This window comes from Marinilabilia rubra (assembly GCF_003121985.1).
GTDB classification, from domain to species: domain Bacteria; phylum Bacteroidota; class Bacteroidia; order Bacteroidales; family Marinilabiliaceae; genus Marinilabilia; species Marinilabilia rubra.
In genome coordinates this window covers 230,686-341,335 of sequence record NZ_QEWP01000004.1, presented here as the reverse complement: position 1 = coordinate 341,335, position 110,650 = coordinate 230,686, and the positions used below count along the sequence as shown (strand labels likewise).

The window sequence follows — 110,650 nt, the reverse complement described above, 5'->3', positions numbered from 1 at the left end:
TTTACAGTGTAAAATAAGGCCGATCGCTTTAAGATTCACCAATCAAGATCGGCCTTTTTATTGTTAAATAAATCACAGCAAATATATGAAGAAAATTCGACTATCATCCCGAAAGGGGTGAGTTGCGCCTGTTTACCAACCTTAAAATCAAGCACTTAGGCTTTGTAAGCCTGACGGCTATGCCCTTTCAGGGACCCAGTGCCGGGAGCATGTTTAACCCCGGGACAGTTGCCCCGGGGTTATTTAAGTTCGCCCCTTATCAGGGACTTGATGGATTAGCCCTATTTGTGTCATTCACAAGGTAAGTAATTTATAGAAAGAACCTAATTGTTAATATCATCGCAAAACTAGACTACAGCCTTGAACTTTTATAATAGATTCGTAATCAATTGATTATAAGAATATCTTTTTTGTGTTAATGTGCAGAATTTCAGCACGATACGAATTATCTTGCATCTAAGTAAAATCATAAACCATTTAAAATGTGTTTTTTATAATTTTCTTAGTTTTTTAAATATGCCGCAAAAAGAATCAAAATTTCTTATATTCGAAAGTTTCCAGCTTCTAACTTCCAGCCTCCAGCTTCCGGCTTCCGCGCGGCTGGGCTACTAATATCTAAAAATCTAACGATCTATTGCAGGTTTGGTCTTTTTCAATTTTATTCAGCTGTCTGAAAAGTTGATTGGCATTCAGGATGCAGCAACTTCTAATGTTCAGGCCTGATTTTTTTAACGCAAGGGCCACCCAGGTATTGCAGGTTCTGAAAAGATGATATTTCTTTTTTGAAAGAAAATAATAGCGATTGTTTTCATTGACTGTACTGAAGCAAATTTTTCCGTTATCGTTTCGAATAAAGCTTTCAGAGACAAATCTGCAAAGACTAAAAAACTCTTTTTTTCTGAGGGAGATAGATTTTATTCTGGCATTCCGGCCATAAGCTGATTGTGCTTCAACATTGAAAGGAAAAACTCTCAATACGCTTTGTGTTGGCCATAATATTGCCCTTATGGCTAATGAGATCGGGCGACCGCTTGCCTGGTAGAACTTCTCGTCACCCCAGCTTACATCTATGTATTTATCTTTTTTATATAGGTCTTTTTTCGGCCAGACAGATTCCGGAATATCATCTACATTGATAATAAGTCCTGTATGCCAGGCCTGCTGAACTATCAAAACCTCATATTCTGTTTTTTCTTTTCCGGGCTTGATTGCTCCCATATTAGCAGTGCAAGAAAGTAAGAAAGCAATTGCAAGAGGACCTAAAATAGTTTTTTGGCGCATTGTGATCACTTTATTAGTCTGTTATATAAAATTACAAACTTAGCCTGATTTTAACTAAATGCTTTTTTGTTTCTTTGCAGGCAAGTTTTAATTCTACAAAAGAATAATGAAGCAGTCATTGCCATTAGAATTTCGGGAAAGAATGAAAAACAGGTTTCCGGACAATGAGTATCAGATTTTTATTAATAGCCTGGACGAACCACCTGTGAAATCGGTAAGAGTTAATCCCCGAAAGTCTGGACACAATTCCGTTACTAATCAACCGGTTCCCTGGTGCGAGTATGGATTTTATCTGGATCACAAGCCTGTTTTTACTCTTGATCCGCTTTTTCATGCCGGAACCTATTATCCCCAGGAAGCCAGTAGTATGGTTCTATGGTATCTTTTAAAACATATTGAATCAGAGGATGGCAATAACTTAACTGTTTTAGACTTGTGTGGTGCGCCAGGCGGAAAATCTACATTAATAGCTTCATTTTTAAATGAAAATGGCTTGTTGGTGGCTAATGAGGTCATACGGTCCAGAGCCAAAATTTTGCAGGAAAATATTATTAAATGGGGAGCCCCCAATGTGGTGGTTACTCAATCCGATCCTTGCGACTTCGGGAAATTACCAGGCATTTTTGATGTCATGGTGGTGGATGCTCCCTGTTCCGGGGAAGGCATGTTTCGGAAAGGCGATATTGCCCGAAATGAATGGTCGGTGGAAAATACCAGGATTTGTTCCGAGCGTCAGAAACGAATTCTCAAAGCCTCCTGGCATGCATTAAAAGAGAAAGGGTGGTTGGTTTATTCTACCTGTACTTTTAATTCTTCCGAAAATGAGGAAATCCTAAATTGGTTGATCAATGAAAAAGGAGCCAGGGTTTTGAAGCTGGAAGTTCCCGAAGCCTGGGGAATAACTACTGTTTCGGTAGGCGAGGGCAATGGATTGGCATTTTTTCCCCACAAAGTAAAAGGGGAAGGCTTTTTTGTTGCATTGTTACAGAAAACAGAAGAATCAAAACCTGTAAAACCTCCAAAATCATCAGGTAAGAAGATATCTGTTCCTTCCGGGGTTAAGCGTTTGGTGAAAGCTTCGGAGAATTTCTTTTTTGAGGAAAATGCTCAGGTCTGGAATGCATTTCCCGGAAGATCGCAGAAAACACTGTCAGTTTTGAAGAAGCACTTAAATGTTCTTCACTCGGGGTTAAAGCTTGGGGTAACCGGACGCAAAGGATTTGTTCCGGACCAATGTTTGGCAATGAGTTGGGTGCGAAGTGACCAATTTCCGGAGATAGAACTTTCCAAAGAAACGGCTCTGAGGTACCTCAAGGGAGAGAGCATAACGGGTGTAAGTGGAAAATCTCTAGGTTTTTATTTAGTTACATGTAACAGAATACCGCTTGGTTTCGTTAAAAATGTGGGAAATCGTTTCAATAATCTCTACCCCAAAGAATGGCGTATCAGAATGAATATTTAATAAATCTTTTGTATGATGTTTTAATTGATTTTCAGATTTATATAAATTATCTTAAATCTTTATTCCAAAAATCTCATTGTTTACTGTCAGAGATTCATCTTTATTAAATAAGTTTGGGGCGATTTTACTATTTGACTTTTATTGTTTTATCGGCAAGTCTTGCCAAAAAAAATATCAACATGCTACTAAAATACCGGGTTTTATTATTCGCAATTCTTTTTGCCGGTGCGGGTTGTGACGATTCTAACGGAGATGATGTTTCTGGTGATGATTTTGGCTGTGTAACCTCTTTTGAACAGAACAGGGCGTTTGAAGTTGTCACGTTCAATATGGAGAATTTTCCAAAAGAACAGAATACCATCATGCACGTAGCTGAGCTTATTGAACATGTTAATGCGGATGTGATTGCAGTTCAGGAAATCTCCAGTGAAAGCGTGTTGAATGGACTTGCCAATCAAATGAGCGGGTGGGAGTATGTTTTTACTCCGGATCCTTCCTCTGATATTTCTCTTGGCTATTTATATAAAGCTACCGAGGTTGAACTTATTGAAGAAGCTACAGATGTTTGGTTTGAAGATGATTGGTGGCGTTTTCCAAGAGCCCCCTTTGTCATAAAGATAAGACACCGTGAGAGCGGACTTGAAACCATACTCATTAACCTTCACCTTAAAGCAATGGGCGATGCCGATGATATTGGTCGCCGCTATCAGGCATCACAGGCTCTGAAAGAATATCTGGATACCAATCATCCGGATGACTTTGTTATTGTTTTGGGAGATTACAATGACGAATTGGCTGAAGAGAAACAAACAGAAGATGTGTTTGCCAATTTTACCGATGATTCGGAGAATTACAAGTTTGCCGATATGTCCATTGCTACCGGTAATAAGGATTTTTGGTCTTACCCCGGGTGGCCAAGTCACATCGACCACATATTGATGACTGATGAATGGTTTGATTATTTTGATGAAGCCATTACGCTTCGTCCCGACCAATGTTTTGATGACTACGAAAACTATATTTCTGATCATCGTCCGGTTGTGGCGGTTTTTAATCTGAATTAGTTTTATATTACTAAATATCGGCTCAATAATCGCTCATAAGAATTATATTTGCCGCGCTAAAAAAATAGTGGGTAATGAACATTCGATTTGTACTGAATATTCTGGGACGGGTTTTGATTATCCTGGGGTTGTTTATGTGTACCAACTTTATTTGGGTTGCAGTATACAATGAAGCAACCTTTTGGGGACATTTCTATTCATGCATCATCACGCTGTTAGGTGGGATGGGGCTCTATATTGGGTCGTCCGTCAATTTAAAACCGAGTTTAGGACTCAGAGAGAGTTATCTGACTGTTACTTTTGCCTGGGTTGTAATTTCTGCATTCAGTGCATTGCCTTATATGTTTACCCAATCGATTCAAGGTTACGAGAATGCTTTTTTTGAATCTGTTTCGGGGTTAACAACAACCGGGGCATCCATTCTCAATGATATTGAAGCGGTCCCAAAGAGTGTTCTCTACTGGCGTAGTCTTACGCACTGGATTGGCGGTATGGGGATTATCGTATTGGTGGTTGCTATTCTGCCTATGCTCAGGGTAGGGGGTTACAACCTCTTTAAGTCCGAAGCAACCGGCATATCTTATGAAAAACTAACTCCGCGAACAGCCAGTACAGCCAAACGCCTTTGGGGTATTTACGTTGGGCTAACCTTTATTCAGGTGGTTTTTTTGATGTTGGGGGACATGAATTTCTTTGATTCCTTGTGTCATAGCTTCGGAACCATTGCCACGGGAGGTTTTTCACCAAAGAACGACAGCATAGCCGGGTATTCACCATACATTCAGTATGTGATTATGGCTTTTATGATGCTTGCAGGTATTAATTTTACCTTACATTATTTCACCATCAAAGGGAAGTTTAAAAAAGTAACTGGAAATGATGAATTGAAAACTTATCTGTCTATCATTATTGTTACCGGCGTAATCATTGCTGTTGTTTTAATCAGAAACCTCGACATCGGTATTGAGGAAGCTTTCCGGAATGCATTCTTCCAGGTCGTGTCCATTGTAACCTCCACAGGGTACATAACTGATGATTATTTACTCTGGCCTACCCAGGGGTGGATTATGATTTTTCTTTTGTTCTTTGTTGGTGCCAGCGTGGGGAGTACAGGAGGTGGAATCAAGGTGATACGTTTGGTAGTTGCCTTTAAAAGTTTTTACGTGAATTTTCGTAGGCTGTTGCACCCAAACTCTGTGATTGTATTAAGAGTGAATGGAGAAGTGGTTGATGATGAAAAGGTCAGTAACATTCTTGGTTTCATAGTGCTTTATTTTATGACTGCCTTACTGGGAACTGTTGTAATGATATTTTTAAATGTAGATGCCGTAACAGCCATGGCGTCAGTTATTTCGTCAATGGGGGCAGTGGGGCCTGCTTTTGGAGAGGTAGGACCCACCAGTAACTTTTTTATGATTCCTGATGGAGGAAAATATATTCTTTCATTTCTCATGATCCTTGGTCGCCTGGAACTGACAACTGTTTTTGTCCTTTTTACTTTGGATTTCTGGAAAGACTAATTTTTAATTCCATATTATTTTTCTTTCCTTTGCACGCAAAATCAGGTGAATAGCCTGATTTTTTTATTTATAATAATAAGCAACAACTAGTTCAGAGTATATGACCGTTGATGTAGAGCCAAAAGAAACAAAGAAAATTATACCTACCAACATCCTTCAGCAAACAGCCTTTTGGGCTCGTTTGAAGAAAAAACAAGGATGGGGTATCCGGGCTTTCGACTTGTCAATCGGGAAGAGTGAACACTCCACGGGACGACAGTTGAAGCGTGATGAACGTGAGGGGGATGTATTGATTACCTTACGGGAAATAGGTGGCGGCAGGTATATGGCTTATGTTCCTTTTGGCCCGGAACAGCTCCCGGATGAGGAGCGTCGTGGGAACTGGCTGGAGGAGATCTCTGAGCAATTAAGAGATTTTTTGCCTGATGAATGTTTGTTTGTGCGTTACGATCTTAATTGGGAGTCTCCATGGGCAAGAGAAGATGATTTCTTTAGCGAAGACGGAACATGGCTCGGTGATCCTGATACCTATGTGCAGGAAATGAGGATGAACTTTGATACCCGCCATTTTCGGTTGCGAAAATCCCCCTCTGATATGTTGCCGGCACATACCGTTATGCTTGATCTTGACAGAGATGAGGAGAGTTTGCTTATGGATATGAAATCCAAAACCCGCTACAATATCAGATTGTCTCAGCGCAAAGGAGTAAAGGTTAGGAAGGCAGGAATGGACGAGCTGCCAAAATGGTTTCGGCTTTACGATGAAACTTACTCCCGCAATAAGCTGGCTTCAAATGATATGTCGTTTTTTGAACAGGTTTTTAAAACCCGTGCCGATGATACATGGTCTCCCGGTGAGGTAGATTTGCTTTTGGCAGAAAAAGACGGAGAGCCGCTGGCCGGTATGTTTCTGGCGCGATCCGGAAACAGAGCTACTTACCTGTATGGTGCTTCTTCGTCAAATCAGCGCAACTTGCAGGCTAGTCATGCACTTCAATGGGGTGCGATACAACGAAGTCGCGAGATGGGGTGCAGAGAATATGATTTTTTTGGAATTTCTCCAAATCCGGACCCCGATCACCCCATGTATGGCTTATATCGGTTCAAAACAGGATTTGGCGGCACCAAAGTCCACCGGCAGGGGTGTTGGGACTATCCTCTCAATGAAGAACTTTATGATCAATATCGTATGGCTGAATTAAACGCTGCGGGCTATCATTTGGGTTGATAGATGCCGGAGCTCCTTCAACGCTTATCCGCCGCAAAAATCCATAAAAAGTCAGTAATGCCGCTTTGAAGATTGGCAATTGAATTAAGCTCAAACGAGTCGAAAATAATGCTGTCGCCCTGTTTTAGAATAAATGGCTTCCCTCTTAAATCAATTTCAATTGATCCGCTAAGCACATGGCAAAATTCCTGTGCCCTTCGCGAACCTTCAACCAATCCTTTACAGTTTCCCTGCTTTTCAAGTCGCACCATATAAGGTTCAATGCTTTGTGACGGACTGTAGTGAGTCAACATATAGAGGGTTGCTCCGGCTTCGGTCTGTTTAATTAGTTTTCTTTCATTAAAATTCATGAGTGGATTGTGAGAGAGATTTTCCTGCTCCCCAATTAAAGTTCCAACCGATGAGTTAAGAGCAACTGAAATATTCTTTAATGTATGTAGTGAGGGAAAAGTTTTTCCGTGTTCGATTTGTGACAAAAGACTAAGGCTTACACCTGCCATCTTACTTAAACTGCTCAAAGACAGCCCTAAGTCATCTCTTCTCTGTTTTATTCTTTGACCTAATTTTTCCATAAGAAATCCATTCTTTCAATGGCACAAATTTAAATGAATTTTCTATATAAATGAAAGTCATTCTCATAATTGTTTACAAATACTGAAATATTGAACAGGAATTTAATGGATTTTGAAAGTGCGGTTTGAAGTAGTTAAAATATTGGTAAAAAGAGTTTTAAAGGTGTTTTTTGATGGGTTTGAGATCGAAAATGAAATGCTTGTAGTTAAAATATACTAAATAAATTTCTATAAAGACATTTTTTTTCTATAATTGCAACCGGATTGAGAAACAATTTGAAAGAATAAATTGTTTCAATTCCGTAAAAAGAACGTGATTATTTTCCTGAATTGAAATAAATGGAAGCAAAAAATGAGAGATTTGTATTTTATTTCATTTCAAGATGATATTTAAGTTCAACTGAAACCAATTAAACTATTTATATGAGCGACTTGATTAAAAAAGTGGAAGCCAAAGGTGTTAAGCTTCCTGAAAATGTGAAATCCTTATTGGAAAACTGTAAGGGTGTTAAGTTCTTCAATACCACTGATGAACTTGTTGAAGCCGCTACCAATGGAGAAAAAGAATATGAAGTAAAATATAATGTCCCAGGGAAAGGGGAATATGTAGAGGCTGTTGTTCAGAAAGTGAAAAACGGTATCTCTGCCAATTATACTGAAGCCTACATGAGACGGCGGGATCCCGGAACGATGGTGATTGCCGATGATAAACCCACCGACAAAACCCGCTTTAAGGATAAATTTGGTTATGAGTTTTCCGGTATTCAGGAAGAAACTTTCGAATGGTTGAAAGATCAGGAACTGGCTGTTTTCTTCTATTTTGCAGGACGGGCCGGAATCGGTTCTCTTGGAATTGCCATTGCTCCGGCCAATGCGGGGTTCTTTGCTTTAGGACTGGCAATGTTGCAGGAGCATGTTGCATTGGAAGACCTGAAGCCCGGAGATGAAATTAAATCCTCCATCTTTGTAGCTCCTGTTTTCAGACACACCCACTTCGATGGAAAACAGGTTGTAGTGCACAACCGTACTGATGATGTTCATGAGTTGTATTCCTACAATCTTTATCCGGGGCCAAGCGCTAAAAAAGGATTATATGGGGTTATTCTGACTCAGGGAGAAAAAGAAGGTTGGGTCACAGCACACTGTTCGGCAGTGCAGTCCATTAGTCCTTACGATAACCTTACTACTTTTATGCACGAAGGAGCCAGTGGTGGTGGTAAGAGTGAGTTGCATCAGCATATTGTTCGTGAGCACGACGGGCGTGTTCTTATTGGCAGAAACACCGTTACAGATGAAAAGAGATATATATCTATTCCAAGATTCTGCTCTTTTACACCGGTAGCTGACGACATGGCATTTTGCCACCCCGATGTTCAGAAGGAAGACGGAAAACTTCGTATTGTAGATGCTGAAAACGCATGGTTTGTGCGTACAGACAGTGTGAATAAATACGGCGATGATCCGTTTTTGGAAGAGAAAACCATTAATCCTTCTATGCCTTTGTTGTTCCTGAATATTGATACTGAACCAGGTGCTACAGCTTTGATTTGGAATCATATAGAGGACGAACCAGGTGTTAGGTGTCCAAATCCAAGGGTTATTTTGCCACGAAAAAGTGTTGAAGGTGCTATAGAAAATGAAGTAGCCGTAGATATTAGAAGCTTTGGATTGAGAACTACCCGTTGTACAAAGGAAGATCCTAGTATTGGAATTGTGGGTATGTTCCATATCCTGCCTCCGGCGATTGCATGGTTGTGGCGATTGGTTGCTCCTCGCGGACTTAACAATCCAAGTATTGTGGGAACAGGAAAGATGAAGAGTGAAGGAGTTGGATCCTACTGGCCATTTGCTACAGGACGCAAGGTTACGCATGCCAACTTGTTGTTGAAGCAAATTACTGATACCCCAAGAACTACCTTTACTTTGGTGCCCAACCAGAACATTGGAGCCTGGGAAGTTGGATTCAAACCTCAGTTGTTGATGCGTGAGTATCTGACTCGTCGTGGAGCTGCTCGTTTCAGAGATGATCAGTATCAGGAGGCCCGTTGTCCGCTGTTGGGATATGAATTAAACCATCTGACCATAGAAAGTTCCAAAATTCCTTCAAGGTTCCTGAAAGTTTACAATCAGGCTGAAGTGGGAGTTGAGGGATATGATGCCGGTGCTGAAATGTTGAAGAGTTTCTTCAAAGAAGAACTTCAGCAATATTTGACTCCGGACTTGCATCCAACCGGCCGTAGAATTATTGAAGCTTGTTTGAACGATGCAACTGTGGAAGAGTACAACGAAATTGTACCAATGAGTTTTGAGTATGGATATTCCTTTAATACAATAGAAGATCATGAGTAAGGTTATAATTATAATGGGTTCCAAAGCCGATTTGGATTGGGCCCAAAAGATTTCGGATGGTCTGAAGAATTTTGATGTCGAATCGGAATTGAAAGTTGCTTCAGCTCATAAGGTTCCTTTGGAATGCTACAACATTATTAAGGAGGAAGAAAAAAACAATCCGGTATTTATTACCATTGCTGGTATGAGTAACGCATTGAGTGGCTTCAGCGATGCTCAGACACATTGTCCGGTAATTGCTTGTCCTCCTTCGAGCAGCTCTTTTGGTGGAGCGGATATTTACTCTAGTTTGCGGATGCCTTCGGGCGTGGCACCACTGGTGATCTTAAGTCCGACCAATGCTGCTCTGGCCGCTGCAAAGATTCTGGGTATTTCCAATGAGAAAGTTCAGAAGAAAGTTGTGGAGTTTCAGGAAAAACAACGACAAAAGCTTAAAGAGGACAACGCCTCTTTAACTTAATGATTCAGGGTTTTTTTAGGGTAAGTGAGAAGACCTTAAAAGCAAATTCTAATTAATTATCCATGAGGTGATTGTTTCGGTTAGTCTGATTTCCGGATCACCTCATGGATTTTCTTGGTTTTGACCCTTTTGGTGGAAAGGCCCCCAATGGGTTTTCATTCGAAGAGAAAAAATGAGATATTTGCAGACTGATTTAACGGTAAACATAATTAAGGAAGTATGCAGATCGGGAATGATATAACCCATGCAGCGCAATTGATTCAGAGTGGGGAATTGGTGGCTTTTCCAACCGAAACGGTTTATGGCTTGGGAGCGGATGCATTAAATCCATCTGCAGTTGCCAAAATTTTTGAAGCCAAGGAACGGCCTGCTTTTGATCCGCTGATTGTTCATGTGGCTCATCTGAATCAAACGAAAAGTTTATGCAGGCAATGGGACGAAAGGATCAGACTTTTGGCTGAACACTTCTGGCCCGGACCGCTTACTATTGTTGTGGAAAAGAACGAACGGGTGCCGGATATTGTAACCTCCGGATTAAATACCGTTGGCATCCGGATGCCCGATCATCCTCTTGCTTTGCAGTTGATTGCAGAAGCTAAAACTCCAATAGCAGCACCAAGTGCCAATAAATTTGGTAGAATTAGTCCTACTAAGGCATGGCATGTTGCTAACCAGTTGACCGAAGTACCTTATATTATTGACGGTGGTCAGACAACTGTTGGTATTGAATCGAGTGTTATCCGGCTTCATGAGGATGGTTTTGTGATGCTTCGGCCCGGAGCAATAAGTAGCGATCAGATTAGAGAAGTTATCCCTGAATCAAAAATGTCGGATGAGGAACATAAATTGCATTCACCGGGTTTGATCAAATCACATTACAGTCCTCAAAAACCTCTTTTTATAGGAGAGATTGACCTTAAAGAAACAGATCTTTCCAATGCCGGACTGATTGCATGGGGGCAACCTGAATATGCTTCAAAATTTAGTAAGGTCGAATATTTATCGGTCGATCAACGTATGGAGGAAGCAGCCATAAATCTTTTTAGTGCCCTTCACAATATGGAATCCTCTGATGTGGAATTCATTGTGGCTGACCCGGTTCCCGAAGAAGGTATTGGCATTGCCATTATGGATCGAATGAGAAAAGCAGCCTACAGATATCGGAATACTTGAATTGATAAGGAGGAAAGATAAGAATTAACCATTAAAACAGAAACCTACACAAAAAACTATGGATAAACTATCAAATCGATTAAGCAGCTTACCGGCTTCAGAGACTATTGCTATGTCTCAACGCAGTCGTGAATTACGTGAAAAGGGTGTGGATGTGATTGACTTGAGTCTGGGAGAGCCGGATTTCTCCACACCTTCTCATATTAAGAAAGCTGCTCAGCAAGCAATTGAAGACAATTTCACAAAATACCCACCGGTACCCGGGATTCCCGAATTAAGGGAGGCCATTGCCCGTAAGCTAACGGACAAGAATAAGCTTGGTTATAGCGCTAACAATGTTGTGGTTTCGACAGGGGGAAAGCAATCTCTGGCCAACGTTATTTACAGCCTTATTGATGAGGGCGATGAAGTCATCATCCCTACCCCATATTGGGTGAGCTATCCTGCTATGGTTCAATTGGCAGGCGGAGAATCTGTTTATGTGGATGCCGGTATTGACCAGGATTTTAAAATTACCGGCAATCAGTTGGAGGCTGTGATTACCGATAAAACCAAAATGGTTATATTGAATAGCCCCAGCAATCCAACAGGAAGTGTTTATTCATTTGAGGAGCTAAAAGATTTAGCTGATGTCTTGAAGAAGTACCCTGATGTTTTTATCATCTCAGATGAAATATATGAATTCATTATCTATGAAGGTGATCATCACTCCATTGCCGAATTTTCGGAAATAAAAGACCGTGTAATATTGGTCAATGGAATGTCTAAAGGATTCTCAATGACCGGCTGGCGTGTTGGGTATATTGCAGGTCCTGAGTGGATTGCCAAAGCTTGTGCCAGACTTCAGGGACAGTATACTTCCGGAACCAATATTATTTCTCAAAAGGCTGCCTTTGCAGCTATTACCGGTTCCATGGATGAGACAAAGGAGATGGTTAAAGCTTTTAAAAAGCGCCGCGATCTGGTACTTGATATGGCAGGTGATATTCCTGGCCTTAAGATCAATAAACCTCAGGGAGCTTTTTATCTGTTTCCGGATGTATCAGATGTTTTCGGAAAAAGTTTTAACGGTAATATGATTCAAAACTCTGCAGATGTAAGTGCCTATCTTCTGGAGGAGGGGCATGTGGCAACTGTATCTGGTTCAGCTTTTGGTAATAAAAACTGCATTCGTTTGTCTTATGCCACAAGTGAAGACTTGCTGAAGAAAGCGATGGAACGAATAAAGGATGCTTTTGCTAAGCTCAAATAAAATGCATTACAATATAAATTAAAACCGGGTCTGTTGATAAATTTCAGCAGGCCCGGCTTTTTTTATGCCTTTATGCGGGGGGCTTTTCCTCCATCATTAACCTGCCTAAGCCGCAGAGCGGCGAAAGATCGGTAGAAAATTGATTCTATATGTAAACTAAGCTGCGGAGCTGCGACCGAAAAAAGTACACGGATGCTATCCTTCCTGTCGCCGCTCCGCTATTTCTAGTACAACCATGGCATTGGGATTTCCACAGTGTCTCTGCTCTGCGGTTTACTTCATCTTCACAACCACTCTTCTTTTTAGCTGCCCCTTAAGCATCAAATCTATTTTTTCCTGCAATTGGTCAGGCCTTATTTCCTCAAAGGTTTCTGATAAATGCGCTGGCTTCCATTCATCGGCCAGTTTATTCCATACCTCGCTTCGATATTTCATCGGGTAATTCTGAGAATCGATACCTATTAAAGTAATTCCGCGCAAAATAAAAGGAAATACCGTTAACTGAATTTTTGGCGATGCTACATTGCCGCAGCAGGTGACAGCCCCCGTAGATTTGGTGGTTTTGAGGATGTTTTCCAGAATGGTTCCGCCAACAGTGTCAATGGCACCGGCATAAGCAGGCTTTAACAATGGTTTCTGGTCCATGTTTTCAATTTCGTTGCGCAGAACAATGTCACTGGCGCCCAGACTTAACAGATAATCTTTTTCAGATTCCTTCCCGGTGATTGCGCTTACGTTATAGCCCAGTTTACTCAAAATTGCAACGCTCAGAGAGCCTACTCCCCCGGTTGCACCGGAAACAACTATTTTACCCTCTTCAGGTTTTACCAATTCTGTTAGGCGCAACACCGACATCCCTGCCGTCAATCCGGCAGTTCCATAAATCATGGCTTCTTTCATCGAAAGAGATTTCGGAAGTTTTACAGCCCATCCCGCCGGAACCTGGATGTACTCACCAAATCCGCCATCGGTATTCATTCCCAGATCGTAGCTGGTTACAATTACTTCATCTCCGTGCGAAAACGAATCACTGTGCGATGCCTCAACTATACCTACAGCATCTATTCCGGGTGTATGGGGGAACTTCCGTGTGACCCCTTTGTTGCCTGTGGCAGAAAGGGCATCCTTGTAATTAAGAGAGCTGTAGTGGACTCTCACTAAAATTTCATCTTCATTTATTGGTGCGAAAGGCATTTCTTCAATGGATGTTTCGAAATTGCCCTCATTCTCACGTACACGAAATGCATTAAATGTTTCTGGTTTGTCGGTCATTGTTATAGCTTTTGGTTATTTTTGTAACAAATATCTGTGAAAATATTCTAACAGACAACAACTTACAATTTGTTTGCAAACGAACATTTATTTCCGGTATGAACGTTTTCAATACATCACCAAGGAGAAAAAAATGAAAAAAAGTTATTGCCCCATCGATACATTTATCAACGTCATAAAAGGGAAAAGAAAAGGTACCATTATTTTGCACCTCTTTCAAGGGAAAAAGCGGTACAACGAATTAACAAAGCTGATGCCTGATATCAGTGAACGAATGCTTACCAAACAGCTGAAAGAACTGGAGGAGGATGGACTGATAAACAGAACTGTATTTCCGGAAGTTCCACCTCGGGTGCAGTACAGTCTTACTCCGCTGGGCCATGAAATTCATCCTGTGCTGAAAGGGATGTATAAAGGAGGGATGTTATTTGAGAATAGGATTGAGGCAGAGGGGTAGAGATAATAGGTGGATAAACCATATAAGGATTTACAGGGGAGTGCCCAAAATTGCGATTTTTTAAACAGCTGTCAGCAAAGGGGGCTCCTTAGGTATGGCGGATTCTTTCTGAAGAATGTGGCAGAGCTGAGGCCGATTCGCCGCACGAAATGACGGATCGGAATCCGCCATACCTATAAGGAGAGGCAGTTGTCTTGCGTTGTTTTAAATTTACCAACTCCCCTAAGCCGCAGAGGGGCACAAGAGTGGTAGATGAAAGAAATCGGTATGGTTGCCCAAGCTGCGGAGCTGCGCCTGAAAAGGTATAGGGATTTTGTCATTCGTCACCACTCCGCGGTTATTTATGGGTTACACTCTTTAGTTTTGTATTACCGCTCTATCGTCGCTCCCCGGCTTTAGGTTGGTGGGTGTATAGGGGGGCCTTTGGGTCACCGCTCCACGGTTTGAGGTAAAATGGTGGGATGGTGTAAGGGCCAATGGCATAGAGCATGGGGTAAAGAGGAAGGGGATAAAAAGCATGTTATTGCTTTTGAATAAGTAGGATTCTAATTTTTCTTGTAATTTCAGAAAAAATCCATCATATGAGTCTCAAAAAGAAATTATACATCATAGTTTTCTATACCAATACCCGGGCTGGCCGTTTCTTTGACCAGGCTTTATTGTGGGCAATACTCATTAGTATACTTACTGTTCTTCTGGAAAGTGTTGAATCGTTGAATGAGCGACATGGGGCCCTTTTTGAAGGTGTTGAGTGGTTTTTTACATTGTTATTTACTTTCGAGTACATATTGCGGATTTATATCAGTCCCAAACCATCAAATTACATTTTCAGTTTTTGGGGTGTAATTGATTTTTTGGCCGCCATTCCTCTTTATGTCAGTTTGTTTTATCCCGGGGCCCAGTTTCTGTTTGTTATTCGTTTTTTGAGGTTCCTGCGGGTTTTCAGGGTTATGAAACTGGCTCGTTTTACTTCTGAGGCCAAGGCCCTGTCGGTTGCTCTGCGTTCAAGTATGTATAAAATCACCATCTTTTTTACTTCCATTCTGATTCTTGTATTATTGCTGGGTACCCTTATGTATGTGGTAGAAGGAAGGGGAGACGGGTTTGACAGTATTCCCGAAAGTATTTACTGGGCCATTATTACCATTACTACAGTAGGGTATGGCGATTTAGTCCCTCAAACCTCTCTTGGGAAGTTTATCTCATCTGTTGTTATGATCATCGGTTATGCCATCATTGCTGTTCCCACAGGTATCGTCACTTCTGAAATGAGCAAAAACCGTAAGGAGAGTACCGGTTGCTTAAAATGTGGAAATCCCAATCCTGATGACGCCCGATACTGCAACAAATGTGGAGAAAAAATTTGATGTGGTTTTCTTATAAAAGTAAGGCGTACTGCTTAAACCATGGCTCATTCTAGCGGTCTATTGTACTGGAAGAAAATTTCTCACCAAAGATGAATATTCAGGGGCCCTATTCATTTCATTGATTCGGAGGCTTAAGTCATAAAGTCTTGAAGGTTAGGTTGCAACTCCGGAATGGGAACTGGTGTTGAGAGAGGTTTCTTATATACACAGGAAATAAAAAAATCCACTTATCTCATGAATACTTTAGAACGCATTTTTCTGGTTGCTATATTATTCAGTATTTTTTTAACTAATCCTTTAAAGGCCGGAGGAAATGAAAAACCCTGTTTGAAAAGAGATGATTTGATAACCGTTTTTCTTGATTTTCCTTATCATAACCGGTTTATTCGGGAATCCATCGGTATAGTTAATTATGTCCGCGACCGGCAGTTATCTCAGGTGCACGTCAAAATTACAAGGCATCATAGCGGTTCGGCCGGAAGCAATTATGTTATTTCATTTATTGGACGTCAGGATTTTGAGGGAATGAATAATGAAATAACCTTTTGGGCTCCAGGTACCAATTCGGAGGATCAAACCCGACGCGGATTGCTTGAGAGAATCAAACTGGGATTGGCCCCATACATTGCCAATACCAGCCTGAATGATCAGATAACTGTCAACATAAGCGAAGATTTTGCAACAGCTCCTGCAACAGAGATGGAGGATCCGTGGCGGAATTGGGTGTTTGAAATATATGGTGGCGCCAATTATTACGAGGAGTCCACCAAATCAAGATTTAATTCACGATGGGGCTTTTATGCTGATAAAATTTCTGATAAATGGAAAATTCGTATCCGCCCGTATTTTAACATCAATACCAGCTCTTTTGAAAACGATGATGAAACAGTGGAGAATGAAAATTATCGACATGGCTTTCATGGGTTTATGATACATAGTCTCGGAGAACATTGGTCTGCCGGTTTGTTTGTGAACATGCTCTCAAGTACCTTTCACAATATGGACTTTAATTTTGAAACCAGTCCCGGGATAGAGTATAGTTTTTTCCCTTACAGTGAGGCCACAGAACGTGCCATTACATTAGTTTACCGTATGGGAATGGCCCGAAATTACTATATGGAAACCACCATTTTCGGAGAAGACGACGAAACCTTACTACAACAGTCTTTGGATCTTTCTTTTAATTTTGAGCAGCCCTGGGGATCAGTAAGAGCAGGGTTAGAGGGATCTCACTATTTTCATGACTTTGATGCCAATAGACTGGAGTTCTTTTCGCGTTTCAATCTTCGTCTGGTAAAAGGATTGTCTCTCAGTTTTGGAGGCAACCTTGATTTGGTAAATGACTTATTAACCATTCCCGCAGAGGAAGCCTCCCTGGAAGAGATATTGCTTCAATCCAGAGCCCAGGCCACCAGTTATCAGGTTTATACAACTGTGGGTGTGGCCTATCGCTTTGGATCAAGTTTCTCTAATGTGGTTAATACCCGTTTCTGATTTTTTTTAATCTGTGGATCAACGGGTGGCAATTCTGTAAGTCTTTGTACCGGTGTGAATTTGTCCAAACTGATCGTGGGCTTTTACTTCAATTGTATGCATGCCGGGATCAAGATTGGTTTTGATGGGAGCCATCCATAAATGTGTACTTTCGCTTGGATTACTGGGACGACGCCCCGGCATTAACTCATCTGCATAATCCCATTCATGCAATAGATGCAGGTAGGAGGGATCATAGGTATTGATGTATCGCATTTTTCTCCATTCTCCCTTGTCAATGCGGACAAATAATGAATCATTTTCGCTTCCCATAAAGAAGTTGGTCACAATTCTGACAGAAGTGCGCTCATTATGAGCAACGACCTTTGGTGCAAATATTTCCATCTGATAATCCACCGGTTGATCGGCAACTTTATATTTTATTTTGTAATCGGCTCCATTGAAAGTGATATAAGCATAGCCTCTGGGCGTTCCGTCACGCATGGTTGAGACAGGAACGCCCTCTTCATTGAGTTTACCACTGTACCAGTCGCCCGAAGTGGTTCCTACATTGTATTCGTGGTGTGGTTGTTCCTGTTGCCATCCCTGTTTCTTGTCAAAGAAATCCTGATTTTGTGTGTGGGTATGAGCCGAGAGTGACAAGGTGTGTGGATATTCCTCCAGAAGGTTAAATAGCTTCTCACGGTCTTCATCGTTAAAAGAATCTCCAAACATTCCTTCGCTCAGAGGAATATGAAATGCTAAAACAACCAGATGATCTTTGGGAACATATTTCAGATCATTTTTAACAAATTCCAATTGATCCTTCCGAAATCCACCCCAGTAACCACGTCCATCACGAGGATCGGGGTAAAGTATATTGTCAAGAATAATGAAATGAACTTTCCCGTGATTGAAGGAGTAATTAGCAGGACCAAAGTGCTTTTCGTAGGTTTCATCTGAGAGTGAATCTGCCTTTACATCAAAATTCATGTCGTGGTTTCCCATAACATTGAACCAGGGGATGCCTACCTCTTTTATGGCATCAATATATGGGTTAAATAGTTCCAGATGATCGCCTACAAGATCTCCCAGACTTAGTCCAAAGGCTACGTTTTGTATGCCTTCAACCTCTTTTACAATGCCCCGGTAAAAATAATCCACTTGTTGTTTGGTGTATGGTTGGGGATCGCCAAAAGTAAGCATGGTAAAATTATTAACCGGTGCGGAGGGGATAAGTCCGAAATCTATTGATTTGGGGAGTTTTCCGGTGGGGGCCACCCCGTCGTATTTTAATTCGGGTGACCCCTGTGGTTTGTGATAATGAAAAAATTGAGGAAGATTATTCTCGTTTAGGGGTAAATTATAGCCCGAGGGTTTTATAACGAAAATGATGTTATCTTTATCAACGGGTAATTCATAACGGCCCTGTGTATTTGTCAGAACCACCTCTTTGCCATTGGATATGGAAACCCCGGCAATGCCCTTTTCTTCTCTTTCTTTTTTCTGATTACCATTAAGGTCTTCATAAACTGTTCCTTTTGCTGTGCTCTGGGCAGATGTGTTAATCATAAAAGCACCTGCAATAAGAAGGACCGGGAGTAAAATGTATTGCTTCATTTTGTATGAATTTATCAAAGATTGGAGAATGATTTTGTTCTTGTCAATGATAACAAATATTTATGCTTCGAGGTTTTAACGGGGTGCTAATGTTTTGTTTTTTTCGGCAGGAGGAGGGTATGGTTCAAAAATGATCTCTTATTTGTTTTGTAATAATTTCTGCATTATTTAAAGGTTAATAAATTATTTAATACATTTGAGGTAACAGTTTAAAAGTTTTTTTGACTTCTAACTTTAAACCTAACCAATCATGAGTAAGTCCGGAAAAAGAAAAACTAATAAAAAGAAAAATTTAAATTCATCTTCCAATGGCTCCTTCAAAGTTTTTGTTTCTGAATTGTTGGAAGCAATGGATTTGTTGAAGCTCCCTGAAGAGCATTTCAATCTGTCCCGTGAAAACCTGCGTTTAATGTACGAAACGGGCATATGTATGAAAAACCCTGTCAGAGGCAATGATTTTATTCAGCCCATTGAGGTGAGGACCCTGGGACGAATATTAAAGAGATATTACCGTCGTAGAAAATTTCCTGTGGGAGGTGCAAGACTTACTTTAATGCAAATTGGTAAATTATGTAGTTTGTTCAGATGGGAAGGAATTTCCCAATCTAAGAAATCAGAAAAGGATCCTGCCCTGGAAAAGGTGATCAAAGAAATTGAAGAGTTGATCTATAAAGATTATTGTAATTTTTGGTTGGAGTGTTGTTTTAATTTAATGGCATTTTCCAGCAATCCTTCGAAAAAATACTACTCATTTGAATTTAATTGCGATATTGTAGAAAACGGGGCCCCAAAACTGGTTTTCTATTTGTCGGTTTCAGCTTATCCTGCAAGAGAGTATGGTTTTACACTAGGGGGAATATATCGTCCTGCCTATCGTTTGGGCTATGGAAGTTTGGGAGGGCAATTAGAGTGGGTGAACATCAGCAGAGACCAGGTAAAGGATCATTACAAGGGAGAAAAGCAGGAAATTGAAGTTTTTATTCAGTCACATGCCCTTCATCGTATAAAGGAAAGACTTGATTATTTTAATGATATTCTTCTGAATTATTGGATTTTTTGGAATACAATTAAACTTAAAGGGATCCAGTCTTATAAAGATTACCTGTTAATTCCTTTTGAGGTTTTTGATATTAAGGTGGGTTATTTTGCTGCAACAATATTGGATGAAAAGCTTTTAATCCGGTCGTTTTTGTTTTTAACTCATAGTTCTACTCCTGAAGGAGATAAGTTAAAAGAGTTAACAGGACTGGGAAAATACGATGTTTCATACTGGAGAATTGACAGGTACAGTACTTTTATGGGACTGAAAGAGAAGGAATATCCTCATTTGAAAGAATTATTTTCTCAAGCCGGTTTACAGGATCTTTTTAAACTCAGAGAGTTTGGCCATTCCCGGGATAAACTGTTGGCCAACCCTTTTGATGAGTTAATGGCTTTTCTTGAACGCGGCCGGAAAGCGGAAGTTGTTCAGGAAAAAGAATGGATGGATTTCCTGGAATTTGCTTGATGAAAGTGTCTGACATGGCTTTTCTTAACCTGATAATTCATGATTCTTCCGGGTGTGGAGAATTTTATATTCCGCGCAAATGTTGGTGATGATTTTTCTTTACGTCACAGCCTAAAAATTAAGTCCATAGATTATTAGTCAAACTAACTCATACTTTTTTGGTTTCAAAAATAAGTGCCCGCTGCAACCAATCAGACGATTCTGATTAATTATCCAAAAATTAAAGCAATGATGAAACGTTTTTTTAATGTTGCAATAGGTGCACCACTTGTCGTTTTAATGGCTTGTTCTTCAGGCGAAGCTGTGCAGGAAGCTTCTCAACTCAAACCAGGGCAAAAGTTTAACTCGCTGACCATCTCGGAGGTTCGAAACAGTCAAGATGGATTTGCCCTTTTGTTCCGTGACACGATTGTTTTGGAAGGGGTAGTCCATAATTCATCCCTTGGAGATTATGGAGTGTCGGCAGATTTGCTGGATCAAAAAATTAAAGTTGCAGATAATATTATTGATCCGGGGGTAGAAAAGGTTCTCTATTTCAGAAATCCCAAAGAAATAGGCCGGTATTTTTCGGAAGCCATGTTCATAGATACTCCCGATGGGAAAGTCCTGTCCGGTAATCATCATATTAAAGTAAGGGCTACCGGTCTTGAAGTAAATACCAATTCCCGCGATCTTATTTCTGCAAAAGTTGTTGACGTATTGTCCATTGATGGAAAGCAACCTGTGGAGCCCACGGAAACAATGCCGGAGAGACTGACACTGGAAAAGCTCCGGGCGCAAAAGGGGAAGAAAGAGCGTCAGTTATGGGAAATAATCGGTAAACTGGTTAAAGCACAACCACCTGAGAACGGATTGTTTTATAAGAATGACATCCGGAATTTTATTTATTACAAAACCAATGATGATTTTCGGGCTTTCGTTGATGAATTATTTGCTATGGGGTATGGCATAGAACAAGCCGAAGGCGAGTATTATTTGTATGTTGAGAAACCTGCCGGTTATCAGGACGGTGAGGTCGATCAAAGCACAGGAACGGGGTTGTTAAGAATGGAGGAACTTAAAAAAGGTCAGGCGGTTGAAGGACTAACCATCTCGGAATATGAGCTTGTTCCCGGCGATCATTTTGTGATTGGTTTTGAGGGACAATTTCAGACCAGCGGTAATCTTTATCTCGATGAAATGTGGGACGAGATTACTTTTGAAGCCAATGAGGGGGAAAAATTGAATCGTGAACTTGAAGTAGCGGGATATCCCTTAAAAATGATGAATTATGTGAAATTTCAGAATGAGGATGCAATTAAAAAGGCGCTGGACCAGGAAAAATTGAAAAGAATTATGTCAGGGGATAAAGTGCCCGTTACAATTATTGTCAGAAATTATGGTTTGGGCGGTGCTTTTCAGTCGGAGTATGGTACAAATTTCGAATTTGTTTCTTTTACAGAATAGAATTAACCGGGCCTGAATAACGCAATAGGCAGAAATGGGGCAATCTCATTTTCTGCCTTTTTTTTTACGCATCCTTTTTAACCGGACATCAATGATAAAAAATATGTATTCCATGACTCCGGGGAATTGGCAACTTTTTTTGAACTGTATTATAGTCGAAATACTCCGTTGAGTTTGGCTCGAGTTTATATTTGCGATGATATTAACAATTAGGTTTTTCCTCTAAATACCTGCATGATGCATAAAATGCTAATCCATAAAGTTTCATTCGGGGACATTGGAAAAATTGCTCTTTTAAACTACAATCTTGAGTTTTTACAAGTATCCGGTAGTAAATTGTTTATTTGGTTGGCGGTGCAGTGCGAGAATTTCTCAAAATAAGATCTTTGCGTCCTTGCGTCTGGGCGTTTAAGCTTTGTTTAACGTACTATTGATGGTCCCGGATAAAATCTTTTTGGATAAAATGTGAAATAGTGCAAAAAAAAAGTGATTAAAAATATTTTAAAAGTTAAAATTACTTTTTACATTAGCAGACTGTAATAAGCGTTAGAGTTACTTTTAAATATTTAAAGAATGACCCTTACTGATATATATAAAGGAAGTCCCAGGAATTATGTTTCAGTCGATTGTGTGATATTTGGTTATGAAGATTATGAGCTGAAACTGCTGTTGTTTCAACGTGAAATTGAACCGGAGAAGGGAGGTTGGTCTTTGTTGGGAGGATTTTGCGGAGAGGATGAATCATTGGAAAATGCGGCAGCCAGGGTTTTGGATAAAACCACCGGCTTAACCGACATCTTTATGGATCAGGTGCAGGCTTTTTCATCCGTCGATCGTGATCCCGGAGGGCGCGTTATTTCAATAGTATTCTACGCGTTGATACCCATTTTTCAGCAGAACAAAGAAAAAGTGAATAGAAAAGGGGCAAAGTGGTTTCCTGTCAATGATTTGCCGGAGCTGATTTTTGACCATTCTGAAATGGTTGAAAACGCTATGAAAAAGCTTCAACTGAGAGCCAGTTATCATTTGGTTGGCAGGGAACTGCTCACTGAACAGTTCACTCTGATGCAGTTACGAAGTCTTTATGAGGCCATTTTTCAAAAGGAACTTGACCCCGGTAATTTCAGAAAAAAAGTTTTGTCGCTTAAATTATTAGAGCGCCTCAATAAAAAGAATACAACAGAATCGAAGAAGGGGGCCTATTTATACAAATTTGTGTCAGAGCCCGAGAAGAGTAATGAAAGGATTTTAAAAGTAAATATTAGTTTATAAATTATTTGATTGATGGAAAAGTTTGATTTTACGGAGCATTCTCATCGCAGGTATAATCCGCTAACCGGAGAATGGATTTTGGTGTCTCCACATCGCACCAAACGTCCATGGCAGGGAAAAGTTGAAAAGGATAATCAGGAGAAAAGACCTGAATACGATCCAAAGTGTTATTTGTGTCCCGGAAATGAAAGGGCGGGAGGTGTGAGTAATCCCAATTACGAAAGCACTTATGTGTTTAAAAATGACTTTAGTGCCCTTATTCCGGATGTACCCGGTGGCGAATTTTCTGATGGGGAACTGTTTTATGCCAAAAGCGAACAGGGACTTTGTAAGGTTATTTGTTTTTCCCCCCGCCACGATCTGACGATTCCGGAAATGAAAACTGAAAACATCAAAAATGTGATTGATGTTTGGCAAAATGAGTACAAGGAACTGGGGCGCCTGGATTTTGTGAATTATGTTCAGATCTTTGAAAATAAGGGTGACATCATGGGTTGCAGCAACCCTCACCCTCATGGTCAAATATGGTCTCAAAATGCGGTTCCTACCGAGCCCGCCAAAGAACAGGAAAAGCAAAAGGCCTATTTTGATAAGCATGGCCGGACTTTACTCAGCGATTACCTGACCCGTGAGTTGGAACTTAAAGAACGAATTCTGGTTGAAAATGATCATTTTGTAGCTTTGATTCCTTTTTGGGCTACATGGCCTTTTGAAGCTATGATTCTTAGCAAGAGAGCTGCTTCAGATATTTCACAACTTACCGAAGATGAAAAAATGGCTTTTGCTGATTGTTATAAAAAGCTGACAGTCATGTATGATAACCTTTTCGAAACATCTTTCCCTTATTCGGCCGGATTGCATCAGGCACCAACCGATGGGCAGGAACATCCGGAATGGCATTTACATATGCACTTTTATCCGCCTTTGCTTCGTTCTGCTACGGTTAAGAAGTTTATGGTTGGCTACGAAATGATGGCCAATCCGCAACGGGACATCACGGCCGAGCAAAGTGCCGACAGACTTAGAAATTTACCTGATACTCATTATAAGTTAAACGATTAAATTTAAACAGGAATAACCATGGCAAAAATTGAATCACTTATTGAGAGGTTGAATAATGGTGACAACCCAATGTTTAATAAACTTTATGGTAGTGAGAAAAGCGTGCTTAAAGAGCAGTTTGATCGCTATGTAAGTTTAATGAATGACTTTAAATCCACTTTTGGAAACGACGATGTGGATTTGTTCTCTTCTCCCGGGCGCACCGAGGTGGGAGGTAACCATACCGACCACAACCACGGACGTGTACTTGCCGGTGCGGTAAACCTTGACAATATAGCAGTTGCAGCTCCCAACGGGACCAATACCATTCGCATCAAATCAGTTGGTTATCCCGAGTTTCAGGTGGATCTGACTGACATGAAACCTGATGAAAAGGAGTTTTACACTTCATCGGCGTTGGTAAAAGGTATTGCTGCTAAAATGAAAGAAAACGGCTACGAAGTGGGTGGTTTTGATGCCTGCGTTGAAGGTCGTGTGCCCAAAGGATCAGGGTTGAGTTCTTCAGCTTCTTTTGAGGTTCTGGTGGGCGCCATCATCAGCAATATATTTAACGACGGCAAAATGGATGCTGTGGAGAATGCAATTATCGGACAGTGGTCTGAAAATAACTTTTTCGGAAAACCTTGTGGTTTGATGGATCAGACTGCATGTTCGGTAGGTGGTCTTATTACTATTGATTTCGAAGATCCTTCAAAGCCCATTGTTAAGGCGATTGATTTTGACTTCGTTTCTACCGGATACTCATTGGTTATTACCGATGTAGGCGGTGGTCACCACGATGCAGCTTCACAGGCTGAGTATGCTTCCCTGCCTACTGAAATGAAGGCGGTAGCATCCGAACTTGGTGCCGATGTATTGAGACAGGTTTCTTTAGACCAGATCATTGAAAAAATACCGGCCATCAGAGAAAAAACCGGTGATCGTGCTATTTTGCGTGCCATCCACTTCCAGGGTGATAATCAACGTGTCGTTGAACAGGTAAAGGCGCTTGAGGATAATGATTTCCAATCGTTCCTCGAAATGGTCGTAGCTTCTGGTTACAGCTCTTATATGTACAATCAGAATATTTTTGATGTTACTCATAAGGACGAGCAGGTTGTTTCATTGGCCCTGGCTTTGAGTGAGTTGGTGTTGAAAGGTAAGGGCGCCTGGCGTGTTCATGGTGGCGGATTTGGTGGTACCATTCAGGCATTTGTTCCTGAAGACCTGGTTGATAAATATGTGGAAACTCTTGAGCATGTATATGGAAAAGGCAAATGCCACAAATTGTTCATCAGGGCTGAAGGTGCAATAAAATTGGATGTTTAATCAATAGATAACTTTTAAGTATTATGGCTAAGAATAAATATTTATTTCCGCTGATTATCATGGCAGCGTTGTTTTTCCTCATAGGTTTTATGACGACCATGAATAATTCAATGATTGATTTTCTGAAAGAAGCATTTGGGCTTGACAATCGGCCAAATGGTCAGATTTTGAAACAGTTGCCCAATACTTTCTTTTTTGGTGCCTATGCACTATCTGTTCCTGTGGGGCTCATGATCCACCGCATTGGGTATAAAAATGGTGTTACAACTGGTGTTGGACTATTAGCACTTGGAATTGTCTTGTGTATTCCTCTGGTTGCACTGGGATACATTCCTTTCTTGTTTGGGGTAGCTGTATTTGCCATTGGTATTGTCTTTCTTCAGGTTGCTGCCAATCCATATGTTAATGCTTTGGGGCCTGCTAAAACTGCAGCAAGCCGTCTGACATTGACCAACTTCCTGAATTCTGTTGCTACCGTAATTGCACCTATGTTTGTGTCTATGCTTATTATCTCTGATGGTGCAGATGCTTCAGAGATGGCTCCAACTCAGGTTCAGGAACCATTTATGATTATTGGCGGAATTGCCGTGGTTATTTTTGTGGTCATGTTTTTCCTGAAGCTGCCACAGATCAAAGGTGATGAGCATGATGATGCCGAAGTTCCCAAAGAATACAAGTCAAGTGCTTTTAAATACACTCATGTTTGGTTGGGATCACTGGCTATTTTCTTTTACATGGGTATTGAAATTGGAATTCCAAGTTTTTTTGCTGATTACACTAAACAGTTAGGGCTTGATTTTTCATCTGCGCAACGCACCGATATGCTTAAATACTATTGGGGTGGTCTGATGGTAGGAAGATTGTTGGGTATCTTTATTCTTCAGAAATACACTGCTCGTCAGATTTTGACACTTTGTTCAGTTGGTGGAATCGTATTAGTAGCCTCTTCGTTTGCAGTAGGTTCCAGTAATGCGCCATTAGCAATGTGGTTGCTTTTGGGTACCGGATTGGCCCACTCTATTATGTGGCCAACTATTTACAACCTGGCACTGGAAGATCTAGGACCTCATGCAGGAGTTGCTTCGGGGGTTATTTCTTCAGCCGTTATCGGTGCTGCTATATTAACTCCGATGATGGGAGCTATCCAGGCTCTTACCGGATCTGTGGTGTTTGCCATCAGTTGTTTGTTCGTCTACTACCTGTACCTGGTATTCTTTGCTACCAAAGGTTCAAAAATCAGATAATTTTTTTCCCGGACTCTTTTGTCATTGTACATCAGGGTCCGGCTTATATTTAAAACTTTTTTGAAATGCCAAACAAAGCTTCAGATACATTTACACTGAAAAACAGTAATGGCGTAGAAGTTTCTTTTACAGCTCACGGAGGGCGCCTGGTTTCATTGAAAGTGCCTTCGGCCAAAGGAGATATTGATGATGTATTAGTTGGTTATGACACTGTCGGGGAATCTTTGAAGGGAGACTTGTACTATGGTGCTCTTTGCGGTCGCTATGCCAACCGCATTGTCAAAGGTCACCTGATCCTTGACGGGCAAGAGCTTCAACTTGATGTTAATAATGGTCCAAACCATCTCCACGGTGGAAACGACGGTTTTAATCAGCGGATTTGGGATGTTGAAGAAACCCAAAAGGAGGGCTGTACCAGTGCTTTTCGTTTAAGTCTGATAAGTCCCGACGGAGATCAGAAATATCCGGGTGAATGTAAAGTAACGGTAATTTACAGTTTGAACGACAGCAACGAATTTAAAATTGAATACGAAGCTGAAACGACAAAACCAACAGTTATTAATCTAACCAGTCACCCGTATTTCAATTTGTCGGGAGATCTTAACAATAAGGTTACCAACCATCTTTTAACGCTCAATGCCGAGCAGTTTACACCAATCGATCCTGAGGTAGAAACCTGTAACGGTGAGATTGCAGATGTAAAGGGAACGCCTATGGACTTTACCAACGAAAAGCCTATTAGCGAAGCGGTGACCAGTTCTTTTGAGCAAATTAAAATGGTTGATGGATTAGATCACAATTTTGTTGTTAAAAATGGTGGCAAAGATGTAATCAAAGCAGCTGTGGTTAAAGATCCTGTGTCGGGAAGATCTCTGGAAGTTTATACCGATCAACCGGGACTTCAGGTTTATACCGGAAATCATTTCGACGGGTCGGAGAAAGGAAAGGGTGGAGCTCCTATTGATAAATATTGCGGAGTGGCCCTGGAAACACAGATTTTCCCCAACTCGCCAAATCACGACAATTATCCCAACGCTGTTTTGCGTCCGGGAGAAAAATATAAGCATACCTGCATCTATAAATTTGGTTTTTAGTTTTTTGTGTGATCTTTAATTACCATTTTTGTTTTTCTGTGATATCCAGGATATGTTTATTTAAAAAGTGGAGCTATTATCCGTTTTTAAGGTAAAAAAGCTACATTTTTGTTGTACTTTTGCGCAGATTCCTATTTCAGGGATCTGCGTTTTTTTTTGTGCACCAATTGGTTTTATTAAAAAATGGGAAAGACAATTATTGGAATTGCTTCAGATCATGCCGGTTACGAAATGAAGGAAACAGCCAAAGCGTATTTGGAAGCTAAAGGTTACGGGGTAAAAGATTTTGGTACCGACTCGCCCGAAAGTACAGATTATACTGATTATGCCCATCCTTTGGGACATGCCATTTCAGATGGCGAATTAGAGCGGGCCATTGCTTTTTGTGGCAGTGGTAACGGTATTAGTATTACTCTTAATCGCCACAACGGTGTGAGAGCAGCCTATTGTTGGAATGCAGAGATCTCGCGCATGGGGCGTTTACACAATGATGCCAATATTTGCGCTATGCCGGCCCGTTTTTTGGAAACCGATCAGGTTTACGAAATAATTGACGCTTTTCTGGAAACCGGATTTGAAGGGGGAAGACACCAAAGACGTATTGATAAGATTGATCTTTAATTAAATAATTACAACATGCAAAAAGCTGTCCGAAATAGACCGGGCAGCTCTTTTTTTAGTGGCAGTCAGAACAAGAGGCAATGGCTGGCAAAAAGAGGGAAACCACATTCCATGCTCTATTATCCAGCCTCTATCATCTAACCTCTAACCTCCAGTCTCTATTCTCTATTCTCATCCTCTTCCGGAATGAATAGCCTTTCCTGTACTATGGCTGAAACCTGAAATATTCCCAAAGCTCCATTGCTGATGTTGCCTGTTATGGGGATGCCGCTTGGGGGACTGAAAGGATTGTGGCCTATCCGGTTTTTCTCAGCTGCCTGAATGAAATCATAGTAAACTTCACTAATAGACAGACCAAAAACATCCAGGGTATCTCCCGGCTGTGCTTCAATGTTCATGAAAATAATGGCATCGTCCAGCCAGGTATTGTTGGTTAATTGGTCGGTATAGTGCGACCATACACTTGTGGAGTCGTAAAGAAATTCATTGACAGCATATTTAAAGATAAAATGTTCTCCTTCCGATTCGTTGTCTTTAACCCGTCCTGTTACCTCATAAATATGGTCTTGGGGATCTTCCCAGCGATCATAGTCCACTAATAATGTATCAATATTAACAGGGGGATTCATAGTGGATGTAGCTTCATAAACCTGCCCTTCCAGTTCGATTGAAAGATTGTACGTGCCGCCTGTAACCGGTGCAAAATTTTCAGGTGCCTGATAGATGCCATCCTTCTGGTGATCAAAAATATAACTTTTGGAGGGGCCATTCACCTTTACCAGTGCATTTTCAATTTTTTCAACCTCGGTGCCATCCATATAGGGGGCAGTGCGTGTTAATGTGATGGTTTTGTAATCGGGATGATTACCCAGAACTGCATCTACAACAGGCAGTCTTTCGTTAAGTTCATCAATATCGGGATCGAACTGAACCCGCTCGCAGCTTGTGCCAGCGATGATAGCAATCAGGGTGGATAGAGATAATATTTTGCGTAAGGTCATGGTTTTTAGAATTTAAAATTGTAAGTAACAGACGGAACTATTCGAAACATCACCATTTTATAGGCATTGATTTTATTGGGTGTGTCAGGGTCTTCTTCAAACTGAACCGAATAGGCATTGGCGCGGTTGTAAGCATTGTAAAGACCAATGTGCCATTCTCCTTCCCATTTTCTTTCGGGTTTGTCTTTTCCCTTTATTATTACTGATAAATCCAGTCTGTGGTAGTCGGGCATTCTGGCGTTGTTTTTATCGGTATAAATTGGCAGACTGCTTTCACCGTGCCTGAACCGCATGGAGGGGTAGGTGATAGGAGCTCCTGTTTTATACACCCAGGCAGATGAGATCCCAACTCTTTTCGACAGCTGATAATTCAGAACGATATTCAGGTTGTGAGGGATGTCATAATTGGCTCTGTATTCTTTTCCGTTGTTGATATCCGGAAAGTTACGCCAGGCACGTGACCAGGTATAACCAATCCATCCATTGAGTTTGCCTTCATTTTTTCTAAGAAGAAATTCCAATCCATAAGAATGAGCTTTACCAAACCTTACCTCTTTTTCGAGCTGGTCATTGAGCATTAAATTAGAATTGGCCTCAAAATCAATTTGGTGGTCCATCCATTTGTAAAAGGTCTCAACTGAGGCTTCATAACTATTGTTGTCAAAATTTCGGAACCATCCAACGGAAAGCTGGTCGCAAACCTGCGGCTGAATATACTCTGAAGCCGGAAACCAGACATCCAGGGGGGTTCCGCTTGTAGAATTCGAAGCCAGTTGGATATATTGGTATGTGTGGCTGTAAGATGCTTTTAATGAATTTTTTTCGTCAACCAGATATCTTGCGCTTAATCTTGGCTCAAGCCCGGTATGGGTGTTGTAAATATTATTTTTCCCGTAATTTACGGTATCGGTCACCTCAAAGTTGTCATCAATCCTGTAAACAGTCGCTTTTCCAATGTTTTGGAACGCAGAGAATCGCAATCCTGCATCAATTTTTAATTTGTCTCCGATTTTTCGCTCGGCAAGCACATAGGTCGCATACTCCATGGCCTTGTTATCAGATACTTTGTAATCGCTTGCCTGATTGGAGACTTCAAATCGACCCGGCTGAATAAAGTGCCTTATAGCCTGCCCCCCAAATCGAATTGTTGTAGAAGGCGAAAAGTACCATGTAAAGTCATATTTGGCACTCAGGTTTTCAAGATACGAGGTCCAGTCATAATCCGGGGTGCCCTGATTGATTTCTACCTGATAATTGTATTTGGAATACAGCAAGGTGAGGTTTGAGAAAAGTTTCTCGCTAAACAAGTGATTCCACCGGGCGGTGAGTGTTGCATTTCCCCAGTTCATGCCAAAATCATCTGCATACCCGTAGGCATCTTTGCCAAAATATCCCGAAAGAAACACGCGGTTATTGCTGTTGATTTCATAATTGGCTTTAGCGTTCAGATCATAAAAATAGAGTTTGTTCTGATTGATTGAAGAGTCGGAGGAGAGCCTCAGAAACATATCGGCATAGGTTCTTCTTCCTGAAATAATAAACGACCCTTTGTCTTTTTTGATAGGCGCCTCAAGTGTCAGCCGACTGGAAATTAACCCCAGTCCCCCTTCTGCCTGAAATTCCTTTTTGTTGCCGTCCCTCATTCTTACATCCAAAAGGGAGCTCAGTCGCCCACCTGCTGAGGCCGGAATATCGCCTTTGTAAAGAGTGACATCTTTAATGGCATCAGCGTTAAAAACCGAGAAAAAGCCCATCAGGTGACTGGGGTTGTAAACGGTAGCTTCATCCAGCAATATAAGATTCTGGTCCATGGCACCTCCACGTACGCTGAATCCGCTGCTGCCTTCCACCGGACTTTGAACTCCGGGCATCATCTGTATGGATTTCATAAGGTCTGATTCACCAAAGAGAACAGGCAGATTTTTGAGGGTTTTAGAATCCATCTGAACCATGCCCATTTGCGTGCTTTTTATATTATGATCACGGGCCCGGCCTTTTATTTCCACAGCGTTCAGTTCAATGCTTTTGGGAGCTAAGTCTATGTTTATGGTTTGTTTTCCGGTCAGATCTACTTCAATTACCTGATTCTGATACCCGATGTAGGAATATTGAATGGTGTATTTTCCTTCGGGGACGGTCATGGAATAAAAACCGTAAGCATTGGTAACGCTACCGGCTTGCAACTCTTGTATATAAAGTGTTGCGCCAATGAGTGTTTCACCGGTATCCTTGTCTTTTACATAACCACTGATGGTTACATCGTTTTGAGAGTGGGCTGTAAATAGCAGACCAACTAAAAAAAATAAAATAATCCTTGTCCTCATAAGCCGGGAGCGAAAATGATTTTTGTTAAACAGGTCTGCAAAATAACGACTCCTTTTTTTATTCCCAAAGTTAATCATGACGAGTGGCGGAATATCTCCGACCAATAACGAAAATCAGAGGATAGAGATATTTTTTACCTTTGCAGGCAGAAAATAATGAGAGAATGATTGAATGAGAGAATGACTGAATGAAAGCATGCGAAGGCATTATGGAATTTACCACTGACCACTGATCATTAAATACTGAAGACTAAACTATGTGGCTGATATTAACACTGGGCTCTGCTTTTTTTCTTGGATTTTACGACATTCTTAAAAAAGTCTCCTTGCGAGAGAACGCCGTATGGCCCGTGCTCTTTTTCGGGGCACTTACAAGTACGCTGATATTTATTCCCCTTTTGATTTTATCTGAACAGGGAGTTCTTCAGGCAGGAGACATGGTATATGTTCCGCGTCTTACCCCCCGGGAGCATTGGATGGTTCTTTTGAAGACCTCTATAGTTTTGACTTCCTGGGTTTTTAATTATTTTGCACTGAAGCATCTTCCGCTAACTATTGTAGCGCCCATACGTGCTACAGGTCCTCTCTGGACTTTAATAGGGGCCATCATTATTTTTGGTGAGCAATTGAGCGGTCTGCGATGGCTGGGGCTGCTACTAACTTTGTTCTTCTTTTTCCGCTTTTCAACGGTAGGAAAGCTTGAAGGACTCTCATTTCGCAACAACAAATGGATGTGGTTTGTCATTATCGGCACTCTGGCCGGAGCGGTGAGCGGACTCTACGATAAACACATACTAAGGCAGATTGACAGAGTAGCTGTTCAGGCTTGGTTTTCATTTTACCAGGTAATATTGCTTTTGCCCATTTTATGGTTTGTGAGACGAAAACGCGCAGCCCGTGACAGGTTTTACTGGCGCTGGAGTATTCCGCTGATTGGTTTGTTTTTAGTGGTTGCCGATTTTCTCTATTTCTATGCTCTCAGCGAGCCTGAATCTCTAATTTCAGTGGTATCTGCTCTGCGACGCGCAAGTGTCATTGTTCCTTTTGTGTTTGGGGCACTAATGTTTGGCGAACAAAATGTTAAGCGAAAAGCCATTTATCTGGCCGGAATTATGGTGGGGATTGTTTTGTTGTTGCTGGGTTAAAACACAAAAAACACCACAACACCCATTACAGCTATAAATGCTCCAATAATTTCTTTGGTGGTAATCTTTTCCTTAAAAATGAAGTGGGCTGGCGCAATAATCATTACCGGGGTCAACGCCATCAAGGTGGAGGCAATTCCTGTGGTTGTATACTTAACTGCCAGTAGGCTGAAAGAAACACCGAGAAACGGACCAAAAAAGGCACCAATGGAGATTCGTCCCATGGCAGATCCGTTTTTTAGAGCTTTCCAAATATTTCCCCAGCGACGCATTGCAAAAAACACCAGTGAAAAGCCCACAATACCTGCAATGACGCGAATTTGAGTAGACATAAAGGCATCCAGGTCACCCATTCCCAGTTTGCTTAAAACCAGTCCGAGTGCCTGACCGGCTGCTCCTCCAAAAGCCAGAAGAAGTCCGGAAAGAGGAAAATTGAACGAGAATTTTTTTCCTTTAACCGGTCTGCCTAAAATTACCAGTGCAATACCCACAATGGTTAAAAGCATCCCGAATATGTTAATGAGCGACATGGTTTCTCCCAGAATCATTAGTCCGAAAAGAGCAGTGAGAGGAGGGGTCAGCGACATAATTAGCATGGAAACTCTGGCACCTATTACAACAAAAGCCTGAAATAAAAGCAGGTCTCCAATAACAAATCCCACCAATCCGGACAGGCTCAGCCAAAACCAGGCATGGGTGCTCGCCCCTGTTGGCAGAAAATGACCACGGGTAATAGTGGTAAACAAACCAAGCAATACTAAAGCCATCACCAGGCGAATGAGATTGACAGAAAGCGATCCAACTTTTTTGCCGGCCGATTCAAAAGCCATACTGGTGGCTGTCCAGCAAATTGCAGTTACTACTCCTGCCAGTTCGCCGAGGTGAGATGTTATATAATCCATGTGTTTGAAGTATTTATTGTCGTATAATCCATATTCTTATTTGTTTGGTAGTTCTTCCTCAAAATATTGGAAGATAACCTTGGCAGTCGATTGTTTTTTCTGTCTTATGTTCCACAACTAACAACTACAATACTCCGTTAAACTTTTATAAAAGTCTGAAATTCAAACTCTTGTGGATGGATAATTTTTCATCTTAAAGCCCGGATTATCAGTGTTATATGATCTATCTTAAATCTTACCTGACTGCCGTCAGGCAGGTATGTAAAAGTCTAACGATCTATTGAACTAATGACTTTCACTAAAAACTAAACCACTACTTTTACAACTGAACAATGTCCATATTTTCGGGGTTAAAGAAAGTAATTTTAAGACTAACAAATAATGATTTTCGCTTTTACACATGTTTGCTTTAATGTTGTTAATTGGAAGTGAGGTGGTTATTTATGAAATAATCAACTTGAATAGATTGCCGGTTGAAATTTCATGATCAGAAGTGATTAAACCATTTTTTAACTGAATGGTCAATGAAAACCGTATGGTTAGACAATGACTTTCTTCCTTTCCTTCATTTTCTAACGTATGCAGCTTTCTTATAGCATTTTAATTGTTGTTCAAAAAAATATATTTCAGAATCCTCATTACTTCCAATATTTTTGGGAGCTTTAATAAGAAAATTTTATCAGAATGAATAGAAAACTATTGATCGTGCTTGCTGCCGTTGGGATATTGGTTCTTGGAGCAGCAATTATGTTTTTTTTGTTCTCCCTTAAAGAAGAACCCCAAAAGAACGTCAAACCACAGCCTGATATTTATGTGAAGGCCGAAACCGTGGCTTATAAAGACCTTCAGGCTGTCATTACTTCGTCCGGGCGTTTGCATGCTTTTAACGAAGTGGTAGTGAGTGCTGAAGTATCGGGCAGGCTTAAAGAAGGAGCAGTTCCCTTTCGCAACGGGCAAACTTTTAGCAGAGGGCAAGTTATTGCCAAAGTTGACAATCCCGAATTTCCTTTAAGTGTTAAAGCACGAAAAAGTAGTTTTCTGCAAACACTCGCTGCCATTCTTCCGGATATAAAAATGGACTATCCCGATTCTTTTGAGAGTTGGCAAACTTTCTTTGATAAAATAAATATCAATGAACCGATGCCTGAATTGCCGGAACCTGCTTCTTCCAAAGAAAGGATATTTCTGGCTTCCCGGAATATCCTGAGTAGTTATTATACCATCCTTGGAGATGAAGCCCGTTTGGAAAAATACCAAATCAGGGCGCCATTCCCGGGGGCATTTAATTCTGTTGCCAGAGACCCCGGAGTGGTTGTGAATATGGGAACCCAACTAGCGACTATTGTGCGCACCGATCTATACGAACTGGAGGTGCCGGTTGTTATGGAAGAAGTGAAAATGCTCGAGGTTGGAGATTCTGTTTCGGTTTCTGCAGAAAACATTGATCAAACCTGGAAGGGCAAAATCAGCCGGATCGGTTCGGTTGTAAATCCATCCTCTCAGGCAGTAAGTGTGTTTATTTCTGTTCCGGGAGTTAAAGGTCTTTATGATGGAATGTACCTGACCGCCCGTTTGTACGGAGATGTTCTGGAAGGTGTGATGGAGATGCCCCGAAATGCCGTTTTCACCCGGAATCATGTTTACACTCTTGAAGAGAAGAGACTGGTTGATAAAACCATAAATATTGTCAAGAGAAATCCGGAAACCGTTTATTTCAGAGGACTTGATACCGGTGACGAACTGGTTGTTGAACCTTTGCTGAATGTTACCGGAAACCCCAATTATAAAAAATTGCGATAAAGAGTTATGCGTAGACTAGTTGAAAAATTTGTCCATTATCCATTTTATGCCAATCTCTTTATCGTTGTGATTGTCATATCAGGATTATATGGGTTTCTTGAACTGAAAAAATCGTTTTTCCCGGAAAGGGAAACCCGCAATATTTATGTAACGGTTACTTATCCCGGTGCCAGCCCCAAGGAGATGGAAGAGGGAATCACCGTCCGCATAGAACAGGCCATTCGCGGACTGGTCGGGATAAAGGAGATTAATTCCACTTCCAGGGAAAATTTTGCCCGTGTAAGTATTGAAACTACCGGAGAATACGACATTGATGAAGTTCTCCAGGAGGTGAAGAATGCCGTGGATGGTATTTCGAGTATGCCGGTAGATGCCGAGCGCCCCATTGTTTTTAAACAACGCTCTACTACGCCGGCTATAAGGTTGGGCCTGGCCGGATCTGCCGATCTTGTCAGGCTGAAAACGCTGGCGCAGAGAGTGGAAGATGACTTTTTGCAAAGCGGCCTGATGAGTCAGATCAATATAGGTGGATATCCGGCGTTAGAAATTGCAGTTGAAATTCAGGAAGAAATGCTTTTGCGTTACGGGTTGACACACTCGGATATCAGTAATGCAATCTCTCGCAATAACCGTGATGTATCAGGCGGACAATTGCGAAGTGAAGAACAATACCTGATTATCAGGGCCCGGTCACGAACTGTGGATCCTGATGAAATAGCCAATTATGTGGTGACTGCTGATCCTAATGGTAAACTAATACGCATTAGTGATTTGGGGCGTGTGTTTTTGCAATTCTCCGAAACCCCCAGCGGTGCCTGGCTTAATGGTGAGCGCTCGTTGTTTATCTCTGTCAACAAACTGATAACAGAAGACCTGGAGGCCATATCGGACTATGTAAATGATTATGTAGATGAATTTAACAGTAAGCATACGGATGCCCAGATGACCGTCACCTTTGATTTTCTGGATCTTTTGAATTCCAGACTTCATCTTCTTTATAAAAACGGGGGGCTTGGCCTGGCTTTGGTAATTATTATACTTGCTTTCTTTTTAAGTTTCCGGCTCTCACTCTGGGTGGCCTGGGGTATCCCTTCTTCATTTTTGGGGATGTTTGTACTTGCCAGTCTTTACGGGGTCACCATCAATATGATTTCCTTATTTGGAATGATACTGGTGATTGGAATACTCGTTGACGACGGTATTGTGGTAGCCGAGAATATCTTTTCTCACTTTGAGAAGGGGAAATCCCCGCGTCGGGCGGCCATCGACGGAACGCTTGAAGTTTTGCCGGCGGTAATGACTTCGGTTACTACTACTATCATTGCTTTTGTTCCGCTGATGTTGATACAAGGGAATATGGAGATGATGGGCGAAATGGCCTTTGTGGTAGTATTCAGTCTGGCATTTTCGCTGATAGAAGCAGCACTGGTCTTGCCGGCTCACGTAGGGTCACCTCATATACTGCAACGACGCTCCGAAGCTGTGAATTTCGGAAACCGTTTTCGCGATAAGCTGGAGAATTTTATCTCTTTTATGCGAGACCGGATATATGGCCGTTTTCTCAGATTTGTACTTCGTCACAGAATAGTAGCTTTGTCGGTACCTCTGGCTTTAATACTTATTACCGCCGGGCTTATGGGGGGTGGTTTTATCTCCACCACTTTCTTTCCCAACATTCCACCCGATAGTTTCAATGTAAATGTTGCCTTTACTCCGGGAGAAGGTGAAAAGCAGACACGTGAATTTCTTCAGGAGTTTGAAAAAGCTGTATGGGAAGTCAATGATGAGATAGTGGAGGAGTATAATGATACCGCTAATTATGTGAATTACACTTACCTTGTGATGGGCAGTTCCTTTGACGGTGATGAAAATGGTTCGCATGCCGGACATATTGCCGTTAACTTAAGAAACCTTGAAGGCAGTGAGATATCTTCATTTCAGATTGCCAACCGGGTGCGCCAAAAGATAGGAGAGGTACCTGCAGCTGATAAATTTTCGGTAGCCGGAAGGAACCGTTGGGGACAGCCCGTTTCTATCAGTTTGATGGGCGAACACCTTGAAGAACTAAAACATGCCCGTGAATTTTTGTTGGAAGAGCTTGAGAATATACCTGAGTTGACTGATGTTGTTGACAATGAAGCTCCCGGTGCTCAGGAAGTGCGTTTAAAGCTGAAACCCAAAGCTTATTATCTTGGGTTGGACATGTTCACCATTATGAACCAGGTACGTAATGCCTTTTTCGGTGCCCAGGCGCAGCGCCTGCAACAGGGTAAAGACGAGATCCGGGTTTGGGTACGCTACCCGCCGGGAGATCGTGAGCAAATTGGGCAACTGGAAAAAATGAAGATCAAAACACCTCAGGGGGAATATCCTCTGGAAGAACTGGCCGATTATCACCTGGAGCGCGGACCGGTGGCCATTCAGCGTTACAATGGAAAACGCGAGATGCGCATCGATGCCGATTTGGTAGATCCGTACGAACCTGTACCGCCTATTTTGGAGGAAATCAGCAACGACATTATGCCTCAGATACAGGCCAAATATCCGGGCGTTAGTTATGTTTACCAGGGGCAGCAGAAATTTGCCTCAGAGTCTCAGAATGAAATCTCAAAATATTTTATTCCGGCATTCGGACTGATCATTGTTTTAATCATGCTGCACTTTCGGTCATTCGGACAGGGCGCCATTATTTTGATGATGATTCCTCTGGGATGGATTGGCTCCGCATGGGGACATGGAATACACAATATTCCCTTGTCTATTCTTAGTCTGTGGGGAATGGTCGCCTTATCTGGGGTTATTGTCAATGATGCTGTGGTCTTCCTGCAAAAATACAATTCCTTTATAAAGGAGGGGTATACAGTAAAAGAGGCCGCCTTCCAGTCCGGTTTAGCCAGATTCCGGCCTATTGTGCTCACCACATTGACCACCACTCTCGGGCTGTATCCCATCATTCTGGAAAAGAGTATGCAGGCGCAATTCCTGATTCCCATGGCCATGGCATTGGCTTATGGTATATTATTCGGAACAGCCTTTATTCTGATATTCTTCCCGGTTATTATATTGGCTCTTAACGATGCCAGGGTATTGCTGAGATGGCTGTGGACCGGAAAGCGCCCATCCAGGGAAGAAGTAGAAACGGTAAATGTTTCGAAAAGGCGCAATATTGATTAATGAGATTATTAAGGTGGATTCTTTGCCTGATAAATGGCAAAGAATTCGCCTCTCCTTTTACGTTGGAAAATATCTAAGAAGTTGTTTTAAAATGAAACAAATCATTACATATCTGATATTTACTGTTGTTTCAATATGGCCCGTAATGGGACAAAACGATGATGGTAACTACTCTCTGGATCAACTCATTGTTGAAGCCCTTGAAAACAATTACGATATCCGCATCAGTGAAGCCGACCTTGAAATAGCAGAGCTGAACAACACCCTTGGAAATGCCGGAATGTTTCCGACTTTAAGCTGGGAGAGCAGTCTGAGCAATAATTTCAATGACCGTTATGACAACGACAATCAAACCGGAAGCCTTCAGAATGGTGTACGGTTAAACTGGATGCTTTTCAACGGTTTTTCTGCTCATATCCGCAAGGATCGTCTCGAAACTATGGAGGAACTATCCGGTGGAAATCTGGCGTTACTTGTTGAAAACACCATTCAGGCGGTGGTGATGGCTTATTATCGGGCCCTTTTTGCCGAAGAGCAATTGACCCTTCTTCAGGAGGTTATGCAACTTTCAGAAGACCGGTTACAATACATGGAGGATCGCGTGGATCTTGGTGCAGCCACCAGTTACGAAGCTCTTCAGGCACGTACAGCTTATTTGACGGATAAAACAGCTTATCTCGAGCAGGAGGTGAACGTTTTGAGTACTCTTCGTGAATTGAAATACCTTATAGGTAAGGATGAAGGGGAAGCATTGGAGTTATCGGGCAAGCTTTCGTTTGAAGCCAGAGATTACAACCTGGATGAGTTGCTGAGCAAGATAGAAAGCAGCAACCAAAGCATACAAAATCAGTATATGAATCTGGCTTTGCTCGAGCAACAGCGCGTTCTTCAACAACGCTCGCGTTTTCCATCTCTTAATGCAAATGCAGGTGCAGGCCATAACATGATGCCCGAATCACTTAATTCCGCTTCAGACGCACCCGGTTTTTCGGATGGTTACTTCTCGTATTTTGTGAATTTCTCGCTCAGTTTTACCCTTTTTGACGGAGACCGCATCAATCGGAATGTTCAGATTGCAAGAATGGAAGAGGCCATTGGCCAAACCAATCTTGAGGAAATGAAGCACCGTTTGAAAAACCAATTGTTCAATTTATTTGATCAGTACCGTGTTCGCCGCGAATTGGTTGAAGTGGGCCGTGAAAACCGGGAAACGGCCCGCGTAAATATGCAACTCTCTGAAGAAAAGTTCAGGGCCGGAGCCATCAACTCATTCAATTATCGAGATGTGCAATTGAGCTACTTGCAGACTTCCATCAATTACTATCGCTCTGTTCTGAACCTTATTGACACGCATACCAGTCTGGTAAGAATTACCGGAGGGATTGTGGAAGAGTATGAATAGAGGGTGAAATGGAAGAATGGTGAGATGGTAGGAAGGTGGAATGGTTGGATAGGCATAGTGCTAAATGATAGCACAATTGTAAAAAGTTAATTACCAATTTATTGAAAAAGCCTACGGAGTATTGAAATACGACTGAAAAGTCTGATTTAGGATGGTATGGCAGAATAAGTCCCCCTTGGGGGATTTAGGAGGCCAAAAAGCAAACCCCGGCAGAACATTTCCTGCCGGGGTTTCTCTTCAGGCAACTTCACTTCCTTCAAAAACCCAAAGAAAAAAGCGGTTGAGCCAGTTACGCATCTTTAATGTAAATGGCCTTACTTGCAGTCACACTCACCGCCGCAACTGCATTCAGGAGTATCACCACTTTTGCAGCCACAGTTTCCACCACAGCCGCACTGGTGATCCGATACATTTCCGACGTAAGTATAACCCTGAGCAATGTTCTGATCGTTTTGTCCCATATTTTTATTCCTTTTAATCTATGAATACAAAGTAAAGAACAATAAATGATAAAAACAAGACAAAGTTGTCCGAAATAGATTTTTTTTGAATCATTTAAGGTTTGTAGGGGAGGTGAGTTTTTCATCATAGCTTTCATCTTTAAGGAAGAGGCAGAAAGGGGGTGATGGTGACACGGTGGAATGAATGAGGGCAAAAACCAGATGCTGAAACTAGGAATTCTGAAAAAATATTTCACCAACCGGTAGATTAAGTTTTATCTTGCATATTACATGGGGATGGGTAGAGAAGTTTGAAACAAGATTAACGCGAATCATTGAGGCGAAAATATGGGTGTCTTCAAAAAGTTTTGAAAGCACGGTCTGGATTCATTTTTTAAATGTTTATTCACCAGGTTTAATTGGTTTTCGGGAATTAATTAGAGTCTGTCTATAAGGGAGGTAAAGTATGTTTTTAGTCATGTGTCTGATCAGAATGTGCCAATTGCAATGCCCGCCCCGATTTTTCTTCGGGGGCTTGCGAAGCCCCCAAAAGCGGAGTTTACTTGGGTAAATGAGTATTTTGGGAGCAAGCGTAACGACGCAAATGGTACTTTATGGACCGACACTAATTATCGGTTAAACAATTGCAGGTTAAGATTGAGGTATTCTTATCAAACTTTAACAGGGGCAACTTTATATTAAATGAAACAGGCATGACAAGGATTGGCACAACTTGTCCCGGCATTTACGGAAATAAACATGTATACACTTAATCATGAGGTTTTAATGCCTGCCGGCCATGCGGGCATCAGTCCAATTTCTTAAATGAATTGATGTTGTTCTCATTGAAATTAAAGCATGAAACGCCGGATTTGTAATATAATCTCAATTCTACTGATTGCCTGCTCTGCAAGTGTTTTTTCGCAGCATTCAGATGTCCGGTTCAGACGTTTAACCATTAACGACGGGCTTTCACTTTCTTCCGTTTATACCATATATCAGGACCGTTTAGGATATATGTGGTTTGGTACGGAAGATGGATTAAACCGGTATGACGGAAATAATTTCAGAATTTTCAGACCCGAGGTGGATGAGCAGAACAGCATTGCTCATAAGTGGATAGAATTTATTGAAGAAGACAATAAGGGGCGCCTGTGGTTTGGAAGCCGCGGAGGTTTATCTCTATTTGATCCGCACAAGGAGAGTTTTCTCACTTACCACTCATCCAATCAGGAAGGACAACATCTTACCAATGATACAATAACTTCAATGTTGGTCGATTCGCAGGAGGCAGTTTGGGCAGGCACCATGCGTGGATTAGTAAAGATTAATCCGGTTTCTTTGGTATCTCAAAGTGTATATGTGAAAAGAGGTGACCAGCTTGCTTCCCGAGTATATGCTCTTTTTGAAGATTACCGGTCAAACATATGGATTGGAACTGACAGAGGATTATATGTTTATACGCCTAAGGCTTCCTCAAAACTAAATGAACATGGCCCTGTGATTTCTCTTGTGAAGGAATTAGCAGTGTATTCAATTGTTGGGAATAAGAAAAAAATATGGGTTGGTTCAGATATTGGCCTTTTTGAATTGAGTGGTTATGCCAATAGTAATCAGCCAAATCGTTGGAGAAAAATTGAATTCAATTTTTCTTTTAACCAGGTTGAAGATCTGTATCATTCTTCTATTAATTCCAGTATATGGGTGAGCACAGACACGGGTTTATTTCGCTTTAATACGCACTTAAATGAACTTTCTTCCGTGGTCCGGACCGTGGATGTAACACATAGTTTATCCATACACCAGTCCAAACCCTTTATTCAGGGGAAGAATGGCAATATCTGGTATGGAACACATGGTGATGGTGTTTATCAATTAGATGCCGGGGGGAGATTAATCAGGCATCTTAAAAACGATCCCGTCAATCGGTTCAGTCTGAGTGAAAATTCGGTCAACTGCATTTACGAGGATAATTCCGGCCTTATATGGGTGGGGACCTTTGGTGCAGGCATTAGTATTTACGATCCCAGGGCCAATAAATTCAGCCTTTACAGGCACAGACCGGGAGATGATAAAAGCATTTCCAGTAATTTCATCTGGACTATCTTCGAAACCCAGGGTGGAGAAATCTGGCTTGGATCCGATAACAAGGGAATTACCCGTTATATCCCTTCCGGTGAGGAATATATTTTCTATGACCACCAGGCAGGAAAACCCAATTCATTGGCTGTCTCTTCTGTCAGGGATATTTTTGAGGATTCACAAGGCAGAATATGGATTGGTACCGATGGAGGCGGGTTGAATCTTTTTCTGCCCGAAAAACAAGGCTTTGTCCATTATCAGAATAAGAATGGTGATGCCCAATCGATCAGTGATAATTCAGTACGCGAAATTTTTGAGGATCGATATGGTGTATTATGGGTAGGAACCCGGAATGGGTTAAACAGGTTTGATCCTGAAAAAGAGATTTTTCAACGTTATTTGCATAGTCCGGATGATCCGGCTACACTGTCGCATAATTTTATCTATGCTTCCATAATTCAGGATTCAGACGATAACCTGTGGATTGGGACATATGGCGGCGGATTAAATGTAATGAATTACCAAACCGGACTATTTAAATCCTATAGATCCGATCCTGAGAACTCCAGGAGCCTTTCCGATGATATCGTTTTTGATATCTATGAGGACCCAAAAACCGGATTGTTTTGGATAGGAACAAACAACGGGCTCAATCGTTTTGATCCCCATAAGCAGTTATTTACCCGATTTGGACTTGCAGAAGGATTGCCCAATGAAGTTATTTATAGTGTTGTACCCGATCAGACGGGCAATTTATGGTTAAGCACCAATGCAGGAATTTGTTGTTTCAATCCTTATTCCCATAGTGCCGTATCTTATGATGTAACCGATGGCTTGCAAAGCAACGAGTTTAACGGAGGAGCATTTCACAGAGGGAAGAGTGGCAAGCTCTATTTCGGCGGGGTTTACGGACTAAATGTTATTGATCCGGAGCAATTGCCAAAAATTGTTATACCGAAAAAGGTGTTACTCACAGGTATGGAAATTCTGGGAAAAGAAGTAAGGGTGGCAGATAACTATCAGGAGCAGCGGGCCGGGAATGATTCAAAAGAAAACGATTATTTTCTTGTAAATAAGAGTGTTTCATATTTAGATACACTTATCTTAAGCTACCAATACCGGTTCTTTTCATTCGAATTTGTTGTTCCCGGTAACATCAATGCGCAAAGGATGTATTATTCTTACAGGATGGAAAATCTTGATGATAAGTGGCATGATTCAGGAAACCGAAATTATGTGACATACGCCAATATGAAGCCCGGGAATTATTCATTCCAGGCCCGGGCGAGCTTGGACAAAAACACCTGGAGCATGCCTTCAAAACCACTTACTCTGATTATTGAGCCTCCATTCTGGCAGCGCTGGTGGTTTTATTTATTGGAGTTTATTTTAATCATATCTATTGCTTTTTTTATTTACCGGTATTTGCTTAAAGCAAAGACCAATAAGCTACTGCGCACCCGGAATGTCCAAATAACCGAAGCCAATGCTAAGTTGGCGCAATCTGAGAAAGAGCTTCGTGAACTTAATGCCACTAAGGATAAATTCTTTTCCATCATTGCACATGACCTGAAAAATCCTTTCGCAAGCCTGATGTCCATTACGGAAGTTATGCATAATCATTATTCCATGCTGGATGAAGATGAAAAAGAACAAGGGATAGAGAAAATTGATGATTCCGTAAAAGGGATCTTTCATTTGCTGGAAAATTTGCTTACATGGAGCCGGGCGCAAAGCAATCGAATTAAGTTTGAACCAGTGATTTTTGACCTTACCCTCATGATTCACGAAGTTGTTCTTATTTATAAGCCTTTGGCAAAAGTAAAAGGAATAGATTTGACTGAAACATCCGAAAATGAGTTGATTAAAGTGTTTGCCGACAGGGAAATGGTGCATACGATCCTTCGTAATCTTGTAAATAATGCGATAAAATATTGTTCACAAGGGGATGCTATTTGTATCCATTCTGCGGCTCAAAAAGATTGGGTGTGTGTAAAAGTAAAAGATACGGGAGTTGGAATTTCAGAAGAGAATTTGAGTAAACTATTTAAAATTGATGCCAAAATTAAATCCACGGGCACTGCCGGGGAGAAAGGAACCGGGCTGGGATTGATTTTATGTCGTGAGTTTGTTGAAATAAACGGTGGTAAGTTTTTTGTAGAAAGCGAGCTGGGACAAGGAACCGCTTGTACCTTCAAGCTGAAACGTTCCGAAAAAAGAACAAGTCCTTAAGTGACTCTTGCTCTGAAAAGTATTTTTACCCCGCCTGGTGAAGTATCTTTGTAGACAGAACAGCAGAGCCTTCGTCGTTTCAACGACCATTGAAGATTAATACGCTTGAAGTTGCCCTAATTCCTCACTTCTATCCAAATTCCGGAACACCTATTCCCTTTTGTAATATCTTTCTACATCAACCTCAGGGTGGATCTGAAAGTTGGTGTTTTCCATTTTTTGTATCAACTGGTTGGCTGACCAGGGGGCCAAGAGCAAGCCTTTAGAGCCAAGCCCGTTCAAAATCCCAATGGTGGGCTGGTTGTTGAGAAATCCAATTACCGGTCGCCTGTCATGTGTGGTAGGCCGGATGCCGGCTTCCTGATTAATAATGGAATAGGGAAAGTGACTAATCTTTTCAAGTTTCTTTATGATTTCATTTTTCGCCTGGCAAGTGGTATTTGTATCGGCGTAATCCCAGGCATAAGTTGACCCTGTTTTATAGGTTTGATTATTGGTGGGCAGGATAAAGAGATTCTTTGTAATGATTTCTTTGTGGCTGTAAACCGGACATTTGATGGTTAGTATTTCACCTTTGGTATGTTTATATTTTACCTGGTTAAATAACTGTTGATCATCGGTAAAACTTCCCTGGCACAGAATGGCTTTTTGATAGGACTTATTATTGAAGCGGACTTCGTTGCCTTCTGTCTTTAGATCTTTGTTGATATCAATCTTTTTCTGAAGGAGCAATCCATTGGTTTTCAGATATTGCCTGAAACCTGAAATTAAAGATTGTATATCATACCAGCCCCCTTTATGCACCGTTCCATATCCATTGGGGGTTTTTATGTAGGGCGAAATGGGATGGTAAGATACCTGAGGATCGATATACTTCTCAAGTTGGTTCTCTATAAATTTCTTGCGCCAAAATAGATCTTCCCCGGCACCTAAAATCCTTTGTATCGGGGTTGGGTAGAAGAATTGTTGACCTAAAAACTTTTCTAATTCATGAGTGGTTTGCAGAAATTCGGGATACAATTCATCGATCATCCATGATTTGGTCAATCTTCTGAAAACAACCGGATTAATCATTCCACCTGCTTTCAGTGAAGCCTTTTGCTGATTGTTATCATCAACAACTTTGATGGAGTAACCCTTTCGAAGGAGTTTAAAGGCCAGTATCGTACCGGCGAGACCTTGCCCTACAATTAATATTTTCAATTTTTTTTAAGGGAAAACATCAAAACGGGCAAATGGTTTTATTCATAACCATCCATTGCGTTCAATAATTGTTCAGCATCCTGAAGACCGTTTGTGTTCATCAGATCTAATCAATGCAGATCTGAGAAAGTGTCTTAAATTTGATGTAATGAATTGTAATTAAGTAAGAGGGGTGATATAAAAAAAGGACAAAAAAAAGGGGAGTAATCTTAGAAATTATTAAGTTTATGCAATATTTGTAAAACAATAAATAAAACATAATTATCTGCAGGGCTATATAAATGACATAGGTGCAAAAAGAATTAAAGATATCGGGAAATGAATAATGTGCCTGGTTTGTGAGGTTTTTGTGGATCACCAAAATGACATACTAAGTAATACTTTAAATGAGTAAACATTATACAGAAATTATTTAATCAAAAACTCAATTTATGAAAACCACCGTTTTTTCCATCATTTCACTTACCATTCTGATTTTGCTATTTAGTTGCAAGGATCAACCAAAAGTCTCAGATGAAGCACTTATCATAAACGAAAATAACAATTTCAAGGACACAGCGCTTGTACTGGAGAATCTTATTTCTGACATAAAAATTGTTCCATTGGAGACCAATGAGCAATGTCTAATTAGTTATTTTCACGGCCATGTAGGCGAAAAATATATAATTGCCTTTGAAAGAGAAAAAATTTTACTTTTCTCAGGTACGGGTAAGTTTATCAGTATAATTTCTCAGAAAGGCAAAGGGCCCAATGAATTTAACTATATTGATGCCTGGGATGTAGATGAGGATGAGAAGTTTTTACATTTTCACGACGTGGGGGGGAATTATATAAGTCGGTACAACCTGGCTGAGGCACAATTTGAAAAGAATATTCCAATTGAAGATAAAGGTGGCATGTCCGGTATTGTCACAGTTAATGACACACTTCTGGCCGTTTTACGTGGTGGGTATGCCAATTACGAAAATCTCTACTTTTACGTCTCAACCAGCGGACGTATCACTGAAGGTGAAAAAAAGAAGCCTTTAACTCATCCGGGAGTATGGGCCGGTAGTAGCTCCGTTTTTAAAAGGTCAAATGATAATTCTATTTTTTATCAACCTTTTGAGGGGGATACAATTTTTAAAATTAACGGACGCGATAAAAAAACTTTGCTGGCTATGCAGCTTGAAGACCCGGTAAAGACAGGTAATAAGACAAAGGGGTATCATGTAGGTTTGATGGGGCAAATTGGGAATGAAATTTTCTTAAGTAAAAGTGTGTATGAATCTGAGGTATCCGAGAAGTCAGCAATCTTACGAACGACTCTTGATGAGAAATATCTTTACGACCAGGATAATCATGATATTTTTAAGATAAGTTCTCTTCTGTATGATGAATTGGGGTTGGAGTTTGGTTCCTCTTTTAATTTTCAAAGTGCTGAACAATTGTTAATTAACTATCAGGCAACATACTTTAAAGACATACTGGAAAAAAATATTGAAGATAGTGATATTGACGAGGCCCAAAAAAGTAAACTGCAACAGCTGAACGACAAAATATCAGAAGGAGATAATCCCATATTGATTACCGGGAAATGCAAAAAATCATGAGAATGTAAACAGTTCATCTGGCGGGTCAAAGAGTTTGGTTTCTCTCTTTGCTGCCTTTTTATTAGGCTCAGAGGCATGGAGAAATCTAATCAAATATTTTTGACCCTCACTTTTATTGATGTTATTTATTGTAATTGACAAAAGAACAAATCATGTTTGTAAAATTTTCCTCATTGTAGTATTTAGTACCCATTCATAGGAATAAAAGCAATCCTGGATTGCAATAGCTCAATCTAAAAATAATGGATAACATCCCATTGCCTTAATTGAAACAACTAGCCAAATGTCCTGCATGGGCGAAATCATTTTTATGCGACACATACTATGTCTGTTCTGTCAGATTCAGTAAATTAGCAGTATGTACCAACCAGTTTTATACCAGGACCATGAGAAAAATTAAAGGATTAAAACGACGGGACTTTGTAAAGTCAATAACAGCAGGTTCACTTCTTCTGACAGGCCCGGGCGTATGGGCCGTAAATTCCCTAAAGGAAGAAGGATTAAAATCCGAAAACGGTTTGGTGACAAAAGTGAAAAATGCCATGTTGTGCATGCAACGTGCTTCGTGGGAACAAGGTGTTGCCGGTCAGGCCATTTTGGAGTTGGGTGACTTCGATCTGCTTTATTTAATGGCCAAAGAAGCAGTTTTGCGGCAAACAAAAGAAGGACGGCTTTCAGTATTGTATTCTGATGGTGGAGCAACAGATCCTGCAGCATCGGGAGAGATGGTTATGCGGATGGCTGAGAAAACAGGAGAACAGGACCTGTGGAATGCCCACAAAAAAATGCTTAATTACCTTCTTACCAAAGCCCCGAGAACAGAAGACGGAATCATTAGCCATCTGGTTGATAAGAAAGAAATTTGGATTGACTCCATGTATATGTCGCCACCTTATTTGTGTGTTGCCGGTGAAGTAGACGAGAGTATCAGACAAATAAAAGGTATGCGAAAAGCCCTGTGGAATGGTGATGCTCAACTATACTCACATCGCTGGGATGCTTCAAAAAAGGAATTTATCAACTCAAAATTCTGGGGCGTAGGCAATGGATGGGCAATGGCCGGAATTGCCCGGGTTATTGACGATTTGCCAGAATCAAAAAGTGAAGAAAGAGATACTTTGATAGAATACAACACTGAAAATATCAACGGATGTTTGAACCACCTTCGTTCAGATGGGCTGTTTCATAATGTTATAGATGATGAAACCTCTTTTGTGGAAACCAATTTGTCTCAAATGCTGGCCTATTCTATTTACAGGGGAGTGGCATCGGGATGGTTACCCTCTTTTTATCTTGATTCCGCAAATATTTTGCGTAAAGCTGTTCATGATAAAGTAAATGAGGCGGGATTTGTAACGGGTGTTTGCGGAGCTCCACATTTTAATAGTCCGGGCAGAGCTACCGAAGGTCAGGCGTTCTTTTTGCTAATGGAATCGGCTTATTATAAACTGATTTAGGTCTCAGGTTTAGGGTTTGGTATATATTATAACGCCCATTCAGGGCTCTGGTCTTGGGTTGATGCTGGTCGTAGGGCTTCACCCTATGTTTGGTGTATTTTCCCCTTTCAGGGCAATTGATGGGGTGTAATCGAAGCAAAACAAGTCCCTGAAATAATAACAATGAGTTACCAGCCCGTCCCTTTGAGGGAACCAACCAGCCTAAAGACCTGCAAGGGGTTTATCATTTTATTCCACTTGATAATGGAAAATGAAAGAAGAATTCATTAAATTTGTACCATATTGGTACGCGTAAAACTAAAAGGTATGTTAATAATAAGCAGCAGAGAATTTCGACAAAATCAAAAGTTATACTTTGAAAAAGTTGATAAGGGAGAACAAGTTATCGTTCAACGGGGAAAGGATAAGTCTTATGCTTTAACACCTATAAATGAAGATGATGTTTACTTTAGTGCTGAAATGATTAGGAAGATAAAACTAAGTGCTGAACAAGCGAGAAATGGTGAAGTGAAAAGAATTTCAAGTTCCAGGGAAATAAATGATCTGCTTGGCTTATGAGTTATGTTTTAGAGTTTACGAAAGTAGCCTTAGCAGACATTGAAAAACACAAGAAGGCAGGGGATAAAGCCGTGCTAAAAAAGATTGCTAAACTTCTAAATGAAATCAAGGAAAATCCAGCTGAAGGAACAGGACGAGTGGAGCTTTTAAAATATGGTCTTGCAGGAAAATATGCACGCAGAATTAATCATAAACACCGCCTGGTTTACTCCATTGAAGAAGAAATTATAACCGTTCATGTTTTAAGTCTTTGGGGACATTACGGAGATAAATAGCCCAAATCCCTTCGCTCTCCGCCCGGTTCTGCCGATTTACTTTTGGTTGACATGGGGAATTATTATAACGCCCATTCAGGACTCTGGTCTTGGGTTGATGCTGGTTATAGGGCTTTACCCTATGTTTGGTGTATTTTCCTCTTCCAGGGCAATTGATGGGGTGTAATCGGAGCCAAACAAGTCCGTAAAGGACCATCTATAATGACGATGAGGTACCAGCCCATCCCTCTTAGGGAACCAACCAGACTAAAGACCTGCAGGGGGCAATCATTTTGCTTTGAAAAGCAGTCAACTTCACCGGGCAAGGGGAATCTTTTTGGGTTTAAACTACGTATTCTCTTATACACTTCCTGTTTAACGAACAGGAGGAAGCTATAAAACCAGTGATCTGATATTAGAAAATTGTTTTTCGCATAGATGTTCTTTAAGCGGAGATTATCAGCTTTGGATGAGTTATCTTAAAGCCAATATCTAAAAATCTAATACGTTCAACCCTTAAAATCTAAGTTATGGCATCAACTACTCATAAACTAGACCGCATTGCAATAAGCGTAAAATCCCACATGCTCCTCAGGCAGTTGCTCAAAGAAAATCCCATGCTCGAAGAAATAATGCGAAATGCCAGAAATGAAACCGAGGCATTGATTGGTGTGAGAAACTGGGTGCTGGAGGCCATTAAAAAAAATCAGGCTGCCTATGACTTTTACAAAAAGGAAGCGCATGGGAGGGATGCATTTGAGAAACTGACCTGGAATGATTTTGCAGCCATTCGCATTCTGGATTACATCGACAATGCAGGGCGCGAATTTGATGATCTGAACCTCAGGGGAGAGAAGGCCATCAGCAATCCTGTTCAGCTTATCTGGCTGGCAGTAACCTATGGTACCGGAGGGGCGAAGCCCTATTTCTTTAAAGATATGCTGATGCTTTTCAGACAGTTTACCGGTGAGTATGAAAGAAACACCCCAACGAGGGAAAAAGTAGAAGCATGGATGGATAGATGGTGTTCGGGGCTTGATCCCAGAATCGTTAAACTGAGAGAAGAAAACCGGGAACGTATTTTAAAGATCATCATCGATAAAATTGATAAGGGAGAAATAAAGGATTCTAAGTTCTTTTTTCCTGATGAGTTGTCGCAAGAGCAAAAATATCTGAAAGCACTTGACTGGTGGAATGACCGGTTGTTTCATTTGAGGTTTGCTGTGCGGTCGCCGGATTTGTTGAATGAACTGCTCGATAACTCCCTCGACCCGGATACCATGAAGGTGCTGTATGAAGCAGAGTCCAAAGGCATTCCCTTCTTTGTAAATCCTTACTATCTTTCCTTATTGCATGTGCGAGTGCCTTATTTTGCTGTTGGTGCCGACCTGGCTATCAGGCATTACGTAGTTTACAGTCAGCAACTTGTAAATGAATACGGAAACATTGTGGCCTGGGAAAAGGAAGACAAAGTAAAACCAGGAGAGCCCAATGCAGCAGGGTGGTATTTGCCAAACGATCATAACATTCACCGGCGCTACCCCGAAGTGGCCATTTTAATCCCCGATACCATGGGGCGGGCATGTGGTGGTTTGTGTGCATCCTGTCAGCGGATGTATGACTTCCAGAGAGGCAATCTGAATTTTAATTTAGATAAGCTAAAGCCCGGACAAAGCTGGGACGAAAAACTGGTTGAATTGCTGGATTACTTTGAGAAAGATGCTCAGCTACGCGATATTTTAATCACCGGGGGTGACGCTTTGATGAGTTCTGATAAGTCTCTGGAAAAAGTTCTGGAAAAAGTTTACCAAATGGCTGAGAATAAAATCGCGGCCAATAAGCAGAAGCCCGATGGTGAAAGATATGCACAGATTGTACGTGTCAGACTGGGGACTCGCCTGCCGGTATATCTGCCACAACGGATTACGCCCGAACTGGTAAGAATACTGGGGGACTTTAAAAAGAAAGCATCCAAAACAGGCATCAGACAATTTTTTATTCAAACCCACTTTGAATCTCCCATGGAGGTAACGCCTGAAGCACGTGAGGCGATTAAACTTCTTAATTCTGCCGGCTGGACTGTTACGAATCAGCTTGTATTTACTGCAGCGGCATCGCGAAGAGGCCATTCCGCAAAGCTCCGTAAGGTGTTGAACGAAATAGGCGTTATCAATTATTATACCTTCAGTGTAAAGGGGTATATGGAGAATAACTTCAATTTTGCCACCAACGAAAGAGCCGTTCAGGAACAGATGGAAGAAAAGGTGATAGGCAAAATTCCTGAAAAGTATTATTCAACCATTAAAGATTTTCCAAACAATGCCGATTCAATTATCAAAGAGATGTCGGAATTGATGAAAGAGAGTGGCCTGCCATTCCTGGGTACCGACAGAAATGTGCTTAACCTGCCGGGAGTGGGCAAGAGTCTTACATTTCGTACCATTGGAATTACACGCTACGGTCGAAGAATTCTGGAATTTGAGCTGGATCACACCAGAAACCATAGTCCTGCGATGAAAGAAATGGATAAGGTGATTATTATTGAATCTAAATCCATTAGTGAATATCTGCGCCAGCTTGAAGATATTGGGGAGGATACTTCAGATTATGAAAGCATTTGGGGCTATTCAATAGGTGAGACCGAGCAGCGGATACCTATTTATGAATACCCGGATTATGATTATGAAATCACTGATAAGTTCACCAACCTGGACTTGAGAGGATAATGGGTCGTCAGACTATGCTTGACTTGACACTAAGGTTTTGCGAGATTTAAAACCTGAAACAAAGTAAACTTTTGCATTTGTTTTACATGAGCATTGTATTTGAGGTTTGATTTGTTAAATGTCTTATTAATAGGATGCTGCACCCCTGCAGCACGTTTCCGACAAACTTCGAAATCTTGCTGCAGGGGTACAGCACGATCTCGATAAGTTTTGAAATCATGCCGTAGGGGTGCAGGATGCTTTCAACGAAATTTGGAATGTTGCTGCAGGGGTACCCGGCCATTTCAACAAAATTTGGAAATGTGCTGCAGGGGTACAGGACGTTTCCAACAAAAAATGACAAGACGCTGCAGGGGTACAGCAAGTTTTCTTCGAGGTTTGGAAACCTGCTGCAGGGGTACCCGATGACATCGATAAAGTTAGGAAAGCCGCTGCAGGGTTGCTTCCCATTTTCAACAAGTTTTGGACACATGCAGCAGGTATATGCGGGGCTGACAAATGAATTTGGGCAACTGCAGCAGGTGTACCTGCCCATCTCGATGAGGTTTGGCCAGTTGGGGTAGAGATACAAGATGGTGGCTATAAATCTCGGATTTGGTTTAGGAGGGAGGGGGTGTTAGTAATCTCTTTTGTCCCATGCCTTTCCTGTGATTCTTTTCACTTTTCCGCAAAACATAATAAGTTTTCAAATGCGAATGGGTATATTGGGAAAGAATGTGTGAGAAGGGAATAGAGATGTTTTTATTAATGTCTCCATAATAGATATAAATACAATGCTGTTATGGGGACGTTGTGCAAAATTGCAAAAAAACCCTCAGCTCAAAATAAACATCGATAACAGTTTCCCTGTATGAAACTTTTTCGTATGTTTGCTAATAATTATATGAAAATACATTTGATTAAAAAACAGTCGATTGAAGATTATGTCTTAAAAAATGCCAGAGGCCGGGTGTCTTTTGAGATTTGGTTGTCAATTATAAAACGTGTTGATTGGAACGAACCAAAAGAGATTATTTCAACTTTTAATAGTGCAGATATTCTTGGCAAAGGCTCGGACAGAGTGGTATTTAATATCGGTGGAAATAATTTCAGATTGATTTGTAAATACCACTTTGGAAGTTCGAAAGTTCATCTGTTTATCAAGTGGATTGGCACCCACGCAGAGTATACAAAGCTATGCAACGCAGGGAAACAGTACGAGATTGATGTTTATTAATTGTATTTGAAAAGGATAAAAGATGGAAACATTAAAATACACAGTAATAAAAGATGTAGAACAATACAAAAAGTACTGCGACATCTTAGAAGAATTGATTCTTAATGAAAATAACGCAACAAGAGATGAGCTTGAATTGCTTACTCTCTTAATTGAAAAATGGGACAATGAACATAACACATTTAAGGATTCTGACCCGATTGAATTATTAAAAACTTTAATGAATGAACATGATTTAAAAGCAAAAGACTTAACAGGAATTCTCGATTTATCAAAAGGAACAATCTCCAAGATTCTTAATTATCACAAAGGACTTTCAAAGGATACAATAAGAAAACTTTCAGACTACTTCAAATTATCTCAAGAGGCGTTTAACCGTCCTTACAAATTGATTAATGAAGTAAATAGACATTTCCGTGATGCAAGCCTAATGAATACAAGAAAAAATATAATAGAAGCCTAAAAAGCAACATTTGCACAACAAAGCTATTATACGCCAGTCGTGGCATCCACAACATATTGAAAGCTTCGCTTTACCGTAAGCCATGCGTTCAAGCTGATAAATCCACAGCTGGTCTGAAACCACGCCCAGGCGCATATAGCCGGGACTTTGTGCTTCATTTTACGGATACTAATGTGATTTCAAATTTGACTTTAAATAATCGCTTGGACTCAAGCCTTTTATTCTCCTAAATGTACGGTTGAAGTGACTGATACTTTCAAATCCAGAAGAGAATGCAATAGTTTGTATCGATAGATTTTTAGTAAGTAAAAGCTGACAAGCGTTCTCAATTCTTGCAATATTTACAAAGGTTATAAATGAATACCCAGCGTGTTTCTTAAACCAACGGCAGAAAGACTGTGGTACCATATGAGCAACTTCAGCAACTTTATTTACCGTAAGCTTATTATCTAGATTTTCAAGTATGTAGTTGTTAATTTGTGAGAATTTAAACTGTCCTGAAGTTTTTTCTTGCCTTACTTGATACTGCTCAGATGTTAAAAGGCTATAATCCTGATGAGCCTCTAGAGTTCCTAGTACTTTAATTAGGGCGCTAATCCTTTCTAGTTCACTAAGATTTTCAAATGTGTGAATATCCTTTATGAGTTGATCATTTGGGTTTTTAAATAGAATGCCTCTTTTGGCTCTTTTATAAAGCACTTGTAAACAATCACATTCCCTGAACATTTTAAAAAGTTCATCAGAGAACTGAATGACATACGCTATTTGGTCATTTTCAGTTGCCTGACTAACCCAATGGTGAGGCAGATTTTTTCCAACCAAAACCAGATCCAACTCACCAAACGGTAATATGGAATCACCAATAAATCGTAAGCCCCTACCTTGGTATATCAATGTTAATTCTAATTCTGGATGATAATGCCAGTAAGGTTTAAATGCTTTGGATACCAGTCTGAAATATTTAAAAGATTGCTGAGATTTCTCAGCGTCGATTTGCTCTAAAGTTGGCTTCATTAACTCTTTTATAGGAAATATAAATAAAATTTACCTGATGTTTGTTTAGATATGCAAAGTATTGGTTAAAAACCGAAAACATTAATCTTGAGACATCCATTAATTTTGCAAATATAAATCATATAAAAAAAGGGCTCAACATGAAGAAGATAATAATATTGTTTATTGCATTAGTTATGATGTTTTCTTGTACTAATTCTAAAGAAAACTCTCAAGGCGAGAACTTTTCAAAAAATGTAAACCAGGTTGCTTCCACGATTGTAGATGATAGTGATAAACTACAATTTTTCAACAATGAAGTTCAATCTTTAAATGTTGCATTTCAGCTATTTGAGGTAGGAAGCGTAAAACCAAAAGGATGGATTTTAGACATGATGCAAAACGACCTCAATAAAGGCATTGTAGGTGCTTTGGCGGATTTGTATCCTGGAATTAAAGCAGACGATTTATACAACACCGCGCGCCGTGGTGGTATGGAAGATATTCCCGAAATGGGAGACTTGGTTCTTACTGGTGAAGCATGGGAAAAATCTATTATGTGGTGGAATGCAGAAACTATTGGTAACTGGTGGGACGGATTTGTGCGTCATGCCTTTTTAACCGATAATGATATTGCAATTCAGCAAACACATGCAATTATTAATAATCTCTTGGCATCGCAAGATGAAGATGGTTATATCGGTATCTACAAACCCAATTTGCGATATCAGCACGAAGGCTCAAATGGAGAACTTTGGGCACAGACCACAGCATTTAGAACCATGTTGGCCTATTACGAATTTACGCATAAACAAGAGGTTTTAAACGCTGTTGAACGCGCCATGGAGTTAACCATGAAAAATTATGGCGAGGAAGGTAAAAATCCCTTCGATTTAAAAGATGAGTTTGGCGGTGTTACGCACGGATTGATGCTTACCGATGTTTGCGAAACATTATTTCGAATTACAGGGAAAATAAAGTATCAAGCGTATGCCACTTATTTGTACAAAGCCTTTTCAACATTTTCAATCAATCGCTCGTTTAACGATTTGCGCTATCCATTTCTCACTGAAAAAGAGGCTATGTTTCAAGGTCATGGGGTGCATACTTATGAGCACATTCGTTCAATGGTCAATGCTTACTACAATACGGGTTACCCCGAATTAAAAACCGCTTACCATAATATGTTACATAAACTAGAGCCGTGTATTTTACCTAGCGGAGCAGGTCATGGCGATGAGTGGATTTTAGAATTATCTGCTGACCCTGATAAAACGGCTACCGAATACTGCACAATGCTAGAATTACGAAACTCTTATGGCAGTCTTATTCAGAAAACGGGACAAATTCAATTTGCAGATGCTGCAGAAAAACTCACCTATAATGGGATGTTGGGCTTTAGAAATGAAGATGGTACAGCCATTACTTACAGCAAGTTTGACAATTGTTATGTCTTAGACGGTCAACACCATAACCACGGAGAAACTAAGCCGGAACCACGCTATAAATATTCACCAACGCACTCAGAACCAGCGGTATGCTGTGTGCCAAACTATGGTAGAAATTTAACCTATTTCCTGAATCAAATGTATATGAGGTCTGAGGATGGCATTGCCATTTTAATGTATGGCCCTTCTGAATTGACGACAGAAATCAATTCTACTCAAGTATCTATTGCTCAAGAAACCAATTATCCATGGACAAATACCATCACTTTTAAAATAAAAACAACACAACCTGCTGTATTTACATTAAAATTGAGAAAACCTCAATGGAGTGAATCTTTAGAATTTTCGAATATTGATGAGGTGAAATTGGAGGGCGATTTTTATGTCATCACTAAAGAATGGCAACCGGAAGATAGTTTTTTGGTAACTTTCAATAATCCTATTCAGACAAAAACGGCTGGAAATAATGAGGTTTTTATACAAAAAGGACCATTGGTGTATGCCTTAGAAATTCCGCATACTGAAAAAGCCATCAAGTATTATAATAAACCCAATTTCAAAGACTATTACTGTTACCCGGAAGCTCAAACGTACAAAAATTTAGTGCTTACGGAGAATTCTGAATTTACCACATCTGATTCTGAAAAACTTCAAGGAAATTTCTATGATGCTAATAAACAAACTATGATTGAAGCAACTCTAGTTCCTATGGGTAAAACCGTCTTAAGACGAGTAACTTTTCCAAAAAAGTCTAATTAAATGAAAAATAAACTTCTATTACTGGTATTAATCACATTAGCTTTTAGTTGTAAAACAGAGCAAAAAGAGCTAAATAAAAAGGTTATAACAACTGAATTTTCTAATCCACCTGAATGGGCCAAAGAAGCTATTTGGTATCAAATTTTTGCTGAAAGGTTCAGAAATGGAGATCCTTCCAACGACCCTGTTCCAGAAAATTTAAAAGGAGCTTATCCTGGATTTATTCCTGAAGGTTGGGAGATAACACCTTGGACACAAGATTGGTATAAGCCCGATTCCTATTTTAAAAATGCCATAGGGAAAAAAGATTTAGCAGGAAATACGATTACATCATTTGGTCAATTGTCACTATTAAGACGTTATGGTGGTGACTTGCAGGGTGTTATGGATAAAATAGATTACTTAGATTCTTTAGGTATAACAGCAGTTTATTTCAATCCTTTAAACCAAAGTCCTTCTAATCACAAGTATGATGCTTCTGTCTGGCGGCATATTGATGCAAATTTTGGCCCAACACCTGTAGAAGACCTAAAGATAATGTCTCAAGAAAAACCGAGCGACCCATCAACTTGGAAAATGACAGGAGCAGACAAAATGTTTGTTGATTTAATAGACCTATTTCACCAAAGAGGAATTAAGGTTATACTAGACTATTCTTGGAATCACACAGGAACAGCGTTTTGGGCATGGCAAGATATTTTAAAAAACCAATCAAAGTCCAAATTCAAGGATTGGTATTGGGTCAATCAATTTGATGATCCCAACACACCAGAAAACGAATTTGATTATCGTGGTTGGTTTGGAGTAAAAAGTATGCCTGAAATTAAAGAAACCGAATACCACTCACACGCTAAGGCCGTTGAATATTTTGATGGAAATATTTACGAAGAAGAAGCTAAGAATCATATTTTTAATGTAGCTAAAAAATGGCTGGACCCAAATGGAGATGGCGACCCCTCGGATGGCATTGATGGCTACCGCCTAGATGTAGCTGCGGAGATGCCACTTGGGTTTTGGCGAGATTTTAGAAAAGAAGTTAGGGCTGTAAATCCAAACGCGTACTTGTTGGGTGAAATTTGGTGGGAACAATATCCTGATAAATTATTAGATCCCAAACCTGTCCTAGAAGGAGATATCTTTGATGCCGTTATGAACTATCGTTGGTATAGAGCGGCCAGATACTTTTTTGGAAAAGCACCTGAGGAGATTTTACCATCTCAATTTGTGGATAGTTTAAACAGTTTTAATGCTAATTTAAGAACTCAAAATATGTATGCTATGATGAATTTGGCAGCAAGCCATGATTCACCTCGGCTTTCAACTTCCTTGTTTAATAATGCTTTTAAGTATAAACACTTTGCAGAACCTTCTGTTAACGAGGATTATAAAATCCACAAACCAGATGCTAATACAAGAACCAGACAAAAACTGCTTTTAGCACATCAATACACCTATATTGGAGCACCGCACATTTGGGCAGGTGATGAAATGGGAATGTGGGGAGCAGATATGGGAGATACGCGAAAGCCATTGATTTGGAAAGACTATGATTTTGAGTCTGAAACCGCAGACCCAAGAGGTTATAATAGAACCCCTGATAAGGTGGAATTTGATGATGCGTTATTTGAATATTACAGAACCCTTATCCAGATTAGAAAAACCAATAAAGTATTGGCAAATGGTGATATAGAATTCATCGTTGTTGATGACGAAACTAACACTTTAGCCTATAGTCGATTTGATGAATCCAATGAAGTTATAACTGTTTTTAATAACAGTAACACTCAAAAGACCATTCAATTACCTTTAAAGTTTAATACGAAGTATTCTCAATTGTTGGGAAATCATTCCATTACACAAAATAGAAATTCTTTAACTGTTAATTTACCAGGAAGTAATGTAAGTATTTTAGTTGGTACGGATCGTTAAGTTATAAATCAAAAAAGGGATGTTGAAACTTTAAAACCACAAGGATGGGTTTAATTTAAAATTAGGCGAGCTTATCCTTTAAAAGGAAAAAAAACGAAAGCACAACAATGTATATACATAATAGCCGATACAGTAGAAAATACAAGGGTTGTAGCCCGCTTCAACTTTCTTGTAAATTGACAGGAAAGTGCTACGCTGTCGGCTACTATTCTTATACTAAACGTGTACGCTGAGAGAAACCGCAACATTTAAAGGAATGTGAAACGGTATCGCAAGCCGAAATTTCAGGGATAAGACAAAGGACTTTGAAATTAGATGATGACTGACAACAGGTGTAAATACTGTCTGTTAAAAGCTCGTCGGCAGGGTAGTAGTGAACCAGATGGGTGATTCCGCGAGGATAGCAGAAACGACCTCAGGGAGTTTGCAAATAATTACGTTCCAAAAAAAAAAAATTATCCGGAGAAATAAGAGTAATGTGTCCATTTCTTATTTTTAAATTTTAGGGCCGATATTGCTCAAAGACAGCCCACCCGGCACCATCCGAAATTGACAAAACAATTATTCATTGAAAAACATCAAAATTAACCAATATACTCCCAGAGAGGAAAGACTCAACATCCGGAGCCATGCTGCCGGACTATTACTCAGCATTCCGGCGTTGATAATGCTGATGAACAAGGCCATCGATCAGCAACAATCTCTTTACGTCTTTGCCTATCTGGTCTATGGTTTAGGTCAGATGACTGTTTTTGCAGCCTCGACTTTTTACCATGCCTCCCGAAATGAAGATGCCAGACGCAGACTGAAAGTTTTCGATCATTCAGCCATATATATCTCCATTGCCGGCACCTACACGCCCATAACCTTATTGGTTTTGCAGGGCATCTGGGGATGGGTTGTTTTTGCAGTAGTATGGACAGTGGCTGTAATGGGCATTGTATTGAAACTATTCTTCACCGGACGCTTCAAAACCCTATCCACAATAGGGTATGTGGGTATGGGGTTAATAATTGTAATAGCCATTCAGCCCTTGATAGAGCAGATGTCGGTTTGGGGACTAATCTGGCTGGCAGCCGGAGGTGTGTTTTACATGGTCGGAGCTGTACTATACCGCTTAGAGAAGTTGCCCTATAACCATGCAACTTTTCATTTCTTCGTGTTAATTGCTGCCGCATGTCATTTTCTGATGGTTTATTTTCACACATAACTCATCAGGAATGGCGTAACCAGGCTTTTTTCTTATTTTTAGTGGCGATTTAAAAAAACAGAAAAAATGGACCATGTAGTTTATCTCGATTTTAAAGCAAAGGAATTGGAAAACCTGAAAAGCGGACAAAAAACAATGATTATCCGTGGAGCCATGGGGCGGAAATTGCCGTATGGCAGGGTGGATAAGGGTGACGTTTTGTATTTTGTTGAAAATAAGGGAGACGGACTTGTAAAAGGAAAAGCTGTGGTGGATTCGGTTTTTAATTCTGATAAGCTGACAAAAGAACAATCCGCAGACCTGGTTGAAAAGAACCAGGAGAAATTATTGCTGAATAAAGGCCTGGAGAAAAGGTTTTCGGGCAAACGCTATTTGGTTTTAATTGCAGTGAGGGATTTTACCGGGCTTGAATCTTTTAAAATTGACAGGTCGGATTACGGTAATATGGACGATTGGCTGCCGGTTGAAAATATTGATAAAGTGAAAACCCAATAAATATAGTTGTTGATTGTCAGGTAAATATCGTGTTTTTGTAGTTGGAAAGTTACTATTCGATATAAGGAAAATGACCTGAAAGCAAAACAGGGTTAATTTCTACAATCATGTGGAGGGAGTCGTGAGGTAGCGAGTTAAACAATTATCCGGCAAAACCCTTAGTTTCTATAATCCTTTTAAAACAAAATAAATTGAATGGAGAATCGAATCAGAGACCTGAAGGAAGCTTTAAATAAACCAAAAGACATCCGGGAGCTCATGGATGAGCAGTTAAATAAGGCTTTGCATGAGCATAAACGCTCCAGAAAAGAATTGTTTATGTCTGCCATTACAGCCGGTTTGGAAATAGGGTTTTCGGTATTCCTGATGGCCACTATTCACACCAAACTTTATGGTGTCGTCAATGACTCCTTTTTAGATTTGCTCATTGCGATATCCTATCCTCTCGGGTTTATTTTTGTAATTCTCGGTCGCTCCGAACTTTTTACAGAGCACACTACAGTGGCCACAATGCCGGTGTTAACAGGTCATGCAACATTTCGAAATCTTATTGTTCTATGGGCCATTATATACTTTGGAAATCTTATAGGTGGCTATGTTTTTGGCTCCATAATGGCTGTTGTACCGGTAGAGATAGGGGCGGTGGACATTGATTCGCTGGTTGCTCTTTCGAATCATCTGATAGACCATCCCTGGTACATAATTGGGGGGAGTGGTATATTGGCCGGCTGGCTGATGGGGCTGCTGTCCTGGCTGGTGGTTTCATCGCAGGAAACGATCAGTCGCATTGTTCTGATTGCTCTGGTTACTTCCGTTATTGGTATCGGGGGGCTGCACCACAGTATTGTTGGGTCTATCGAAGTATTCACCACTTTGCTGGTCAGTCCGGAAGTCACCGTCACCGACTATTTCAATGTGCAATTGTGGGCCACCATTGGAAATATAATCGGGGGAACTGTTTTTGTTGCTTTTATGAAATTCAGTCATATCAGAAAGGCTAACAAAAAAGAGTAATCAGCTTTCATCTGCCTCTTTGGACAAGGACTTGTGAAAAAAGGATTTTGGCAATAAATTAATTCATACCGTCAATGCCGCAAATTACAAGGCTGTTTCTCGGGGCTTCATCTGACTCAAAAAAAATTCCTACTTTCGTCGTGCTGATGTTAATGGTTATCATTCTTTGGATAATCTGGGCATCATCGCGTTTTTGCGTTTTAAGTAAGCGTTTATCCTAAAATCTAATCAAACAAAAATGAAGTTGCATTTTATCACCGCTATTGCTTTGGCAACGCTCATGTCGGCCTGCGGCAATGGCAAGAGTGCTCATCAGGAGGATGAGTCTCTGGAAAACAATCCATTAATGAAAGAGAGTAAGTTACCTTACGGAGCGCCTGATTTTGGGGCGATTGAAGACAGTCATTTTAAACCCGCGCTGGAAGCCGGAATTGAAGAGAAACTGGCCGAAATAGAAGCCATATCCAACAGCAGCGAAGCGCCCACTTTTGAAAACACTTTTGTGGCGCTGGAGAAAAGCGGCCGGACTTTGGATCGCGTTTACGGTGTATTTGGTATGTTGACCGGCGCTAACACAAATCCTACCCTACAGGCGGTAGAGGAGGAGATGGCTCCAAAAATGGCAGGATTGAGTAATGCCATTTACCTAAACGATCAACTTTTCGAAAGGGTTAAGACCATTTACAATCAGTTGGATGAGTTGGATCTGGATGCTGAATCGCGTCGTTTGGTAGAGTATTACTACGAAAAATTTGAGTTGGCAGGTGCCAATTTATCTGCCGATGCCAAGGAGCTAATGCGCCAACTCAACGAGGAAGAAGCGCTTCTCAGTGCTCAGTATGCCAATCACCTTTTAGCTGCAGCCAAACAGGGCGCGCTTAAAGTGGACGATAAATCCAAACTGGAAGGTTTGTCTGAGTCGGAAATTGAATCTTTGAAGCGGGAGGCAGACGGCAAAACGGTATATGTATTGCCTTTGCAAAATACCACACAGCAACCAATGTTGCCGGCACTGGATAACCGCGAAACGCGCCGCGAACTATTCGAAAAATCTCTGATGCGCGCTCAGCAAGGAGATGATAACGATACCCGCGACATCATTAAGCGCATGGCTATGATTCGTGCTGAGCAGGCCCAATTACTGGGTTTCAATAACTATGCTGAATGGAATTTGAAGGATCAGATGGCCAAAACCCCTGCAGCTGCGAACCAGTTCATGGCTGATTTGGTGCCTGCTACTGTTGCAAAAGCTAAAAAAGAGGCTGAAGATATACAAGAGGTCATTAACGAAAAAGGCGGTGATTTTAAGTTGCAGCCCTGGGATTGGAACTACTATTCCGAGATGGTAAGAAAAGCCAAATACGACCTTGATGAAAGCGAAATTAAGCCATATTTTGAGCTGAACCGTGTGTTGGAAGATGGTATTTTCTATACAGCCACTAAGCTATATGGTATAGAGTTTAAAGAGCGTAAAGACATCCCGGTTTACAGTGACGATATGCGCGTTTTTGAACTGTTTAACGAAGATGGCAGCGCCATTGGACTGTTCTATACTGACTTCTTTAAGCGGGACAACAAATCGGGAGGTGCCTGGATGAGTGAAATTGTGGGTCAGTCAAAACTGCTGAACAATAAGCCTGTGATATACAACGTATGTAATTTCACCAAACCGGCAGAAGGAGAGCCTGCATTAATCAGCTATGACGATGTGACGACTATGTTCCATGAGTTTGGCCATGCTCTGCACGGTTTATTGTCAGATCAGACTTATCCCAGTCTGGCCGGCACCAATGTGGCCCGCGACTTTGTGGAGTTACCTTCACAAATTAACGAGCACTGGGCATTGTATCCTGAGGTGTTTAACAACTATGCTAAACACTACGAAACCGGGGAGCCCATGCCTCAGGAGTTGAAAGACAAAGTGGTGAAAGCCTCTAAATTTAATCAGGGATATGCTTTGGCAGAGGTTCTGGCTGCCGCCGGACTGGACATGCAGTGGCACACCATCACTCCCGATCAGAAAATTGAGGATGTGGATGCTTTTGAAAAACAAGCCCTTGAGAACATCAACCTGAACCTGGATCAGATTCCACCACGTTACCGTTCCAGCTACTTCCTGCACTTGTGGGGACATGGCTACGCAGCCAGCTACTATGCTTATCTGTGGGCCGAAATGCTCGACAACGATGCGTTTGCATGGTTTGAGGAGAATGGTGGACTGACTCGTGAAAATGGTCAGCGTTTCCGTGAGATGATTCTTTCACGTGGTAATTCCGAAGATTTTAATAAGATGTTCGTTGATTTCCGTGGCAGTGAGCCCGATATTACGCCTATGCTGAAGCATCGGGGGCTGTTGTAAGGAATTAGTATGTTCGTTGAGAGGCAGGAGGCAGAAGCTGGGGGCTGGATGTTAGAGATTAGAAGATAGAAGGTTAGAAAACTCAGCTTCTTGAGTTTGTGTCATCTCATTTCAGATTGATATTATACCAAAAGAAAAACGGAGTGAACCTCAAATTCACTCCGTTTTTTATTTTTGAAACCAGCATCTTATTACCCGCTCAATATCAGAACCAGGCTTTATACCCCCAGCATAAACTTTACTCCGATAATAAATCCGCCGGGAGCCATCCAATTGATAAAGGTTTTGGATTTATCAGTTAAAATATGGCCCGATTTCACCCTGTATACATCATCCTGCAAGGGTACAGAGTATCCTCCACTAAAAACAAACTTGGACTTGGTGCCAACTCTTAAATTATAAGAATACATCAAATTGATAGTATTATAAGAGTAAAGTTCAAGGGTAACGTCTTCATTAGCTTCAAGAGGTTGGAAGGCGTATCCGCCATAACCACTGCCATAACCACCATAATAACCAGAAAATTCGAGGGGTACTTCCAAATTATCAGTACCCAATGGCATGAGAGTATCCCAGACTTAAAGAAGAGCCAAAGCCACTCTCTTTAAGGTAATAAGTAAGGCCGCCGGTAGCACGAAAGCCCCAGGTGCTGAGGCCACCCATTCCGTAAAAAGAGAAGTATTGTCAGAGTATGGATTTAACACTGGTTAAACATCTTCCCTGTTATTTATTATTACCTTTGCAGCCCAAAATGGGAGGTCTGTATGAATTTTTGACCGGCCTCCCGGAGAAGCTTTGCCGGCCATCAGTAGGGAAGAACTGCGAAGCTAATAAAAGGCAAAGTCCAACAAATGATTTGTTACATCATCTATCGATTAAAATTATTCAATGATTACAGTTTCTAATCTCGCCATTCAGTTTGGCAAAAAAACACTTTTTCAGGACGTTAATGTGAAATTCACACCTGGCAACTGTTACGGAATTATAGGTGCCAATGGTGCCGGAAAATCCACTTTTCTCAGACTTATCAGCGGTGAACTTGACTCTACCCGCGGACATGTCGAGATGGGGCCCGGCGAGCGTTTGTCGGTGCTGCGTCAGGATCACCACGCCTTTGACGAGCATCAGGTATTGGAAACCGTGCTGATGGGGCATGAGAAGTTGTGGAAAATCAACAATGAAAAGAATGCCATTTATGCCAAGCCTGATTTCTCTGAGGAAGACGGAATGCGGGCATCTGAGCTGGAAGAGCAATTTGCCGAAATGGATGGCTGGAATGCCGAGAGTGATGCAGCCATGCTTTTAAGCGGATTGGGAATTAAAGAAGCTTTGCACTACAAGCGAATGGATGAGTTGAACGGTAAGGAGAAGGTGAAGGTACTGCTTGCACAGGCTTTGTTTGGTAAACCCGATAACCTGTTGCTTGATGAGCCTACCAACGATCTGGATTTGGAAACCGTTCGCTGGCTTGAGAATTATCTTGCCAATTTCGACAGTACCCTTTTAGTGGTTTCTCACGACCGTCACTTTCTCGATTCAGTGTGTACCCATATCGTAGATATCGATTTTGGTAAGGTACAGCTATTTGCCGGTAACTATACTTTTTGGTATCAGAGTAGTCAGTTGGCTTTACGTCAGCAGTCTAATCAAAACAAAAAGGCAGAGGAAAAGAAAAAGGAACTTCAGGAGTTTATTCAGCGGTTTAGTGCCAACGTTGCCAAGTCGAAACAGGCTACCAGTCGTCGCAAAATGCTGGAAAAGCTTAATGTGGAGGAAATTCAACCCTCAACCCGTCGCTATCCAGGTATTATTTTTACGCCTGATCGTGAAACGGGTAACAGTATTCTTAATGTATCCGGACTTAGTAAAAAAGCAGAAGACGGAACACCACTGCTCAATGATGTGAATTTTACAGTAGAGAAGGACGATAAAATTGTTTTTCTGTCCAGAAGTTCACAGGTGACCACTGCTCTGTTTGAAATACTTAACGAGCGTATGAAGCCCGATTCAGGCTCTTTCAAATGGGGAGTAACCATTACCACTGCTTATTTGCCAATGGAGAACAGCGAGTTTTTCCAGGGGAATTATTCTCTGATTGATTGGCTGGCGCTGTATTCCGACGATACCAAGGAAGATTTTCTGAGAGGGTATCTTGGTAAAATGCTTTTCTCCGGTGAGGATATCCACAAAAAAGTAAATGTGCTTTCAGGAGGAGAGAAGATGCGTTGTATGATTTCACGCATGATGTTACGCAATGCCAATGTCATGTTGCTTGATAATCCTACCAACCATCTCGATTTGGAGACCATTCAGGCATTCAATAATACACTTACCAATTTCAAAGGAAATATTCTGATGAGTTCGCATGACCACGAATTCATCCACTCGATCTGTAACCGTGTCATTGAAATTACGCCCAAGGGAACCATCGACAAAATGATGGACTATGACGACTATATTACCGACGAGAATATTGCTGCCCTGCGTGAGGAGATGTATGCTGAGTAGCAGGAAAAGGCCGTTGAGAACTATAGCTGCCGAGCTGCCGCAGAACGAGAAGTGACTTTAAATGTCAGTAATAAAAAAAGAGACACAAATCATTGCGTCTCTTTTTTTATGCATTTCCGCGTCACTCGCGCAATATCCTAATTCTATAGCTTGTTCACCATAACTTTGTAGGTAGGATCTTCCATTACATTTACATCAATGATGTTTTCTGCATTCTTGAGTAGCTTCCGGCAATCGGGGCTCAGGTGCTTTAGGTGTACTTTTTTGCCCACTTTCAGGTAACGTTCAGTAATCCGGTTAAGGGCCTCAATGGCCGACATGTCTACAACGCGGCTTTCGGCAAAATCTATGATCACTTCTTTGGGATCGTTCATCACATCAAACTTGTCGTTAAATGCCGTTACCGATCCAAAGAACAGAGGCCCGTAAATTTCATAGTGCTTCACGCCTTCTTCATCAATACTTTTACGGGCCCGGATGCGTTTGGCATTGTCCCAGGCAAATACAAGCGCTGAGATAATGACACCAATAATTACTGCCAGCGCCAGGTTGTGGAGGAATACGGTTACGAGCGTTACCGTGACCATCACAAAAATATCTGATTTGGGCATTTTGTCAAATGTGCGCAGACTTGCCCATTCAAAGGTTCCTATTGAAACCATAATCATTAGTCCGGTAAGGGCAGCCATGGGCACTTTTTCAATCAGCCCGGAGCCAAACATTACAAATACCAGCAACATGATAGCTGCCACAATCCCTGATAAACGGGCCCGTGCTCCGTTGGATGTGTTTATAAGACTTTGACCGATCATGGCACATCCCCCCATGCCCGAAAATACTCCCGAAAGCATGTTGGCAGCTCCCTGGGCAACGGCTTCTTTGTTCCCGTTGCCTCGTGTTTCTGTGATTTCGTCAACAATGTCCAGAGTCAGCAAACTTTCGATGAGTCCAACGCCTGCAACAATGGCGGCATATGGGAAGATGACCTCCAGGGTCTCCAGATTGAAGGGGATGTCGGGAATGTGAAAGGGAGGGAAGCCTCCCTGAATGGATGCCAGGTCACCTACCGTTTTTGTGTCAATTCCGAAATAGGCTACAATGCCAAATACCACTAAGATGGCTGCCAGTGATGCGGGAATGGCTTTGGTTATTTTGGGTAGTCCCCAAATGATCAGCATGGTAAGCAGAACCAGCCCCAGAATTGTGTACAAAGGACTACCTGAGAGCCACTCTCCGTCAGCGGTCTTAAATTGCGCCAGCTGTGACATGAAAATAATGATGGCCAGACCATTTACAAATCCAAAAATAACAGGATGAGGTACCAAACGGATGAGTTTTCCAAGCTTAAGAAACCCCGCTGCCATTTGCAGGAGTCCCGCCAGAACAACAGTTGCGAAAACATATTCTACTCCGTGGCTTTGGGCCAGTGCGACGATCACTACTGCTACTGCTCCTGTGGCTCCCGATATCATGCCCGGACGGCCTCCGAATATGGAGGTGGCCAACCCCATTACGAAAGCTGCATAGAGTCCCGTAAGAGGAGATAAGCCTGCAATCATGGCAAATGCCACAGCCTCCGGAACAAGGGCCAGGGCCACGGTAAGCCCGGAAAGTATCTCGGTTTTGTAATTGATTTTTTGCGAAAAGTTGAATAGGTCGAAGAGTTGCTTCATTTGTAAGGAATGGTAATAATTGGTTATACTTGGTTTCAGAGCCGGCAAAAATAGAGCTAATTCCGGCGCAGACCAATAGAGACAAACCATTCCGGCTCTTGTCTTTTATTAAATATGTTTAAAAATAATTTTTCAGAGCACGCTAACCGATTAAAGAATAGGGAAAATTAATAAACAAATTATCTGTAATCGGACTAAAACCTCCTGTTTTGGGAGTTTATCGGTAAAAATAGATGTTTTAAGGATCGTCTTTAAATGTAAAAAAATGAGGTCAGGGTATTTTTACTTCTGAAGCATGCGTTTCAACTTCTTTTTGTTTTCCACAAGTGGTAAATTCGCTGCCGTTAGCCACGACAAAATTTTCCGAAAGTAAAGAGGGGGACGTTTACTTCTCATCTTTGTCGAAAGGTAATAGAGCTCTTGTTGCAAAGGGGAGAAAAAGGTTCTATTCTGCAATGTTAAATTTTAAAAATCATTTTCACTATCTTCGCGCTACTTCACCACAATCATCTGCTTTATGAAGGTATGTATTGCCGAGAAACCCAGTGTAGCCAGGGAAATTGCGCGTGTTTTGGGAGCCAAAAACCAGCGTGACGGATTTTATGAGGGAAATAATTTTCAGGTTACCTGGACTTTTGGTCACCTCTGCACATTGAAAGAGCCCCATGATTATACGCCCGACTGGAAGCGCTGGCGGCTTCATTCGTTGCCTATGGTTCCGGCGAAATTCGGGATTAAGTTATTAAGTAATCAGGGTGTGGTAAAGCAATTCAGAACAATTAGCAACCTGGTGGAAAAAGCTGATGAGGTAATAAACTGTGGTGATGCCGGACAGGAAGGAGAGGTGATACAACGCTGGGTACTTCAGAAGGCGGGTTGTAAATGTCCGGTTAAACGATTATGGGTTTCATCCCTGACTGAGGATGCCTTGAAAGAGGGGTTTGCCAAATTGTACGATGCCAAAGAGTTTGACAGTCTCTATGCCGCCGGAAGCATGCGGGCCATTGGTGACTGGCTGCTGGGAATCAATGCAACCCGGCTTTACACCTTAAAATATGGTCAGCAGGGACAGGTATTGTCCATTGGTCGGGTGCAAACACCAACGTTGGCACTGATTGTGGAGCGATACAAAGAAATTGAGAATTTTGTTCCCCAAACTTTTTGGGAACTAAAAACCACTTATAAAGATGTGGTGTTTTCAGCCACCAGCGGAAAGTTCTTCAAAAAAGAAGAAGCTTTGGAAGCCCTGGAAATTATCAAAGACAAAAACTTTGAAATAACCGATTTTAACCGTAAGAAAGGTAAAGAGGCACCACCCCGCTTGTTTGATCTTACGGCTTTGCAGGTGGAGTGTAATAAGCGTTTTGGCTTTTCAGCTGATGAAACCCTGAAACTGATCCAGGGGCTATATGAAAAGAAAGCCACAACTTACCCACGTGTGGATACTACCTTTTTGAGTAATGATATTTATCCCAAAGTACCTGGGATCCTCAGAGGACTCAAACCTTATGAATCTTTAACAGCACCACTTCTTGATAAGAAAATCAGGAAATCGAAGAAGGTGTTTAATGATAAAAAGGTGACTGATCACCATGCCATTATTCCTACCGGTCAAATTCCTTCTAACCTCAGCCGTAACGAGAAACTGGTTTTCGATACGGTGGCCAGGCGATTTATTGCCGCTTTCTGGGCCGACAGTACTATTTCAACCACCACCGTAGAAGGCAAAGTGGACAGTGTGAAGTTTAAAACGTCCGGCAAACAGATTGTTGATCCCGGGTGGCGTGAAGTTTACAAAAGAGATTCGGCCGCCAAAAAAACGGGTGAAGACAATGTGCTGCCCGATTTCGAGAAGGGCGAAAGCGGCCCTCATAAGCCTGATCTTCAGGAAAAGGAAACCCAGCCACCGAAACCCTTTACGGAGGCTTCGCTGCTAAGAGCTATGGAAACTGCCGGGAAACAGGTTGATGATGATGAATTGCGTGACCTGATGAAAGAAAACGGTATAGGCCGACCATCAACACGGGCAGCCATTATTGAAACGCTATTCAAAAGACGGTACATTACCAAAAACAGGAAGAGTCTGACACCCACTATTACGGGAATCCAATTAATCGACAGTGTGAAAAATGATTTGCTCAAGTCGGTGGAACTAACCGGTATGTGGGAGAAAAAGTTGCGTGATATAGAGCATGGTGAATATGATGTGCATGCGTTTATGGAAGAAATGAAGGTAATGGTCAACGATGTAGTGCAGGTTGTGAAAAGGGATAATTCTGCACGTAAAATAGAGGTTACAGAGGAACAGAAAAAAGCGGCTGCCGCCAAAGAAAAAGCCCAAAACAAGCAAAAAGAAACTGCTTCGGTTTCTGCCGGTAGCAAAATTGCCTGTCCCCGTTGTGGCGAGGGGGTGATGGTAAAAGGTAAAAAGAATTGGGGATGCTCACGATTCAAGGAGGGCTGTAAGACACTTATTCCTTTTATATTCCATGATAAAAAACTGACAGATAAACAAATTGAAGCCCTTCTGAAAAAAGGAAAAACCCCCTTGATAAAAGGATTTGAAAAAGATGGAGAAAAGGTAAATGGTAAGCTTTCTTTGGACGAAAATTATCAGCTTCGTCTTGAAAAAGACGAAACACCTGAGTGGAAATGTCCTCAATGCGGCCATGGCATTATTATTAAAGGTAAAAATGCCTGGGGGTGCAACCGCTATCGGGAAGGGTGTCGTGTTTTGATTCCTTTCAGTTTTATGGGCAAAAAGATTACCGATAAGCAAGCCGAGGGGCTGATTTTCAATGGCAAAACAAATGTGCTTAAAGGATTTAAAGCTGATGATGGCACAGACAAAAAAGGCCGTCTTGCCTGGAGTGAGGATTTTAAATTGGTGCTTGAGGAGTCATGAATAGTAATCAGTGGTCAGTAGTCAGTGGTCAGTTTTCCATTGAGTTTGCAGGTGATATAGGCCGGAGGTGAGCAGAGAAATTAGGGCATTGAGCAAGTTGCATTGCGCGAAGAGCAGGAAATAAACGGGAGCCTGAAGGGAGGCCATAAGAAAACAGTAATCGGTGGTCAGTTGATTGATGAACTAAATGAGATTAATAAAGGTCGAAACAATTCCCCACTCTCACCCTTGGCCCCTTTCACCATTTCGTCATCCTACCTTCCCTCAGAACTTACCAGCTTTTTCTGAAAAACAAAATTGGTAAGTTTCAACGGTAACTCTCCATTCCACCTGTAAGCTGCCAGGTAACCGCCGTTTGCAGCACAGTTATCCACACAGCAAACATTGGCAGCAGGTATCATATTCTTCTGTTCCACACAGTAATGCCCCATAAAAACGACCGGGGCTTTTGTGGGATAAACATCAAAAACCGGCAGTACCTCCCGGGGGATGGTATAATGTGGAAGAGTGAACTTATTGCCGTAGCTAACCTGTTCAAAAGTCTTTTCTTTAGGTGAATCCCACCACTTCATGCGGAAATTAGTACGGCGGATATTTCTGTGATCTTTGATCAGCAGATCATGAGGCAGATTGAGTTCAATACCTCTCGTAGTCTGCCGCATAGCCATGGCCAGTTTGGTGTCTGGTGCGAACATTTTAGAAAGGACCCTCTTGGTAAGCTTCCCTCTTTTTCTGCTTTCTTTGAGCAAATTCAGGTGCTCGTCTGACCAGTAAGCATGGACTACACGGAACTTTCCAAAGTCAAGCGAGAAAGGTAATTGACGTAACCATTTGATGTCGGTTTTCAGTTGAGCCTTATCGTAAATGTATTCCTCTCTGATGCGGTCCATTACTTTTTTGCTCGAGCCGGTGGCTTGCTTGAATGGTTTCTTCCACTCTTTGCTTTTGGTGAAATTAGCGATGGCATTGAGCTCATGATTGCCCAAAATAGCATACCCTGTTTCATGTTCAACCATATTACGCACGATGTTAATGGCTCGACGTGTTTCGGGCCCCCGGCACGTAAAATCTCCTACAAAGACAGCTTTTCGGTCGTCATGAAGATAAACACCATTTATTTCACGGTAATCCATTTGCTTGAGCAAAATCTCCAATTCATTTGCATATCCGTGTACATCGCCGATTATATCGTAATCGTAACGCTTTGCAGGGCGGGAGGCGCTTGCTCCAGGATTCAATGTTTTATCGATAATTTTGGAAAGCATGTCGCAAATATATAATCTTCTGCTTTTTGACAAATAAACTTATTAAAGAAAATATTGTTTTCCGTTTCATTTATTTTCTCAACTCTATATGAACAAAACCTTCTTTATCTTTCTTTGATAGGAAAAATACGATTCACAAAAGATAGCAAGGTTTGAAATTAAAGATATGTTTATTTTGGCGATTATAGGGTAATAGTTTATGACCACGGTTTTATTTAGTGTCGGTCCATAAAGTACCTTTTGCGTCGTTATGCTTGCTCCCTTAGCCTCGGGATTGCAACTGGAACTTTCTGACAAGACACATGACTACTTAGTTTAAAAGCTGACTTTATAGACGGGCACTATTTAGGCAGGTGATTATGATTTTTAAATACTAACAATATAACATTCTCAATCTGGAATATGGATAATACAATAAAATGGGGAATAATAGGGTGTGGAAACGTCACAGAGTTTAAAAGTGGTCCGGCATTCAATAAGATTGAAGATTCAGAATTAGTGGCTGTTATGCGTCGGGATGACAAATTGGCAGAAGACTATGCACACCGTCACAAAGTTCCCAAATGGTATAGCGATGCCGATGAATTGATTAATGATGATGAGGTTAATGCGGTATACGTTGCAACTCCACCTTCAAGTCATGCGATATACGCCATAAAGGCAATGAAAGCGGGTAAGCCTGTTTATGTAGAAAAGCCTATGGCCGCAACTTATGAGCAGTGCCGGGAAATGAATCTTGTCAGTAAAGAAACCGGAGTTCCGTTGTTTGTAGCTTATTACCGGCGTACTTTACCCGGCTTCAGGAAGGTAAAAACACTCCTTGAGGACGGAACAATAGGAAGGCCATTGATGGTGAACATTATGCTCCTCAGACCGCCTACGCCTGCCGAAGCTGATCAGGAGAACCAGGCGTGGCGCGTAGATCCTGAGATCGCGGGAGGTGGTGTTTTTTACGATCTGGCTTCTCATCAGCTTGATTTTTTGGATTTTTTGTTTGGCCCGGTGAAGAAAGTATCGGGTACTTCTAAAAATCTTGGTGGCTTGTACAAGGCTGAGGACACTGTAGTGGCCCAGATGGAATTTGGGAATGGTGTTCTTGGGAGTGGAACATGGAGCTTTATTACCGATCACTCTTCAACACGAGATGTTATTGAAATTATTGGAACAAAAGGACGCATTGAATTCAGTACATATGGCCATGAGCCCATTCTCTTGTTTAAAGAGCGTGATTTTCTGGAATTTCCTTACATCAATCCTGAAAACATTCAATATAACCTTATTCATAACGTAGTAAAATCCATAAAAAATGAAGAAAAGTGTGTGAGTACGGGAGAAACAGCGGCTAGAACAAATTACGTGATGGAAAAAATTGTGTATGGGGACAGTGGTCAGTGATCAGTAGTCGGTTGAAAGTAAAAAGATTTCAGTAGTTAGTGCTATTACTCTTACCTCTGCACCCGCAACGCAAAAAACAAAACACTATACCTTGAACCCAAAACCTTTTGTCTTAAGCAAAATATTGTTCTTATTTCCCGGATAATTTTATATTTTTGCAGCAAAATTAAAACCTGAAGAAGGATGTTTGAGAATCTATCGGAAAGACTGGAACGGTCGTTTAAGATACTAAAAGGTCAGGGGTCAATCACGGAAATAAACGTTGCTGAGACCCTTAAAGATATTCGTCGTGCCTTGCTCGATGCGGACGTTAACTTCAAAACGGCCAAGAATTTTACCGAACAAGTAAAAGAAAAAGCACTGGGCCAGGATGTGTTGACAGCTGTTAAGCCTCAGCAAATGATGGTAAAAATCGTGCATGACGAGCTGGCCGAGCTGATGGGCGGTTCATCTACCGATATTGAGTTGAATGGTAATCCGGCAGTTATTCTCATTTCCGGCTTGCAGGGATCCGGTAAAACCACTTTTACCGGTAAGCTGGCCAATTTCATTAAAAGTAAGCGAGGTAAGAGTCCATTATTGGTTGCAGGTGACGTTTACCGACCGGCGGCGATTAACCAGCTTCAGGTGCTGGGAGAGCAAATCGGAGTACCTGTTTACACTGAAGAGGGCAATACCAATCCGGTGAAACTGGCTCAGGATGGAATCAAAGAGGCCAAGTCTAAAGGTCATGATTTAGTCATAATTGATACTGCGGGGCGTTTGGCAATTGATGAGGAAATGATGAATGAGATTTCCGCTATCAAGAAAGCCGTTAAGCCACACGAAACTTTGTTTGTAGTGGATGCCATGACCGGTCAGGATGCGGTTAATACAGCTAAAGAATTTAACCAGCGACTGGATTATGACGGTGTTGTGCTTACCAAGTTGGATGGTGATACCCGTGGTGGTGCTGCCATTTCTATCCGCAGTGTTGTGGATAAGCCCATCAAGTTTGTGGGTATGGGTGAGAAGATGGATGCACTGGATGTATTCCACCCTTCACGTATGGCAGACCGTATCCTGGGAATGGGTGACATCGTTTCACTTGTTGAAAAAGCCCAGGAACAGTACGATGCTGATGAAGCCCAAAAGCTTCAGAAAAAGATTGCCAAGAATCAATTTAACTTCGATGATTTTGTTGGGCAGATCAAGCAGATTAAGAAGATGGGTAATCTGAAAGATCTGGCAGGCATGATTCCCGGAATGGGCAAGATGCTTAAGAACGTTGATATTGATGATGATGCCTTTAAAGGTGTTGAAGCCATTATTTCTTCCATGACTCCGGAGGAGCGTCAACAGCCCGGTTTAATTAATGGCAGCCGGCGTAAACGAATTGCCGCAGGTAGTGGAACATCCATTCAGGATGTCAACCGCCTGATGAAGCAGTTTGAGGACACCCGTAAGGCCATGCGAATGATGACGCAAGGCAAAAACCTCTCGAAAATGATGAGCAATTTCCCGATGGGAAAATAAAAAATATTAGAAAGGAGAAGCCGTGCGATACGACTTCTCCTTTTTGCTTTAAAACCAAAAATCTATGCAACTACTCGACGGAAAAGCAACTGCCCGCAGCATTAAAGAAGAGATTGCTGAGGATGTTAAAAAAATGAAGGCTGATGGCATTCGTGAACCCCATTTGGTGGCGGTTCTGGTAGGACACGATGGTGGGAGTGAAAGTTATGTAGCCTATAAAATAAAGGATTGTGAAGAGGTGGGGTTCAAGTCTTCACTGATCCGTTACGAAGATGATGTTACTGAAGAGGAGTTGCTGAAGTGTGTGACCGATCTTAACAATGATGATTCAGTAGACGGTTTTATTGTACAGTTGCCACTTCCAAACCATGTTTCTGAAGAAAAAATAACACTGGCAATTGATCCTAAAAAAGATGTGGATGGCTTTCATCCGCAGAATGTAGGACAAATGGCAATGGGGCTTCCGGCATTTGTGTCTGCAACCCCTCAGGGAATTATTGAGTTGATCAAAAGGCACAAAATTGAAACTTCCGGAAAGCATGTGGTGGTTTTGGGACGTAGCAATATTGTGGGCCGTCCGATGAGTATCTTGCTTTCATTGAAAGGAGAGCCCGGTAATGCCACTGTTACTGTTTGTCACAGCCGTACTCAAAATCTGAAAGAGATTTGTCAGCAGGCTGATATTCTGATTGCTGCTCTCGGTAGCCCCGGATTTGTGAAAGCAGACATGGTGAAAGAAGGTGCCGTGGTGATTGATGTGGGAACTACTCGCTTGCCTTCTGATAAAACTAAGTCAGGATTTAAACTTACCGGTGATGTCGTTTTTGATGAAGTTTCACCCAAATGTAGTTTCATAACTCCTGTTCCGGGTGGTGTTGGGCCTATGACTCGTGCATCCTTGCTGATAAACACGCTGCAAGCAGCTAAAAACAGGATGTAAAAATTCCTCCTATAAGTAAAAAAACCGGACATTCCTTAAAAGGCTGTCCGGTTTTTTTGTATTCTGTTTTCGGTGATTAGTAATCTGAAATTAGTGGTCGGTAGTCAGTGATCAGTTCGGTAATATATTTTTATTGATGGGGAAGCCTGCTTATATAGTTTAGTGTTATAATTTTTTTGGAAATAACTGGCAATAGTGTGCATGCTCACATGCTGAGCAAATTGCTTTCAGTTCCATGCTCTATGCACTTGGCTCCCCGCACTTAATATCTTGCGCCAAATACCTTCCTTTTCCTTTAAATCTTCTCCACGTTTCCGCCAAAAGTTTCTTTGACATCCAGTTTTTGAGGTTCTCCCAGATACTCTACAGTACCACCAGTTGCTGCTTTTGCATTTAAAAGTTCTGAGGCTTTTACAGTGACAATTCCTCCGGTATTGGCAGTCACATATGCTTTTTTCGCTTCAAGATTTTGGCCCTGAAATTTGCCTCCGGTGCTGGCTTTCACCTCAAGCGATTTAACATACCCTTCCATGGTAATTCTTGCAGCAGAAACGGAAGCTTCAATGTCTTCCATATCCACATTCAGGTCAATGACACTGTCCAGTCCCGAATCCAGAACCAGAATTTTGCCGGTCATGACACCTTCATTGTCAATCGAACCACCCGAACCAAGAGTTATTTCACGAACATCTTTGGTGTAAGTTACATAAACCTGAACGGAAACATCGTCATAAATGCGCGTTCTCATTTTTACTTCCAACTCATTCTGATCATTTTCGATAATAACATCAGAAGCAGGGGCATTGACAATGTTTATTTCGGCTTTGGGTTCCTCACCCTTTATCAGTGTAACATTGATGCCACGCGTGACCTTTATTTTATCAAATTCCTTGATGTTTCTGGTCTCTTTATTAATGTTTTTGTCATTTTCCTGAGCAAGCATGGAAAAAGAGGCAGCTATGGCTACCATGAATACAAGTAATCGCTTCATGTTCAAAAATTTTATGATTGTAATATTATTCAATACTCCGTTAAATGTTTGCAATGCACTGCAAATTAACTGTTTATATTAAAAATTGTTTGTTGAGATTCAGAATATCAGGATTGTACGAATTATCTTACATCTTTCCTGACTGCCGTCAGGCAGGTATCTAAAAATCTAACGATCTACTGATTTTTCTTACTCAAAAATGGTGCCTTATTGGCGGATTAGCTGAATAATTCTCTTATTTCCTCTGTGCTCATCTGGCTCAGAGGGTTTGTTGTGTTAACGAATGCTTCTGCCAGTTTGTTTTTACGATCCTGCAAAAGAGCTATTTTTTCTTCAATTGTCTCGGTGGAGATAAATCTGTAAACAAATACGTTACGAGTCTGTCCGATGCGGTGTGCACGGTTAATGGCCTGTGCTTCGGCAGCCGGATTCCACCAGGGATTGAGCATGAATACATAATCTGCTTTGGTGAGGTTGAGCCCGACACCACCCGCTTTCAGTGAGATAAGGAAGACTTTTACGCTGTCATCTTTGTTAAAGCGATCTATCACTTTATCTCTGTTTTGAGTGGAACCAATCAGTTTAGCATATGCTATTTTTCTCTTTTGTAATTCGGCCTCCATTAGTTCCAGGTCTTTGACAAACGAGCTGAATACCAGGACATGGTGGTGCTCTGAGATAATGCTTTCCAAAGATTCCATCATTTGGTCGAACTTGCCGGAAGTACCTTTAAATTCCGGATCAAGCATCGCCGGGTGGTTGGCAAGCTGTCGAAGTCTTGTAAGAGCCTGCAATGCAAGAATCGCCTGTTCATTTTTGCGCATATCCTGTATGGAGTCTAACAGATTGTTGCGAATGCCCGACTTTTCCTGATCGTAGATCTCTTTTTGCTCAGGTGACATGTCGCAATAGATTACCTGTTCCATGACAGGAGGAAGGTCTTTGGCTACCATTTCTTTGGTGCGCCTCAGCAGAAAGGGGTTTATGATCTTTTGCAGATGCTCTGATTTCTCCTCATTCTTGTTTTTGGAAATAGGTGTTTCGTAATATTTCTTGAAGAAATTGAGCGACTTGAGAATACCTCTGTTAACAAAATTCATTTGTGCCCACAAATCTGTAAGGGAATTTTCGATGGGGGTACCGGTAAGGGCCAGGTGATGAGCGGCATTTATCTGACTTACGGCCTCATAGCCCTTGGAAGCCGGGTTTTTGATATTCTGACTTTCATCCAAAATGAGGTATTCCCACTGCATTTGTGTAAAATATTCCACATCATTGCGTAAAATACCGTAGGTGGTAATGACCACATGGTAATGGCGGAGAATTTTCCAGAGATCTTTGGATTTTGCTCTGTTCGTCCCTGTGTAAATATATGTTTTCAGGGACGGTGCAAACTTTTTAATCTCATTATCCCAGTTGTGTATCAGGGAAGTGGGCATGACAATCAGCGCCGGGGCCAGGCCACTTTTGTTGAAACCATCAATATTGGAATCAAAAATTGAAAGTTGTCCTTCCGGGCCTTTGTCTTCATGCGAATTCCCGGAGGAATAGGCCTTCAGTAAAAGAGTGATGGTTTGCAGCGTTTTTCCCAGTCCCATGTCATCAGCCAGTATTCCCCCAAACCGGTTTTCTTTTAGGAACTGCATCCAGTGGAACCCCTCAATCTGGTAGGGGCGTAATGTGGCATTCAAACCCTCGGGCAGCGGGGTTTTCTCAAACTCCTTTATATCCGGTAGCTCCGATTTGGCCCGTGATTTATCTTCCTGGATTTCGTCAAGAAGGTGGTAATATGTTTTGGGTAGCTTTATTTCATCTTCCACAGTTTTCCCAAAATTGAATAAATCGGTAAACCTGGTAAACCATGACCGGGGAATTATAAAAATAGCACCATCGGGAAGTTTGAACCTGCGATCGCCATTGAGAATATTCCTTCTGAACCTGGCGAATGGGATTTTATGGGGCGGAATTTCAATGACACTATTTATGTCAAACCAATCCATGTCTTCATCTGAAGTCTCAATTATTATTTTTGCAGGAGATAGGTTGAATTGAGTGTCATCGTCATTATGCAGAACGGGGCGGATCTTGTACTCATCTAATAGTCTTTTGTGATCTCTGATCCATTCTATAAGGTTATCCGGGCCAGATACAGTTCCGGATTCTATGTCATGGGGGTGTGCAAATGACATACCATCCATCAAGGTCAGGCCGCTTTCTTCCAATAAATTGAAAACCAGTTTTTCAGTTTCAAAATCCCGGGGGAAGCGGCGGAATGTATAATGTCCGTTTTCTTTTATTAGGTCTACAAAAACACTCGTTTTGCGGTTGGGCGATACTGTTCGGTGTCCGTAAGTAAACTTAAACCTTAAGACTGGTCTGAGAGCAAGATCTTTTTCCAGATGAAGGGAGGTGGTAGGCCGGTCGTCAATATTCTCAATGGTAAATCCGCTGCCCTGCACCTCAAATCGCTCCACTATAGTGGCAATAAACTTCTCCATGTAAGTGTCTATAGCCTTTTCGCTGCGCAGGTGAATGTACTCCTTGTCCTTAAACGGCTTGAGCTTCCCGCTGTCGAAACTAAGGAAATAATAGAGTTTTTGTCCGGTTTTGATGACTGCGGGATCATGGCAAATAATTTCGGGCTCCTTGTTGTGAAAAGTAAAAAGATCCGCTCCCTGCTTGAATTTCAGGCTGTATGTCATCTCATTTTCTTCAATATTTACACTGAATATTGGTTTGCAGGGAGAGGACGGAATTTTTAGTTCATCCGAAGGATAAAGATTACTGTAACCGGTGTGTTTAAAATAAACAGGCACTTTGGAATTGGCAATTAATAGAACGAGGTTGTACATCACTTTTTCGATGTAGGGCCTGATTCGATCATTTAGGAGATCAGGGGGGATATTGTTTTTAAATTCTCTGAGATTGCTTTCCCGACTGAATTTTTTGAACAATTCCTTGTCTGATATAGAATGCAATAGCTTAATAATGTCTTTTTGGTCCTCAGAATAGATGTCAGGATTTTCCTTAAAATGCTCAAGGGTAACGTGCTCCAATAATTCAATGGGGCTGTTTTGGTGAAAAACAGCATGGTATGGAATGGCTGCGAGGCCTATATTCAGGCGATTCGTAAATACGACAATGAATGAATGCATATCTTATTTTTGTTCTTTTGAAGTTCTCAAAACCAACAAAAATAGCAAAATCCACAATAATATTTGAAGATAAATGCTGTTTAAGCAGGAGCTTTCTTTTTCCGTGGCTGCAACATTTTTTGAGAAACTTTATTATTTAGAATTATTCTAATTAAAACTAAACTTTTACTTTTGTAATGTGTTTAAGAATAAAAAAGAAGATTGTTTATGCAACATTTAATTATAAGCGCACATCCATCAAAAGATAGTTTCAGCAACGCATTGGTGGATGCTCTGTCAAAAGACAGCGAACACAATGACGTGGATGTGGTAGTGCGGAATTTGTACGATCTGGATTTTGATCCGGTACTCACATCCGAAGATTTAGCTCAGATTAAAGAGGGACGTATTCCTGAAGATATTGCCAAAGAACAAAAACTTCTGGGGGAGTCAGATTTTATCTCATTGGTGTATCCTTTGTGGTGGGGGAGTTTTCCTGCAGTTTTGAAAGGCTATTTTGACCGTGTTTTGACTCAGGGATTTGCTTTCAAAATCACAGAGAACGGGCCAGAGGGATTGCTGAAAGACAAAAAGGTGTTTCTACATACCTCTATGGGAAACTCAGTGGAAGATTATGAAAATAAGGGGATTTTAAAGGCTTTCCGTCAAATTCACGGGCAGGAAGTGTTTGGCTTTTGCGGAATTGAAGTAGCAGGGCATCTGTTTTACCCCAGAATTCCAACGTCTTCACCCGAAATGAAAAACAAATACATTGAAGAAGCACTTGGCTTTTATAAAACCGTTTTATTAGATGAAGAAGTAGTGGATGTGGTAACCAGGTAATTATAATTTTTCGGAATAATCAGTTGCCCCGGCCATGAGTTAATACTCCGGCCGGGGTTTTTATTGGTCGCATCCTGGTTGATTAACTTGGTGGATTTTGTTACTTTTGAACAAGGTTATCTCATTATCTAAATATTCAATGCAAACAGACTCCTATAAAACCATTAAATATCCCGTTGAAGGTCTTTTTAAAGAAAAAGGCAGTAAATTTTTAGCGTTTGCCTGGCCGGTTCAAAATGAAGATGAAATCAATGAACATGTTGAAGCTATAAAAAAGAAGTATCACGATGCCCGTCACCATTGCTTTGCCTGGGAACTGGGGATTGATGGTATGAATTTCAGGATGAACGATGACGGAGAACCATCGGGCACCGCCGGAAAACCCATTTTGGGACAAATTCATTCCCATGAAGTGACCAATGTGCTTGTGGTAGTGGTTCGTTACTTTGGTGGCGTAAAACTGGGGACCGGTGGTTTGATTCAGGCCTATAAAGCTGCTACCGCTGATGCGTTAAGTAAGGCTGAAATTTTGGAATGTACCATCGATAAATCTTTTTCTATCCGGTTTGCTTATGATATGATGAATCCCGTGATGCGTGTTGTAGATGAGGAAGGGCTGGGGGTGAAAGACCAGCTGTTTGAAGCCGATTGCCGTTTGACACTATCTGTCCGTGAATCTAAGTTTGATGCACTGGTCGGGCGCTTTCAGCAGACTTATGGTATTGAGGTATTGAAAGAAGATAAATGATTTTAGTATTAGATTGTTAGATGTGAGATTTAAGAAAGCCAATACTGTATGAGGCGTTTTCTTTAGATATGATATTTATTAATTGGTTTGGATGAAATGAAGGAAGCCAAAAGTTGTTAGAGGTCCTGTCATTGTACTTTGAGAAACTATACACGTATATCAAAAGTCTTTTATCTAAGTAAAGTCATAAACCATTTAAAACGTGTTTTTTATAATTTTCTTAGTTTTTTAAATATGCCGCAAAAAGAATCAAAATTTCTTAACTTCGAAAGTTTCCAGCTTCTAACTTCTAACTTCCAGCCTCCAGCTTCCGGCTTCCGCGCGGCTGGGCTACTTTTATCTAAAAATCTTAAATCTTGAAATCTTATCATTCGTAAAACGTTTCCTATGAAAAATTTAGTGTTTATAATGGTCGGCTTTTTAATCGGAAACTTATCCGGTTTAAGTGCCCAAAAGCCTTTCTATGAAAGCTATGATGTGACTCCCGACTCGGTATTTATGACCTGGGCTGAAGGCCCTGCTGTGGATACCGATGGTGTTTTGTATGCGGTAAATTACGGTCAAAAAGGAACCATCGGCCTGGTTAAGCCCGATGGCACTCATGAGTTGTTTGTTAATTTACCAGAAGGAAGCGTGGGGAATGGTATCCGTTTTTGGAAGAATAATACGCTTTTGGTGGCTGACTATACCAACCACAATATTCTTCAAATCAATATTCCGGAAAAAACCATCAGTGTTTTTGCTCACAACGACCAAATGAACCAACCCAACGATCTGGCCATTACTTCAGAAGGTGTTATTTATGCCAGCGACCCTGATTGGGAGAATAGTACAGGCAATCTTTGGATGATTGATAAGGATGGGAATTTTACCTTGCTGGAATCAGGGATGGGAACTACCAATGGGGTAGAGGTCTCTCCCGATGAAAAACATCTGTATGTCAATGAATCCAATCAGCGAAATGTTTGGGTGTATGACATTAATGAGGATGGTACCGTTGCCAATAAGCGGTTGCTGAAAAAGTTCGAAGATTATGGCATGGATGGCATGCGCTGTGATATTGAAGGCAACCTGTATGTTACACGAATGAGCAAGGGAACTGTTGCTGTTTTATCACCGGAAGGAGACCTGATACGTGAAGTTGTTTTGAAAGGTGACAAACCTACCAATGTGGCCTTTGGGGGAGAAGATGGCAAAACTGTTTATGTAACGGTCGCCGATCGTGGAGCTATTGAGGCCTTCAGAACAGAAATTCCAGGACGTTCAATTTCTTTGATGAAATTGTGGAATGGAGTAGAAGATCGTTAGATTTATAAATATTAGATTTAAGAAAAATGTGAGGTTTTTATTGTTTGTTATGGCTGTAGTTTAGTTTTGCGATGATATTAACAATTAGGTTCTTTCTATAGATTACGTACCTTGTGAATGACACAAATAGGGCTAATCCATCAAGTCCCTGATAAGCTTGCCTGCCGGGAGGCAGGGGGCGAACTTAAATAACCCCGGGGCAACTGTCCCGGGGTTAAACATGCTCCCGGCACTGGGTCCCTGAAAGGGGCCAACTAATTCGGAAAGCGAGAGCTTCCTGGATGAATACCGTAGGTTGATCGAAGAGAGTTGAATTAAGATCGATGATACCTTTTTCCTGATTGATTAAGTTAACTGACAGGGATCAAGATGCAAAGAGCTCGACCTGCAAAAGAGCTGGAGGATGTTGACCCCTTATCAGGGATCTTAGGGGGAGATAGTCCATCCAATCCCCGGGACTTTCGCCAGAGCCTGTCCCGACAAATTCGGGAGGGTTATTCGGATTCGCCGCTTTCAGCGACAGGGAGGTTCTTCTGTATGAGGGGGGCTTTTCAAGTGTTCGATGTTTCTTGTACGTTCCTGATAAGAGGCCAACTATTCCGGATATTGTAGTGGGTTATGAGATGTTGGCCTCATTCAAAACTAATCATATCCATATATTCACCCCTGGCAGGTGTGCCCGGGGTTATTTAAATCTGCCCCCCTGTCTGTCCTGCTTACTGCCAGGCAGGCATTGGTGGAATTTAATAAAATCGCCATTTTAAGCTACAGCCTTTGTTATTTGTGAAGCCAATTGCTTCAGCGTCAAAAAGCAGAGAATAAGTCTTATTAAATTAGGAAGCATCGGGGCTAAAGAAGTTTAAACAGAACTGCTGAAAATTGATTATATCTTTTAATACCAGTGTGTTTTGATGTTTTTGAAGGGGGAAGGTGGGAGATTGTTTATTTAAAATCCGAAAAAGTTTTTGTTTGAGAACTTTTTATAATATTTTAGGAATTTATGGTCTGAAAGATTGATTTAAAAAAGCTAAGCATCTCAGTATTTAAATTGCGCGCGGGTTCGTCCGTTTTCCGGGCCGGCGGTTGGCGAGAAGGCCTAATGGGCGACTTAAAGGCCTTTGCGGGATAGCCGGAAATTGAGCCTGATGCGGGCGGATAGGTTTAAACGGACTAGACCTTTTTCGTTCCGTTTTGGGGCAATGCCAAAAAGGACAAATTACTTAGAAATAAAAAAATGAGGTAGTGATTTTTCAGCAGCCCAAATAATGCATATAAAAAAAGCTGCCTGAAATTCAGACAGCTTTTTTGTTTTCTGGTAATTCCCCTGAAGGAATTAAACTCTTTTCTCTTTGATTCTGGCTTTCTTTCCAGTAAGCTCACGCAAGTAGTAAATTCTTTTGCGACGAACCTTACCTTTGCGGTTCACGTCGATTTTCTCAATAAACGGTGAGTCGATTGGGAAAATACGCTCGATACCAACGTTGTTGGAAATTTTACGAACGGTAAAACGCTTGTTCTTTCCGCTGCCTTTAATCTGGATCACTGTACCACGGAAAACCTGAACACGTTCTTTGTTTCCCTCTTTAATTTTGTAGTGAACCGAGATTGTGTCACCTGCGCTGAATTCGGGCATTTCAATCCCGGACTTAAAGGCCTCTTCAGCAACTTTCATCAAATCCATTGTCTGTGCTTTTGAAGATTTAACTTAGCGTGCAATATTATCTGACTCCTCATGTTCAGTAAGAGATTACACGAAACGGCTGCAAAAGTAGTGTTTTTCTTTTAATTATGGAAAAGTATCGGGGTTTTTATTTGGTTTGATTGAGGAGATTCTACCTTTTGTGTTGATTCTGCCCCTCGTTTGCAACGCGGGGCTTTTTTAACCGTCGTCTTTGACGACTGTTTTCTCTGGGGATGCTTTTTATCGTGAGAGGTGGAATGTTCGTAAGATATGTGTTCCTTGTCACAGGCGAGTTTAAGAGACCTTCTTGTTGCAAACGAGGGGTAGTGGAGAAGGAGTAGGGAGATTCTTCACTCCGTTCAGAATGACACGACCCTCGAAACTGGACCAAAGAGCAGGAAAATACGGTCCTAATAGTGGTCTGTTCATTCGTGAAATGTAGTTAATTATATTATTTTTGTTCTGTGATGTTAATTTTGTGACCTATAGAATATGTCTGTTGATGTTTTGCAGTAAACTTCAAGCAAGTTATTTGTGATCCAAAGGATTTAATTGCAAAAATTTAGTATATCAAGATTATATGAACAATCTTACATCTTTCCTGACTGCCGTCAGGCAGGAATCAAAAAATCTAACGATCTATTAAATAGTTGAATGTCTGAAAAAAACTCTACTCCTTCATGGTATTGGCTTTACCAACTATATAAATGGCCTGTTTATCTGCCCTTAATGCTGGTTAATTCCATTGTTTGTGCTATCCTGGCGGCTTTGTTTGCTATCATTGTCTCTCCCCGAGCCGGGAGTTTCTGGGGCAGCATGTGGGCCAAAATCACCTGTTGGCTTACTCCGGTATTTGTGAAGGTACACGGAAGAGAGAATGTTGTAAAGGGACAATCGTATGTGGTGGTAGCCAATCATCAGACCGGGTTTGATATTTTTCTTTTATATGCCCATCTGGGTATCGATTTTAAGTGGGTCATGAAAAAGGAATTGCGCAGAATTCCATTTATTGGGTATGCCAGCGAAAAAGTGGGGCATATATTTATCGACCGCACATCAGCCGTTTCAGCAGCTCATTCGCTTGAAGAAGCCCAACGCAAACTGGCCGACGGCTCATCTGTAGTTATGTTTCCGGAAGGCACCAGAAGTGCTACCTCTAAAATGCTGCCTTTTAAGCGGGGGGCGTTTAAACTGGCCCTCGAACTTGAATTACCCATATTGCCTCTTACCATTGTTAACTCATGGAGAATCAAGCGCCGTGGGTTCCTCAATATTGTGCCCGGAAGAGCTGCTCTGGTTATTCATGCTCCAGTGAAAACATGTGACTATAAAGATGATCCCAGTGCGTTGATGCATGCTACACGTGAAATCATAGAAAGTGGCAACAAAATGGAATTTGCTGCTAAAAACCGCAACTAAAGAAACGGTTCAATCGTTGTAAAATACTAACTAACTATTTATTCTATACTTACAGATTTTGAGAACCAAATACAAAAAAACGGTTTCATGAGAAAAATGCTGCTTCTTTTTATACTTTTATCAGGGATATCCCTTATTTCCGAAGCACAATCACGTTATAGTGTCGACAATAAAAGGGCCATTAAGTTTTACCAGGAGGGCCGGAGCCATTATGCGGCAGGCAACCTTGATGAGGCCAAGGAATTATTGTTTAAAGCATTGGATAAAGAGGCCCGGTTTATGGAACCCATGCTGTTGCTTGGAGACTTGTATCACAGTCAGCAGCAATGGATCAAAGAGCTGGATATATTGCAAAAAGCCCTTAAGGTGGACTCCACTTTCTATTTACCAACCTATTACAACATTGGAATTGCCGCGTATAATGCCGAAAAATATGATCTTTCCATTGAGCATTTTAAGAGATATAAAGAGTTATCGAAAAATGAGGAGGGTCGCAAAAGGGCTGAAGCGATGATAAACAGGGTGGCATTTGTGAAAGAAGCAAAGGCCAATCCGTATGAAATAGATCTTAAAAGTGCCGGAGAAGGTGTAAACAGTGAATTTGATGAATACTGGCCAAGCATTACTGCAGATGAGCAAACCATGGTAATCACCGTCCTTATGCCACGCGATATGCAATTGTACCGCCAAAAAGGAGAAGAACTGCCAAAATCCTCGGTTTTCTATCAGGAAGATTTTTATGTGTCGCAGGCTGACAGCAACGGACAATGGCAGGAACGTCATGTGTTGCTGGGGCATCTGAATACCCGGAGCAACGAAGGTGCACAAACCCTGTCGGCCGATGGTAACTGGATGTTTTATACCGGTTGTGGACGATCCGATTCCAAAGGGAGCTGTGACATCTATTTTTCCCGTAAAACCAATCAGGGATGGAGTGCACCTGTAAATATCGGTGCTCCTGTGAATAGCCCTTTCTGGGAAAGCCAGCCCCATTTTGCTGCTGACGGACAAACGCTTTATTTTATTAGCAACCGTGGCAAAGGTGCAGGAGGCAAGGACATCTGGCAGGCTACCATACAGGGTATTAAAGAAGATGGAACACCATATTTTGGCAATCTGAAGAACCTTGGAGATACCATCAATACCAGAGGTGATGAGAATTCTCCTTTTCTTCACCACGACGGACAAACACTTTACTTCTCATCCAATGGTCACCAGGGCATGGGAGGAATGGATTTGTTTATGAGCCGGAAAGATGATCAGGGAACCTGGACTTCTCCTGAAAATATGGGATATCCGATCAATACTTCTAAAGACGAAATAGGGCTGATAGTTACTGCAAGAGGAGATGAAGCCTATTTTTCATCCGATGGAAGAGTTGCTGATACAGGCGCCAAAGATATTTACAGCTTCAGCCTTCCTGAGGAATTAAGGCCCAACCCTGTACTTTATGTAAAAGGGAAAGTATATGATGTGGAAACCGGAGAGGTGTTACCAGCCGATTTTCAGTTGAAAAGTCTGCAAACCGGTGAAACAATTATCAAGTCCTATGGAAACAGCTTCTCTGGCCAGTTTCTTGTTTCTTTGCCTGTTGGTGGAGAATATGCCTTCAAAGCTGATCATCCGGGGTATTTGTTTTACTCAGGAAACTTTAATCTGAAGGGGGATCATCCGGTTGATAAGCCTTATTATCTGGACATTGGACTTAAGCCTATTAAAGAAGGTGCCACGGTGCGTCTCGAAAATGTTTTCTTCGAAACAGACTCTTATGAATTAAAGCCTGAGTCTAAAGTGGAATTGGATGAAGTGGTTGATTTTCTTGCCAATAATCCGGATGTACGGATTATGCTTGAAGGACACACCGATAATGTGGGAACCGAAGAATACAACCTGACATTATCTGAAAACCGGGCCAGAGCAGTCTATAATTATCTTGTTAAAGAAGGTATTGACGAAACCCGCCTGGAGTATAAAGGTTATGGTTTCAGTCAGCCAATAGAAAGTAATGATACAGCAGAAGGACGAGCGAAGAATCGAAGAACTGAAATGCGCATATTATAACCCTGAAAACTATGAACCGATATTTTTTGCTTTTTCTTTTTGGGATTTTAGGAATTTTAGCGGTTAAAGCTAATCCTGTTGAATATGGTATCTCCGAAATTGAATATTTCAACAGACGCCAGTATGGCGGAGCAACCCAGAATTGGAATGTTTCTCAGGCAGAAAATGGTCTGCTTTATTTTGCCAACAACAACGGTGTTATTGAATATGATGGTTCCCGGTGGCGGTCTTTTCCAATGCACCCAAGTTTGGAAAACGATCTGGTTCGTTCTGTGTATGCCGAAAATGAGCGCATTTTTATTGGCGCTACTGATGAATTTGGATATTATAAGACAGACTCAACAGGCAACTTCTATTATTTCTCTCTGAGGGAACAGTTTGAGGTGGCAGATTATGGCGAATACTGGAATATTTTCAAACTTAATGACAGATACATCTTTCAGAGTCACAATGCACTCTGTATCTATACGCCCGAAGAATCAGTAAAGGTAATTGAGCCTGTATCCCGTATTTCAGAGGCTTTTATTGTCAATGGGATGGTGTTGGTACAGGATGATGTAGAGGGACTCATGGAGCTTCGCAATGATGCACTTTACAAGGTTCCAGGGGGGGATGTATTTATAGATAAAACCATTGGGGCAATACTTTCCATCTCGAATGAGAAAATGGTAATAGGAACCATGGACTATGGTTTGTATTTATGGGATATGAATGGCATCGAAAAATGGGACGTGAGTGCAAACAGTTTCTTACAAGATGCCAACATCTTTTGCGGAACTACTATTGGTGATGATCTGGCCCTTGGAACTATTCAGTCGGGCGTGGTGATTATTGATTCTAATGGAGATATCAAGATGGTTGCCAATAAGGACAAGGGGCTAAACAACAATACGGTGCTGGATATTTTTGTGGATCAGCAAAGAAATATCTGGGCAGCCCTGGATAATGGAATAGCGCGGGTTAACTACAATTCGGCCGTCAGTTTCATTGAGGGATATTTTGATATCGGAACCGGTTATCAAATGACCAGGATGGATGACCAGTTTTATTTTGGAACCAATCAGGCCTTATATACTATTTCTGAGGAAGACTTCTCAAGTCCTACAAAAAACCGGGATGATTTTAAAATGATTAAAGGATCTAACGGGCAGGTCTGGTCCATTTATCAGGATGAACAAACAGGGGAGATGCTTTTAGGCCATAACCTTGGGGTTTTCCATGTTGAAAATCAGGTTGCCAGACTCATTACACCTTCTACAATCAGAGGTGCCTGGTTGTTTCGGAAAATTCCCGGATCTGAGGATGCTATGCTGGTTGGAACCTATTCAGGGCTTCTTTTGCTAAAACGTGGGCAGGACGGACAATGGAACTTTGAGAAAATGGTGGATGAATTTTCTGAATCATCACGGTTTATGGAATGGGATAAAAACGGCGATTTATGGGTGGCACATGGATTGATTGGCTTAATGAAACTTCGGTTTAACAGTTCCTATTCGGGTATTGAAAATATTCAGAGAAATGAGGAATTTTGGGGCCTGGATGATTTTTCAGGATTTTCTTTATCCAAAATCGATGATCGTCTTGTGTTTACTTCACCAGAAGGTATCTATACCCTCGAGGGTGATAACCGTAACACTTTTGTGCGAGATACTCTTGAATACTTTTTCCTCAATGGTAATTACCCGACTCATTTGCATCAGGACCAATATGACAATATTTGGTTTTTTACCGACGATGGAGTCGGAGTTCTCAGGTATCAGGAAGATGGCACATTTAAAAAAATTGATAATCCTTTAGTTCCCCTAAAGCATAAACTTGTTAATGGTTTTGAGTCGGTATTTGTCCTCAACGAAGAAACCGCTTTTTTTGGTATTGAAGATGGCTTTGGCCAATATTCTGTGACCAATGATGTCAATTATTATCAACCTTTTGATGTTCATATACGGGGCTTTCGAAGTCAAAATAAGCCGGGTCTTTTGTTCTTTCGCAGCAGTGAAGATCCTGATCAGGACTTTACACCTGTATTTAAGTATAAAGCAAATGCCTTTGAGGTTTTTTACTCTGCGACCTGGTTTGGCAGCGGCGAAGTTGAATATTCTACTCTGCTGGAGGGGTTTGATTCAGGGTGGTCTTCGTGGGGCCCCATACAAAACCGGCAGTTTACACGGTTACCCGAAGGAGAATACACCTTTAAAGTGCGAGCCAGAAATGTGCACGGCGTTCAAACCAAAACAGCCGAAGTTAGTTTTGAAGTTTTGCCTCCGTGGCACCGGACAACCCTGGCAAAGGTTAGTTACTTTTTATTAGCTCTGCTCCTGTTTGCCCTTGTCTTATGGATAACGCATCGTATTGCAGAGAAAAGCAGGCAACGCGAAAAGATCCGTGAACGTGAAAAATACCGGGAAAAGGAAGAGGTATTAAAACGTGAGGCTCTTGAAAATGAAAAGGAGATGATCCGATTGCGTAACGAAAAGTTGCGTAACAATATGAAACATAAAGAAAAAGAGCTGGCGAACTCTACCATGCATATCATTCACAAAAACGAGTTTCTGATAAAAGTGAAGGAAGAACTGCAGAAAGTAAGAAAGGCTGATGATCCTAAAGTTGTTGAAAAGAAGGTTGGAACTGTTATTCGTCAGATAGATCGTGATATTGATAATGACGCACACTGGGAAATATTTGAAACTCACCTGGAGCAGGTTCATGAAGAGTTTTTAAAACGCCTGACGGATCAGCACAAAGATTTATCAGCGAGAGAAATGCGCCTTGCTGCCTATTTACGCATGAATATGTCGTCGAAAGAGATTGCCTCACTGATGAATATTACCCCGCGTGCCGTTGAGAATAACCGATACAAATTGCGCAAAAAACTGGGATTGGAACAGGGAGATAACCTGGTGGATTATATTATGAAGATTTGAGGCATGGAGCAGGGGGCCAGGAGTATGGTGAGGGTGGTTGAAAGGTAGGATGGTTGAATGGTGCAATGATTAGTAATATCTTAAATCTATAGATCTTACATCTAAAAATCTGATTAAGGGAAAATAAGGCAGCTGATCACAGACTACTGACCACAGACCACTGACTACTGACTACTGATTACTGACCACTGACCTCAATTCCCTGCAAATCCGCCAGTGTCCGCAGGGCATCTTCCCGGTTGTCTCCACACACCAGTTTTTCGGCCTGGAAACCACCGCAGATAGCCGGACGATCAGGGGAGTGAAATATGCCACATCGGAAATCGTTGGTTAGGTGAATGCATGGCACGCCGGCAGGTTTACCTTCGGGCATGCCTGGGATGGGAGATGAAATTGAAGGGATTATGCAACAGGCACCACAATTGGATCTGCATTCCATTTTTCTATGATTTTTTTGTTAGACTCTGTTTTTGTGAACCTTTTTACTGAATCACAGGTTTCATTCCCCTATAAGGGGCCTAATTATCCTCGGGGTGCAAAGAATTAAAATTTTGTCTAAAAAATCAACTTAAAATATTCTTTTAATGTTTTTTAATCAAAAATTGGTGCATGGGCGCCTTATAAAAAGATACAAACGATTTTTGACCGATGTGAAGCTTGATGATGGCGCCGAAGTGGTGGCACATTGCACCAATAGTGGCTCTATGAAAAGCTGTATAGAGGAGGGGGCAGAGGTATTTCTTTCTCCTGTAAACGATCCCAAACGCAAGACCCGGTTTACCTGGGAAATGATTCTCATCAACGGGGGCTGGGTTGGCATTCATACCGGGCGTCCCAATCAACTTGCGGTGGAAGCGGTTCGCAATGACGAAATTCCGGGACTTACAGGGTATACCAGGGTTGTTCCCGAAAAGAAAATCCATGACAGCCGGCTGGATGTAATGGCGCAGAACGATGAAGAGACTTGCTTTATTGAGGTGAAAAATGTAACCCTGAAAGAGGGGCGTTATGCTCTGTTCCCGGATGCAGTTACCACTCGGGGACGCAAACACCTGGAAACCTTGATCAGACTTAAAGGAGAGGGATACAGGGCGGTAATGCTTTATATTATTCAGCGTATGGATGTGGAGGTTTTTGCTCCCGCCACGGAAATAGATCCGGGTTATTCTGAGACTTTAAAGAAAGCGGTAAATGCAGGCGTAGAGGTATTTCCTGTTCAGGCTGAGGTTTCTCCTGAAGGTATTGTGCTTAGGGACGTCTTACCATTCGAAATATAGATCGTTTCTGAATTTGATCGCGATTTTCCGGAATACAGAACAGGCCCTGCGTGGAGGAAAGCGCTTTTTCTACCTCAGAAAACCTTCCCGTACCGGGTTTTACAACAAATCTGTGGTAGAAATCTTTCCCGCATCCGTGGGAGACCCTTTTCTACGGCAGATTGGATGTCTCCATCGGTGCGGGAGCCCAACCGGCGGTAGAAATGTTTCCTGCAGCTGTGAATCCGTCAAACCGGCGGTTCAAATCTTGCGCCCGCCGATGCAGGGATTATTCTGGTCTCAGAACTTAACATATCCGCGATGCAGGACCTTTTCCGACCAGCCTAAAGAAGAAAAGGCAGAGGCTCTTTTGCCAGCTCAATGTTGGGTGAACACTGTTTATTCATCCAAAAACCGCTTGGTAATCCCGCTGTAGGCATCAATGCGACGGTCTCTGAAAAACGGCCAGATGCGACGAACGTCCTCAGATCGTTTGAGATCAATGTCGGCGATGAGATTTGCTTCCATGTCTGTAGGTGCTTCAATAAGGATTTCTCCTTGAGGTCCGGCCACAAAACTGTTGCCCCAGAATTGAATGCCGCCGGTCGCATTTGATGGATCCGGCTCATGTCCTACGCGGTTGACCGATATCACAGGCAGCCCGTTTGCTACTGCATGGGCGCGCTGCGAAACAACCCAGGCATCCTTTTGTCTGGCTTTCTCTTCTGTAGTGTCGGTCGATTCCCAGCCAATGGCGGTGGGATAGATTAGTAATTCGGCCCCCTTCATGGCCATCAGCCTTGCACCTTCGGGGTACCACTGATCCCAGCAAACCAATACGCCAAGTCTGCCCACGCTTGTGTTTATGGGCTCAAATCCCATATCTCCCGGGGTGAAATAAAACTTTTCGTAGTAAGCGGGATCATCCGGGATATGCATCTTTCGGTACTTTCCGGCTATACTGCCGTCTTTGTCCAAAACCACCGCTGTATTGTGATACAGTCCCGGAGCACGTTTCTCAAAAAGTGAAGTGACAATAACCACTCCCAGCTCTTTGGCCAGGTTGCCAAACTTATCAGTGGATGGTCCGGGAATGGACTCGGCCAGGTCAAAAACATCAGTCTCCTCAGTCTGACAGAAATAAAGGCTGTTATGCAATTCCTGCAATACAATAAGCTCTGCACCTTTGGCGGCGACTTCTCTGATGTTATTCACCAGACGTTGAGTGTTGTCTGCATTATTGGCTGTATTGCTTTGTTGTATGATTCCTGTTTTTAGCATGGTTTTCATTTTTTATTCAGGTTAAAGATAAAAAACAATTAGATTTCTGATAAAGGATTTGTGGTGTACCTGACGACGCGCTTTTAACATCCGGAATAATGTTCTACCGGTATTTTGTCCCAAATGGGACAGGAGGAAAATGAATTAAAAAATTAGATATATCCTATTCAGATTTCTAACTGATACATAATTGACATTGCTTCTCCTTACAGGTTCATATTGAGACCAAAATAAGAGTAAAGGAACCTTTGATATCATTGTTTTATTGACTACTCATTGGGATCGAAATATATTTAATATGCGTCTGGGATGTCCCGCCAGGGACTATATATCGGTAGAAAATCATAGCAAAATAGAAAGACGTGCCGTAGGTACGTAACATGAAGGTTTATTTAATAGCAATAATGAGTTTACCCATTTATAATATCTTTATTTATCACCCCCCCGGGAATTTGCATAGTTACGCAGTGCAGCGAACCATGTTGTTTAATTAAAGCCCGGCAATTAATCCCGATAATTTGTCTGCCGGGAAAGACCGGTTCTAATATCTTTTTTACTTCCAGGTCTTTGGGGCTATTATAACAGGGAACAAGAACCGCCCCATTGGTGATTAGAAAGTTGGCATATGTGGCCGGCAGTTGGTAGTCATCATCAAAAACCGGATCAGCCATTGGGAGTGGAACAAGGTTGTAGGGATTACCCTCCCGGGTTTTGAGCTGTTGAAGTTGTTCTTCCATTTTTTTCAATGCCTGGAAGTGATCATCATCAATGTCTTTGCACTTAACATAAGCAATGGTTTCAGAATCGCAAAAACGGGCAAGAGTGTCTATGTGGCTGTCAGTATCATCTCCAGCCAGGTAGCCATGGTCGATCCATAAAACTCTTTGAGCTCCAAATGAGCGTTTTAATTCTTTTTCTACCTCGTCTCGGGATGAGGCGCCATTTCTGTTTGTTGACATCAGGCACTCTGATGTGGTAAGAAGAGTCCCATTTCCGTCCGATTCTAGACTCCCACCTTCAAGAACAAAGTTGAGTTTATTCTCACGGGAGGTGTTTTCAGAGAAAATTCCGCTCGCAAAAAGACGTGAGGTAATTAGGTTGTCCTGATCTGCTGGAAATTTCAAACCCCATCCATTGAACCTAAAGTCGAGCCCGATATGCTGATCCCCTTCTTTTATAAACAGGGGGCCGAAATCCCGGGCCCATGTATCATTGGTTGGACAAACAACCGGATGAATGTTTTCTTTCTTTGCGAACTCGTTTATCGGGAAGCTCTCTTTTTCATCATTAAGCAATACAATGACGTCTTCGAAACGGGCAATGGCTTCGATTATCTCTTTAAAGCAGTCCCGGGCTTCCTGAAGTATGGGTGCCCAATCGGTATTATCATGAGGCCACGCCAGGATCACTGCATCCTGAGGAGCCCATTCGGGTGGAAATATCCGGTTTATCATGTTTTAGCTATCAAAAAAGTCCGGTTGATTTTGCTGTCAACCGGACTTCAAAAATGGGAAAATTTTATGAAATGGTTTTTTTATCAATGACTGAAAAAATCTGAAAGCGATAAAAAAAAACAGTGTCAAGCCAGGTGTAGAATGTCGGGTAAGTCGCCGCTATTTTTCACCTTGTGCAAATCAACAAAAAAGTAAGCATAGCCGTAGCTACGTGAGTCTTTTTTTTGAGAAGCACAAGTTAGAAAGAGCAAAGCTTGGGCCGTCAGACTATGCTTGACTTGACACTAGGGTCAAGCCAAGTGTAGAATGTCGGGTAAGCTGCCGCTATTTTTTACCTTGTGCAAATCAACAAAAAAGTAAGCATAGCCGTAGCTACGTGAGTCTTTTTTTTAAGAAGCACAAGTTAGAAAGAGCAAAGCTTGGGCCGTCAGACTATGCTTGACTTGACACTGGTCCATAATAAATCTCCTTTTTTGTCTTTGCGTCATTGCACCTTTGCGTTTAAAAATAAGTTTTCTAGAACTTATAATTAATTCCAAACCCAAAAAGCTGCTTAAACTGAATCCTTGCTCCATGTTCAACACCCTGAGAATCCACATATTTGATGTCGTCGTCGTATAACAGGGTGGTGCCCAGATTAGCTGAAAGAAAGCTGTTGACTTTAAAATCAAATTGGGTTTCCCATTCAATATCTACATTTTCAGGATTACTTCCCAGGTTGGAAAAAAGATCGAGGCGGGTTTTAAAGTCCACATTTTCAATAACGTTCTCTTTCTTAAAGATACTTTTAAGGGAGGCACCGAATTCCGATCTCATGTTTTCACCTGGTTCCACGCCATAGGCCCCTTGATTGGATAATCCCTCATCATTCACAAAGGTCATTTTGCTGGTGAGAGGAGATAGGTAAAGAGAAAAATTGTCGTTCGGCTTGTAATCCATACCCAATGAAAGCAGTAAATAAGCCGGAGACATGAATTTTGAGGTCATTATCTCATTGTCAGGAGGGTTCTTATAGCCCAAATCTATCTGGGTCTTAAAATCGGTAAGAGCCGTGTAGTACCACTTTTTTGAGGCCTGGTGACCATATTTGGAGACGAATTGGATTCTATCGTCCGTTTTAACAATATTTTCTTCACCTTGCTGAGTCAGGCCATATCCTACATCAAGCGTGTTTTCCCATGCATTTTTACCTCTTTTGTAATTTAGGAAAGTATTGAACTTAAATGTTCCTGAAACTGAGTTTTTTCCCCCGGCCGACCAGTTGGTTAATGATACCTGTGAGAAGGTAAGAGCTGTATTACCACCAGCTTTCCAGTGTTTGGTGGTGTCAGGTTCGGATTGGGAAAATGAGATAAATGGCACGAAAAGCGCTATGATTACGCATCTGATTTTTTGTGGAATCATGAAAATTAAGTTTGGTAAATGAATATTTTAAATAATTGTAGGTTCACATGATCTTGTGAACCTACAATATCCAAGGTTTTTTTGAAATGTATTTTATTTCTGATACAAATGAACATCGCGTTGTGGGAATGGGATAGAAATTCCCTGACGATCAAATTCCTTCTTAACAGTTTCCTGCATATCGAAGAAAATTCCCCAGTAATCTCCTGCATTGGCCCAAACACGCGTTACCAGATCTACCGAGCTATCGCCTAAATTACTGACTGCGATGAAAGGCTCCGGATCTTTTAAAATTCGTTCATCCTTATCAATGACTTCCCGAATAACCTGTTTGGCTTTATCGATGTCGTCGTTGTACCCGATTCCAAACGTAAAATCTACACGGCGAAGGGGCTCCGTTGAGTAATTGATGGTACTTCCGTTTGACACCGGGCCATTGGGTAATATGATGGTCTTTTTGTCCGGCGTATTGAGTATGGTATGAAATATCTGAATCTCTTTTACAGTTCCCGAATGTCCCTCGCTGGTGATGTAATCCCCAACCTTAAATGGCCGGAAAATAAGAATCATTACACCTCCCGCAAAGTTTTGGAGGGTTCCGCTCAGGGCCATACCAACTGCCAGCCCTGCTGCTGCAAGAATGGCAATGAAAGAGGTCATTTCCACGCCCAACATGGTAACCACACTTATTACAAGCATTATTTTCAGCAGGATACTTGTCAGACTCGTCAGAAATGATTGGAGGCTGGCATCAAAATCACGCGCTTCAAATAATTTTTTCAGACCTTTGATTATTTTACCTATTATCCACAGGCCAATAATCAGGGTGATAATGGCAAGTAACAGCTGGCCGCCATACTTAATTACCAAATCCAGAATTTGGTCAGGATTGCTGACCCAGTTTTTTATTTCTTCCATTATTGTTGATTTATGGTTAAAAAAATTATGAATTACAGCGTTATCTCATATTTAAAGGTAATTAAACAGATAATGTTCTTATAATATTATTCCAATTTTCACAAAAAGTCAAAATTTATGTGACTGTAATACAGCGACACCATGAGAAGAATAAGTAATATGCTCCAAATAAGGATGGAGGCGAGGGAGGCACTTCTGGCTTTGTTTTCTTCTTCTCCTTTTGAAGGCTTAATACCTTGAATGACAAAAGTGACAACTCCCGACAGATTGATGCAGATGATATTAATAAATAATAAAAGTAAGGCTCCTGTCGCTATTTCCCATTCTCCGGTACCCGCCAAAAGACCAAAGGTGACTAATGGCGGCAATAAAGCCACTGCTACCATTACACCTACTAAAGCTGATGCTACTCCTGTTGTAAAAGCCAAAGCACCAGCTACTCCCGATGCAAGTGATAAGCCGATGTCGCCCATATTGGGTTGTATTCTTGAAGCAATCTGGGGACTTGCCGGATCAATATTAAGTATCATTCCTGTAAGAACTGACAGAAACAGAGAAATAAGAATTCCTGCAAAAGTAACCCGCAATGCATTTTTGGCTAAATTAAAATCAGCGAGGGTGGTGGCCAGCGAAAGTGCCACATTTGGCCCCAAAAGAGGGGCAATTACCATAGATCCTATTATTATGGCTTCACTATTTCTTAGAATCCCGGTAGTAGAAACAATGGTTGAGGCGATCATCAAAACAACAAATACCCATGACAAACGGGTAGAATCCACTAAATCATTATACAATTCATCCCTGCTTATTCGACCTTTGCCTTCTTTTTCCTGCTTTTCCATGGCAGTGCCGCGGTTGGTATTGGCCTCCGGCTCATTAGGGATGGGAATGGTTGCTTCTACAGGATATATGATGATCCGAAAAGTGGCAGTATCAGAAAATCGTTGCTCAAGGCGGGAAATAAGATGTTCGCTTTCCTGAACCGGCAAAATAAGCGACAATTTGTATCGGTTTTTCCCCATTGTCTGGTCCCAGCTTTCTATGAAGGACTCGCCTCTTATAATGCTTTGGAGCTGGTGTTTACGATCGACCGGGACAATTGTTTGTATTAATCGAAGGGCCATGCAAATTTTTTATTTGAAATTACGAAAAAGTTTCAAGTGTAATCAAGTTCTTTACCTAAGGAGCGCTGAAAAACGCATATTCTATTCGCTATTAAAACTGTAAACCATCTCAACAAGCACTTAAGTGCAAGTTTTATGCTCTAATTTATGGCTTTTATCTTACCCTGGATTTGATAGTTCTGCCTGTTAATTACTTAAACCTATCCTGTTTTTATGGTTTTAATTCCATTTTTAGTTTTCCGTGCAAACTCCTCCAGCGTTTAAATTTTCACCCTTTGTTCACCTTCATTTGATGTTGAACTTATTTGTTGGCCGTATTACAAAGTAAAAAAGTTAACGAAGGTTAAAATTTAGGTTTTCTCTGATGTGAGTGTGTTTTTTAAAAATAATGTGCTGTTTGGTGTTTGTTTAAAAATTTGAAAATCAATATATAAATAAAAAAACAATGAGTTTTTAATGAGTTAAAAAATGTGTAAAAGTGAGTTTTTTATGGGGTGAAATATTAGGAATGATTAACACTTGGGGGTATGTTTGCAACATGTTTTACTAAAAATTTCCAAATTCAGTTTTGTTATGAGAAAAACAATAGGAATTTTAATTTTAATGATGTGGACAACAATGTTGTTTGCACAGGATGTCACCGTTACAGGTAAGGTGACGTCACAATCAGACGGCGCCCCCATACCGGGAGTGAGTGTCGTCCAACAAGGTACAACCAATGGTGTCATTACTGATGTTGACGGAAATTACCAGTTGACCCTTCCCGAAGGTGCAACTATAGTTTTTACGTTTATTGGTATGGAACCTGTAGAAGTAGTTGCTGACCAATCCAATATCGATGTTCAGATGGTTGAACAGGTAACCGATCTTGACGAAGTCGTTGTTGTGGGTTATGGTGTTCAGAAAAAAAGTGTTGTGACAGCTGCAATTAGTAGTGTGTCAGCTGAAGACCTTGAAAAAACTAAACCTTCACGCATAGAGGATGTGTTGAAAGGAAAAGTTTCAGGTGTTCAGATCACTCAGAGTTCCGGCCAGCCAGGTTCTGACTCAAAAGTCAGGATTCGTGGAATTGGAACCATTAACAACAGTGATCCACTTTACATTGTAGACGGTATGGCTGTAGATGGTGGTATCAATTATCTGAACCCTGCCGATATCGAATCAGTAGAGATTTTAAAAGATGCCGCATCTGCTGCAATTTACGGAGCCCGCGCGGCCAATGGAGTGGTTTTGGTTACTACCAAAACGGGAAAAGAAGGTGATGCAACCATTAATTATGACTTTTCTTATGGTTGGCAAAATCCCTGGAAAAAACGTTCTGTTCTTAATGCTGAGGAGTACATGGTTATCATGAACGAAATGGAATTAAACGATGGCCGCAATCCCATTTATACTCCTGAGGAAATTGCGAGTGCCGGAGCAGGAACTGACTGGCAGGATCAGACTTTTAACTACGATGCTCCTGTTCAGAATCATCAGGTAAGTCTTAATGGAGGAACGGAAAAAGTTTCTTATTTTTTGTCTTTTGGCTATTTTAACCAGGAAGGAATTGTTGGTGGAAACTATGGACGTTCAAACTTTGAACGTTACAGTGTAAGAACCAATAACACCTATACTGCATTTGATTACGATCGTGACTATCTGAGTAGTTTAAAGGTTGGAATGTCTGTAGGTTATTCGCGTGTTGTGTCTTCCGGAGTTGAGACCAATTCTGAGTATGGATCCATTTTAGGGAGTGCATTGGCTTTTGATCCAACCGTTCCGGTCTATTCTGAAAATCCTGACGCCGATTTGGCTGCTCACCCTGAGGCTGTAACTGATGAAGATGGCCGTGTTTTCTCGCTTCCTCCAAGTGGTTTTCAGGAAATTGCTAACCCGGTTGGGATGTTAAATGAACCTACAGGAAGTGAAGACAATTCTGATAAAATTGTAGCCAATTTCTGGGGTGAGTTAGATGTATACAACGGTTTGAAATTCAGATCAAGTTATGGCGTTGACTTAGCTTTCTGGGGTGGTGATGGTTATCGTTATCCTTACTTCCTTTCTACACAAGGTAAAGATTTTGACCGGAGCACTGTATATTCTAATATGCACCGCGGTTTTAAATGGCAGGTTGAAAATACTTTAACTTATACCAATTCTATTGCAGACAGACACAACTTTACCATTTTGGCAGGTCAGTCTGCAAGTGAATATACATCTCGTCATTTGTATGGTGATGACTTTGACTTATTGGAAGAAGATCCTTCAAAAGCTGTAATTGATTATGCAACTGCCAATCGTGATGATGAACGAGTTGCAGGTGGTACTGATGGAGTAAGTGCCAAAACGCTGGCCTCCTATTTTGGTCGTGTAGATTACAACTTTGATGAGAAATATCTGATTCAGGCTACTGTACGTTACGATGGATCATCCAATTTCGGACCAGAAAACAAATGGGCTACATTCCCTTCTGTATCGGTAGGTTGGAATGTGACGCGAGAAGGATTTATGGATGGCCGTCCCGATTGGTTCAATTATCTGAAGATACGTGCCAGTTGGGGACAGAATGGTAACGAGAATATTGGTGCCTTTGCTTATACCAGTTTGATGGACGGTAACCAAAATTACTACTTTGGATCCGGTGATGATGATGAATACCTGCAATATGGTAGTAGTCCTTCACGTATTGCCAATCCTGAGGTTATTTGGGAAGAGTCAGAGCAAATTGATATTGGTTTTGATGCCCGTTTCCTTAACAGTGCATTAACTTTTGGTTTTGATTACTATAAAAAAGAAACCAATGGTATGTTGATGGATCAACCTATTCCAAGCTACAATGGTAAAGGTGCGCCTATTGCTAATGCCGGTGATATGGAAAACACTGGTTTGGAATTTGAAATCAGCTACAAAAATAGTGTTGGCGATCTTAAGTATAATATTTCAGCCAATGCATCTTACCTGAAAAATAAACTGATCAATATAGGTAACGAATCGGGTGAAATTGTTTATGAAAGCAACTCAACAGCAGGAGTAGGTGATTTTGTGAAAGGTGAAAACGGTGAAGTATTCCCATATTTTTATGGATACAAAACCAATGGAATCATTCAAAATGAGGCACAGGCAGCTGAATACAATGCGGCCTATGGCGAGTCAGCAGTGCCTGGTGATGTTCGCTTTGTAGATACTGACAATGATGGTGATATTGATCCTGATGACCGGACCAAAATTGGTAAAGGTATTCCTGACTGGACCTTTGGTTTCAATCTGGGAGCAGAGTGGAGAGGATTTGACCTGTCTGCATTCTTCCAGGGAAGTCTTGGAAATGATATGTTTGACTTTTCACAGCGTAGTGATATTTCACGTATGAACCGTCCTGCATGGATTCTGGATCGTTGGCATGGTGAAGGAACCTCCAATGAGATTCCGCGCGTTTCTGTTGATGGTTTTGGAGATAACTGGGTGTCATCTGATCTTTACGTAAAAGACGGATCTTACATCCGTTTAAAAACACTGCAGTTGGGATATACCATTCCTAAGTCTGTTTTAAACAATTACATTCAGCGATTCAGAGTTTATGTGGCAGCTGAGAACCTGCTGACCATTACTGATTATGACGGTTTTGACCCTGAAATCGCATCTGGTGGTTTTACTACTATTGGTATCGACCGTGGTATCTATCCACAGGCCAGAACTATTTCTGTTGGTGCTAATATTACATTCTAAACCGAAAAAAAAGATTTCTATTATGAAGAGATATATTAAATCATTAGTCTTAGCTGCATTGGTCGGTTTTACTGCTTGCAGCGACGATTTTCTGACAGTTCAGCCTACTGCTTCTCAGGAAACAGGAGGACCTGCAACTGAAGGAGCCATTTTGGCCAACCTTGGAGCGACTTATCAAATACTCTTATTTGATAGTTATGCTGATTATCAATACAATAGTGTTCCGCTTCTTTCGGACTTGCGTTCAGATGATATTTTTAAGGGTGGAGGAGATGCCGGTGACCAGGCAGTTTTGTACAAATTGTCTCAGTTTGAGCCTACCTCTGTTGATATTCCAATTGGTTTATGGAATATTTACTACAGCGGACTTAGCCGTGCCAACAACGCTATAATTTCTTGTGAGAATGCAGTTGATGTGCCTGAAAATAAACTGAACCAACTTAAGGCAGAGGCACATTTTCTTCGTGCTTACTATGTACATTGGTTGTGGAAATTCTGGGGTAATATTCCTTATTTCGAGGAAGATCTGGAAGAACCATATATGGCACCTCAATATACAGCTGATGAGATTTATGCTGAAATCTTAGAGGACCTCGAAATTGCAACAGCAGCAGGTGCTTTGCCGATGAATACAAATTCTGCCAATGATGGACGTGCAACCCGTGCAGCAGCATTGATGCTGAAAGCCAGAGTTGTTATGTATCAGAAAGATACCGATAAATATGCTGAGGTAATGGCTGATATGCAAACCATCGTTAGTGAAGGTGGCTATAGCTTACCTGATTATGCCAGAATTTGGTCCCGCGAGGGAGAGTTTGGACCCGGTTCTATTTTTGAGGCCAATCATCAGGCTGATGGTAAAGACTGGGGAGCTGCATGGACTGGTTTTGGTACCAATTTGCCCCGATTTATTTCACCTAATGAACTCACCGGATTTGATCAGCTACAGATTGATCAGCAATTAGAGAACGGAGTACCTGAAAGTGAACTGGACACCATTCCTTACGAAGGTGGTTGGGGATTTGGTCCTGTACGTACTGATTTAGTTTCTGTTTTTGAGGAAGGTGACGAGCGTCTGGCAGCTTCAGTTAATAAGTTTGCCAAAGGAACTTACACTGAGCGTTTTCAGGATACAGGTTATTTTATGGCTAAATATGCTGCCCGCGAGGATTACAATGATGCGCCTTTTAATCCGGATCTGAACTTTGAAAACAATGTGCGTATTTTCCGTTATGCTGAAGTTTTACTGAATATTGCCGAATTAGAAGTAGTACATGGTGTAGCTGCCGGAGCAATGACAGCCCAGGACGCTTTAGATCTTATCAGAGAAAGGGCAGGACTGGAAACTATTACTGCTGATGTGGATAACATCAAACTTGAGCGTCGCCGTGAGTTTGTGGGAGAAGGCATGCGTTTTTGGGATATTGTACGTTGGGGAGATACCAATTTGCTGAACGAAGATATTCCTGAGTATTCTTCATCCCGTACCTGGGAAGACTATATGAAGTATTTGCCGATTCCTCAATCTGAGATTGACAAAACTGAAGGCGAGTTTAAGTTAGAACAAAACGATGGGTATAATTAATTTGTAAAAACAGATGATTATGAGCAATATAATAAAATCAGGAATCGCAATGTTTATGGCAGCTTTTCTGCTATTGGGTTGCGAACCGGAAGAATTTGATAAATCCAGTTTGGGGCTTGAAGGTGCTCCAACTGATGAGCAAATGGATTTCACCGTTACACCGGGTGATGATGCTTTCCATTTCAATTTGCAAAACAACACACCGGTTTCAGGTGTAGCATCTATTGAGTGGAATCTTGGAAATGGAACTGTACTCAAGGGTAATAGTGTTGAGGCTTACTATCCTGTGCCGGGAGTGTACGATTTAACGCTAACAATTACTGCCAATAATGGTGAGTCTAACTCAAAGGTCCAGGAAGTTGAGCAAACCGAGACCGATTATGACTTTTTGGACAGCCCTGTACTTAATATGCTAACAGGCGGAGCAGACGCTGCAGAGGGTAAAACATGGGTCGTTGATAGTTTGGCTGCTGGTCACTTTGGTATCGGACCTCCGGATGGCGTTGGTACCGAATGGTGGGCTGCACAGCCATTACAAAAAACAAATTCAGGTGCTTATGACGATGAATTCACATTCAAAATGGTAGAATTTGTTTTCGAATATAAAAATAATGGTGATTCGTATGTGAAGGATTTCCGGGTTGATGGAGATGCAGTGGCTGAATATACAAATCCCGTCCCTGTCGATGGTACTGATTACCGTGTTAATTATACTCCATCTGCTGCTACTTGGTCTGTAGTTGAAAAAGATGGTGTCAACTATTTGCAGTTAACTTCTACCAAGCCGTCATTTTTTGGCTTTGACTATGGTGGAAGCTATGAATATCGGATCGATGAAATCACCGAAACCTCAATTAGTATGAGTACTATTGGAGGAGACGGCAATCGTTGGTACAATAAGTTGATACTTAAAGGTTACGAGAAGCCAGTTGTAACGTATCAAACTGTTATCGCTGAAACCGAGGAAGAAAATGAGTGGTCTGTAAATCTGGACAATGTGAATATTCCTGATGGTATCAGTGTTAATGGCTATACTGTAGATTTTGGTGATGGATCAGATGTTTTAACAACCGAGGATTACAATGCAACTCTTTCTCATGTATACATGCGCAAAGGAACCTATCCGGTAACCATTACCGTCCTGGCATCTAATGAAGAAGTAGTGGATAATCAATCCATAACGGTTGAAAACTACCATTCTGAGTATGAGCCATTCTTGTTAGATCAAATGGTAATGTATGTTGACAACAGTGAAGTGCAAATGGCACCGGTATTGGGGCAGGACTGTGAGGTAACTGTAGTTGACAACCCTGAACGAATCTATCCTAATAAAGGAGTGAAGGTATTCCACTATCGCAAGGAAAACCAGCAATGGGCAAATGCCTATATGGAATTACCTGCCGGATATCGCTTTAATCTAACCAATTCTTCTGTTTTCAGAATAATGGTTCGTGGAAAAGCAGGACAAGAGATTCTGATGAAACTGGAGAATACTGACAAGGGAGATAATGCTTGGCAGACAGGTACATATGATCTTATCTATACCATTCAGGCAGATGATACCTGGGAGGTTGCCGAATTCGATTTTGCCGGTGTAGGTGCCGGTTTTGATTGGACTGGTGATCAATTCACTTCCGATGTTACAACCGATCCTAATTTCAATCAGGGTTTTTACAACGTGATTCGAATCATGTGTAACCCCGGGGTTGGGGAAGGTGTTCACGAATTTTATTTTGATGATCTTGAAGGTCCTCATGTTGAAGGGCTGAAATCTGCAAGTAATTAAAAACTAATTTTTTTGGAAAGTGGAGTGAATTCTCCACTTTCCATCTTTTTTATCCCACTTTTGACTTTCACACACAACTAATTTTTTTTGAGATGGATAGGTTTCTGTTAGGCGTTAAAATATGGATTATTGCAATAATAATCCCTGCGTTTGTTTCATGCAGCGAAGATGGAAACAGCCCGGAAAGTTATAATGTTGATTTTTCAATAGAAGTTGATTCAGAAAATCCCAATAATATTATTCTTACCAATTTGTCATCGGGTGACTATTTATACGTTGAATGGGATTTCGGTAATGGCCAGTCGACCGGTAAAATTACAGATAAAGATCTTGAACAAACAGTTTATTATCCTCAAAAGGGAGAATATGAAGTTTCCTTAACTGTTTGGGGGCCATTGAATAGTACCGCCGATACAAAAACCTTGACAAAGACTTTAACGATTGAAGAAGATGATCCGGATTATGTCAATCCTGAAGGTCTTATTTGGTCGGATGAATTCAACAGTTCATCAGTTAATCCGGCAAACTGGACTTTTGAGGTCGGAACCGGAGACTGGGGCTGGGGCAATGACGAATTGCAATACTACACCAACGGCGATAATGTTGAAATCGCTGATGGAAAGCTGATTATTACCGCTGAAAAAGTTAATGACAATAAAGAACGGGGCTCATATACTTCAACCCGTATGGTTACAATGAATAAGCATGAATTTACCTACGGACGTATCGAAATTCGTGCAAAACTACCATCAGGAACCGGTGTTTGGCCGGCGATATGGATGCTTGGTTCTAACTTAAGCCAGGTTGGATGGCCCGCTTGTGGCGAAATTGATATTATGGAGTACGTCGGTTATCAGCCTGATATTGTTCACTCAACAGTGCATACTTCAGCAGGTTCTGGTGGCAATGGAAGTGGTAGCAGCATGTCTTTAACTACTGCAGAAGAGGCCTTTCATATTTACGGGCTTTTATGGACTGAAGAATCTCTTACTTTTTATGTGGACTCTCCTGATAATATTGTGCATACTTATGCTCCTGCTTCAAAGAATGATGACAACTGGCCATTTAATAAACCTCACTTCTTTATACTGAATGTCGCCGTAGGCGGAACCTGGGGAGGTGCTCAAGGTATTGATAACAGTATTTTCCCACAATCCATGGAAGTTGATTATGTGCGTGTTTATGAATTGGACTAAAATTTTTTTAGGATACAATCCAATAAATGAAGTTTAAGATCGCAATTCGGTTATTCGACATCTTAAAACCTAATATAAAAACAAAATGAAAAGCGTTAAACATTTATCCTTAATAATAATCATAATGCTTGGCAGCTGGGCCTGTCAGGTGAATGACAGTCATGATAATTCCTCCGAAGTTGAGACTAAAGTAGAGCAACTTCTAAATGAAATGACCCTTGAAGAAAAAATAGGTCAGATGTGCCAGGTCAATGGCGGATATGGCCATGATGAAAGTATTCGTAAAGGGATGATAGGATCGATACTGAATGAGGTTGATCCGCAAAATATTAACCGACTGCAAAAAATTGCTGTTGAAGAGAGCCGTTTAGGTATTCCAATTATTGTTGCCCGTGACGTAATTCATGGATTTAAAACAGTCTTTCCTATTCCCTTGGGACAAGCGGCGACCTGGAACCCCGAGTTGGTACAAAAAGGTACTCGCGTTGCTGCTATGGAAGCATCCTCTACAGGTGTAAAGTGGACTTTTGCACCAATGATAGACATCAGCAGAGATGCACGATGGGGGCGTATTGCTGAAAGCCTTGGCGAAGATCCATATCTGACTTCTGTTTTAGGAGCTGCAATGGTCAAAGGATTTCAAGGCGACAGCTTAAATAGCGAAACCAGCATTGCAGCGTGTGCCAAACATTTTGCAGGCTATGGCGCTGCCGAAGGTGGTCGTGATTACAATACTACTTCTATTCCTCCCCGCGAACTGCGCGATATATACTTACCTCCTTTTAAAGCTGCAGTTGATGCCGGTGCTCGAACCTTTATGTCAGGTTTTAATGAAATTGACGGTATACCTGCTACAGGAAATAAACAACTTCTTACAGATGTATTACGCAACGAATGGCAATTCGACGGGTTCGTGGTGAGCGACTGGGCATCGACCGTGGAGATGATTCCCCACGGGTTTGCTAAAGATGCAAAAGAAGCCGCCCAACGCGCCATTAAAGCCGGAGTCAATATGGAAATGGCCACCACCTCTTACAAAGATAATATTGCTGCTTTAATTGAAGAAGGAGCATTAGAAATTGAAGACATTAACCAGGCCGTTCGCAATATACTGCGTGTGAAATTCGAACTTGGTTTATTCGATAATCCATATATCGCTGAGGAAAAGCAAAACCAGTTTGCAAAACCTGAATACCTTGAAGCCGCAAAAAAAGCTGCTACTCAAAGTATGGTCTTGCTTAAGAATGAGCAAAAAACATTACCAATAAATACATCCAAAAAAGTTGCATTGATAGGTCCGATGGCCGATCAGGCTTATGAGCAATTGGGCACCTGGATTTTTGACGGAGACACTACTTTATCGGTAACACCCCTGCAGGCTTTTAATGAGACTTTTGGACAGGAGAATGTACTCTTTGCTGAAGGAATGGCAATTAGCCGTACCCGTCACCAAAAAGGCTTTAGAAAAGCCATTGAACAGGCCAGAAAATCAGATGTGATTGTATTTTGCGGAGGTGAAGAATCCATCTTATCAGGCGAAGCACATTCCCGTGCTAATATCGATTTGCCTGGTGTGCAAAATGACTTGATTAAAGAATTAAAGAAAACCGGTAAACCACTTGTTTTGGTGGTTATGGCCGGACGTCCGCTAACCATTGGAGAAATTAGCGAGCACGCCGACGCTGTTGTATATGCCTGGCATCCCGGAACCATGGGTGGCGCTGCACTGGCTGATATCGTCTCAGGAAAAGCCAATCCCTCAGGTAAACTGCCTGTGACCTTTCCCAAAGTTGTAGGTCAGATTCCCATCTATTATAATCATAAGAATACTGGTAGACCTGCCAATCCCGACTCGTGGACTCAGATGTATGACATTCCTGTAAAAGCACCTCAGACTTCACTGGGTAATGAGTCTCATTATATTGACGCAGGCTTCACACCTCTGTATCCTTTTGGTTACGGATTATCCTATACATCATTTGAGTACAGCGATTTGAGTCTTGATAAAGAGGTTTATGCTCCGGGCGAAACCATAGAGGTCAGTTTCGCACTTAATAATGTTGGAGATTTGGCAGGTGATGAAGTTGCACAGGTTTATGTTCAGGACCTGGTGGGTAATGTTACTCGTCCTGTGAAGGAACTTAAGGCATTTGAACGCATTAGTCTTGATAAAAATGAGGAGAAGAGTGTGACTTTAACTATTGAGGTTGATGATTTGAATTTCACCAATATTGACATGGAGCAGGTAGTTGAGCCCGGTGAATTCCAGCTTTGGGTGGGGGGTGACTCCAACGCCAAGCTCACAACCAATTTCGAAGTGCAATAGTGATTGACATGGCTGCGGCCTGAGCATTTTACAGCTGCAAACAAGAGAAAAACGTTTGCTAAGCATGAAGTTATTCATCAATGTTGATAAGCGAATATTTTTATCTGGTGGCATCTTTTGTGCCACCAGTTCAAAATTATTAATATGATTGAATTATCCAGAGGATATATACGATTGAATATCGAAGAGCCACAGGAAGGGTATACTGGTTCCCGATTCGACTGGACCGGGAAATTGGTTCAGCTCTGGTGGAAAGATATTCCAATGTGTACTTCTGAGCTGTCAGGGAGCGATTCAGATGAGCAGGGGAAAGGATTTTTTAATGAATTTGGCATTGATAAACCTATTGGATATGATGAAACTAAAGTAGGAAAATTCTTTCCTAAAATAGGCGTTGGAATGCTTAGGAAAGAAAACAATAAGGAGTACGACTTCTTTAACAAATATGACTGCCTTCCTTTTGAATTTGCTACTGATGCAGATGATTGGAGCGTTACGTTTAAGTGTATCAACCGTTTTGAGCAATATGCCTTTCTACTAAAAAAAACGGTAACGCTGACTGAAAATGGGTTGGTTATTGATTATCAGCTTGAGAACCGCGGGAAAGTAGAATTCAACACTTCGGAATATGTTCATAATTTTATCTCACCCGGCAAGCGAAACCTATCAGATGAACTCCAACTTACTATTGGAAAGGCTATTGATGGAAAGCAATTTTCTAAAGGCTTAAACCCCAATGACTGTTTATCATATTCAGGAAACAAAATAACCTGGAAAAACACCCCGATGTCTGACTTTTTCTTTGAGAATATCTCAGAACCTAAGGAAGAAGGCTTCAACTGGAGACTGATAAACAAAGACCTTAATGTATCCATTTCCGAAACTGTCGATTTTAAGCCGGAAAAGATAAACCTCTGGGGACGTGCCCATGTGGTAAGCCCCGAACTGTTTAAGACCATTAACCTGAAACCCGGAAAAACGGAGCGATGGCAAAGGGTTTTTGAAATAAATGAAATAGAAAGCACA

Annotated in this window: 78 protein-coding genes (1 of these 78 cut by a window edge); 55 read left to right on the top strand and 23 right to left on the bottom strand. The window is 41.3% G+C overall.

Going from position 1 to position 110,650, the window contains the following annotated elements:
* Positions 1–615 precede the first annotated feature (615 nt).
* On the bottom strand, positions 616–1,281 hold the full coding sequence (locus DDZ16_RS07660) for a DUF2459 domain-containing protein (RefSeq protein ID WP_232526588.1): 666 nt from the start codon (positions 1,279–1,281) through the stop codon (positions 616–618).
* Between the two features lie 106 nt (positions 1,282–1,387).
* Here DDZ16_RS07660 and DDZ16_RS07655 point away from each other — a divergent pair, with 106 nt between their 5' ends.
* From DDZ16_RS07655 to DDZ16_RS07640, 4 genes are all read left to right on the top strand, one after another.
* Positions 1,388–2,743, top strand: a complete 1,356-nt coding sequence (locus tag DDZ16_RS07655) for a methyltransferase RsmF C-terminal domain-like protein (RefSeq protein ID WP_109263842.1) — start codon at positions 1,388–1,390, stop codon at positions 2,741–2,743.
* 179 nt (positions 2,744–2,922) lie between these two features.
* Entirely contained in the window at positions 2,923–3,807 is an 885-nt protein-coding gene (locus tag DDZ16_RS07650) for an endonuclease/exonuclease/phosphatase family protein (RefSeq protein ID WP_109263841.1), read from the top strand.
* A gap of 74 nt (positions 3,808–3,881) precedes the next feature.
* Positions 3,882–5,327, top strand: a complete 1,446-nt coding sequence (locus DDZ16_RS07645; protein WP_109263840.1) for a TrkH family potassium uptake protein — start codon at positions 3,882–3,884, stop codon at positions 5,325–5,327.
* Between the two features lie 100 nt (positions 5,328–5,427).
* Entirely contained in the window at positions 5,428–6,555 is a 1,128-nt protein-coding gene (locus tag DDZ16_RS07640; RefSeq protein ID WP_109263839.1) for a lipid II:glycine glycyltransferase FemX, read from the top strand.
* 17 nt (positions 6,556–6,572) lie between these two features.
* Here DDZ16_RS07640 and DDZ16_RS07635 read toward each other — a convergent pair whose 3' ends face one another.
* Positions 6,573–7,127: a helix-turn-helix domain-containing protein gene (locus tag DDZ16_RS07635; protein ID WP_109263838.1), complete on the bottom strand. Its 555-nt coding sequence runs from the start codon at positions 7,125–7,127 to the stop codon at positions 6,573–6,575.
* 423 nt (positions 7,128–7,550) lie between these two features.
* Here DDZ16_RS07635 and DDZ16_RS07630 point away from each other — a divergent pair, with 423 nt between their 5' ends.
* From DDZ16_RS07630 to DDZ16_RS07615, 4 genes are all read left to right on the top strand, one after another.
* A complete protein-coding gene (locus DDZ16_RS07630) occupies positions 7,551–9,476 on the top strand; it encodes a DUF4914 family protein (RefSeq protein WP_109263837.1) in 1,926 nt (641 codons plus the stop codon).
* On the top strand, positions 9,469–9,936 hold the full coding sequence (gene purE / locus DDZ16_RS07625; RefSeq protein WP_109263836.1) for a 5-(carboxyamino)imidazole ribonucleotide mutase: 468 nt from the start codon (positions 9,469–9,471) through the stop codon (positions 9,934–9,936). Before DDZ16_RS07630 ends, purE begins: the two co-directional genes overlap by 8 nt.
* Positions 9,937–10,155: 219 nt before the next feature.
* Positions 10,156–11,109 (top strand): L-threonylcarbamoyladenylate synthase, encoded by a 954-nt coding sequence (locus DDZ16_RS07620; RefSeq protein WP_109263835.1) that lies wholly within the window; start codon positions 10,156–10,158, stop codon positions 11,107–11,109.
* A gap of 58 nt (positions 11,110–11,167) precedes the next feature.
* The gene (locus DDZ16_RS07615; protein WP_109263834.1) at positions 11,168–12,361 is read left to right on the top strand and encodes a pyridoxal phosphate-dependent aminotransferase; all 1,194 of its coding nucleotides are present in this window, start codon (positions 11,168–11,170) and stop codon (positions 12,359–12,361) included.
* Between the two features lie 273 nt (positions 12,362–12,634).
* Here the strand turns inward: DDZ16_RS07615 and DDZ16_RS07610 are convergent, their stop codons facing one another.
* The gene (locus tag DDZ16_RS07610) at positions 12,635–13,633 is read right to left on the bottom strand and encodes a YhdH/YhfP family quinone oxidoreductase (RefSeq protein ID WP_109263833.1); all 999 of its coding nucleotides are present in this window, start codon (positions 13,631–13,633) and stop codon (positions 12,635–12,637) included.
* A 133-nt stretch (positions 13,634–13,766) separates the two neighbouring features.
* Here DDZ16_RS07610 and DDZ16_RS07605 point away from each other — a divergent pair, with 133 nt between their 5' ends.
* From DDZ16_RS07605 to DDZ16_RS07595, 3 genes are all read left to right on the top strand, one after another.
* Positions 13,767–14,090 carry a winged helix-turn-helix transcriptional regulator gene (locus tag DDZ16_RS07605; RefSeq protein WP_109263866.1) on the top strand — a complete coding sequence of 108 codons (324 nt, stop codon included), beginning with the start codon at positions 13,767–13,769 and terminating at the stop codon, positions 14,088–14,090.
* A 581-nt stretch (positions 14,091–14,671) separates the two neighbouring features.
* The gene (locus DDZ16_RS07600) at positions 14,672–15,457 is read left to right on the top strand and encodes an ion transporter (RefSeq protein ID WP_109263832.1); all 786 of its coding nucleotides are present in this window, start codon (positions 14,672–14,674) and stop codon (positions 15,455–15,457) included.
* 234 nt (positions 15,458–15,691) lie between these two features.
* Positions 15,692–16,951, top strand: a complete 1,260-nt coding sequence (locus DDZ16_RS07595; protein WP_146192210.1) for a hypothetical protein — start codon at positions 15,692–15,694, stop codon at positions 16,949–16,951.
* 18 nt (positions 16,952–16,969) lie between these two features.
* Here DDZ16_RS07595 and DDZ16_RS07590 read toward each other — a convergent pair whose 3' ends face one another.
* Positions 16,970–18,550 carry a calcineurin-like phosphoesterase C-terminal domain-containing protein gene (locus DDZ16_RS07590; protein ID WP_109263830.1) on the bottom strand — a complete coding sequence of 527 codons (1,581 nt, stop codon included), beginning with the start codon at positions 18,548–18,550 and terminating at the stop codon, positions 16,970–16,972.
* Between the two features lie 250 nt (positions 18,551–18,800).
* Here DDZ16_RS07590 and DDZ16_RS07585 point away from each other — a divergent pair, with 250 nt between their 5' ends.
* The 8 genes from DDZ16_RS07585 to rpiB all read left to right on the top strand — a co-directional run bounded on the left by DDZ16_RS07585 (position 18,801) and on the right by rpiB (position 28,104).
* The gene (locus DDZ16_RS07585; RefSeq protein ID WP_109263829.1) at positions 18,801–20,057 is read left to right on the top strand and encodes a hypothetical protein; all 1,257 of its coding nucleotides are present in this window, start codon (positions 18,801–18,803) and stop codon (positions 20,055–20,057) included.
* Between the two features lie 228 nt (positions 20,058–20,285).
* A complete protein-coding gene (locus DDZ16_RS07580; protein ID WP_109263828.1) occupies positions 20,286–21,503 on the top strand; it encodes a hypothetical protein in 1,218 nt (405 codons plus the stop codon).
* A 573-nt stretch (positions 21,504–22,076) separates the two neighbouring features.
* The gene (locus DDZ16_RS07575; RefSeq protein WP_109263827.1) at positions 22,077–22,775 is read left to right on the top strand and encodes an NUDIX hydrolase; all 699 of its coding nucleotides are present in this window, start codon (positions 22,077–22,079) and stop codon (positions 22,773–22,775) included.
* Positions 22,776–22,787: 12 nt separating this feature from the next.
* Positions 22,788–23,837, top strand: coding sequence for a UDP-glucose--hexose-1-phosphate uridylyltransferase (locus tag DDZ16_RS07570; protein ID WP_109263826.1), 1,050 nt, complete (start codon positions 22,788–22,790; stop codon positions 23,835–23,837).
* Between the two features lie 18 nt (positions 23,838–23,855).
* On the top strand, positions 23,856–25,145 hold the full coding sequence (locus DDZ16_RS07565; RefSeq protein ID WP_109263825.1) for a galactokinase: 1,290 nt from the start codon (positions 23,856–23,858) through the stop codon (positions 25,143–25,145).
* 23 nt (positions 25,146–25,168) lie between these two features.
* Entirely contained in the window at positions 25,169–26,389 is a 1,221-nt protein-coding gene (gene gluP, locus DDZ16_RS07560; RefSeq protein ID WP_109263824.1) for a glucose/galactose MFS transporter, read from the top strand.
* 65 nt (positions 26,390–26,454) lie between these two features.
* Positions 26,455–27,483 (top strand): aldose epimerase family protein, encoded by a 1,029-nt coding sequence (locus DDZ16_RS07555; RefSeq protein WP_109263823.1) that lies wholly within the window; start codon positions 26,455–26,457, stop codon positions 27,481–27,483.
* A 183-nt stretch (positions 27,484–27,666) separates the two neighbouring features.
* A complete protein-coding gene (gene rpiB, locus DDZ16_RS07550) occupies positions 27,667–28,104 on the top strand; it encodes a ribose 5-phosphate isomerase B (RefSeq protein ID WP_109263822.1) in 438 nt (145 codons plus the stop codon).
* A 158-nt stretch (positions 28,105–28,262) separates the two neighbouring features.
* Here rpiB and DDZ16_RS07545 read toward each other — a convergent pair whose 3' ends face one another.
* On the bottom strand, positions 28,263–29,105 hold the full coding sequence (locus DDZ16_RS07545; protein ID WP_109263821.1) for a DUF4249 domain-containing protein: 843 nt from the start codon (positions 29,103–29,105) through the stop codon (positions 28,263–28,265).
* Positions 29,106–29,110: 5 nt separating this feature from the next.
* On the bottom strand, positions 29,111–31,429 hold the full coding sequence (locus DDZ16_RS07540; RefSeq protein WP_109263865.1) for a TonB-dependent receptor: 2,319 nt from the start codon (positions 31,427–31,429) through the stop codon (positions 29,111–29,113).
* 257 nt (positions 31,430–31,686) lie between these two features.
* On the opposite strand from DDZ16_RS07540, the gene DDZ16_RS07535 reads away from it, so the two are divergent.
* On the top strand, positions 31,687–32,574 hold the full coding sequence (locus DDZ16_RS07535) for a DMT family transporter (RefSeq protein ID WP_109263820.1): 888 nt from the start codon (positions 31,687–31,689) through the stop codon (positions 32,572–32,574).
* Here DDZ16_RS07535 and DDZ16_RS07530 read toward each other — a convergent pair.
* A complete protein-coding gene (locus DDZ16_RS07530) occupies positions 32,571–33,476 on the bottom strand; it encodes a DMT family transporter (protein ID WP_109263819.1) in 906 nt (301 codons plus the stop codon). The two genes, DDZ16_RS07535 and DDZ16_RS07530, sit on opposite strands and share 4 nt — an antisense overlap.
* A 684-nt stretch (positions 33,477–34,160) precedes the next feature.
* Here DDZ16_RS07530 and DDZ16_RS07525 point away from each other — a divergent pair.
* The 3 genes from DDZ16_RS07525 (at position 34,161) to DDZ16_RS07515 (ending at position 39,852) form a co-directional block, all read left to right on the top strand.
* Positions 34,161–35,276, top strand: coding sequence for an efflux RND transporter periplasmic adaptor subunit (locus DDZ16_RS07525; protein WP_109263818.1), 1,116 nt, complete (start codon positions 34,161–34,163; stop codon positions 35,274–35,276).
* A 6-nt stretch (positions 35,277–35,282) separates the two neighbouring features.
* Complete coding sequence (locus tag DDZ16_RS07520) at positions 35,283–38,450, top strand: efflux RND transporter permease subunit (protein ID WP_109263817.1); 3,168 nt, start codon at positions 35,283–35,285, stop codon at positions 38,448–38,450.
* A 91-nt stretch (positions 38,451–38,541) separates the two neighbouring features.
* Positions 38,542–39,852, top strand: coding sequence for a TolC family protein (locus DDZ16_RS07515; protein WP_109263864.1), 1,311 nt, complete (start codon positions 38,542–38,544; stop codon positions 39,850–39,852).
* 289 nt (positions 39,853–40,141) lie between these two features.
* Here the strand turns inward: DDZ16_RS07515 and DDZ16_RS07510 are convergent, their stop codons facing one another.
* Positions 40,142–40,441 (bottom strand): hypothetical protein, encoded by a 300-nt coding sequence (locus DDZ16_RS07510; RefSeq protein WP_146192209.1) that lies wholly within the window; start codon positions 40,439–40,441, stop codon positions 40,142–40,144.
* Positions 40,442–41,150: 709 nt separating this feature from the next.
* Here DDZ16_RS07510 and DDZ16_RS07500 point away from each other — a divergent pair.
* Positions 41,151–44,606 carry a ligand-binding sensor domain-containing protein gene (locus DDZ16_RS07500; RefSeq protein ID WP_109263815.1) on the top strand — a complete coding sequence of 1,152 codons (3,456 nt, stop codon included), beginning with the start codon at positions 41,151–41,153 and terminating at the stop codon, positions 44,604–44,606.
* Positions 44,607–44,756: 150 nt separating this feature from the next.
* Here DDZ16_RS07500 and DDZ16_RS07495 read toward each other — a convergent pair whose 3' ends face one another.
* Positions 44,757–45,809, bottom strand: coding sequence for an NAD(P)/FAD-dependent oxidoreductase (locus DDZ16_RS07495; RefSeq protein ID WP_109263814.1), 1,053 nt, complete (start codon positions 45,807–45,809; stop codon positions 44,757–44,759).
* A gap of 431 nt (positions 45,810–46,240) precedes the next feature.
* On the opposite strand from DDZ16_RS07495, the gene DDZ16_RS07490 reads away from it, so the two are divergent.
* From DDZ16_RS07490 to DDZ16_RS07470, 5 genes are all read left to right on the top strand, one after another.
* Positions 46,241–47,401, top strand: a complete 1,161-nt coding sequence (locus DDZ16_RS07490; RefSeq protein WP_109263813.1) for a 6-bladed beta-propeller — start codon at positions 46,241–46,243, stop codon at positions 47,399–47,401.
* A 386-nt stretch (positions 47,402–47,787) separates the two neighbouring features.
* Complete coding sequence (locus DDZ16_RS07485; RefSeq protein ID WP_109263812.1) at positions 47,788–48,858, top strand: glycoside hydrolase family 88 protein; 1,071 nt, start codon at positions 47,788–47,790, stop codon at positions 48,856–48,858.
* A 306-nt stretch (positions 48,859–49,164) separates the two neighbouring features.
* The gene (locus DDZ16_RS07480) at positions 49,165–49,416 is read left to right on the top strand and encodes a prevent-host-death protein (RefSeq protein ID WP_109263811.1); all 252 of its coding nucleotides are present in this window, start codon (positions 49,165–49,167) and stop codon (positions 49,414–49,416) included.
* Positions 49,413–49,691, top strand: a complete 279-nt coding sequence (locus DDZ16_RS07475) for a Txe/YoeB family addiction module toxin (RefSeq protein ID WP_109263810.1) — start codon at positions 49,413–49,415, stop codon at positions 49,689–49,691. The genes DDZ16_RS07480 and DDZ16_RS07475 overlap by 4 nt, the downstream gene beginning before the upstream one ends.
* A 509-nt stretch (positions 49,692–50,200) precedes the next feature.
* The gene (locus DDZ16_RS07470) at positions 50,201–52,396 is read left to right on the top strand and encodes a KamA family radical SAM protein (RefSeq protein WP_109263809.1); all 2,196 of its coding nucleotides are present in this window, start codon (positions 50,201–50,203) and stop codon (positions 52,394–52,396) included.
* An 82-nt stretch (positions 52,397–52,478) separates the two neighbouring features.
* Here the strand turns inward: DDZ16_RS07470 and DDZ16_RS20605 are convergent, their stop codons facing one another.
* The gene (locus tag DDZ16_RS20605; protein WP_146192208.1) at positions 52,479–52,931 is read right to left on the bottom strand and encodes a hypothetical protein; all 453 of its coding nucleotides are present in this window, start codon (positions 52,929–52,931) and stop codon (positions 52,479–52,481) included.
* Between the two features lie 315 nt (positions 52,932–53,246).
* On the opposite strand from DDZ16_RS20605, the gene DDZ16_RS07460 reads away from it, so the two are divergent.
* Together DDZ16_RS07460 and DDZ16_RS07455 are read left to right on the top strand one after the other, a co-directional pair.
* Entirely contained in the window at positions 53,247–53,612 is a 366-nt protein-coding gene (locus DDZ16_RS07460) for a type II toxin-antitoxin system HigB family toxin (RefSeq protein ID WP_232526586.1), read from the top strand.
* Positions 53,613–53,634: 22 nt separating this feature from the next.
* A complete protein-coding gene (locus tag DDZ16_RS07455) occupies positions 53,635–54,075 on the top strand; it encodes a helix-turn-helix domain-containing protein (RefSeq protein ID WP_109263807.1) in 441 nt (146 codons plus the stop codon).
* Between the two features lie 168 nt (positions 54,076–54,243).
* Here DDZ16_RS07455 and DDZ16_RS07450 read toward each other — a convergent pair whose 3' ends face one another.
* Positions 54,244–55,089 (bottom strand): AraC family transcriptional regulator, encoded by an 846-nt coding sequence (locus DDZ16_RS07450; protein ID WP_109263806.1) that lies wholly within the window; start codon positions 55,087–55,089, stop codon positions 54,244–54,246.
* Between the two features lie 140 nt (positions 55,090–55,229).
* On the opposite strand from DDZ16_RS07450, the gene DDZ16_RS07445 reads away from it, so the two are divergent.
* The 6 genes from DDZ16_RS07445 to dcp all read left to right on the top strand — a co-directional run bounded on the left by DDZ16_RS07445 (position 55,230) and on the right by dcp (position 64,282).
* Positions 55,230–57,275 carry a beta-L-arabinofuranosidase domain-containing protein gene (locus DDZ16_RS07445; protein ID WP_146192207.1) on the top strand — a complete coding sequence of 682 codons (2,046 nt, stop codon included), beginning with the start codon at positions 55,230–55,232 and terminating at the stop codon, positions 57,273–57,275.
* Positions 57,276–59,204: an alpha-amylase family glycosyl hydrolase gene (locus DDZ16_RS07440; protein ID WP_109263804.1), complete on the top strand. Its 1,929-nt coding sequence runs from the start codon at positions 57,276–57,278 to the stop codon at positions 59,202–59,204. It begins immediately after the preceding gene.
* A gap of 568 nt (positions 59,205–59,772) precedes the next feature.
* Positions 59,773–60,414, top strand: a complete 642-nt coding sequence (trhA, locus tag DDZ16_RS07435; RefSeq protein ID WP_109263803.1) for a PAQR family membrane homeostasis protein TrhA — start codon at positions 59,773–59,775, stop codon at positions 60,412–60,414.
* A gap of 66 nt (positions 60,415–60,480) precedes the next feature.
* Positions 60,481–60,909, top strand: coding sequence for a hypothetical protein (locus tag DDZ16_RS07430; protein ID WP_109263802.1), 429 nt, complete (start codon positions 60,481–60,483; stop codon positions 60,907–60,909).
* 195 nt (positions 60,910–61,104) lie between these two features.
* Positions 61,105–61,923, top strand: coding sequence for a formate/nitrite transporter family protein (locus DDZ16_RS07425; protein ID WP_109263801.1), 819 nt, complete (start codon positions 61,105–61,107; stop codon positions 61,921–61,923).
* Positions 61,924–62,161: 238 nt separating this feature from the next.
* On the top strand, positions 62,162–64,282 hold the full coding sequence (dcp, locus tag DDZ16_RS07420; RefSeq protein ID WP_109263800.1) for a peptidyl-dipeptidase Dcp: 2,121 nt from the start codon (positions 62,162–62,164) through the stop codon (positions 64,280–64,282).
* A gap of 218 nt (positions 64,283–64,500) precedes the next feature.
* Here the strand turns inward: dcp and DDZ16_RS07415 are convergent, their stop codons facing one another.
* Entirely contained in the window at positions 64,501–64,845 is a 345-nt protein-coding gene (locus DDZ16_RS07415; protein ID WP_109263799.1) for a hypothetical protein, read from the bottom strand.
* Positions 64,846–65,170: 325 nt separating this feature from the next.
* On the opposite strand from DDZ16_RS07415, the gene DDZ16_RS07405 reads away from it, so the two are divergent.
* The gene (locus DDZ16_RS07405) at positions 65,171–66,790 is read left to right on the top strand and encodes an ABC-F family ATP-binding cassette domain-containing protein (RefSeq protein WP_109263797.1); all 1,620 of its coding nucleotides are present in this window, start codon (positions 65,171–65,173) and stop codon (positions 66,788–66,790) included.
* Between the two features lie 143 nt (positions 66,791–66,933).
* Here the strand turns inward: DDZ16_RS07405 and DDZ16_RS07400 are convergent, their stop codons facing one another.
* Positions 66,934–68,463, bottom strand: coding sequence for a SulP family inorganic anion transporter (locus DDZ16_RS07400; protein WP_109263796.1), 1,530 nt, complete (start codon positions 68,461–68,463; stop codon positions 66,934–66,936).
* 517 nt (positions 68,464–68,980) lie between these two features.
* Here DDZ16_RS07400 and DDZ16_RS07395 point away from each other — a divergent pair.
* A complete protein-coding gene (locus tag DDZ16_RS07395; RefSeq protein ID WP_109263795.1) occupies positions 68,981–71,368 on the top strand; it encodes a type IA DNA topoisomerase in 2,388 nt (795 codons plus the stop codon).
* A 254-nt stretch (positions 71,369–71,622) separates the two neighbouring features.
* Here the strand turns inward: DDZ16_RS07395 and DDZ16_RS07390 are convergent, their stop codons facing one another.
* Positions 71,623–72,633 carry a metallophosphoesterase gene (locus DDZ16_RS07390; protein WP_109263794.1) on the bottom strand — a complete coding sequence of 337 codons (1,011 nt, stop codon included), beginning with the start codon at positions 72,631–72,633 and terminating at the stop codon, positions 71,623–71,625.
* Between the two features lie 402 nt (positions 72,634–73,035).
* Between DDZ16_RS07390 and DDZ16_RS07385 the strand changes: the two genes are divergently transcribed.
* The 3 genes from DDZ16_RS07385 to DDZ16_RS07375 all read left to right on the top strand — a co-directional run bounded on the left by DDZ16_RS07385 (position 73,036) and on the right by DDZ16_RS07375 (position 76,483).
* The gene (locus DDZ16_RS07385; RefSeq protein ID WP_109263793.1) at positions 73,036–74,028 is read left to right on the top strand and encodes a Gfo/Idh/MocA family protein; all 993 of its coding nucleotides are present in this window, start codon (positions 73,036–73,038) and stop codon (positions 74,026–74,028) included.
* Positions 74,029–74,211: 183 nt separating this feature from the next.
* On the top strand, positions 74,212–75,543 hold the full coding sequence (ffh, locus tag DDZ16_RS07380) for a signal recognition particle protein (protein ID WP_109263792.1): 1,332 nt from the start codon (positions 74,212–74,214) through the stop codon (positions 75,541–75,543).
* Between the two features lie 64 nt (positions 75,544–75,607).
* Positions 75,608–76,483, top strand: coding sequence for a bifunctional 5,10-methylenetetrahydrofolate dehydrogenase/5,10-methenyltetrahydrofolate cyclohydrolase (locus DDZ16_RS07375; protein ID WP_109263791.1), 876 nt, complete (start codon positions 75,608–75,610; stop codon positions 76,481–76,483).
* A 295-nt stretch (positions 76,484–76,778) separates the two neighbouring features.
* On the opposite strand, the gene DDZ16_RS07370 is transcribed toward DDZ16_RS07375, so the two are convergent.
* A complete protein-coding gene (locus DDZ16_RS07370) occupies positions 76,779–77,474 on the bottom strand; it encodes a head GIN domain-containing protein (RefSeq protein WP_109263790.1) in 696 nt (231 codons plus the stop codon).
* A 218-nt stretch (positions 77,475–77,692) separates the two neighbouring features.
* On the bottom strand, positions 77,693–80,629 hold the full coding sequence (locus tag DDZ16_RS07365; protein ID WP_109263789.1) for a DEAD/DEAH box helicase: 2,937 nt from the start codon (positions 80,627–80,629) through the stop codon (positions 77,693–77,695).
* Positions 80,630–80,836: 207 nt separating this feature from the next.
* On the opposite strand from DDZ16_RS07365, the gene DDZ16_RS07360 reads away from it, so the two are divergent.
* The 3 genes from DDZ16_RS07360 (at position 80,837) to DDZ16_RS07350 (ending at position 83,507) form a co-directional block, all read left to right on the top strand.
* Complete coding sequence (locus tag DDZ16_RS07360; RefSeq protein ID WP_109263788.1) at positions 80,837–81,451, top strand: NAD(P)H-dependent oxidoreductase; 615 nt, start codon at positions 80,837–80,839, stop codon at positions 81,449–81,451.
* Between the two features lie 139 nt (positions 81,452–81,590).
* Positions 81,591–82,199, top strand: coding sequence for an IMPACT family protein (locus DDZ16_RS07355; RefSeq protein WP_109263787.1), 609 nt, complete (start codon positions 81,591–81,593; stop codon positions 82,197–82,199).
* A 387-nt stretch (positions 82,200–82,586) separates the two neighbouring features.
* Positions 82,587–83,507 (top strand): SMP-30/gluconolactonase/LRE family protein, encoded by a 921-nt coding sequence (locus DDZ16_RS07350; protein WP_109263786.1) that lies wholly within the window; start codon positions 82,587–82,589, stop codon positions 83,505–83,507.
* A gap of 1,333 nt (positions 83,508–84,840) precedes the next feature.
* On the opposite strand, the gene rplS is transcribed toward DDZ16_RS07350, so the two are convergent.
* Positions 84,841–85,188: a 50S ribosomal protein L19 gene (rplS, locus tag DDZ16_RS07345; protein WP_109263785.1), complete on the bottom strand. Its 348-nt coding sequence runs from the start codon at positions 85,186–85,188 to the stop codon at positions 84,841–84,843.
* A gap of 654 nt (positions 85,189–85,842) precedes the next feature.
* Here rplS and DDZ16_RS07340 point away from each other — a divergent pair.
* The 3 genes from DDZ16_RS07340 to DDZ16_RS07330 all read left to right on the top strand — a co-directional run bounded on the left by DDZ16_RS07340 (position 85,843) and on the right by DDZ16_RS07330 (position 91,589).
* Entirely contained in the window at positions 85,843–86,607 is a 765-nt protein-coding gene (locus tag DDZ16_RS07340) for a lysophospholipid acyltransferase family protein (protein WP_109263784.1), read from the top strand.
* Positions 86,608–86,694: 87 nt separating this feature from the next.
* Positions 86,695–88,668 carry an OmpA family protein gene (locus tag DDZ16_RS07335; protein WP_109263783.1) on the top strand — a complete coding sequence of 658 codons (1,974 nt, stop codon included), beginning with the start codon at positions 86,695–86,697 and terminating at the stop codon, positions 88,666–88,668.
* An 11-nt stretch (positions 88,669–88,679) separates the two neighbouring features.
* Positions 88,680–91,589: a helix-turn-helix and ligand-binding sensor domain-containing protein gene (locus DDZ16_RS07330; RefSeq protein WP_109263782.1), complete on the top strand. Its 2,910-nt coding sequence runs from the start codon at positions 88,680–88,682 to the stop codon at positions 91,587–91,589.
* A gap of 178 nt (positions 91,590–91,767) precedes the next feature.
* On the opposite strand, the gene DDZ16_RS07325 is transcribed toward DDZ16_RS07330, so the two are convergent.
* The gene (locus DDZ16_RS07325; protein ID WP_109263781.1) at positions 91,768–92,028 is read right to left on the bottom strand and encodes a YkgJ family cysteine cluster protein; all 261 of its coding nucleotides are present in this window, start codon (positions 92,026–92,028) and stop codon (positions 91,768–91,770) included.
* Between the two features lie 145 nt (positions 92,029–92,173).
* Between DDZ16_RS07325 and sfsA the strand changes: the two genes are divergently transcribed.
* The gene (sfsA, locus tag DDZ16_RS07320; RefSeq protein WP_109263780.1) at positions 92,174–92,866 is read left to right on the top strand and encodes a DNA/RNA nuclease SfsA; all 693 of its coding nucleotides are present in this window, start codon (positions 92,174–92,176) and stop codon (positions 92,864–92,866) included.
* Between the two features lie 378 nt (positions 92,867–93,244).
* On the opposite strand, the gene DDZ16_RS07315 is transcribed toward sfsA, so the two are convergent.
* The 5 genes from DDZ16_RS07315 to DDZ16_RS07295 all read right to left on the bottom strand — a co-directional run bounded on the left by DDZ16_RS07315 (position 93,245) and on the right by DDZ16_RS07295 (position 99,026).
* The gene (locus DDZ16_RS07315) at positions 93,245–94,126 is read right to left on the bottom strand and encodes a carbon-nitrogen hydrolase (RefSeq protein WP_198416684.1); all 882 of its coding nucleotides are present in this window, start codon (positions 94,124–94,126) and stop codon (positions 93,245–93,247) included.
* Positions 94,127–94,536: 410 nt separating this feature from the next.
* Entirely contained in the window at positions 94,537–95,580 is a 1,044-nt protein-coding gene (locus DDZ16_RS07310) for an agmatine deiminase family protein (RefSeq protein WP_109263778.1), read from the bottom strand.
* Between the two features lie 516 nt (positions 95,581–96,096).
* Positions 96,097–96,984 (bottom strand): DUF3078 domain-containing protein, encoded by an 888-nt coding sequence (locus DDZ16_RS07305; protein WP_109263777.1) that lies wholly within the window; start codon positions 96,982–96,984, stop codon positions 96,097–96,099.
* A gap of 93 nt (positions 96,985–97,077) precedes the next feature.
* Positions 97,078–97,902 (bottom strand): mechanosensitive ion channel family protein, encoded by an 825-nt coding sequence (locus tag DDZ16_RS07300; RefSeq protein ID WP_109263776.1) that lies wholly within the window; start codon positions 97,900–97,902, stop codon positions 97,078–97,080.
* 98 nt (positions 97,903–98,000) lie between these two features.
* Positions 98,001–99,026 (bottom strand): TIGR00341 family protein, encoded by a 1,026-nt coding sequence (locus DDZ16_RS07295; protein ID WP_232526585.1) that lies wholly within the window; start codon positions 99,024–99,026, stop codon positions 98,001–98,003.
* Positions 99,027–99,599: 573 nt separating this feature from the next.
* On the opposite strand from DDZ16_RS07295, the gene DDZ16_RS07290 reads away from it, so the two are divergent.
* From DDZ16_RS07290 to DDZ16_RS07265, 6 genes are all read left to right on the top strand, one after another.
* Positions 99,600–102,731 (top strand): SusC/RagA family TonB-linked outer membrane protein, encoded by a 3,132-nt coding sequence (locus DDZ16_RS07290; RefSeq protein ID WP_109263775.1) that lies wholly within the window; start codon positions 99,600–99,602, stop codon positions 102,729–102,731.
* 22 nt (positions 102,732–102,753) lie between these two features.
* Complete coding sequence (locus tag DDZ16_RS07285) at positions 102,754–104,316, top strand: RagB/SusD family nutrient uptake outer membrane protein (RefSeq protein WP_109263774.1); 1,563 nt, start codon at positions 102,754–102,756, stop codon at positions 104,314–104,316.
* A 19-nt stretch (positions 104,317–104,335) separates the two neighbouring features.
* Positions 104,336–106,102, top strand: a complete 1,767-nt coding sequence (locus DDZ16_RS07280) for a PKD domain-containing protein (RefSeq protein WP_109263773.1) — start codon at positions 104,336–104,338, stop codon at positions 106,100–106,102.
* A gap of 92 nt (positions 106,103–106,194) precedes the next feature.
* Positions 106,195–107,298, top strand: a complete 1,104-nt coding sequence (locus tag DDZ16_RS07275; protein ID WP_109263772.1) for a family 16 glycosylhydrolase — start codon at positions 106,195–106,197, stop codon at positions 107,296–107,298.
* 85 nt (positions 107,299–107,383) lie between these two features.
* Positions 107,384–109,624 carry a beta-glucosidase BglX gene (gene bglX / locus DDZ16_RS07270; protein ID WP_109263771.1) on the top strand — a complete coding sequence of 747 codons (2,241 nt, stop codon included), beginning with the start codon at positions 107,384–107,386 and terminating at the stop codon, positions 109,622–109,624.
* Between the two features lie 144 nt (positions 109,625–109,768).
* Positions 109,769–110,650, top strand: partial view of a hypothetical protein gene (locus tag DDZ16_RS07265; protein WP_109263770.1) — the 5' portion only. 3 nt of this gene lie beyond the right edge of the window; 882 of the gene's 885 nt are visible here — the first part of the coding sequence; the start codon lies at positions 109,769–109,771; the stop codon falls past the right edge of the window.

Excerpts from the sequence above, each read along its gene's own strand:
- DDZ16_RS07660 (WP_232526588.1), bottom strand. The coding sequence starts at position 1,281 with ATGCGCCAAAAAACTATTTTAGGTCCTCTTGCAATTGCTTTCTTACTT.
- DDZ16_RS07655 (WP_109263842.1), top strand. The coding sequence starts at position 1,388 with ATGAAGCAGTCATTGCCATTAGAATTTCGGGAAAGAATGAAAAACAGG.
- DDZ16_RS07650 (WP_109263841.1), top strand. The coding sequence starts at position 2,923 with ATGCTACTAAAATACCGGGTTTTATTATTCGCAATTCTTTTTGCCGGT.
- DDZ16_RS07645 (WP_109263840.1), top strand. The coding sequence starts at position 3,882 with ATGAACATTCGATTTGTACTGAATATTCTGGGACGGGTTTTGATTATC.
- DDZ16_RS07640 (WP_109263839.1), top strand. The coding sequence starts at position 5,428 with ATGACCGTTGATGTAGAGCCAAAAGAAACAAAGAAAATTATACCTACC.
- DDZ16_RS07635 (WP_109263838.1), bottom strand. The coding sequence starts at position 7,127 with ATGGAAAAATTAGGTCAAAGAATAAAACAGAGAAGAGATGACTTAGGG.
- DDZ16_RS07630 (WP_109263837.1), top strand. The coding sequence starts at position 7,551 with ATGAGCGACTTGATTAAAAAAGTGGAAGCCAAAGGTGTTAAGCTTCCT.
- purE (WP_109263836.1), top strand. The coding sequence starts at position 9,469 with ATGAGTAAGGTTATAATTATAATGGGTTCCAAAGCCGATTTGGATTGG.
- DDZ16_RS07620 (WP_109263835.1), top strand. The coding sequence starts at position 10,156 with ATGCAGATCGGGAATGATATAACCCATGCAGCGCAATTGATTCAGAGT.
- DDZ16_RS07615 (WP_109263834.1), top strand. The coding sequence starts at position 11,168 with ATGGATAAACTATCAAATCGATTAAGCAGCTTACCGGCTTCAGAGACT.
- DDZ16_RS07610 (WP_109263833.1), bottom strand. The coding sequence starts at position 13,633 with ATGACCGACAAACCAGAAACATTTAATGCATTTCGTGTACGTGAGAAT.
- DDZ16_RS07605 (WP_109263866.1), top strand. The coding sequence starts at position 13,767 with ATGAAAAAAAGTTATTGCCCCATCGATACATTTATCAACGTCATAAAA.
- DDZ16_RS07600 (WP_109263832.1), top strand. The coding sequence starts at position 14,672 with ATGAGTCTCAAAAAGAAATTATACATCATAGTTTTCTATACCAATACC.
- DDZ16_RS07595 (WP_146192210.1), top strand. The coding sequence starts at position 15,692 with ATGAATACTTTAGAACGCATTTTTCTGGTTGCTATATTATTCAGTATT.
- DDZ16_RS07590 (WP_109263830.1), bottom strand. The coding sequence starts at position 18,550 with ATGAAGCAATACATTTTACTCCCGGTCCTTCTTATTGCAGGTGCTTTT.
- DDZ16_RS07585 (WP_109263829.1), top strand. The coding sequence starts at position 18,801 with ATGAGTAAGTCCGGAAAAAGAAAAACTAATAAAAAGAAAAATTTAAAT.
- DDZ16_RS07580 (WP_109263828.1), top strand. The coding sequence starts at position 20,286 with ATGATGAAACGTTTTTTTAATGTTGCAATAGGTGCACCACTTGTCGTT.
- DDZ16_RS07575 (WP_109263827.1), top strand. The coding sequence starts at position 22,077 with ATGACCCTTACTGATATATATAAAGGAAGTCCCAGGAATTATGTTTCA.
- DDZ16_RS07570 (WP_109263826.1), top strand. The coding sequence starts at position 22,788 with ATGGAAAAGTTTGATTTTACGGAGCATTCTCATCGCAGGTATAATCCG.
- DDZ16_RS07565 (WP_109263825.1), top strand. The coding sequence starts at position 23,856 with ATGGCAAAAATTGAATCACTTATTGAGAGGTTGAATAATGGTGACAAC.
- gluP (WP_109263824.1), top strand. The coding sequence starts at position 25,169 with ATGGCTAAGAATAAATATTTATTTCCGCTGATTATCATGGCAGCGTTG.
- DDZ16_RS07555 (WP_109263823.1), top strand. The coding sequence starts at position 26,455 with ATGCCAAACAAAGCTTCAGATACATTTACACTGAAAAACAGTAATGGC.
- rpiB (WP_109263822.1), top strand. The coding sequence starts at position 27,667 with ATGGGAAAGACAATTATTGGAATTGCTTCAGATCATGCCGGTTACGAA.
- DDZ16_RS07545 (WP_109263821.1), bottom strand. The coding sequence starts at position 29,105 with ATGACCTTACGCAAAATATTATCTCTATCCACCCTGATTGCTATCATC.
- DDZ16_RS07540 (WP_109263865.1), bottom strand. The coding sequence starts at position 31,429 with ATGAGGACAAGGATTATTTTATTTTTTTTAGTTGGTCTGCTATTTACA.
- DDZ16_RS07535 (WP_109263820.1), top strand. The coding sequence starts at position 31,687 with ATGTGGCTGATATTAACACTGGGCTCTGCTTTTTTTCTTGGATTTTAC.
- DDZ16_RS07530 (WP_109263819.1), bottom strand. The coding sequence starts at position 33,476 with ATGGATTATATAACATCTCACCTCGGCGAACTGGCAGGAGTAGTAACT.
- DDZ16_RS07525 (WP_109263818.1), top strand. The coding sequence starts at position 34,161 with ATGAATAGAAAACTATTGATCGTGCTTGCTGCCGTTGGGATATTGGTT.
- DDZ16_RS07520 (WP_109263817.1), top strand. The coding sequence starts at position 35,283 with ATGCGTAGACTAGTTGAAAAATTTGTCCATTATCCATTTTATGCCAAT.
- DDZ16_RS07515 (WP_109263864.1), top strand. The coding sequence starts at position 38,542 with ATGAAACAAATCATTACATATCTGATATTTACTGTTGTTTCAATATGG.
- DDZ16_RS07510 (WP_146192209.1), bottom strand. The coding sequence starts at position 40,441 with ATGATGAAAAACTCACCTCCCCTACAAACCTTAAATGATTCAAAAAAA.
- DDZ16_RS07500 (WP_109263815.1), top strand. The coding sequence starts at position 41,151 with ATGAAACGCCGGATTTGTAATATAATCTCAATTCTACTGATTGCCTGC.
- DDZ16_RS07490 (WP_109263813.1), top strand. The coding sequence starts at position 46,241 with ATGAAAACCACCGTTTTTTCCATCATTTCACTTACCATTCTGATTTTG.
- DDZ16_RS07485 (WP_109263812.1), top strand. The coding sequence starts at position 47,788 with ATGAGAAAAATTAAAGGATTAAAACGACGGGACTTTGTAAAGTCAATA.
- DDZ16_RS07480 (WP_109263811.1), top strand. The coding sequence starts at position 49,165 with ATGTTAATAATAAGCAGCAGAGAATTTCGACAAAATCAAAAGTTATAC.
- DDZ16_RS07475 (WP_109263810.1), top strand. The coding sequence starts at position 49,413 with ATGAGTTATGTTTTAGAGTTTACGAAAGTAGCCTTAGCAGACATTGAA.
- DDZ16_RS07470 (WP_109263809.1), top strand. The coding sequence starts at position 50,201 with ATGGCATCAACTACTCATAAACTAGACCGCATTGCAATAAGCGTAAAA.
- DDZ16_RS20605 (WP_146192208.1), bottom strand. The coding sequence starts at position 52,931 with ATGGGCAGGTACACCTGCTGCAGTTGCCCAAATTCATTTGTCAGCCCC.
- DDZ16_RS07460 (WP_232526586.1), top strand. The coding sequence starts at position 53,247 with ATGAAACTTTTTCGTATGTTTGCTAATAATTATATGAAAATACATTTG.
- DDZ16_RS07455 (WP_109263807.1), top strand. The coding sequence starts at position 53,635 with ATGGAAACATTAAAATACACAGTAATAAAAGATGTAGAACAATACAAA.
- DDZ16_RS07450 (WP_109263806.1), bottom strand. The coding sequence starts at position 55,089 with ATGAAGCCAACTTTAGAGCAAATCGACGCTGAGAAATCTCAGCAATCT.
- DDZ16_RS07445 (WP_146192207.1), top strand. The coding sequence starts at position 55,230 with ATGAAGAAGATAATAATATTGTTTATTGCATTAGTTATGATGTTTTCT.
- DDZ16_RS07440 (WP_109263804.1), top strand. The coding sequence starts at position 57,276 with ATGAAAAATAAACTTCTATTACTGGTATTAATCACATTAGCTTTTAGT.
- DDZ16_RS07430 (WP_109263802.1), top strand. The coding sequence starts at position 60,481 with ATGGACCATGTAGTTTATCTCGATTTTAAAGCAAAGGAATTGGAAAAC.
- DDZ16_RS07425 (WP_109263801.1), top strand. The coding sequence starts at position 61,105 with ATGGAGAATCGAATCAGAGACCTGAAGGAAGCTTTAAATAAACCAAAA.
- dcp (WP_109263800.1), top strand. The coding sequence starts at position 62,162 with ATGAAGTTGCATTTTATCACCGCTATTGCTTTGGCAACGCTCATGTCG.
- DDZ16_RS07415 (WP_109263799.1), bottom strand. The coding sequence starts at position 64,845 with ATGCCATTGGGTACTGATAATTTGGAAGTACCCCTCGAATTTTCTGGT.
- DDZ16_RS07405 (WP_109263797.1), top strand. The coding sequence starts at position 65,171 with ATGATTACAGTTTCTAATCTCGCCATTCAGTTTGGCAAAAAAACACTT.
- DDZ16_RS07400 (WP_109263796.1), bottom strand. The coding sequence starts at position 68,463 with ATGAAGCAACTCTTCGACCTATTCAACTTTTCGCAAAAAATCAATTAC.
- DDZ16_RS07395 (WP_109263795.1), top strand. The coding sequence starts at position 68,981 with ATGAAGGTATGTATTGCCGAGAAACCCAGTGTAGCCAGGGAAATTGCG.
- DDZ16_RS07390 (WP_109263794.1), bottom strand. The coding sequence starts at position 72,633 with ATGCTTTCCAAAATTATCGATAAAACATTGAATCCTGGAGCAAGCGCC.
- DDZ16_RS07385 (WP_109263793.1), top strand. The coding sequence starts at position 73,036 with ATGGATAATACAATAAAATGGGGAATAATAGGGTGTGGAAACGTCACA.
- ffh (WP_109263792.1), top strand. The coding sequence starts at position 74,212 with ATGTTTGAGAATCTATCGGAAAGACTGGAACGGTCGTTTAAGATACTA.
- DDZ16_RS07375 (WP_109263791.1), top strand. The coding sequence starts at position 75,608 with ATGCAACTACTCGACGGAAAAGCAACTGCCCGCAGCATTAAAGAAGAG.
- DDZ16_RS07370 (WP_109263790.1), bottom strand. The coding sequence starts at position 77,474 with ATGAAGCGATTACTTGTATTCATGGTAGCCATAGCTGCCTCTTTTTCC.
- DDZ16_RS07365 (WP_109263789.1), bottom strand. The coding sequence starts at position 80,629 with ATGCATTCATTCATTGTCGTATTTACGAATCGCCTGAATATAGGCCTC.
- DDZ16_RS07360 (WP_109263788.1), top strand. The coding sequence starts at position 80,837 with ATGCAACATTTAATTATAAGCGCACATCCATCAAAAGATAGTTTCAGC.
- DDZ16_RS07355 (WP_109263787.1), top strand. The coding sequence starts at position 81,591 with ATGCAAACAGACTCCTATAAAACCATTAAATATCCCGTTGAAGGTCTT.
- DDZ16_RS07350 (WP_109263786.1), top strand. The coding sequence starts at position 82,587 with ATGAAAAATTTAGTGTTTATAATGGTCGGCTTTTTAATCGGAAACTTA.
- rplS (WP_109263785.1), bottom strand. The coding sequence starts at position 85,188 with ATGGATTTGATGAAAGTTGCTGAAGAGGCCTTTAAGTCCGGGATTGAA.
- DDZ16_RS07340 (WP_109263784.1), top strand. The coding sequence starts at position 85,843 with ATGTCTGAAAAAAACTCTACTCCTTCATGGTATTGGCTTTACCAACTA.
- DDZ16_RS07335 (WP_109263783.1), top strand. The coding sequence starts at position 86,695 with ATGAGAAAAATGCTGCTTCTTTTTATACTTTTATCAGGGATATCCCTT.
- DDZ16_RS07330 (WP_109263782.1), top strand. The coding sequence starts at position 88,680 with ATGAACCGATATTTTTTGCTTTTTCTTTTTGGGATTTTAGGAATTTTA.
- DDZ16_RS07325 (WP_109263781.1), bottom strand. The coding sequence starts at position 92,028 with ATGGAATGCAGATCCAATTGTGGTGCCTGTTGCATAATCCCTTCAATT.
- sfsA (WP_109263780.1), top strand. The coding sequence starts at position 92,174 with ATGTTTTTTAATCAAAAATTGGTGCATGGGCGCCTTATAAAAAGATAC.
- DDZ16_RS07315 (WP_198416684.1), bottom strand. The coding sequence starts at position 94,126 with ATGCTAAAAACAGGAATCATACAACAAAGCAATACAGCCAATAATGCA.
- DDZ16_RS07310 (WP_109263778.1), bottom strand. The coding sequence starts at position 95,580 with ATGATAAACCGGATATTTCCACCCGAATGGGCTCCTCAGGATGCAGTG.
- DDZ16_RS07305 (WP_109263777.1), bottom strand. The coding sequence starts at position 96,984 with ATGATTCCACAAAAAATCAGATGCGTAATCATAGCGCTTTTCGTGCCA.
- DDZ16_RS07300 (WP_109263776.1), bottom strand. The coding sequence starts at position 97,902 with ATGGAAGAAATAAAAAACTGGGTCAGCAATCCTGACCAAATTCTGGAT.
- DDZ16_RS07295 (WP_232526585.1), bottom strand. The coding sequence starts at position 99,026 with ATGGCCCTTCGATTAATACAAACAATTGTCCCGGTCGATCGTAAACAC.
- DDZ16_RS07290 (WP_109263775.1), top strand. The coding sequence starts at position 99,600 with ATGAGAAAAACAATAGGAATTTTAATTTTAATGATGTGGACAACAATG.
- DDZ16_RS07285 (WP_109263774.1), top strand. The coding sequence starts at position 102,754 with ATGAAGAGATATATTAAATCATTAGTCTTAGCTGCATTGGTCGGTTTT.
- DDZ16_RS07280 (WP_109263773.1), top strand. The coding sequence starts at position 104,336 with ATGAGCAATATAATAAAATCAGGAATCGCAATGTTTATGGCAGCTTTT.
- DDZ16_RS07275 (WP_109263772.1), top strand. The coding sequence starts at position 106,195 with ATGGATAGGTTTCTGTTAGGCGTTAAAATATGGATTATTGCAATAATA.
- bglX (WP_109263771.1), top strand. The coding sequence starts at position 107,384 with ATGAAAAGCGTTAAACATTTATCCTTAATAATAATCATAATGCTTGGC.